Annotated in this window: 72 protein-coding genes and 1 pseudogene (1 of these 73 running past the window's edge); 42 read left to right on the top strand and 31 right to left on the bottom strand. The window is 46.4% G+C overall.

Translation table 11 applies throughout. The features are described 5' to 3' along the window. A protein-coding gene (gene rnc / locus BUC01_RS06330; RefSeq protein ID WP_025835177.1) for a ribonuclease III crosses the window boundary here: on the top strand, positions 1-633 show its 3' portion. The gene continues 267 nt to the left of window position 1, outside the view; only the last 633 of its 900 coding nucleotides appear in the window; the start codon falls outside the window, past its left edge; the stop codon is at positions 631-633. Here the strand turns inward: rnc and BUC01_RS06325 are convergent. Beyond that, positions 617-2359, bottom strand: coding sequence for a tetratricopeptide repeat protein (locus BUC01_RS06325; protein ID WP_025835175.1), 1743 nt, complete (start codon positions 2357-2359; stop codon positions 617-619). The two genes, rnc and BUC01_RS06325, sit on opposite strands and share 17 nt — an antisense overlap. Positions 2360-2794: 435 nt before the next feature. On the opposite strand from BUC01_RS06325, the gene BUC01_RS06320 reads away from it, so the two are divergent. Further along, the gene (locus BUC01_RS06320) at positions 2795-3730 is read left to right on the top strand and encodes a hypothetical protein (protein WP_025835173.1); all 936 of its coding nucleotides are present in this window, start codon (positions 2795-2797) and stop codon (positions 3728-3730) included. Between the two features lie 32 nt (positions 3731-3762). Next, positions 3763-4416, top strand: a complete 654-nt coding sequence (locus BUC01_RS06315) for an outer membrane beta-barrel protein (RefSeq protein ID WP_139261818.1) — start codon at positions 3763-3765, stop codon at positions 4414-4416. Positions 4417-4868: 452 nt separating this feature from the next. On the opposite strand, the gene BUC01_RS06310 is transcribed toward BUC01_RS06315, so the two are convergent. Next, positions 4869-5879, bottom strand: a complete 1011-nt coding sequence (locus BUC01_RS06310; RefSeq protein WP_025835170.1) for an ATP-dependent 6-phosphofructokinase — start codon at positions 5877-5879, stop codon at positions 4869-4871. Positions 5880-6000: 121 nt separating this feature from the next. On the opposite strand from BUC01_RS06310, the gene BUC01_RS06305 reads away from it, so the two are divergent. Then, the gene (locus tag BUC01_RS06305) at positions 6001-7512 is read left to right on the top strand and encodes a GH3 auxin-responsive promoter family protein (protein ID WP_025835169.1); all 1512 of its coding nucleotides are present in this window, start codon (positions 6001-6003) and stop codon (positions 7510-7512) included. Positions 7513-7619: 107 nt separating this feature from the next. On the opposite strand, the gene BUC01_RS06300 is transcribed toward BUC01_RS06305, so the two are convergent. Both BUC01_RS06300 and mnmA read right to left on the bottom strand, forming a co-directional pair. Next, positions 7620-8501, bottom strand: coding sequence for a DUF3078 domain-containing protein (locus BUC01_RS06300; RefSeq protein ID WP_073313063.1), 882 nt, complete (start codon positions 8499-8501; stop codon positions 7620-7622). 107 nt (positions 8502-8608) lie between these two features. After that, a complete protein-coding gene (gene mnmA / locus BUC01_RS06295; protein WP_025835168.1) occupies positions 8609-9661 on the bottom strand; it encodes a tRNA 2-thiouridine(34) synthase MnmA in 1053 nt (350 codons plus the stop codon). A 66-nt stretch (positions 9662-9727) separates the two neighbouring features. Here mnmA and BUC01_RS06290 point away from each other — a divergent pair, with 66 nt between their 5' ends. Together BUC01_RS06290 and cysS are read left to right on the top strand one after the other, a co-directional pair. Next, complete coding sequence (locus tag BUC01_RS06290; RefSeq protein WP_025835166.1) at positions 9728-10465, top strand: hypothetical protein; 738 nt, start codon at positions 9728-9730, stop codon at positions 10463-10465. Between the two features lie 117 nt (positions 10466-10582). Beyond that, positions 10583-12058, top strand: coding sequence for a cysteine--tRNA ligase (gene cysS / locus BUC01_RS06285; protein ID WP_025835164.1), 1476 nt, complete (start codon positions 10583-10585; stop codon positions 12056-12058). A 92-nt stretch (positions 12059-12150) separates the two neighbouring features. On the opposite strand, the gene BUC01_RS06280 is transcribed toward cysS, so the two are convergent. Both BUC01_RS06280 and BUC01_RS06275 read right to left on the bottom strand, forming a co-directional pair. Further along, a complete protein-coding gene (locus BUC01_RS06280) occupies positions 12151-13695 on the bottom strand; it encodes a sulfatase family protein (protein WP_025835163.1) in 1545 nt (514 codons plus the stop codon). A gap of 19 nt (positions 13696-13714) precedes the next feature. Continuing rightward, positions 13715-14932 carry a glycoside hydrolase family 88 protein gene (locus BUC01_RS06275; RefSeq protein WP_073313062.1) on the bottom strand — a complete coding sequence of 406 codons (1218 nt, stop codon included), beginning with the start codon at positions 14930-14932 and terminating at the stop codon, positions 13715-13717. 155 nt (positions 14933-15087) lie between these two features. Between BUC01_RS06275 and BUC01_RS06270 the strand changes: the two genes are divergently transcribed. Beyond that, complete coding sequence (locus BUC01_RS06270; RefSeq protein WP_025835161.1) at positions 15088-15492, top strand: PaaI family thioesterase; 405 nt, start codon at positions 15088-15090, stop codon at positions 15490-15492. 22 nt (positions 15493-15514) lie between these two features. On the opposite strand, the gene BUC01_RS06265 is transcribed toward BUC01_RS06270, so the two are convergent. After that, positions 15515-16387, bottom strand: a complete 873-nt coding sequence (locus tag BUC01_RS06265) for a DUF3108 domain-containing protein (protein ID WP_073313061.1) — start codon at positions 16385-16387, stop codon at positions 15515-15517. Beyond that, positions 16332-18254: an Ig-like domain-containing protein gene (locus BUC01_RS06260; RefSeq protein ID WP_025835159.1), complete on the bottom strand. Its 1923-nt coding sequence runs from the start codon at positions 18252-18254 to the stop codon at positions 16332-16334. The genes BUC01_RS06265 and BUC01_RS06260 overlap by 56 nt, the downstream gene beginning before the upstream one ends. Positions 18255-19550: 1296 nt before the next feature. Here BUC01_RS06260 and BUC01_RS06255 point away from each other — a divergent pair. The 5 genes from BUC01_RS06255 to BUC01_RS06235 all read left to right on the top strand — a co-directional run bounded on the left by BUC01_RS06255 (position 19551) and on the right by BUC01_RS06235 (position 27380). Next, complete coding sequence (locus BUC01_RS06255) at positions 19551-20726, top strand: efflux RND transporter periplasmic adaptor subunit (RefSeq protein ID WP_025831247.1); 1176 nt, start codon at positions 19551-19553, stop codon at positions 20724-20726. A 104-nt stretch (positions 20727-20830) separates the two neighbouring features. Beyond that, complete coding sequence (locus tag BUC01_RS06250) at positions 20831-24043, top strand: efflux RND transporter permease subunit (protein ID WP_073313060.1); 3213 nt, start codon at positions 20831-20833, stop codon at positions 24041-24043. Positions 24044-24148: 105 nt separating this feature from the next. Next, positions 24149-25540, top strand: a complete 1392-nt coding sequence (locus tag BUC01_RS06245; RefSeq protein WP_073313087.1) for a TolC family protein — start codon at positions 24149-24151, stop codon at positions 25538-25540. Between the two features lie 92 nt (positions 25541-25632). Beyond that, positions 25633-26400, top strand: a complete 768-nt coding sequence (gene lpxA / locus BUC01_RS06240) for an acyl-ACP--UDP-N-acetylglucosamine O-acyltransferase (protein WP_025831246.1) — start codon at positions 25633-25635, stop codon at positions 26398-26400. Between the two features lie 128 nt (positions 26401-26528). Further along, on the top strand, positions 26529-27380 hold the full coding sequence (locus BUC01_RS06235; RefSeq protein WP_073313059.1) for a DNA/RNA non-specific endonuclease: 852 nt from the start codon (positions 26529-26531) through the stop codon (positions 27378-27380). Between the two features lie 30 nt (positions 27381-27410). On the opposite strand, the gene BUC01_RS06230 is transcribed toward BUC01_RS06235, so the two are convergent. Continuing rightward, positions 27411-28052, bottom strand: coding sequence for a carbohydrate-binding family 9-like protein (locus BUC01_RS06230; RefSeq protein ID WP_317044890.1), 642 nt, complete (start codon positions 28050-28052; stop codon positions 27411-27413). Between the two features lie 287 nt (positions 28053-28339). Continuing rightward, positions 28340-29425, bottom strand: a complete 1086-nt coding sequence (locus tag BUC01_RS06225) for a phosphotransferase enzyme family protein (RefSeq protein ID WP_073313058.1) — start codon at positions 29423-29425, stop codon at positions 28340-28342. Positions 29426-29621: 196 nt separating this feature from the next. Here BUC01_RS06225 and BUC01_RS06220 point away from each other — a divergent pair, with 196 nt between their 5' ends. The 6 genes from BUC01_RS06220 to BUC01_RS06195 all read left to right on the top strand — a co-directional run bounded on the left by BUC01_RS06220 (position 29622) and on the right by BUC01_RS06195 (position 42827). Then, a complete protein-coding gene (locus BUC01_RS06220) occupies positions 29622-33695 on the top strand; it encodes a hybrid sensor histidine kinase/response regulator transcription factor (RefSeq protein ID WP_073313057.1) in 4074 nt (1357 codons plus the stop codon). Between the two features lie 291 nt (positions 33696-33986). Then, on the top strand, positions 33987-35549 hold the full coding sequence (locus tag BUC01_RS06215) for a sulfatase family protein (RefSeq protein ID WP_073313056.1): 1563 nt from the start codon (positions 33987-33989) through the stop codon (positions 35547-35549). A gap of 166 nt (positions 35550-35715) precedes the next feature. Next, on the top strand, positions 35716-38886 hold the full coding sequence (locus BUC01_RS06210) for a SusC/RagA family TonB-linked outer membrane protein (protein ID WP_025831243.1): 3171 nt from the start codon (positions 35716-35718) through the stop codon (positions 38884-38886). A gap of 20 nt (positions 38887-38906) precedes the next feature. Beyond that, complete coding sequence (locus BUC01_RS06205; protein WP_025831242.1) at positions 38907-40682, top strand: RagB/SusD family nutrient uptake outer membrane protein; 1776 nt, start codon at positions 38907-38909, stop codon at positions 40680-40682. Between the two features lie 32 nt (positions 40683-40714). Then, the gene (locus tag BUC01_RS06200; RefSeq protein WP_025831241.1) at positions 40715-41722 is read left to right on the top strand and encodes a DUF5017 domain-containing protein; all 1008 of its coding nucleotides are present in this window, start codon (positions 40715-40717) and stop codon (positions 41720-41722) included. Positions 41723-41885: 163 nt separating this feature from the next. After that, complete coding sequence (locus BUC01_RS06195; RefSeq protein ID WP_073313055.1) at positions 41886-42827, top strand: tRNA-dihydrouridine synthase family protein; 942 nt, start codon at positions 41886-41888, stop codon at positions 42825-42827. Positions 42828-42886: 59 nt separating this feature from the next. Here the strand turns inward: BUC01_RS06195 and BUC01_RS06190 are convergent, their stop codons facing one another. The 4 genes from BUC01_RS06190 to BUC01_RS06175 form a co-directional block, all read right to left on the bottom strand. Continuing rightward, on the bottom strand, positions 42887-45952 hold the full coding sequence (locus BUC01_RS06190) for a chondroitinase family polysaccharide lyase (protein WP_073313054.1): 3066 nt from the start codon (positions 45950-45952) through the stop codon (positions 42887-42889). Between the two features lie 31 nt (positions 45953-45983). Next, positions 45984-46685: a DUF6250 domain-containing protein gene (locus BUC01_RS06185; protein ID WP_025831240.1), complete on the bottom strand. Its 702-nt coding sequence runs from the start codon at positions 46683-46685 to the stop codon at positions 45984-45986. A 124-nt stretch (positions 46686-46809) separates the two neighbouring features. After that, on the bottom strand, positions 46810-47325 hold the full coding sequence (locus tag BUC01_RS06180) for a hypothetical protein (RefSeq protein WP_025831239.1): 516 nt from the start codon (positions 47323-47325) through the stop codon (positions 46810-46812). Between the two features lie 341 nt (positions 47326-47666). Then, positions 47667-48941, bottom strand: coding sequence for a DUF2851 family protein (locus tag BUC01_RS06175; protein WP_025831238.1), 1275 nt, complete (start codon positions 48939-48941; stop codon positions 47667-47669). Positions 48942-49037: 96 nt separating this feature from the next. Between BUC01_RS06175 and dapB the strand changes: the two genes are divergently transcribed. The 4 genes from dapB to BUC01_RS06155 are packed head-to-tail and all read left to right on the top strand — an operon-like array spanning position 49038 to position 52929. After that, the gene (gene dapB, locus BUC01_RS06170; RefSeq protein ID WP_025831237.1) at positions 49038-49799 is read left to right on the top strand and encodes a 4-hydroxy-tetrahydrodipicolinate reductase; all 762 of its coding nucleotides are present in this window, start codon (positions 49038-49040) and stop codon (positions 49797-49799) included. A 30-nt stretch (positions 49800-49829) separates the two neighbouring features. Beyond that, positions 49830-51302: a S26 family signal peptidase gene (locus BUC01_RS06165; RefSeq protein WP_073313053.1), complete on the top strand. Its 1473-nt coding sequence runs from the start codon at positions 49830-49832 to the stop codon at positions 51300-51302. 21 nt (positions 51303-51323) lie between these two features. Further along, a complete protein-coding gene (gene lepB / locus BUC01_RS06160; protein ID WP_025831236.1) occupies positions 51324-52256 on the top strand; it encodes a signal peptidase I in 933 nt (310 codons plus the stop codon). Positions 52257-52287: 31 nt separating this feature from the next. After that, a complete protein-coding gene (locus BUC01_RS06155) occupies positions 52288-52929 on the top strand; it encodes a WbqC family protein (RefSeq protein ID WP_025831235.1) in 642 nt (213 codons plus the stop codon). Positions 52930-52956: 27 nt separating this feature from the next. Here the strand turns inward: BUC01_RS06155 and BUC01_RS06150 are convergent, their stop codons facing one another. Beyond that, entirely contained in the window at positions 52957-55833 is a 2877-nt protein-coding gene (locus tag BUC01_RS06150) for a ligand-binding sensor domain-containing protein (protein WP_073313052.1), read from the bottom strand. Between the two features lie 263 nt (positions 55834-56096). On the opposite strand from BUC01_RS06150, the gene BUC01_RS06145 reads away from it, so the two are divergent. From BUC01_RS06145 to uxuA, 8 genes are all read left to right on the top strand, one after another. Then, complete coding sequence (locus BUC01_RS06145; RefSeq protein ID WP_025831234.1) at positions 56097-57650, top strand: endo-1,6-beta-glucanase; 1554 nt, start codon at positions 56097-56099, stop codon at positions 57648-57650. A gap of 51 nt (positions 57651-57701) precedes the next feature. Next, positions 57702-59099 (top strand): DUF5125 domain-containing protein, encoded by a 1398-nt coding sequence (locus tag BUC01_RS06140; protein WP_025831233.1) that lies wholly within the window; start codon positions 57702-57704, stop codon positions 59097-59099. Positions 59100-59141: 42 nt separating this feature from the next. Further along, positions 59142-62336, top strand: coding sequence for a SusC/RagA family TonB-linked outer membrane protein (locus BUC01_RS06135; protein ID WP_073313051.1), 3195 nt, complete (start codon positions 59142-59144; stop codon positions 62334-62336). A 20-nt stretch (positions 62337-62356) separates the two neighbouring features. After that, complete coding sequence (locus BUC01_RS06130) at positions 62357-64333, top strand: RagB/SusD family nutrient uptake outer membrane protein (RefSeq protein ID WP_025831232.1); 1977 nt, start codon at positions 62357-62359, stop codon at positions 64331-64333. 139 nt (positions 64334-64472) lie between these two features. Further along, on the top strand, positions 64473-67139 hold the full coding sequence (locus tag BUC01_RS06125; protein WP_073313050.1) for a glycoside hydrolase family 2 TIM barrel-domain containing protein: 2667 nt from the start codon (positions 64473-64475) through the stop codon (positions 67137-67139). Between the two features lie 18 nt (positions 67140-67157). Further along, on the top strand, positions 67158-69491 hold the full coding sequence (locus BUC01_RS06120) for an alginate lyase family protein (RefSeq protein WP_073313049.1): 2334 nt from the start codon (positions 67158-67160) through the stop codon (positions 69489-69491). Between the two features lie 303 nt (positions 69492-69794). Next, positions 69795-70604, top strand: coding sequence for an SDR family oxidoreductase (locus BUC01_RS06115; RefSeq protein WP_025831231.1), 810 nt, complete (start codon positions 69795-69797; stop codon positions 70602-70604). A gap of 40 nt (positions 70605-70644) precedes the next feature. Further along, on the top strand, positions 70645-71814 hold the full coding sequence (gene uxuA, locus BUC01_RS06110) for a mannonate dehydratase (protein ID WP_025831230.1): 1170 nt from the start codon (positions 70645-70647) through the stop codon (positions 71812-71814). A gap of 723 nt (positions 71815-72537) precedes the next feature. Here uxuA and BUC01_RS06105 read toward each other — a convergent pair. After that, the gene (locus BUC01_RS06105) at positions 72538-73011 is read right to left on the bottom strand and encodes a hypothetical protein (RefSeq protein ID WP_025831229.1); all 474 of its coding nucleotides are present in this window, start codon (positions 73009-73011) and stop codon (positions 72538-72540) included. A 320-nt stretch (positions 73012-73331) separates the two neighbouring features. Next, positions 73332-73784 carry a DUF4469 domain-containing protein gene (locus BUC01_RS06100; protein WP_073313086.1) on the bottom strand — a complete coding sequence of 151 codons (453 nt, stop codon included), beginning with the start codon at positions 73782-73784 and terminating at the stop codon, positions 73332-73334. 348 nt (positions 73785-74132) lie between these two features. On the opposite strand from BUC01_RS06100, the gene BUC01_RS06095 reads away from it, so the two are divergent. Together BUC01_RS06095 and BUC01_RS06090 are read left to right on the top strand one after the other, a co-directional pair. Beyond that, positions 74133-75092, top strand: coding sequence for a hypothetical protein (locus BUC01_RS06095; protein WP_025831228.1), 960 nt, complete (start codon positions 74133-74135; stop codon positions 75090-75092). A 240-nt stretch (positions 75093-75332) separates the two neighbouring features. After that, positions 75333-76295 (top strand): hypothetical protein, encoded by a 963-nt coding sequence (locus tag BUC01_RS06090; protein ID WP_073313085.1) that lies wholly within the window; start codon positions 75333-75335, stop codon positions 76293-76295. An 85-nt stretch (positions 76296-76380) separates the two neighbouring features. Here the strand turns inward: BUC01_RS06090 and BUC01_RS06085 are convergent, their stop codons facing one another. From BUC01_RS06085 to BUC01_RS06055, 7 genes are all read right to left on the bottom strand, one after another. Beyond that, complete coding sequence (locus BUC01_RS06085) at positions 76381-79620, bottom strand: fimbrial protein (RefSeq protein WP_073313048.1); 3240 nt, start codon at positions 79618-79620, stop codon at positions 76381-76383. Between the two features lie 25 nt (positions 79621-79645). Continuing rightward, positions 79646-81271 (bottom strand): fimbrillin family protein, encoded by a 1626-nt coding sequence (locus tag BUC01_RS06080; RefSeq protein ID WP_073313047.1) that lies wholly within the window; start codon positions 81269-81271, stop codon positions 79646-79648. A gap of 45 nt (positions 81272-81316) precedes the next feature. Then, complete coding sequence (locus tag BUC01_RS06075) at positions 81317-82423, bottom strand: hypothetical protein (RefSeq protein ID WP_073313046.1); 1107 nt, start codon at positions 82421-82423, stop codon at positions 81317-81319. Positions 82424-82426: 3 nt separating this feature from the next. After that, the gene (locus BUC01_RS06070; protein ID WP_025831227.1) at positions 82427-83425 is read right to left on the bottom strand and encodes a FimB/Mfa2 family fimbrial subunit; all 999 of its coding nucleotides are present in this window, start codon (positions 83423-83425) and stop codon (positions 82427-82429) included. Positions 83426-83690: 265 nt separating this feature from the next. Then, on the bottom strand, positions 83691-85391 hold the full coding sequence (locus BUC01_RS06065; protein WP_025831226.1) for an Mfa1 family fimbria major subunit: 1701 nt from the start codon (positions 85389-85391) through the stop codon (positions 83691-83693). Positions 85392-85427: 36 nt separating this feature from the next. After that, positions 85428-86945, bottom strand: a complete 1518-nt coding sequence (locus BUC01_RS06060) for a DUF3868 domain-containing protein (protein ID WP_073313045.1) — start codon at positions 86943-86945, stop codon at positions 85428-85430. Positions 86946-86955: 10 nt separating this feature from the next. Continuing rightward, positions 86956-87525, bottom strand: a complete 570-nt coding sequence (locus BUC01_RS06055) for a DUF3575 domain-containing protein (protein WP_025831225.1) — start codon at positions 87523-87525, stop codon at positions 86956-86958. A 946-nt stretch (positions 87526-88471) separates the two neighbouring features. On the opposite strand from BUC01_RS06055, the gene BUC01_RS06050 reads away from it, so the two are divergent. Further along, the gene (locus BUC01_RS06050) at positions 88472-88906 is read left to right on the top strand and encodes a DUF6078 family protein (RefSeq protein WP_025831224.1); all 435 of its coding nucleotides are present in this window, start codon (positions 88472-88474) and stop codon (positions 88904-88906) included. A 147-nt stretch (positions 88907-89053) separates the two neighbouring features. Here BUC01_RS06050 and BUC01_RS06045 read toward each other — a convergent pair whose 3' ends face one another. The 4 genes from BUC01_RS06045 to BUC01_RS06030 all read right to left on the bottom strand — a co-directional run bounded on the left by BUC01_RS06045 (position 89054) and on the right by BUC01_RS06030 (position 95884). Continuing rightward, entirely contained in the window at positions 89054-91276 is a 2223-nt protein-coding gene (locus BUC01_RS06045) for a glycoside hydrolase family 3 C-terminal domain-containing protein (protein WP_073313044.1), read from the bottom strand. A gap of 86 nt (positions 91277-91362) precedes the next feature. Beyond that, positions 91363-92610, bottom strand: a complete 1248-nt coding sequence (locus tag BUC01_RS06040; RefSeq protein WP_073313043.1) for a glycoside hydrolase family 5 protein — start codon at positions 92608-92610, stop codon at positions 91363-91365. An 18-nt stretch (positions 92611-92628) separates the two neighbouring features. Continuing rightward, positions 92629-94104, bottom strand: a complete 1476-nt coding sequence (locus tag BUC01_RS06035) for an endo-1,6-beta-glucanase (protein WP_025831223.1) — start codon at positions 94102-94104, stop codon at positions 92629-92631. Positions 94105-94291: 187 nt separating this feature from the next. Further along, positions 94292-95884 carry a DUF6377 domain-containing protein gene (locus tag BUC01_RS06030; RefSeq protein WP_073313042.1) on the bottom strand — a complete coding sequence of 531 codons (1593 nt, stop codon included), beginning with the start codon at positions 95882-95884 and terminating at the stop codon, positions 94292-94294. Positions 95885-95947: 63 nt separating this feature from the next. Between BUC01_RS06030 and BUC01_RS06025 the strand changes: the two genes are divergently transcribed. From BUC01_RS06025 to BUC01_RS06015, 3 genes are read left to right on the top strand one after another with little or no spacing between them, the layout of a single operon-like run. After that, entirely contained in the window at positions 95948-97132 is a 1185-nt protein-coding gene (locus BUC01_RS06025; RefSeq protein ID WP_073313084.1) for a DUF5009 domain-containing protein, read from the top strand. Between the two features lie 12 nt (positions 97133-97144). Continuing rightward, complete coding sequence (locus BUC01_RS06020) at positions 97145-97714, top strand: epoxyqueuosine reductase QueH (protein ID WP_025831222.1); 570 nt, start codon at positions 97145-97147, stop codon at positions 97712-97714. 11 nt (positions 97715-97725) lie between these two features. Next, complete coding sequence (locus BUC01_RS06015) at positions 97726-98631, top strand: alkaline phosphatase family protein (RefSeq protein WP_073313041.1); 906 nt, start codon at positions 97726-97728, stop codon at positions 98629-98631. A 5-nt stretch (positions 98632-98636) separates the two neighbouring features. Here BUC01_RS06015 and BUC01_RS06010 read toward each other — a convergent pair whose 3' ends face one another. Next, the gene (locus tag BUC01_RS06010; RefSeq protein ID WP_025831221.1) at positions 98637-99884 is read right to left on the bottom strand and encodes a M16 family metallopeptidase; all 1248 of its coding nucleotides are present in this window, start codon (positions 99882-99884) and stop codon (positions 98637-98639) included. A 155-nt stretch (positions 99885-100039) separates the two neighbouring features. On the opposite strand from BUC01_RS06010, the gene BUC01_RS06005 reads away from it, so the two are divergent. The 5 genes and pseudogenes from BUC01_RS06005 to BUC01_RS05985 form a co-directional block, all read left to right on the top strand. Next, entirely contained in the window at positions 100040-100645 is a 606-nt protein-coding gene (locus BUC01_RS06005) for an SIS domain-containing protein (RefSeq protein WP_025831220.1), read from the top strand. Further along, the gene (locus BUC01_RS06000; protein ID WP_025831219.1) at positions 100633-101562 is read left to right on the top strand and encodes a carbohydrate kinase family protein; all 930 of its coding nucleotides are present in this window, start codon (positions 100633-100635) and stop codon (positions 101560-101562) included. The genes BUC01_RS06005 and BUC01_RS06000 overlap by 13 nt, the downstream gene beginning before the upstream one ends. Before the next feature lie 101 nt (positions 101563-101663). Next, positions 101664-102731 carry a tyrosine-protein phosphatase gene (locus BUC01_RS05995; RefSeq protein WP_025831218.1) on the top strand — a complete coding sequence of 356 codons (1068 nt, stop codon included), beginning with the start codon at positions 101664-101666 and terminating at the stop codon, positions 102729-102731. Positions 102732-102877: 146 nt separating this feature from the next. Beyond that, positions 102878-104845, top strand: coding sequence for a DEAD/DEAH box helicase (locus BUC01_RS05990; RefSeq protein ID WP_073313040.1), 1968 nt, complete (start codon positions 102878-102880; stop codon positions 104843-104845). Positions 104846-104937: 92 nt separating this feature from the next. Continuing rightward, positions 104938-105081 (top strand): annotated as a pseudogene (locus tag BUC01_RS05985) (EamA/RhaT family transporter); the annotation flags it as partial. A gap of 46 nt (positions 105082-105127) precedes the next feature. Here BUC01_RS05985 and BUC01_RS05980 read toward each other — a convergent pair. Together BUC01_RS05980 and BUC01_RS05975 are read right to left on the bottom strand one after the other, a co-directional pair. Beyond that, positions 105128-107008, bottom strand: coding sequence for a RagB/SusD family nutrient uptake outer membrane protein (locus BUC01_RS05980; RefSeq protein WP_073313039.1), 1881 nt, complete (start codon positions 107006-107008; stop codon positions 105128-105130). Between the two features lie 23 nt (positions 107009-107031). Further along, the gene (locus BUC01_RS05975; protein ID WP_073313083.1) at positions 107032-110070 is read right to left on the bottom strand and encodes a SusC/RagA family TonB-linked outer membrane protein; all 3039 of its coding nucleotides are present in this window, start codon (positions 110068-110070) and stop codon (positions 107032-107034) included. A gap of 155 nt (positions 110071-110225) precedes the next feature. On the opposite strand from BUC01_RS05975, the gene BUC01_RS05970 reads away from it, so the two are divergent. After that, positions 110226-114524, top strand: a complete 4299-nt coding sequence (locus BUC01_RS05970) for a hybrid sensor histidine kinase/response regulator transcription factor (RefSeq protein ID WP_025831217.1) — start codon at positions 110226-110228, stop codon at positions 114522-114524. Positions 114525-115343 lie beyond the last annotated feature (819 nt).

Raw genomic sequence — 115343 nt, 5'->3', positions numbered from 1 at the left:
ACAAACACGCGCTCGAAGATTGTGCAGCGGGAAACACTGAACAAACTGGCAGTAGAAATAGGCCTGGACAAGCTGGTAAAATATTCCACCCGTTCCTCCTCACACAACAGCTACATGTACGGCAATGCATTCGAAGCATTTATCGGCGCCATTTATCTGGACCAGGGCTACGAACGCTGCAAACGCTTTATGGAGGAAAAGATATTCAAAAATCACATCGATCTCGACAAGATGTCCCGCAAAGAGGTCAACTTCAAATCGAAACTGATTGAATGGAGCCAGAAAAACAAGGTTGAAGTTTCATTCGAGCTTATCGAGCAGTTCCTTGATGAAGACTACAATCCCATGTTCCATACCGAAGTCCGCATAGAAGGCATTTCGGCAGGAAAAGGAACCGGATACTCTAAAAAGGAGTCCCAGCAGAATGCCGCACAGGCAGCATTGAAGAAGATTAAGAATGATGCCGCATTTAAAGAAGAGGTAGAAGCGGCAAAAATGCAGAATCATCCGGAAAAGGCCGTCAAAGGAGAAATCGCCGAAAATAGTTTGCCGGAAGACGTTTCTGCCGAAGATGAGCAAAGTGACGCAGAACGTGGTGAAGGCCAATCATTCACCCCTACAATGAATCAATAAACTCATCCCACTGCTGCGGGGTGCCTTTCGTCCCAAAGAACTTTTCATAGAGCCTTCGCCTAACCGATGTTATGGATTCTCTGGAACGATCCGTTAGCCTCGCCATATCCTTAGGCAAGATATCAATCTTTATCAGAAGGCAAATATGAAGTTCATGTCTGCTAAGCTTACAAATCCGGAAAAGTTTCTCTGTAAAGTCCTTATAAGCAGTATTGACCGTTTGCTCCAACAAGTTCCATTTTTCGGGAGGCAAATGCGTATCTTTTTCCTCATTACAGATTTCCTTGAAATACTTGCAGATATCAGAATCTAAAAGCATCCTTCGAGCCTTTTCTCTCTCCTGTAATCCAAACTCTGCTTGTTTTCCGGCATAATACAGACTTCTTTTCTGTTGTTCTATCTGCTCCTTCTGCTGAGCGGGATACGCTCCATCTCGAAGCAACTGTGTCAGCTCTTCTTGTTTCCGCTTATTTTCTTCGATGAACAGGGCACTTTTTTTATATTGTTCTTCTTCAATCCGCTTCAGCCGTAATAGTTGCAGGTTGAATTGCGCATGTTTCCTCCGACTATATTGGAAATAGGTAAAGAAGCAAAGCGACATAACGACACCTCCCGTCATGGAGTAGAATAAATAGATCTGCTCCTGCTTGTTTTCCGCTTTCAAACAGCTGTTCTCACTTTCTCTTAATGAATAATTATAAAGGGAGTTTATCTCACGGATTGTTTCAGAATCAATAAATTTCCGAACAGAATCCAGCTCCTCCATATATTGTTCAAGATGTCCCTTTGCTACCTGAATTTTTCCTTCTTCCAGCGCTAATTCCGCCAAGCGCCAATGAGCATCCGTCAGAGCATAAAGAGTGCCAAATCCCAATAGTTTGTTATAATAATAGGATGCAGAATCTCTATTTCCCATCTTATAATACCAATCAGCGGTTATGGAATATACACCACTCTTTATCCGGTCAACTGTTGTTTTCAGCGAAGGTTGCAGTATTTTCTTTACTAAATCATATTTCCCCATCTGCACATACACTTTACCAATCTGGCTTTGTACCATACTCATAATCCGTGGATTATTTAAGGCAGACGCTAAATCATAAGCTTCCTGATAATACAGCAATGAGCTATCAACACCTTCGACATCACAATATGTAGAAGCTAAGTCTCTTAAATCATAGATCATACTTATACTATCTTTTTCCAATACACTCCATCTGTAGGCTTGAGAATAGACTTTTCTCGCTTCATTCCAAAGCCCTTGCTCTGAAAAAATCCTTCCCATTTGACTATGTATCAGACTTCTTAGTTCACAACAAGAATCATCCCCCAAAACATCCAGAGCTTTATCAAAATAATCTAATGCCTGCGGAGCATCTCCTAAATCACGGTATGTTCGTCCGGCATAAAAATAAGCTTCAGGAAGATGCCGGGTATCATCTTTCTTTATATAATAATGTAACACAGGGAGTATCCGGTTTTCTGAAGTCAGGGGAATATACGCCTTATCATCCGCCTTAACACAAAGCAAACGATAATACATTTGAGTTTCTTCTGATTGCGCGGACATATCATCTTTTATAGAGCACAGCAAGGAAACAGCACTATCCGGATTACTATTTGTCAAGTTATCCGCAAGTAGTAGAACTTGTGGATAAGCATTCTCCTTGCAAGCATAAAAACTCAACAAGAAAAGAGACACAAATAGATATAAGGTGTTTCTCATATCAACAAAGGTAGGTTTTATTTTTTATAAAAAGAGTTCTAAAAATATATTATTTCGAGATGCACATTAAATGCACACTAAAAAAGTAATCACGAATAAGTTTTTTCATCACTTTTGTACATAACCAAAAAAAACAAAAGCCATGAAACAATTAATAAGTAAGTCACACCTGTTTCTTCTCATTCCTGAATAATAGAATGGGATTTTTATATAGCAATTTATATATGCAAGATAAATGGCTATTCTTAAGGAGTAAACTAATTCATTAAGAAAAAAGGACTTGCACTCCTTTCCTTTTTAGCAGAACAAGTAAATTATCCTTAAAGATACAAATATCTTTATTTCTAAACGAAAAATTATCATTGCAAAAACGGAAAATTATTCAAAACAGTTTAGCCTTTTAATCCTCATTATTAACTAATAACAAATAATACTATGAATAAGATTTTTATAACAAGTCTCTTAGCAATATGTATAAGTATGTCTTCCTGTTCTTCTGACGAAAAGACGTATAACCAACCTAAACAGGAGCTTTATAGCAAGTTAAATGAAGACCTGGCAGCATATAATGCAACCTTCTGGAACGCAAATAATATACCGCATACACGCAGCTTTTGGAAAAAACTAAGAGGATTTTTACTAGCGGATGCTGGTGGAGCTTTAATTGGCAGTGCTTTCGGAGGTTGGGGTGCACTTTTTGGAGCTGTTTTTAGTTCAGCTGTAGGTGGACCAGCTCTTGCTGAACATGAAATGACGAGCCAGACTGCTACTACATGCCCAGTTATCCCACCAACATCAGATAACACTCAAACAGTTCCAATTTCCGACCCTTATTCAGCGGAAGTTCTTTCTGATGACAATGAAATTGCTGCACCTACCAGTAGTCAAGTTGCAGTAAACTGCTATGCTACAGTAACCAGTTCTGGTATTGGATATGAACATAACCTAATCCTCAGCCGAATAGAAGAAACACATCAGAATATCTATAATGAAGCGAAAAGTTCTGAAGTTATGGCAGACCTCATTGTTACAGAAATGGGAAAATGTAGCTATGCTATTCCAGAAACAGAGAAGAATATTTTAATTCAAAAAGTTAATTCTATCGTTTTAAAGAGTAAAACAGATTCTGCTACAGAGTTAATTACTCTCCTTAAGAATACTTGGCCAGAATACTCTGATGAATTATCTGTGATTGATGACTTCACTATTAATATTGGAAACATTACCAATAACACGGAGCTAATGAAAGCATACTTAGATGGTTATCTACAAGTCATTGAAAGATCAAACCTGACTAACTCCCAAAAAGAAGTCTTGAAGTCGAGCCTTGAAGTGGCAGCCAACAGTGCACTATTCTGGGTAACTGAATAACAGTTTTTATAATAACTAAATAGTAACACATCATGAGAAAAAACAGTTTAACATTCTTTCTATTTTTGCTCTGTACAGCCTTTATCAGAGCCCAGACTTACAGTGATAGCAAATTCTCCATATCAATAGACCTGGGAGCCGGAAGCTTTTTCGGGCACTCTAATCTATCTTCTTATGGCGTTGATTACAGAGGAGAATATAAAAATGGATTCAGTGGAAACATCAAAGCATCCTATTTGTTGGACAAAAAATTCCAAGTCGGCCTGAAGTTTAATCTTTTCTCGGCTTCCGAGAACTATGATTTGGCAAAAGAAACACAGGCTGCCGACGACTTAGACTTGATTTATATTGCACCGCAAATTGGTTATCGGAAGTTGATTGCGCCAAATTGGTGCTTCGACTGCATGGTGGGTGTCGGCTATATGCACTATCAAAGCAAAAGCCTCTATAACGAGATGGAACGTGAATGCAATAAAGGGTTCCTGGGAGCCAATGCAGATTTAGGGCTTAACCGCCATTTATACAGAAACCTCTACATGGGTGCCAGTGTTTCGGTAATGGGTGGACACACTTCCTCACTGAAAGAGAAAATGAAAGGAAAAGAAGAAACACTGAAGTTAGATAAATGGAATCGCATAAAAGTGCTGAGGGCAGACCTTATGTTGTCGATAAAAGTATTGCTGTAAAAACAGAGGCCATTTAGCCTACAAAGCGAATCAGTAGTTGAAATTATGACTTTCAGTAACGCTTAAAAAAGTTTTTTGGGAGAGACAAATTATCATTTATGTGCCAAGTTGTTTTTTAAGCGTTACTTAGCCATATACAGATGAAATAAGACAATAAAGTAATACAATTATGAAAATAGACTTAAATCAGAATGATTATCTGAGCAGAATGGGAAAATGTTTGCTATATTGGAGTTGCTTTAGCATTATATCTTCATTTCATGGAACATTTTTCCTAATAGTATCAATTCTCTTTTCAAGTATAATAATTCTTGCAACTATAAGAGAGTTCTACTTAAAAAAGAAATAGATGACGGGGAAAATCAGTTTTGACTTGAGAATTTAAAGATAGGCAAAAAAGTCTGCGAGCAATTATTATTTTGTTTGCAGACTTTCTTAATACTATATCAGTATCACCCGAAACAAATTCCCATCCGTCTCCCCTGAACCACGAGATCATTATCTTCCGTCACCAGTTTCAATTTTCCCGCAATCTCTTCCAGTGGAGCAGAAGAAATCTCATCCCCTTTCAACGTAATCATCCTGCCAAACTGTTCGGTCGCAATCAGTTCCGTAGCATGTCCGCCCATACGGGTAGAGAGGTTACGGTCGAAAGGTGTAGGCGAACCACCCCGTTGGATGTAACCAAGCACAGTCTCGCGCGTTTCAATACCCGTTTCGTACTCTATCTCCTGAGCAATATACTCAGCCGCACGTTTCCGCCCATCGGTTTGTATACCTTCGGCAACCACTACGATAGAATATGGTTTGCCTTTCTTTAAACGGTTCAGTATCGTTTCTCCTATGTTATGGATATTATAAGGTATTTCGGGTATCAGAATCACATCTCCCCCGCCTGCCATACCGGAATAGAGTGCAATCCAACCGGCCTTATGCCCCATCACCTCAATCACCATCACCCGCTTATGCGAACTGGCAGTAGAGTGCAGGCGGTCAATAGCATCCGTAGCAATGCTGACGGCAGAATCAAAGCCGAAAGAGAAATCCGTCCCCCAAATGTCGTTGTCAATTGTTTTAGGCACAGACACTATGTTCAAGCCCATTGCAGCCAGTTTCGCCGCAGTCTTCTGAGTACCGTTACCACCGATACAGACTACGCAATCCAACCCTAACTCCTTCACATTCTGTTCTATCAGTGCCGGTTTATTAACATCAGATATCACTCCATTCTTCTTGAAAGGTTTCTCACGGGAAGTGCCGAGCATCGTCCCGCCCAAATTCAACAAACCGGACAAAGACTTATCGGTAAACGACTCCACATCTTTCGTCAGCAACCCCTGAAAGCCACTGTGAATGCCTACCACTTCCATCCCATAATGATTGATTGCAGTTTTGCACACTCCACGAATAGTGGCATTGATGCCGGGACAATCGCCCCCCGAAGTCAAAATACCGATTCTCATGACACTTTTGTTTGAATTATTGTTCTTTACGTCCGTAAAGATAGAAAAAAAAGAGAAAAAAGATAGAGAAGCCGATAAATAAGATTATTTTTGCGCAACAAAATAGTTTTAACTAAGAGAGATGAATATCACAACATTGCTGAATAAGGTGTATTTTGCCCCTCGCCTGAAAAAAATCGACTTCTATGCCAACCGCGCAGGAGAATTACAGCACAAAGTGCTGAACCGCTTAGTGCGTATGGCTGAAAATACAGAATGGGGAAAAAAATATGATTATAAGAGCATCCATACTTATGAAGATTTCAGAAAACGCCTTCCCATACAGACTTATGAGGAGGTTAAGCCATATGTAGAACGTCTGCGTTCAGGAGAGCAAAACCTCCTCTGGCCGTCGGAAATACGTTGGTTTGCCAAGTCTTCGGGTACGACGAACGATAAAAGCAAGTTCTTGCCTGTCAGCAGAGAATCGTTGAATGATACGCATTATCAAGGCGGGAAAGATGCTGTAGCCATTTATCTGGGGCAGAATCCCGACAGCCACTTCTTCTCCGGGAAGGGTTTGATTTTGGGAGGAAGCCACAGCCCTAACCTCAACTCCAAACATAGCCTGGTAGGTGATCTTTCCGCCATCCTGATACAAAATGTCTATCCGCTGGTGAATTGTGTCCGCGTCCCGAGCAAAAGGATCGCTCTCATGAGCGACTTCGAAAGCAAAATGGTAGCTATTGCCAACAGCACCATTTCTCAAAATGTCACCAATCTGTCCGGTGTTCCTTCGTGGATGCTGGTACTCATCAAACATATTCTTGAAAAGACCGGCAAACAATCACTGGAAGAAATATGGCCTAATCTGGAAGTATTCTTCCACGGTGGCGTTGCCTTCACTCCATACCGCGAACAGTACAAAGAAGTAATCCGTTCATCCAACATGCACTACGTGGAGACGTACAATGCCTCCGAAGGGTATTTTGGTACACAAAACGACCCGAATGACCCGTCCATGTTGTTGATGATTGACTACGGAATCTTCTACGAATTTATCCCCCTGGAAGATATAGACAAAGAAAATCCACGTATATACTGCCTGGAAGAAGTGGAGACGGAAAAGAATTATGCATTGGTCATCTCCACCTCCGCCGGCTTATGGCGTTATATGATTGGGGACACCGTGAAGTTTACACAGAAAGACCCGTATAAGTTTGTCATCACAGGACGTACCAAGCACTTCATCAATGCTTTCGGTGAGGAGTTGATTGTAGATAATGCCGAGAAAGGTTTGGCAAAAGCCTGCGAAGCTACCGGAGCATTGATTTCGGACTATTCGGCTGCTCCTGTCTTCATGGATGCCAAAGCCAAATGCCGCCACCAATGGCTGATAGAGTTTGCCCAAATGCCGGATAACGTAGAAAAGTTTGCAAAGATATTGGATGATACGCTGAAAGAGGTAAACTCTGATTACGAAGCTAAACGGCAGAATAATCTTGCACTACAACCGTTGGAGGTAATAATTGCCCGTAAAGACCTGTTCCACGACTGGCTGGCTCAGAAAGGAAAACTGGGCGGACAACATAAAGTGCCTCGGTTGAGTAATACAAGGCAGTACATTGAGGAGATGCTGGAGCTGAACAACTGATTTCTGCTATAACATAGGACAATAAATAAGAAAGACCGCATCAGACAAAATTGATGCGGCCTTTTTCATTTTTGTTCCATGCCTTGAAACTGACAGTCATCCCAGGCTCAGAAATTATAAGCCAATCCGATGCCCAATATTTCCTTGAACTGCACTTTCGGCCCTCTCTCAACACCCTCATCATTAAAGGTTTTCACATCATTATCATACTTCAGGGTCATATTCAGGGTTGCTGATAGTACTTTATTAATCTTCATACTGATGAGCACATCCCAGTTGACATCCACATTGCCAAAGTCTTTATTATAAGGAGTGAAGAAATCAGCTGTAGTAATCAGATTCACATTTTCCATGACAGGCAGCTCTGCACGGGCTTTCAGGAAAGCTCCGGCTTCAATCTTAAAGTGATCCCCCGGATCAACACCGAAAGAGCCTAAATCGGAAAGATAATCATCGCTCACAAAGGTCATCTTTGTAGAGACAGGTGAAAGAAATACGGAATAATTACTCTTCGGACGATATTCCATACCCAATGCCACATTAGAATAGGCAGGAGCAAAGAAGTTAGATATATAGTGACTCTTGTCCGGATAATTATATCCCTTGGCAAATTGAGTATTCAGGTCAGCCATAAGCGTATAATACCAGACCTTAGTGGCTGCATATCCCAACTGGGTAGATAATCCTATTTTGTCGGAACTCTTTCTCATCCCTTGCGATTTGGTTTTCGAAAGGCCATAATCCAGCACCAGATTCGTCACCCACAGCCAGTTTCCGCTCTTATGTGTCAGTGAGCCATTCAAGTAAGCATTTCCGGCGATAGAATTCTCACCACCGGCCGCCCAGTTTGTCATTGCAGTTTGCGACATGTTTATACCCGTCACACCTTTCAGTACCCAAGCTCCTTCTTTATATCCCTTATCGTCCGTTTGGGCAGAGACGATTGTTGCCAAAGCGGCAAATAGCATCATTAAATATATACGTTTCATACTGTTATTCGTTTTAATTATTCCGCAAAACAAAGACGTCTTTGTATTTCAAACAGAGTAAACTATTTTTTTGTTCAGAAACAAATAAAAGAATGATTGTACGGAAATTACAGGATGATACCTCCTCCCAGTAGCAAACCTGCCTCATCATAAAATGCCGCAGCCTGTCCGGAAGCAATGGATTCGAGCGATTCGCGCAATTGCACATGCAAGAGATTCTCATCCGCTATACTGACAGCGCAGTGATTAGCTTGCTTCCGATAGCGTATCTTGACAATGACATCCCCGGAATTCAGTAAACGGGAAACATCCACAATATTCCAGTCTTTCAGCAGCATTTCCTCTTTGTAGAGAGAAGTGAGAGGCGCAAGTATCACTTCATTCCTCTCTTTATGTATCTCTTTTACGAAAACAGGACGGTTCAGATGAATGCCCAATCCTCTGCGCTGACCAATCGTATAAAAGGGATACCCTTCGTGCCAACCTAAAAAACTCCCGTTTTCATCGAGAAATTGTCCTTTTCCCGGTAATTCATTCGCCGGGACTTCACGCTGCAAGAAAGAACGGTAATCCATCGGGCAGAAGCAGACACCGAGACTGTCTTTTTTTATTGCCGTCCGTTCAAAGCCCCGCTTGGCAGCATAAGCACGCACTTCACTTTTAGTCCAGTCACCCATTGGAAGAAGCATACGCTCTAAAATATCCTGTTGCAGTCCCCATAGGAAAAAAGTCTGATCTTTATCACGATCGGCAGCCGGGGCTATAAAGTAATAGCCATCCCGGAAAACTTTACGCACATAGTGTCCGGTTGAAATCCAATAAATGCCCATTTCATCGGCAATCTTTGCCAGCAACGGCCATTTCAGTTCATTGTTACAAAGCGTACAGGGAACAGGGGTACGGGCGGAAAGATATTCATCTATGAAATAGCGGATGATGCGTTCACGGAATAATTCGCGGGCATCATAGATGATGTGCGGGATATTCAGGCGGGAAGCGAGATTACGGGCATCATCCAAAGATCCTTCAAAACCTTCCGAATCATAGAAACGAAACGTCACACCGGTTACCTCATAACCGGCTTCTTGCAACAGCATGGCGGCAACAGAACTATCTGTACCTCCACTCATACCTAACAATACACGCTTCTTTGATTTCATGGGTGCAAAAATAACAAAGGAAAAAGAAAATCACTACATTTGCTACCTTTAAAAACAACAATGCCAATGAACTACTATATCTGTGATCATATCACCTGGAAAAAGTCCCTCTCTTTACTAAAAAATGACATGGAAGGGCAACGTGTCTATTCCAACCTCTGGCAGATGACACGAGACGTACTGATGCTTTCGCTCAGCCTTAGCGCTATGGCAAGCCTCGCTATATTAATATTCGGGCTCATAAGGTTCATAATCGACACCTTGTCCGGAACTACAGAACAAACAATGACCCTGTTCGATGTAATCATCTTCTCAATGGCTTGTCCGGCAATATTTGTCGTCCCCCTCACTTGGGGATTAGCTTATTTCGGATGGTATAAAAATCTCCGAAAGATCAATTTCCTTTTACAAAAGTTCATAGCCTCCCTTTCCGAAGCAGAGAATGTCAAACGTACTTCCCCGGTATCTTATACTTTCCGCTACCACCAAAAAGAGTTTCATGCACTATTCGAAGAAAAGGAAAATTCAACAACCGTGGCAGTAGCAAAAGGCGATCTCATACTCCTATTGCCCTATCAGGATATGCAACAACGAACTACAGATGAACTATTTGAAGAAATAAAAGGATTCCTTATAGGTAAACTATTCGCCTCCTTTGCCATGGGGCCGAAATATATGCTGTTCGCATTCAATAGCCGTCCTGTACCCACTCAGACGGATGTAAAACAGTCCGCAGAGATGCTGCTCTACCTGACAGAACGTTTCCAACTACAGGACCCCATCCCTGAGGAGAAGGAAGAATAAATTCATCCGATAGTCACTTCCCTCTTAACTATCAGCAAGAAAAAAAAATGAAAGAACTTATTATCTTATGAAATTGTTGTAACTTTGTGCTTTTAAAAGATTTAAAATTCAAACGTTATGGAACATCAACTGACGATTTACAACACCTTAGATAGGAAAAAGGAGCTATTCGTGCCACTGCACGCTCCACACGTAGGTATGTATGTCTGCGGTCCTACCGTTTACGGTGACGCGCACTTGGGACATGCACGTCCTGCCATTACCTTCGACTTGCTTTTCCGCTACCTTACCCATCTGGGCTACAAGGTGCGTTATGTGCGCAACATCACCGATGTAGGCCATCTGGAACATGACGCTGATGACGGAGAAGATAAAATAGCCAAGAAAGCACGACTGGAACAATTGGAGCCGATGGAAGTAGCGCAATACTACATCAACCGTTACCACAAGGCAATGGAAGCGCTGAACGTACTTTCACCCAGCATCGAACCGCACGCTTCGGGACACATCATCGAGCAGATAGAGCTGGTGAAAGAAATCCTGAAGAACGGCTATGCTTATGTCAGTGAAGGCTCTGTTTACTTCGACGTAGAGAAATACAATAAGGATTACCATTACGGAAAACTCTCCGGCCGCAATCTGGATGACGTACTGAACACCACCCGCGAACTGGACGGACAAGCTGAAAAGCATAACCCCGCCGACTTCGCCTTATGGAAATGTGCCCAACCGGAGCATATCATGCGTTGGCCTTCTCCATGGAGCGACGGTTTCCCGGGATGGCATGCCGAATGTACGGCCATGGGCAAGAAATACCTGGGCGAACATTTCGACATCCACGGCGGCGGCATGGACCTTATCTTCCCTCACCACGAATGTGAGATCGCTCAATCGGTTGCATCGCAAGGCAATGACATGGTACATTACTGGATGCACAACAATATGATTACCATCAACGGACAGAAGATGGGTAAGTCATACGGCAACTTCATCAATCTGGATGAGTTCTTCAACGGCTCACACAAGTTGCTGACACAGGCTTACAGCCCGATGACCATCCGTTTCTTCATCCTGCAAGCTCACTATCGCAGCACAGTAGACTTCAGTAACGAAGCCTTGCAAGCAGCGGAAAAGGGATTAACCCGAATGATGGATGCCGTGAACGGATTGGAGAAAATCACTCCGTCCGCTACTTCCAGCGTAGATGTGAAAGCAGTGCGTGAGAAGTGCTATGAAGCCATGAATGATGACTTGAATACCCCGATAGTCATTGCTCATCTTTTTGATGGAGCCAGAATGATCAACAACATCATTGCAGGCAACGACACCATCACTGCCGACGACCTGAAAGAGTTAAAAGAGACGTTCCATCTCTTCTGCTTCGATATCCTGGGATTGAAAGAAGAGAACGATTCGAACGAAGAGCGTGAAGCAGCTTTCGGCAAGGTAGTGGATATGCTGCTGGAAGAGCGCATGAAAGCCAAAGCTAATAAGGACTGGGCTACCAGTGACAAGATCCGCAATGAGCTGACAGCACTTGGTTTTGAAATTAAAGATGGCAAAGACGGTTGCGAGTGGAAACTGAATAAGTAATTTCACCCTCGGCTTCCTACTGACAAAAAAGACTGCCTCCCTCCGATTCCTAAGAACCGAGGGAGGCAGTACTATTAAAAAAAAGGAGAGTTTTAATAAGGTATCATGTCAGAAAGTATGCGTTCCTTATACCAGGGATCATCTATCGCTTTCAACTCCTTGCCCATCTCGCGGCAGAGTTCTGCAACAATCTCCTGATTCTCTTCCAACGGAAGATTATTCATCTGATAAGGATCTTTTTCATCATCAAACAGTAAAGTCTTCTTCAACTTACGGTCTTTCTTATCAATAAAGAAAGCCAACGTATAGCGTGCCGTCTTATATCCTCTTGATGAAGGGAAGTAAGTCTGTACTTTACCTTCCTCATCCTTCTCACCATCCAAGTTCTGAATGTACAAAGCACCGCCGGGGCGTTCAATTTCCGCCTTTTCATCGAAGAAAAGAGGTGCCCAATTGCGTCCCTGTACATTGGCCGGGATAGAGTCACCAAGACCACACAGACCCAGGACAGTCGGCATAATATCAGGGGCAGACATCAGAAGATTGTCCACTCGCGGCTGGATATGTCCGGGATAACGCACCAGGAACGGAATGTTCATTGATTCGGAGTACGGAGAGTTCTTCGGATCATCCGTAAACTGGCTACACATGGTTTCGCCGTGGTCGGAAGCAAAGATTACGATTGTATTCTTATCCAAGCCCTGCTCTTTCAGCGTTTCCAGTATCTGCCCGAATGCACGGTCGACACCGGTGACGGAAGCGAAGTAATAACGGACACTCTCAGCTTTCTCACGCTTTTTATCCGCATTGGGGCGGACGAGCAGACTATCCAAAGGCTGGTCTTTATACAGGTTGAAATCCTCTTCCATGCAGTCGTCCAACGAACGGTACGGGCTATGGGGCGGATTCATACCTACCATGATGAAGAACGGTTTCTTCGGGTCACGCACATTACCTTCATTTTTCAGGTAAGAAACCACCATGCCGGATTCGTGCAACGGCGACCACTCCTTCGGCTCGTGGCGTTTTCCTTCCGTATCCCAATAATGAGGATTCTTATGTTCGTCGAATGTACCGTAAGAATACCAGTAGTTAAAACCGTGACGGCGTTCTTTCGGCGTATAGGCATCCCATGCAGGCACACGGTCTTCTACATAATGACCGGGACGCTGCGGATCGTTCGGTGTCGGGAAATCGGCGTGTAATTTACCAAAGTAAGCACAATCATAACCCGATTTACTGAAGACATCGCCTATACAGTCCACATCTTCACGCAGAGAACTGATAGGGCGGCTTGAATTACAATTCAAAGGCACACCACTCTTATTGGGATACATACCTGTCAGCAGCATACCACGGTGGGGACTGCTCAACGGACAGTTGCTCTGAGCCGAGCTCAGCACCAGCGCTTCGCGGGCAAAGGCGTTCAGATTAGGCGTATGTACCGGATCGTTGCGGAAGTTCACCTTATCGCGAAACCCGTCCTGTCCCCAAAATTCCATTGCCTGGTTACGGTATTGGTCAGGGAAAACATAGATAATGTTTGGAAGTTGTGCCTGCTCTCCCTGCTGAGTTTTGCAGCCTTGCAGGGCAAACAGGCCCAAGCCTCCTAAAAACAAACTAAACCGATTTATCATATCTATTATTCTTTATATCTCAGAAGAGTTTCTTATTGGCTTCCAAGTCTCTCTTGCGCATGATTCCCTCCAGGAAGTAATAATCTGCATAGTTCAGCGGCACATCAATCTCGGCACCATGAGGAATACTTCCTACGGAGTGCATCAGAATGAAGTTACCGTTTGTCCCCACTTCGGCACGGTAAGCCGGAGAGCCAAGGCTTTCCATAATCTTATCCGCCGTTTCCTTATAATTCTTGCCGGGAATATAAGTACTCAGTTCATACAAGGCAGATGCCGTACAAGCTGCCGCAGAAGCATCGCGCGGTTCGTTGGGGATGTTGGGAGCATTAAAGTCCCAATATGGAACGAGGTCTTCCGGCAAATTCGGATTGTTGAAGATAAAGTTATAAACCTTTTCAGCCATATCCAGGTATTTCGAATCATGGGTGTAACGATAGCACATTGTGTACCCGTAAAGAGCCCATGCTTGTCCGCGTGCCCAGGAAGACTCGTCGGCATAACCCTGCGCTGTCTGTTTCTTACGCACTTCACCGGTCACGGGATCATAGTCCACTACATGATAACAGCTGTTATCGGCACGGAAATGATTCTTCATTGTTGTATCGGCGTGTTTCACAGCTACATTATAATAAGTAGAATCACCTGAAAGTCTGGATGCCTCGAACAACAGCTCCAGGTTCATCATATTGTCGATGATGACCGGACACTTCCAGCCACGTTCGGCTTGCCAGCCTTTATCGGCATCCCAGGATTGAAGCACACCTGCCGCCGGACGGAAACGGGTGGAAAGTGACTTAGCGGTCTGAATAATTACGGGTTTATATTCCTCTTTATTGGCAAAGCGATATCCGTTCAGATAACTGCTGCCAATCATGAAGCCTACATCATGATGCCAGGTGAGGTATTGCACAGAATCCAGTGCCTCGGTGTACTTCTCAGCCAATGGCAACCATTTCTTGTCGCCTGTCAGTTCATACGTATACCAGATATTGCCGGGGAAGAAACCGGAACACCAGTCATCAATAGGTACATAAACAATGCTACCGTCTTTGTTGATTGTTCTTGGATTCAGGATTTTCCCTGATTTCTCGATAATGTCAGTCTGGATAGTTTCCTGTGCCACCGCATTATCAATATTCTCCTGGATAAAATCGCTCTCGGCCTGTTTTTTCTGACCCGTGCAACTTGCCAAAACGAGGAGAGACACTCCCAATGTCGTGAGGATTGTTTTCATAATAATGATTTGTTTATTAAAGTTTCGTATTCTTTCGTCAGCAAATGTAGGGCAGTTCCATGGAAAAGACCCTCATAAATTATCCAGTAAAAGGGTAAAATTGTTACATTTGCACATAAATCGTACAGATTGAACTTTTTAATCATATAGAAAACATGACTCCACAAGAATTTTTCAAGAAAGACCGCTATGCGGAGCAAACCGGTGTAGAACTGCTGGAAGTGCGCGAAGGATATAGCAAGGCACGGCTCGTCATCACGGAAGAACACCTCAATGCGGGGCACCGTACACAGGGCGGAGCTATCTTCACCCTTGCCGACCTGGCACTGGCCGCCGCTGCCAATTCACACGGTGCACTGGCTTTTTCCCTTTCTTCCAACATCACCTTCCTACGCGCCAGCGGCCCGGGCGATACTTTGTATGCCGAAGCACGCGAACGGTACATCGGACGAACTACCGGTTATTATCAGATAGACATCACGAACCAGGATGGGAAGTTGATTGCCACATTCGAGTCCAGTGTATTCAGAAAGGGAGACCCGCTACCGTTCACAGTCTAAGAGTTACAGGCTCGTAACTTTCTCACTTCTTCCTTACTATCGACTCCATCGGATAACGGTTGCCCTGCACACTCTTCAGGAAAGCCTTAGCCGAACCGAAGTTGAGATACATATCCAGGCGGATAGGAAGGTGGTTCTTATCATCGGAAATGAAGAAAGTAATCACCTCTTTTTCTTTTCCTTTCTTATACTCTACGAAAGAGAAGACGAGGCAACGGTAGATTGTGTCGTTATTCGCCTTTATGTCTTCTTTTCCACGATAAATCAGCGTTTGCTCTTCCACCCTGCGGCCGGTAGCCATAGGAAACAGTATGCGGTCGCCCACTTTATAATCATCAGGATTATAAGAACGTGCCTGCGCCAGAATACTCAGCATATCAAAGATGCAACGGGTATCACTGTACTCCATTTCCTGCGGGTCGCGGTCACGCCACGTACGCTTTTGCTTCACATGAGACATGCCATCCTTATAAGAGAACCAAGCCTCATCCACCGTATAGCGGTCACCCTCTTCCGCCGCCTTACGGAAATAGAGGGGTTCCAACTTCTCACTGACGTAGCAGGTCAGCGTATCGCGCATCTTGAAGAAGAAATCCGTCTTCTTGCTACCCACGGAAAGCAGGTTGAACCGATAGGCAGGTTGCGACTGATAGGTAGTGGAGAAGGTCGTCAGACTTGCCAGTCCGACTTTCTTCCATATAAATTTCCAATTGAAATATAAATCATACATCACGTGCTCGCCCGACTGAAAAGCGGTGTTTTGCGCCGTACATTGGGCTTTGGCAGGAACAGCAATAGTTAGTAACAGGGCGCCCAACAGGCAGAACACCCATCCGCGTTTACCGGCGATTGCCGGAGTTGCGGTTATTCTGGTTCTTCTTTTTCTTGTCTTCATCTGGTTTTTGTTTTTTAAGTTCTTCCGGTTTCTGCTTATCCAGCGGCTTTTCATTTATGTTCCAGGTCTGCGTCAGGTCAAAGTTGGCCTTTAGTTCTATAACCTGGGGATAGTAGAAGACTTTTTCCGGCTGCCGCTTATCTTCGTATTTTCCGGTGTCCCACACACCGTTTCCATTGGTATCATTTATGAGGCGTGCACCGTATTTGCCGGGATTCAGGAAGTAGAAATCCGCCTTTCCATCGACCACAGGCACCGTGCGCACCACCTTGTCCTGTCCGTCCAGCAATTCTACAAACGCCAGCGAATCCGCCCCGCTCACATTATAGAAAATCTGCCCGTATTCTTCGGGCTTCTTCACCTTGAATTCTTTCTTTATCTTATCAGTGAACAGACCATATATTCCGTAGAAAGCCGTTGAATCCACCTCAAAGCTATAACTTTCACCGGGTACCCAGTCCGCATAGACGTTATAACGCATCAGGTTCAGCGAATCCGGAACAAAGTCGAAAGCAACATCATTCCACAAAGTGTCCACCTTCTGCCTTAAATGGATGGCACCGTCAGCGGCACTTGCCAACGGTTCACTGAAGGTAAGGGAAATGTAATCGTAAATATCCATCGAACCCGGCGCATACACATCCACAGGTAAGAACACGGTCGGTTCTACATATTCCTTGCCTTCTTTCTCGGCTTTCTTTTTAGCCTTCTCCAATTCTTTTTCTTTCTTCTCACGCTCTTTTTCCAGCTCTTTCTCCGACTTGGGTCTGATTTTAGACACCAGTTTCAGCGTATCTGTACGGGGAACCAACTGATTCAGCGTATCCGTATACAAATAAGAGAGGCTCATCTTCAATGTATCTATCTTGTAGACCAGTGAATCTCTTATCCAGTACGTCAGCGTATCAATGCGTCCGGTAGGCATCTCCACGACAAAAGCGTTGGTTTCATCGAAGTTCAGTCCCTTCAACAGTGGCAGGCTATCCGCCGTAGCCGAGAAGTAGAAAGAGAACTTGCGGGGTTCGGGACGCTCGCTCTTGATAAGGCGTTGTGAAAAAGAGCGTTCTTTGAAGCAACGCAAAATGACGTCATCCGGAAGATAATGGGTATATGCCCTTTCCATAATCGTGTCTACCGTCAAGGAGTCTTTCCAAAGCGTATCAAAACGGATTCGTTGATCCATAGAAGGAATTATCAGAGAGTCCTCGAAAGCAATAACCTCAGTGGGCTGACTATAATAAAAGTTCTGGTCGGCATCCTGCAACCCATAGATACGGTATTCGCCCGGAGCGACACCCCGGATTGTGAAATGCCCGCGGCTGTCGGTACGCCCCACCCTTTCGAAAGGTTTCGTGGTAAAGGCAGAATCTGCCAGGTTGGAGTGCATGCCTACCAGCATACCTTTCACCGGTTCCAGATTTGAAGCGTTCAGCACAGTGCCCGAAACGACCATCGAGTCGAGATTGGTTCCCGTGGAGAAAGTAAATCCGAAATCGGGCAACGGATTGCCTTCATTATTATCCTGAATGGCATCAGAGAAGTCTATCGTATAGGTAGTATTCGGCTTAAGTGAGTCTTGCAGGGTGATAACAACCTTTTTTCCATTGGCCTTTATCTCCGGCTGCTGCACCTGAGGCGGGGATATCACGATTTTCTCTCCCGGTTTCTCAAGCTTAATAAATTCGTCGAATTCAATCGTAACCTTCTTTCGGGTATTATTGAGCGCACCCGGTGCCGGAGTACTACCCACGAAACGAGGAGGAGTCTCATCATAAGCACCACCTTCCGGACGCCCGATACTAGCGCAGGAATAAAGTACAGCAGCAACAGCGGCAACACCCGCCAAACGATTGAAAAGAGATTTCATATTCGGATATTTGTTACATAACATGCTGCAAAAATAAAGGTTATCCATTAATAAGCAGTATGCTTTACAGTATTTTAATCAAAAAAGGGCAATATAGTACTTAAAAACAGATGATAGCAGGGAAAAGTTCGTTCCCGCAACGATGCAACTACTGATGTGGTTCAAGAGTAGTAATTTATTCAGGACGGTACACTTTTCACCACAGAGGACGCAGGAGACACAGAGTTTTTATATTTCTAATTCATAGATAATTACAGGCTCTGTGTTCTCTGCGGTAAAATAGTTAATTTCTATTAGGTTATGAACACAATCCAACTCCTGATCCGCATAAATAATATTAAGTTTCAGAGGTTAAGCCGCCGCATCGCCACTTTTATCCCTTTTCGCTGCGATGGTTAAGGAAAATTATAATAGGTACTTATTCTTTCCACCATGGATAAAGTTGCTTTCCATCACGGGGAAACTTTCTTTCCACCATGGTGGAAAGAAAGAAACTCCACGGTGGAAAGAATAAATGTTCGGATGGAAAAGGCTAACCGTTGGAAGGAAAAAAGCATAGGAATGCCTAAAAAAGGAATTAGCTATTGCATTTAGTTCATTTCTGAGCGGTTATGAATGAAATGGGTGATTATTGCGCAGCTCAAGGCTGAAAGCCTTTCATCTTATAGCCCAGGGCAACGCCCTGGGAATTGAGTTATGTTTATCCCTGCGCCCTGTAAGGGCATAACAGCACACATCAGCTTTTGCCCTTACAGGGCGTAAGATTGTGGGGACGATTCATTCCCAGGGCGTTGCCCTGGGCTATAAGATGAAAGCCTTTCAGGCTTAGGCTGCGCTAAATTATCATTTGCTTCATTTCTATACCGTTATGAATCAAATTCAGTCAACGGGAAAACGAGTTGACAAGGGACTACGCTGTGTTAACGAAGGTGTGTCAAAATAAAGGTTAGAACACGAATTATACAAATAATTCTTTTTATACTTCTGATAATCAGAGTTTATCAGATTTACCATTTGCGTAGCTTGTATAATTTGCGTTCTTTTATTCAGTTTTGACACACTCTCCTACAAACAAGAAAAAGTTTTGCTATATATAAGATATGTATGAAACATAGTTAAAAATGCACCAATATAGAACTAATCTGTTCAAAAATAGATAATTTTGCACTCGAAAAACCGGAAGAGTGCTTTTAGTTTTCCCCTTTGCTTACCGTACAATCCAACTATGACAAGACATGAGAGCCTTTATTCATCAAAATGAAAAAATAAACCAAAAGACAGAGAATAATTACGAGTATGAAGAGTAGATTGATTTTATTGGCATGCTGTTGCCTGTCACTGTTCAGTTGTGGACAAGGTGACAAAACTACGGGTAAAGCACCCGAATTCGCAGTGATTACAGTGAATACCACCACTGCTAATCTGACAAATAGTTATCCGGCGACTATTAAGGGTAAACAAGATGTAGAAATCCGCCCCATGGTAAGCGGTTTCATCACAAAATTGCACGTGGACGAAGGTTCTGTAGTACGTAAGGGGCAAGTGCTGTTCAGCATCGATCCCGTACAGTATCAGGCTGCCGTGAACTCAGCAAAAGCTGCTGTTGAAACAGCCAAAGCTGCCGTAAACACACAGGAACTTACCGTAAACAATAAGCGTGAGTTGAATAAGAAGAACATCATCAGTGACTACGACTTGCAGATGGCCGAAAACCAACTGGCACAAACAAAAGCACAACTGGCACAAGCTGAAGCACAATTGGTAAATGCTAAAAACAATCTGTCTTATACCAGTGTAACCAGCCCCAGCGACGGTGTAGTAGGTACCATCCCCTACCGTGTAGGTAGCCTCGTCAGTCCTTCCGTAGCCACTCCGTTGACTACCGTTGCCGATATCTCCGAAATGTTCGCTTACTTCTCCATGACCGAAAGACAACTGCTGTCACTGATACACGAAGGCGGCAGCATCAAAGAGATTTTGGAGAAAATGCCCGATGTGCAATTGCAGCTCATCGATGGAACCATGTACGCCGATAGCGGACGTGTGGAAACCATCAGCGGCGTTATCGACCAAAAGACAGGTTCTGTTAATATGCGTGCCCTTTTCCCCAACCAGCGCAACATTTTGCGTAGTGGCGGTACAGGTAACGTAGTATTCCCCAACCCTATGGCAGATGTCATCATGATACCGCAGTCGGCTACTACAGAAATTCAAGACAAGAAATTCGTGTTTGTCGTACAAGCTGACAACACCTTGAAGAACACTGAAATACAGGTATTCAAGTTGAATGACGGCAAGTATTACTACGTGACCGAGGGTTTGAAAGCAGGTGACAAAGTGGTAATAGAAGGTGTACAGAACCTGAAAAACGGAGCCACCATCACTCCTATTACTCCTGCCGAAAAAGAAGCCGAATATCAGAAAGCGCTGCAAGACCAGAAAGACGGTAACATTCAGACGGCGTTTCAATGAAAGAATGAAAAATGAAAGAATGAAAGGCTGTGCACAACAGACGCAGCATTAATTCTTGGCCCATTTTAATTCTTTAATTCTTTAATTCATTAATTTTTCATGAAATGAAATTAGATAGATTTATTAATCGTCCGGTGCTATCCACGGTAATCTCCGTGCTGATAGTAATTCTGGGACTTATTGGTCTGGCAACACTGCCTATCACCCAATATCCGGACATTGCACCCCCAACCGTATCGGTGCGTGCCACCTATACGGGTGCCAACGCCCAAACGGTATTGAACTCTGTCATCGCACCGCTGGAAGACCAGATTAACGGTGTGGAGAACATGATGTACATGACTTCCAATGCCACCAACAGTGGCTCCGCCGATATCTCCGTTTACTTCAAACAAGGAACCAACCCGGATATGGCGGCCGTCAACGTACAGAACCGCGTATCCATGGCGCAAGGTTTGCTGCCTGCCGAGGTAACCAAGGTCGGTGTGACTACTCAGAAAAGACAAACTTCCATGTTGATGGTATTCTCTATTTATGATGAGACGGACTCGTATAACATCGAATTCCTTGAGAACTACGCCAATATCAACCTTATCCCTGAGGTGAAACGTGTGGCCGGTGTAGGTGATGCCATGGTGCTGGGTACAGACTATTCCATGCGCATCTGGCTAAAGCCCGACGTGATGGCACAATACAAGCTGATACCTAATGACGTAGCAGCAGTGCTGGCTGAACAGAATATCGAGGCTGCCCCCGGACAGTTTGGCGAACGTGGCAACCAGACATTCCAGTACACCATACGCTACAAAGGACGTCTGCAACAGCCGGAAGAGTTTGAAAACATCGTTATCAAGGCAATGGAAAACGGAGAAGTGCTCCGCCTGAAAGACATCGCCGAGATTGAGCTGGGACGTCTGACCTATAGCTTCAACAATACCGTAAACGGACATAAGGCCGTCAGCTGTATCGTGTTCCAGATGGCAGGAAGTAACGCTACGCAAACCATCAGCGACCTGGAGCAACTGCTGAACGACTATTCCGGAAAACTACCTTCGGGCTTGCAAATCAATATTGCACAGAGTGCCAACGACTTCCTGTTCGCCTCCATCCACGAGGTAATCAAGACATTGATCGAGGCCTTTATCCTTGTGTTCATTGTGGTGTACGTCTTCTTGCAGGACTTCCGCTCCACACTGATTCCCGCTATCGCCATCCCGGTAGCATTGATTGCAACATTCTTCATGCTGAAACTCATCGGTTTCAGTATCAACTTGCTGACGCTCTCGGCCATGGTGCTTGCCATCGCGATAGTGGTCGACGACGCCATAGTCGTCGTCGAGGGCGTCCATGCGAAGCTGGACCAGGGGTATAAGTCCGCCCGTGCCGCTTCCATCGATGCCATGAGTGAGCTGGGTGGTGCCATCGTTTCCATTACGTTAGTCATGATGTCCGTATTCATCCCCGTAAGCTTCATGGGTGGTACGGCCGGTATATTCTACCGTCAGTTCGGTCTGACGATGGCCATCGCCATCGGCTTCTCCGCATTGAACGCCTTGACGCTGAGCCCCGCACTGTGCGCCATCTTCCTGAAACCGCACGAAGAACATGGTGAAAAGAAATCTACATTCATCAGCCGTTTCCACACTGGCTTCAATGTGGCTTACGACAAGATGTTGAAGAAATACAAGAACAACGTATTGTTCTTCATCCAAAAGAAATGGTTGAGCTTTGGTCTTGTAGCAGGCTCCATCGCACTGCTGATATTCTTCATGAAAATCACCCCGACAGGTATGGTGCCCAATGAAGATACAGGTACCATCATGGGTGTAGTAACCCTGCCTCCGGGCACTTCACAGGAACGCGCACAAGAAGTGCTGCACCGTGTGGACAGCCTGGTAGCCGCCGAGCCTGCCGTTGCATCCCGTACGGTGATCTCCGGTTATAGCTTCATCGGCGGACAAGGACCTTCCTACGGTTCAATCATCATCAAGCTGAAGAACTGGGAAGAACGTTCCACCATGCAGAACTCAAACATCGTCTACATCACGCTCTTCATGCGTGCGCAGAAGATTATCAAGGAAGCGCAGGTATTGTTCTTCGCTCCTCCCATGATTTCGGGTTACTCTGCATCCAGCGACATCGAGCTGAACATGCAGGATAAGACCGGTGGTGACCTTAACCACTTCTTCGACGTAGTCAACAACTATACCGCTGCATTGCAGGCACGTCCGGAAATCAACTCGGCAAAGACCACTTTCAATCCTAACTTCCCGCAGTATATGCTGGATATAGACGCTGCCGCCTGTAAGAAGGCCGGCATCAGCCCGAGCGACATCCTCAGCACCATGCAGGGATATTTCGGCGGTCTGTATGCATCCAACTTCAACAGTTTCGGTAAGATGTACCGCGTAATGGTTCAGGCAGAACCCGAAGCAACCAAGAATCTGGAATCATTGTCGAGCATCAAGGTGCGTAATGGCGATGAAATGGCTCCTATCACCCAGTTCGTCTCTATCAAGAAGGTATACGGACCGGACATCATCAGCCGTTTCAACCTCTATACTTCCATGAAGGTAATGGTTGCCCCTGCTTCCGGCTACACTTCCGGTCAGGCACTGGCTGCCATCTCCGAAGTAGCCCAAGAGAACCTGCCCGCCGGCTTCGCTTACGAACTGGGTGGTATGGCTCGTGAAGAGGCTGAAACCAGTGGCAGCACCACAGGATTGATCTTCGTTCTCTGCTTCGTATTCGTTTACCTGTTGCTGAGTGCGCAGTACGAGAGTTACATCCTGCCGCTTGCCGTGTTGCTGTCCATACCGTTCGGTCTGTTGGGTAGCTTCCTGTTCGTCAACGGTATGAGTGCCATCGGTAATATCTCCATACTGAAGATGATAATGGGGTCCATGTCGAACGACATCTATATGCAGATTGCACTCATCATGTTGATGGGTCTGTTGGCGAAGAACGCCATCTTGATTATTGAGTTCGCCCTTGAGCGTCGTAAGATGGGTATGAGCATCACATGGGCAGCCGTACTGGGTGCCGCAGCCCGTCTTCGTCCTATCTTGATGACGTCATTGGCTATGATTGTCGGTTTGATTCCGCTGATGCTGGCTTCCGGTGCGGGAGCTAACGGTAACCGTACGCTGGGTACTTCGGCTATCGGTGGTATGTTAATCGGTATGATATTGCAGATTTTCATCGTACCCGCATTGTTTGTGGCATTCCAGTACCTGCAAGAGAAGTTCAGCCCGATGGAATGGACCGATGTGGACAACTCGGATGCAGAACCTGAAATAGAACAATATGCTAAATAAATTAAGAATGAGGAATGAGGAATGAAGAATTTGCTGCGCTATAATAAGCATGCCGAATGGCAATTCTTCATTCATCATTCATCATTCTTCATTAAACAATATGATATGAAGAAACAAATAATAACTTTGATGTGTGCGACTGCTTTACTGAGCAGTTGCCATATCTACAAAGCATACGACAGACCCGAAGACATTACGGCTGCCGGACTGTATCGCGACACGACAGCCGTGAACGATACACTTGCCGCCGATACTGCAAACTTCGGTAATCTGCCTTGGAGGGAAGTATTTACCGACCCACAGTTGCAAGCACTTATCGAGCAGGCACTCGTCAATAACCCCGACCTGCGCAGTGCTGCCCTGAACGTGAAAAAAGCCGAAGCCGCCCTCATGTCGGCACGCCTGGCTTATGCCCCCACACTGGCGCTGTCTCCGCAAGGAACCGTAAGCAGTTGGGATAAGGGAAAAGCTACGCAGACTTACTCACTCCCCGTAACGGCAAGCTGGCAAATCGACCTCTTCGGCCAGATTCTGAACCCGAAACGTGCGGCAAAGGTGTCACTGAAACAGACGCAGTTCTATGAACAAGCCGTACAGACACAGGTGATTGCCAATGTAGCCAATATGTATTACACCTTGCTGATGCTCGACCGCCAGCTGCAAATCACTGAGGAGACTGCCGAGATCCTGAAAAAGAACGTGGAAACCGTGGAAGCCATGAAAGATGCAGGTATCTACAACACCACTTCTGCCGGAGTGGAACAGACCCGCGCCGCTTATGCACAGGTATTGGCATCCCTGCCCAATATGCGCCAGAGCATCCGCGAAACAGAGAACGCCTTGTGCCTGATGCTGCATCAGCCTGCGCAGAGCATCAAACGCGGCACACTGGAAGAGCAGCAATTACCGACAGAATTCTCCGCCGGCATCCCCTTGCAGTTATTATCCAACCGTCCCGATGTGAAAGCAGCCGAGATGGCTCTTGCCGCAAGCTATTACGACACTAACAGCGCACGCGCCGCCTTCTATCCGCAAATTACGATAAACGGTTCTGCCGGATGGACCAACAGCGCCGGTTCAGCTATCATAAATCCCGGTAAGCTACTGGCTTCCGCAATAGGTTCGTTGACACAGCCTCTGTTCTATCGCGGTGCCAATATCGCCCGTCTGAAACAAGCCAAGGCACAGGAAGAACAATCCAAGATTCAGTTCCAAAGCGCTCTTCTGAATGCCGGAAATGAAGTGAGCAATGCGTTGTATCAATATCAGATGACCACGGAAAAGGCTATTTCTCGTGATATTCAGGTAAATTCTGCCCGTAAAGCTGCGGAAGATACAAAAGAATTGTTTAACTTAGGCACGTCAACGTATCTTGAAGTGTTGTCCGCCGAGCAATCTTACCTCAGCGCCCAAACTTCCGAGGTGTCTGACACCTTCGACCGTATGCAGGCTGTAATCAGTCTGTATCAGGCACTCGGAGGAGGAAGAGAGAAGTAATTATCAACTATTAGGTATTAAATATTAATTGGCTGCGCATTTATCGGGTGCAACAATTAATATTTAATATTTAATACTTAACATCTACTATTATGATAAGTCCATTAGCATTTGTAGATTCTGCCGCAAAGCTCGGCAAGAATGTAACGGTTCAGCCTTTCGCATATATCGAAGGCGACGTAGAGGTTGGCGACGACTGTATAATTATGTCCGGTGCGCGCATTCTCGCAGGTACTCGCATGGGACAAGGCAATAAAGTGCATCATGGCGCTGTGCTTGGCACTACCCCGCAGGATTTCCACTACACGGGCGAAAAGAGTCTGTTGATTATCGGTGACAGGAATGACATCCGCGAAAATGTAGTCGTAAGCCGTGCTACCCACGAGGGTGACGCAACCCGCATTGGCAATGACAACTACCTCATGGATGGTGTACACCTCTGCCACGACGTGCAAATCGGCAACCATTGCGTGATAGGACTCAAAACCATCTTAGCCGGTGATTGCCGCGTAAACGACTACACGATTCTGAGCAGCAACGTCATTCTGCAACAGAAGTGCAACATCGGAAGTTGGGTACTGATACAATCAGGATGCCGCATTGCAAAAGATGTCCCACCGTATATTATCATGAATGGTAACCCGGCAGAATATCATGGCATCAATGCCATTGTGCTGCAACACAAGCATCAGGTTTCCGAACGCATCCTGCGCCATATCGTAAATGCTTACCGATTGATTTATCAAGGCAATTTCAGCATCCACGATGCCTTACAGAAGATTGAAGACCAAGTGCCGATGAGTGATGAGATACACAATATCATCAACTTCGTGCGGGATTCCAAAGGGATTGTGAGATAAAGGATATTCTTCCGAATAAGAGGAAGAGAGTGTGTCATTCGCCCGCACATAGCGCAGCACTGTTGACACAGTCTCTTCTTTTTTTGTTATCTTCGCAGCACTTACCCATGCTGATTATGAAAAAGATTATGAGAAAGAAAAGTAGAAAACAAAAGAACAGTAAGAGCCAACTGATGCTACTGATACTCCTTATGGTATGCGGCATCATCACCGCCTACCAGACTACAAACTCTAAGGAAGACGCCATAAACAATAAACCCATAGAAACCGTCTCCCCAAGCACCCTCCAAAACTCTGACATCTACATCAAGCAGACCACCGCCACCGGTACTCCCGAAATACTGCTGCAACGCACCGGCTACCTCGTATCCTATAACTCCAACACCCGCATTGCCAACTGGGTAGCCTGGAAGCTGACTCCCGAACGTATAGAAGGAAATACCGGACGCACTGACAACTTCCACCCCGACCCCGACCTGCCTAAAAGTAAAGCCGTCACCACACAAGACTACAAAGGTAGCGGCTGGGACCGCGGACACCTCTGTCCGGCAGGAGACAACAAATGGAGCCGCCAAGCCATGATAGAAAGTTTCTATATGACTAACATCTGCCCCCAACACCACAACCTGAACCGGGGCGACTGGAACGAACTGGAACAAAAATGCCGCAAATGGGTAAAGAAAGACAGTTGCCTGTACATCGTAGCCGGGCCTATCTTCTACGACCGGAAACCTCAGACCATAGGCGGACATAAAGTTGCCGTGCCGGATGCTTTCTTCAAGGTGATACTCTCCCTGCACAAGAAGCCGAAAGCCATCGGTTTTATCTATAAAAATAACGAAGGGAATAATCCGCTGGATTCTTATGTGAACACTGTGGATGAAGTGGAACGGATAACCGGGATAGACTTCTTCCCCGCCCTTCCTGATGATATAGAAAGAGCGGTAGAAGCAAGCTATAATTTGAAAGACTGGAAATAACCAGAGTCTTCCGAAAGAGTATACACAATTTTATTCGAAGTTCAGCGTTCCGAAAAATTCGGGACGATGGAAATCCGGCTTTTCCACCCCAATGGGATTCCAGGAGAGGAAGTGGGGAGTCTGCAAGTTATCACCGCATTTATAGAAGTTGGCACGGATTGCCTTTCCATCAAGATTAGTGAGCTGATGCTTGAAGAAAGCGGAATAAGGAATGACTAATGCAAGTTCCCAGTTACACTCTCCTATCCGTTCTTCAAAGGACTCGCGTCCCAGAGAGGACCAACGTTGCACTTTATCCATCACTTCCTGCGGAGCGTGTTCACGGTTATTGCGTCCGGCACCGGCACCGATCAGAAGGGTTCCGACACAATTACATTCCACATTATAGTAAATCCCGTCTCCGGCAGGGATAGAGAAGAACTCCACACAGGCATCTTCCCACACAGCGCCATTATCTCCGGCAGCTACGGCACGCACACTGGCTTCCTTCACTTTATAATGCAACAGAATGGCATCATCCGTATGGGCAATGCGGAATTGCACTTCCGGTTTATAGGGATACGCTTCCCAATTTACGGTGTTAACCGACTGAAAAGGAACCTTTTCTTCGTCAAGCAAAGCAGGGACATTTTCTACTGACACATTGGCCAGGCTTACTTTCTTTACATTCAACTCTTTCATTTCTTTCTTTTGGGGGTTAGTTGCAGACAAGGAGGAAATACAAAGCAGAGCAATCAACAGGGCTACAGATTTCCGCAAAGAGTCCGCAAAGGTTCTTTTATTCATATGTTAGTACTAATGTTTTTCTTTTTTGTAGGGGTATGAATCTTTTCACCACAGAGTAACACAGAGTCTCACAGAGTTTAATCAATTTGAAATCAAAAGAATAGAACTCCGTGAGACTCTGTGTTACTCTGTGGTGAAAACTCATTTCTGCACTGCTATGAGCCCCAGCCACCTTATCCCAACGAAGCCTTGATAAACTCCTGCATCTCCGGCGTATGTTCCTCCGCGCTCTGCAACAGTTTGAACTGCGCCTTCGTGCGCACAAGGTTGTGTTCGGGATATTTAGTCTTATAATAGGTATCACCGTTAATATAATCCGCCAGGAAGCGTACACACTGCATATAGGGGAATAATGCGGCCGCATACGGCAAGTTCTCAATCTCCAGCGGGAGCAGGAAGACCTTCGCCGATTCCAGATACCCCTTCGCAAATGCCTTGAAGATTTCCATGTTGAAGTTCACATTATCCAGATTCTCGTCATCCTCGGCACCGGTATTGGCAGCGGAACGGAGGAAATCACCGAAATCGGAGAAGATGAAGTTAGGCATCACAGTGTCAAGGTCGATTACGCAAAGCACCTTACCGTCTTCATCGAACATCATATTGTTCACCTTCGTATCGCAGTGACACACACGTTTAGGCAATTTGCCTTCGCGGTACAGCCGTTCACCCTTGCACATCTCGTCCGCACGCTTCTCTATCTCATCCAGATAATACTGCACTTCCTTCACGCGGCCTACGGCATCCGCTGCCACCGCATCACGAAGCTGTTTCAAACGGAACTCCATGTTATGGAAATCGGGAATCGTTTCGCCCAATGTATCGGGAATATCTGCGAGCATCGCCTGGAAATTGCCGAAAGCCACACCGGCATAATAAGAATATTCGGCATCCACCGTCTCGTATGTCTTCGCATTGGGGATGAATGTCATGATACGCCAATAATTTTCACCGTCATACCAGTAGGTTTTCCCCGTATCGGCAGGAATAAACGAGAGCACTTTACGGTCGATGTCGTCCGCGCCCTGCTCTGTCAGCTTCTTACGGATGTGGCGGGTAACGGCCTCAATATTAGCCTGCAACATCTCTACATTCTGGAAGATGGCATGATTGATACGTTGCAATACATAATCGGGGGCATCTGCTTCGAGAGTAGTCACTTTGTACGTGTCATTAATCAGTCCGCTGCCCAAAGGTTGAATTTCGTTAACTGTACCCTTCGTATTGAAATGAGATACAATAGATTGGAGGTTATTCATGATATTTAATAATAGATTTAAAATTGTTATGCAAATATACGCCTTCCATATTAATGCAAAAGTCCAAATTCGTCCGGCAAACGCCCAAAAATATACATTTCGGCAGACATAACCATAAAAATCAGGCAATAAACTTCCCCCTTTTGAGCAAAACGCCCTATATTTGTGTTTGAAACCTTAAAATACCGGAGGAAAAGTGCAAAAGTTTATCAGAACGCTGTTACTTGCTTTAGTAAGCATAGTTGCGGCAAACCTACACAGCCAGAATATTACTTTCAATCATCTGACCACCGATGACGGTTTATCACAGTTCAGCGTCAACAGCTTGTACATCGATGAGAACGGCGTCTTGTGGATTGCCACGCGCGAAGGTTTGAACCGCTACAACGGCAATGATATCCAGACTTACAAACTGAGCAAGAACGATCCCTACAGCCTTTTCTGCAACACCGTGCTGCGCATAACGGGAGACCAGAACGGAAAAATCTATCTGCTTTGCACCGAAGGAGTCGCCCAGTTCGACCTGACCAACCAACGATTCACCACCCTGCTGCAAGGAAACATCAACAGCATATACTACAAAAACGGCCTTTTCATCGGAAAAAAGAACGAGATATACCGCTACAACGAACAAACCGACAACTTCGACCTTTACTATCAGATGGCAGGAGAAAACATCGAAATATCCTGTATGTTCGAGGACAAAGGCGAGATGTGGATAGGAACCGCCAGCGAGGGAGTGTTCAGACTAAAACTGGACGGACACCAACTGACGCACCCCATCGACAAAGGAAATATCACCAGCATCTATCAGGACAACGCAGGCGAACTGTGGATAGGCAGTTGGGAGAAAGGTCTCTTCCGGGTGAAAACGGATGGAAGCATCGAGAACCTGCGCAACGACCCGGCAAATCCGCGCAGCCTGTCTTCCGACTTCGTGAGAGCCTGTTGTGAGGACAACCTCGGTAATATATGGATAGGGACATTCAACGGACTGAACCGCTACAACAAATCGACAGGCATCTTCCAGAACCATACCGCAGATGACACACAGAATGAAGGGCTTACCCACTCCTCCATCTGGTGCATCGTGAAAGACAACCAGGGAACACTGTGGCTGGGAACTTATTTCGGCGGTGTCAACTACTTCAATCCCGAATACGAAATCTACACCAGCTATCGGGTGTCCAGAAACGAGAAAGAAGGCCTGAGCAATCCCATCGTAGGACGTACCATCGAAGACAAGAACGGTAATCTGTGGATTGGTACGGAAGGCGGCGGACTGAACTTCTACAACCGACGCACGCGGGAGTTCAAGTGGTATCTTGCCGGACAAGGGCACAACAGCATCTCCCACAGCAACGTGAAAGCCCTCTATTACGACTCCGACAAAGAAATCATCTGGATAGGCACCCACCTCGGCGGACTGAACAAGCTGGATATCCGCACAGGCACATTCACCCACTACCTCATGGAAGAAGATAATCCGGAGACTCTTCCGTCGAACATCGTCCGGGACATAACGCCTTACCAAGACCAGCTGATCATCGCCACACAGAATGGCGTATGCCTGTTCAACCCCCAAAGCGGAAAGTGCCGGCAACTCTTCAAAGACAGCAAAGAAGGACGCAAGATAGTCATGGTGGCCGACCTGGAGATGGACAACAACGGCACTCTCTGGATTGCCGCCACAGGCGAAGGCGTATTCACCTACCGCTTCGACACGAACAAGCTGACCAACTACCGCCACGACGTGACACACCCGCACAGCCTCAGCAACAACAACGTGAACAACATCATGCAGGATAGCCAGGGCAACCTGTGGTTCTCCACCTCAGGCAGTGGTCTCGACCTGTATCGCCCTGCAACGAATGACTTCGAGAACTTCGACAAAGAATCGAACGGGCTCGTCAGCGATTGCATCTACGACACGCAAGAGTCGCCTATGAGCGGCAAACTGATACTTACCACCAATCAGGGCTTCTCCATCTTCGACCAGAAGGCGGGGAAATTCCAGAACTACAGCGTAGAGAACGGTTTCCCGCTGACAGCCGTCAACGAAAATGCCCTTTGCGTTACGCGCGACGGCGAGATTTTCCTCGGAGGCACGCAAGGCATGCTTTCCTTCAACGAGCTGGAACTCAACTTCACCCCGAAGCCTTATAAAATCATTCTTTCACGCCTCATCGTGAACGGTTCCGAAGTGAAGGTTTCCGATGAAACGGGCATTTTAACGCAATCCCTGTGCCATACGCAAGAAATTACGCTGGATGCCAACCAGACGATGTTCAGCATCGAATTCGCCACCTCCAACTATGTGGCGGCCAACAAAGACGACATCATCTATAAGCTGGAGGGTTTCTCCGACGACTGGAACAGTACGCGCGGACAGCCCATGATTACCTATACCAACCTGAACGCAGGCACCTACAACCTGCTCATCAAGCCCCGAGGCAAAGAAGAGTCCCTCTGCCCGCAGGTGCATCTCACCATCCACGTACTTCCGCCTTACTACAAGACACCTCTCGCCTATCTCATTTATCTGATAGTGACGGGCATCCTGCTGTGGTATCTGGTCAAAACCTACAAATCGAGAATCAAGCTGCGTGAGTCGTTGAAGTACGAACAGAAGCACATACAAGATGTGGAAGCCCTGAACCAGTCGAAACTGCGCTTCTTCACCAACATCTCGCACGAGTTCCGCACTCCGCTCACGCTCATCGTGTCGCAAGTGGAAACCCTGATGCAGTTGCAAAACTTCACACCCACCATCTATAATAAGATATTAAGCATCTACCAGAACAGCATACAGCTACGCGAACTCATCACCGAACTCCTCGACTTCCGCAAACAGGAACAGGGACACATGAAGGTGAAAGTCAGTCCGCACAACATCGTGCATTTCCTTTACGAGAATTATCTGATTTTCATGGAGTACGCCAGCAGCAAGCAGATCAACTTCAAATTTGAGAAGGACACCGAAAGCCTCGAAGTGTGGTACGACCAGAAGCAGATGCAGAAAGTCATCAACAACCTATTGTCCAATGCCATCAAGCACACCCAGGCCGAAGATACCATCACCCTCAGCATCACCACCGAAGGCAACGAAGCCGTGATTCGCGTCACAGACACCGGCAGCGGCATCGACGCCAAAGAAATTGACAAGATATTCGACCGCTTCTATCAGACCGAACAGATGGACAGCCTGAGCCGTGGCGCCGGTACGGGCATCGGACTGGCACTTACGAAAGGCATCGTCGAACTTCACCACGGCAGCATCCGGGTAGAGAGCGAGTTGGGCAAAGGCAGCAGTTTCATCGTCCGCCTGCAATTGGGGAATGCCCGGTTCACCGCCGAAGAAATCAGCAAGAAGACCGAAACCATGCAACAGATAGAGCAGCCCCAGACAGCGGAAATAGACGCTTCGCTCAAAGCCGAACTGGAAGAGAACGCCCCGATAAAACGTATGTCGGACGTCAAGATGGTCATCGTAGAAGACAACGACTCCATCCGCGAGATGCTGGCAAACATCTTCCGCCCCTTCTACCAGGTGCTGACAGCCGCTGACGGTGAAGAAGGTCTGGAACTGATACAGAAGGAAATGCCGAACATCGTGGTAAGCGACGTGGTAATGCCCCGGATGTCCGGCACGGAACTCTGCAAGCAAGTAAAGAACGACTTCAACACCTGCCACATCCCGGTGGTATTGCTCACCGCACGCACCGCCGTAGAGCAGAACATCGAAGGCCTGCGCATCGGCGCGGACGATTACATCACCAAGCCGTTCAACACGAACCTGCTGATTTCCCGTTGCAACAACCTGGTGAACTCACGCATCCTCCTGCAAGAGAAGTTCAGCAAGCAACCGCAGGCATACGCGCAGATGCTGGCGACCAACCCGATAGACAAGGACATCCTGGACCGTGCCATCGCCATCATCGAGAAGCACCTGGACGATACGGAGTTCAACGTCAACGTCTTTGCCCGCGAAATGGCCATGGCGCGCACCAACCTGTTCACCAAGCTGAAAGCCATCACCGGACAGACACCGAACGACTTCATCCTCACCATCCGCCTGAAAAAAGGCGCCCTGATGCTGCGCAACAACCCGGAACTGAACATCACTGAGATATCGGACAAGATCGGTTTCAGCTCTTCGCGCTACTTCTCGAAGTGTTTCAAAGATGTATATCAGGTCAGTCCGCTTGCCTACCGCAAGGGAGAAGACGCCGACAAAGAGGAGAAAAACGAAGAAGACGAAGAGGGTTGACGAAGCGCTTAAATGTTCCACTCCGTTCCACCGAATTGAAACAAAAGATTCTCCCTTGAGAAACAAAACTTTCTTGCCTAAGGAACAAGAGTTTCTCTCCTAAGAAACAGACGTTCCAATACGGTGGAACAGAAGTGCCACTGCCATGAAACGGGATTGGCCATAGATTCGCCCTCATTACGACATTGAATTTTGTACATTTTCGCCCTTCTCCTGTACTTCATTATACACATAATCCGGAGAAAGCCGTTACCTTTGACCTCAGAAATAACAATCTAAAGTCAAAGAACTATGAAACAATTCTCCCCTTTATGGACTCTTCTTCCGGGTGCCGCCCTGATAGCAGGATGTGGAAATCCCTCGAAAAAAGAAGCCACTGACAACAATTCCCGTCAGAAACCCAACGTGATATATCTGATTGCCGACGACCTCGGCATCGGCGACCTGAGTTGCTACGGCGCTACCAAGATAAGTACTCCCAACATCGACCGCCTTGCCGGACAAGGCGTGCAATTTACCAATGCCTACGCCACTTCCTCCACCAGCACCCCCTCCCGCTTCGGCCTGTTGACGGGTATGTATCCCTGGCGGCAGGAGAACACCGGCATCGCTCCGGGCAACTCGGAACTTATCATCGACACAGCCTGCGTCACCATGGCCGATATGTTCCGGACAGAAGGTTATGCCACCGGAGCCGTAGGCAAATGGCATCTGGGACTCGGCCCTAAAGGCGGCACCGACTTCAACCATCTTATCAAGCCGAACACCCAGGATATCGGGTTTGATTACGAATACATCATCCCCGCCACCGTAGACCGCGTACCTTGCGTATTCGTTGAGAACGGCCACGTCGTAGGCTTAGACCCCAACGACCCCATTACCGTGAACTATCACCACAAAGTTGGCGACTGGCCCACCGGACTTGAAAACCCGGAACTCGTGAAACTGAAGCCCAGCCAGGGACATAACAATACGATTGTGAATGGTATTCCCCGTATCGGTTGGATGACCGGCGGTAAATCCGCCCTTTGGGTGGACGAGGACATTGCCGACGTCATCACCGGCAAAGCCAAAGATTTCATCGTGAATCATAAGAGCGAACCTTTCTTCTTATATATGGGCACGCAAGACGTACACGTTCCCCGCGTACCCCATCCCCGTTTTGCCGGAAAGAGCGGCATGGGTACCCGCGGCGACGTAATCCTGCAACTGGACTGGACTGTGGGTGAGATTATGAATACTCTGGACAGTCTGAACCTTGCGGATAACACTATCTTTGTATTCTGTAGTGATAACGGCCCTGTCATTGACGACGGTTACCAGGATCAGGCTCTCGAACTGCTGAACGGTCATACTCCCATGAAGCAATACCGTGGTGGAAAGTACAGTGCCTATGAAGCCGGAACACGTATTCCCTTTATTGTACGTTGGCCTGCCGGTATTCAGCCCTGCAAACAGCAAGCTTTATTCTCTATGATCGATGTATATGCTTCTTTAGCCGCGTTACTGGATCATCCGCTTACACCTGCAACCGTTGCTCCCGACAGCCGCGATCAGTTAAGCACTTTCCTCGGAAAAGACAATACCGGATGCGACTATGTAGTACAGCAGAATCTGAACAACACTTTGTCCATCATTCAAGGAACATGGAAGTATATCGAGCCGAGTGACAAGCCCGCCATCGAGTACTGGACCAAAATGGAGTTAGGGAACAACCCGCAACCTCAACTGTACAATATTTCCATAGATCCGTCGGAGAAAAACAATGTGGCGGCAGCACATCCTGAGACGGTAAAAGCCCTCTCCGAACTACTGGAAGAGGTGAAGGCCGGAAGGAATCAGGAAACAAGGTAAAGAATCGTACAGAAGAGCGATTCTTTATCAGGAATGTACAAATTCGTACTTTTTGCGAACTATTAACTAAAGTCGTCTCCTGCGCAATCGCATACATTTGCATTGTGATTCGAGTCTTAATAATGAGAAAGAAGAACCTTTTTAATAACTAATTAATTTAATATTTATGAAACAGAAAGTAACCTTAATGCTATTGGCCGCTTTTCTTTGCTTCGTATCAGGCGTACAAGCACAGACAGGAGGTCAAGTTACAGGTAAAGTTGTCGATGCTATGGGAGAAGTTCCCGGAGTCAGCGTCGTCGTGAAAGGAACTACTAACGGAACCATTACCGGTATTGATGGAAGCTTCCAAATTAGTAATGTGAAATCCACCGACATTCTGCAATTCTCTTTTATAGGTTATAAAACCCAGGAGATCAAAGTCGGTGACCAAAAGACTATCAACGTAACATTGGTAGAAGATGCACAGGCACTGGACGAAGTGGTAGTTGTCGGCTATCAGGAAGTTCGCAAAGCCGACTTGATCGGTTCTGTGGGCAAAGCGAACATGAAAGACTTGTTGAGCGCTCCCGTAGCTTCATTCGACCAAGCCCTTGGCGGACGTATTGCCGGAGTAAACGTTACTTCCGGTGAAGGTATGCCGGGCGCTACGATGAACATTACAATTCGTGGTAACAACTCATTGACACAGGACAATACCCCGCTTTACATCATTGACGGATTTCAGGCGGAAGACCCGGCCATGGCAGCTGCTATCAACCCCAATGATATCGAATCAACCAATATATTAAAAGATGCGTCTGCCACAGCAATCTACGGTTCACGTGGTGCCAACGGTGTTGTCGTAATTACCACCAAGCAAGGAAAGATTGGTAAGCCGCAAATCACCTATGACGGTAGCTTTGGTTTCTCCCAAGTAACAAAGACACTGGACATGATGAGCGGTTATGAATTCGTAAAATTACAGAATGAAATTGAGCCTACCCGCACAGCCGAACGCTACTTCATGAACTACGAGGGAAAGCAATGGACACTTGACGACTACCGCAACGTAGCGGAAGCCAATTGGCAGGATGAAGTATTCCGTACAGCGTGGTCACAAAACCACAATGTCCGTCTGACTGGTGGCTCGGAAGGCGTGCGTTACAATGCTTCAGTTTCTTACTACGGTCAGGACGGTATCTTGCTGGAAACCGACTACGAACGCCTGCAAGCCCGTATGAATACGATGGTTAAACGTAACAAGCTAACCATCAACCTGAATACGAACTACTCTCGTTCCATTCAATCCGGTAGTTCACCTTCATCGACTTCATACTCCGGTATGAACAACCTTTTCTATAGTGTCTGGGGTTATCGCCCTGTGGCTTATCCTAACGGCACATTAGATGCTCTGCGCAATGAATTGATTGACCCGGGAACTGTGGAAGATACCAACGACTATCGTTTTAACCCCATCCTGGACCTGGAAAATGCCTATCGCAAAAACTACACGAACAATCTGCAGATCAACGGATATGTTCAATACGAGTTTATCAAAGGCCTGAAACTGAAAGTAACCGGCGGTTACACTTACGACAATCGTCACACTGACATTTTCAACAACTCAAAGACCCGTTACGGCGGTCCCCGTTCTACTATGGGCGTAAATGCTGAAATCACACGTTCTGAACGCCTTACCTGGTTGAACGAAAACATTCTGACCTATCAGACAAACTGGAAAAACAAGCATTTCTTCAATACGATGCTGGGTACGACTTTACAAAATTCAGACTATGAAGTGTATGGTTACAGCACCCGCGATATTCCCAACGAGTCACTGGGTATGTCAGGCATGAGCCAAGGTACTATTAATACGACCAACTCCGGAAAATCTTCCTGGTCTATATTTTCTTACTTTGCGAATGCCAACTACAACTATATGTCTAAGTACTATGCAACGGTTTCATTCCGTGCAGACGGTTCTTCCAAGTTCAGCAAGAAAAACCGTTATGGTTATTTCCCTTCCGGTTCACTGGGATGGAGCTTCTCTGAAGAAAGCTTTATGGCAGATTACAAGAAATGGCTTTCCAGTGGTAAGCTGCGTCTGAGCTGGGGTCTCACAGGTAACAACCGTATCGGTGAATATGATCGTTACGCTCTTTTAGATATGATTCGCAGTCACCGCGAAACAGCCAGTATACCCAACACCGTATATCCGTTTAACAATGTATTGGAAACCGTTGGTGTAGCGGCTACCTCTTTGCCAAACGGAGACTTGAAGTGGGAAACTACAGAGCAATGGAACCTTGGTCTTGATTTAGGTTTCTTCAATGAGCGTATCAGCTTCACAATGGACCTGTACCGCAAAACCACCCGCGACCTGTTGCTGAATGCTACCTTACCTTATAGCTCGGGCTACACAACTGCCATGAAGAATGTAGGTAAAGTACGCAACGAAGGTATCGAGCTTACTCTGAATACGGTAAACATCGACTCCAAGAACTTTAAGTGGAGCACCAATTTCAATATCGCCTTTAATAAGAATAAAGTATTGGAACTGACAGAAGGTCAAACCAGCTTACTGAATACAGCATCATTCGACCAGAACTATAACAGCCAACCGAACTTCATTGCCAAGGTAGGTTATCCCATGGGTATGATGTATGGCTACATCTACGAAGGAACTTATAAATATGAAGATTTCGACAAATCGGGTAGCACTTATACACTAAAGGGCAACGTTCCCCACTTCTCAAGCGAAGCGAATACTCAACCGGGTATGCCGAAATATGCTGATTTGAACGGTGATGGAGTGATCAATGCCAACGACCGTACAATGATTGGCCGCGGTACCCCGATTCACACCGGTGGTTTCACCAACAACTTCGAATACAAAGGATTTGACCTGAATGTATTTTTCCAATGGAGTTATGGTAATGACGTTCTCAATGCCAACCGTCTTTTCTTTGAAAGCGGTTTCCAGACCAAGCGTGAATTGAACCAATATGCCAGCTACGCCAATCGCTGGACACCGGAAAATCCGAACAGCGACATTCCACGTGCCACCAACTCGGGCTCCAACTTAGTGATTTCCTCACGCGTGGTTGAAGATGGTTCATTCCTGCGTCTGAAGTCTGTAACACTGGGATATAATATTCCACAAACATTCTTGAGTAAATACAAGATAAGCAAAGCTCGTATTTATGTGGCTGCACAAAACTTATGGACTCTGACCGGTTATTCCGGCTACGACCCTGAAGTTTCTATCCGTAACAGCGCTCTGACACCGGGTCTGGACTACTCGTCTTATCCCCGCGCACTCTCAGTGAGCTTTGGTCTTAACTTAGGTTTTTAATACTTTAAAAATTACGCAATATGAAATCATTTAAAACAGCTATATTATCCCTCCTGGCCTGTCTGGCTGTGACTTCCTGCGACTTCCTGGAAAAGGAACCGTATGAATTGACACCTGAAACTTACTTCAACAATGAAGCGGAAGCCAACTCATACCTGACTTCTGTATATGCCCCACTGGCTTCTCAAAACTTCTACGGGAACCGCTACCTGCACTTGGTTGCAGGCGACGACTTGTCCCACTATGGTGGCGGACGTAATCCTGAATCAAGCGGCGTAATAGCCTGTAACAATGCTACTGCCAGTTCCCCCAACTTCAGCCAGCTTTGGATTACACTCTATGCCGGTATTGATCGCGCCAACACTTTCCTGGAAAACATCAGCAAGGTATCCGATCAGAATATCGACCCTAAAGTCCGCGAACAGTATCGTTCGGAAGCTCGCTTTCTCCGTGCATTCTATTATTTCACGCTGGTGCAAGGCTGGGGAGACGTACCTTTCAAAACCTCTTCTACACAAAGTGTGAACGGACTGAGCATCCCGCGCACGGATAAAGAGACTATTTACGACTTTATTGTAACGGAAATGGATGAGTGTGCCAATGGTTTATTGTCCGCATCTGACCTGAATTATACAGGACGTATCACAAAATCCGCAGCATGGGGTATTCTGGCACGTGTTTACTTGTTCCGTGCCGGTGAATATCATCGCAACCACACTACGCCTGATAATACCGCTATCCAGAATTACTTCCAGCAAGCCAGCACTTATGCGCAAAAGGTTATGGGGGAAGGACACAGTCTGGCACCTAATTATTGGGATGTATTCATCGATCTCTGCTCCAATCAATATAACACCACTGCCAATGAAAGCATTTGGGAAATAGAATTCAGCGGTACTTATAGTGCGGAAACACGTGCTGAAGGACGTATCGGAAACCTGATAGGTATTAACGCTCCGCGTATCGACACCCAAAGCATTATCGGACAGAAAGACCCCGGATATGGCTATGCTTTCTACCGCAGTACCCCTAAGCTCTATGAGTTGTATGAAGCTAATGGAGATATCGAACGCATGAACTGGAACATCGCTCCCTTCGAATATGTGCAACAAACCAGTGGACAAGGAGTGACAGGACGTAAATTCTTCTACGGAAAAATGGAAGAAGTGCGCGGTCAATACTGGGATAAATCCTATAGTTACGGTGAAGCACAGTTTGATAACAAAGGCGCCTATAATAATGTAGGTGATTATGAGCAAGCTGAATCTGTTGCCGCTAATAATAATTACTCTCGTCCCGGTGCAAAATACCGCCGTGAATATGAGTCACAGAATACGAAAAAGAATGCCAACTATACTTCTATCAACTTCCCGGTACTCCGCTACTCGGACGTGTTGTTGATGGTAGCAGAAGCTGAGAATGAAATCAATTCTACCCCGAACAAGTTGGCATATGATTGCCTGAATGCCGTGCGCGAACGTGCAGGAATCGATCTCTATGAAGAAGGAAGCCTTAACAAAGAGACATTCCGCCAGGCAGTGAAGGATGAGCGTGGCATGGAGCTTTGCTTTGAATACACCCGTCGTTATGACCTTATCCGCTGGGGCGAATATGTAAGCAATATGAATGCACTGGCATCACGCGCACAGCAGGGTGCAGGAGGCAATTGGACCGGTGGTGACACTTATAGCGTATGGACATTCTTCCAGATTACTGACGCATATAATTTCTTCCCGATTCCTGATACAGAGATGTCTGTAAATAATGCTATCACTCAGAACAATCCGGGTTGGTAATCAACTTTTAAACTATTAAAACGAATAAGATTATGAAATTAAATAGATTCTTAATAGCAGCCGGCATCGCAAGCCTCGCACTTGTTTCCTGCGAAAACGAGCTCGTTCAGGATGCCGAACTCAACGTGAATGTGGTAACTGATGACAACGTCAGCTTCGACGGTCAGACCATAACCGTGAAGAAAGGAAGTCCGGTGACATTCAATTTCAGTGGTGACCCTGATTTTCTTACTTTCTTCAGCGGTGAAGAGGGAAAGAAATACCAGTACAAGGACCGTATTACGGTAAACGAGGAAGAAATTGAAAGCTCTAATCTGGAGTTTACAATCACACCGCAATATGGCAATCCTGCCAATATACTAAGCATGTACATCGCCGATGATTTCCCCGGATTGGATAAGAAGAACTTTGAAGCAGACTCGGTACTGGTAGAACAACAGAATTGGAAAGAGTTAGTTCCTCAGGCTGAACTGCCACAGACTGTGAAAGTTCAAAAATATTCAGTGGACATGAAGTCTTATTTTGGAAAGAGAGTTGCCATTGCCATCTGCTATAGAGGACAGACTGCAACTGTGGCACAGACAAAGTTCACTTTCAACAATATGCAGATAGTCAACAAAATGTCAAGCGGACAACAAACTGCTTTAGCTGCCAATTCTTTTGGTTTCACTCCCATCAACATGTTGTACAAGCACAATCTTGCCGATCAGAAAGGTATGACTTCCAATCGTCCTTACGGCACAGTAACCAACAATACAAGTGGAATCTGGAACTTTAAAGATATGACTGCTTTCTTTATCCATAGTTCCAATGCCAACACTGCTCTGAAATATAGTTGGATAGTATCTAACCTGCTTGTTGTGAATGCATGTACCCCCGATGCCGGCACAAATATCAAGAATATAACCCAGAATTTGGATACATACAACTACACTTATGGAGAGCCTGGCACCTATACTGCCACATTTGTAGCAAACAATGGCAACTATAAACAACAAACCGGTGTGATACGTGAGTTCACAGTTAAAGTTGTGGAATAGTCCAAGTTCGTCGGACACAAAACTTCTAACCTTTATTATCAAATAAACAGACCTTAATCAATTTGATATGTATGAGGGAGAGGGACCGGGAGGTTCTTCTTCCTCTTTTTTTGTTAATCCACTAAAATAGCTACCTTTGCGGAGAATTGAACAAACAATTGATATGCAGAACCTTCTTCCCATCCATTTCGCCCCGTTGCAAGGTTACACCGAGGCCATCTACCGACAAGCACACGCACGCATATTCGGCGGTGTAGAGAGTTATTACAGTCCTTTCGTACGCGTGGAACGTGGAGAAATCCGTCGGAAAGACATGCGGGAGATTACTTCGGAGAACAACCGGGGAGTGAACCTCATTCCCCAACTCATAGCGCCGGATACGGACAAGATGGAGCAGATAATCGCCCTATTCATCGAGAAAGGATACAAGACAGCAGACATCAATCTGGGATGTCCCTTCCCCATCCTTGCCAAGCGGCACAATGGTTCGGGTATGTTGCCCTACCCCGAAGAAGTACGCAACTTGCTGACTACCGCTATAGAGAATCATCCCGATATGCAGTTCTCCGTAAAGATGCGACTGGGTTGGGAAAATCCGGAAGAATGCCTGGCTTTACTCCCCTTGCTGAACGAACTCCCCCTGACACACATCATCATGCATCCGCGACTGGGAAAGCAGCAATATAAAGGAGAGGTTGACCTGAAAGGGTTTGAAGCTTTCTATAACGAATGCCGCCATCCGCTGATTTATAACGGAGATTTGCTCACAACAGAAGGCATACATGCCATCAGCGAACGCTTTCCACACCTGGCGGGAGTCATGATAGGACGCGGATTACTTGCCAATCCGGCGCTGGCAGCGGAATATCAACAGGGACATCCGCTTTCTGAAAAAGAAATGCAAGAGAAACTCAGATTATTTCATGCAGATATATTTGCGCAATATGGCAATCTCCTTGAAGGAGGAGACAGGCAGTTGCTCATGAAGATGAAAAGCCTTTGGGAATATATGATGCCGGATGGAGACCGGAAAGCAAAGAAAGCCATTCATAAAGCCAATAAACTGGAAACTTATCAGACTGCGGTAAACAACTTACTAAAGTAAGATCAATTGAACCTATACAGAGGGGGCGTTACTCATGCAACGCCCCTCCTATTAATCATCTATTTCTTCAACTCCACATCAAAGCTGGCAGCATCCTTACATGCAAAACGCAGAACCGTCTGATGCTTATCCTTAGAAATTACCTTGCAATAAGGAGTCTCAGCAACCTTCCATTCGCCTCTCAGCGTAACCGTCACAGGTATCTCACCACTATCATTGTCAATCCAGGGACGGGAATAGATGCTACGTTCCTTGCGCTTGCCATCCTTATCAAAGGCTTCATCGCTCGGACCCCGATAAAGGGCCAGGTCCGGTTGGGAAACGGTCAACAAGAGCTTTCCTTTATCCTCACGTATCATCACAAGACAGGAAGTATCGGCCTTCTGCAACAAACCCTCTTTCGGCAACACCTGCGGAGTTTCAAAGAGTACATAAGACGTTAAGTTATCCGTCAGGGAACGGACAATATGCGCATTGCCGTCTTGCTGCAAAACTTTATAAGTAGGTTTACGGGCAAACGCTTTCAGAGCCGCCTCATCCGTACGCGGCAGGACAGCATATTCATAAGAAGCACCCTTCGGAGCCTTTCCATGTTCCAGCACCAACGAAACCCAGTCGCCGGAAGTAGGCTTCGGATTACGTTCGCCTACGGAAACCTGTGGAAAGTTTTTCTCATATTTCGCCGTTTTCATCGAGTTTTTCGATAGATAATAGCCTACGCCGTTAGGGTCTATATACGTTTGACCATCGCTTTTGTAAGCCTCCCAATACTTATGCATTTCGGGAGTGACGGCAGCCAATTGGAAGACGGTAGTCTCTGTGGGGAACTCTTCGTTCGTATTCTCAATATCCGTGCCCAGGCAAACAATCGTTCCGTTAAAGAAGTGATAGGACTTACGGGCACGATGCGAACCATTGTACTTGTCATGTTCGTGCAGCTTCATTCCGAAGTTACCGTTCAGCCGTGCCTGCGACAAGCCTCCGGCAAATGCTTCATCAGAATAGAGCATCTCCTCCATACCGGAGAAAGTATCCACGTTCATTACTTTTGCGCGGAGTTGGTCGTAGGGTAAATGAATGGTTGTCGTGCCGGGGAAACGATTCCAGTCAAAACCGGCTTCCTGCCAGCCACTGGTTGCGAAAGTGACAATTTCATCGGGCTTCCCGGTTAATATCTGCATACTTCCGTGGGCAAGATAACGACCGTAGAAGTTGGCATCCAGATAGTGTTCCGCTGCCCAAAGGTAACGGGAATGTCCACGCACCACAGCTGCCCAGTTATCCCGGCGCTGCACTGAAACGCAGCCGTAACCTAAAGCCAGATTGCCTTGCGGATCGGATTCTGGACGGAAGCCTTGCGCCTCAAACAGTTTCTTCAATTCCTGTTCGCGGGTAGTGGACGACTTCGGAAGATAATCCGGAGCATTTTTATCAGGAGTTTCCGTACGCGAAACCAGGCGCAGATAGGCCGCAGCCAGTTCCGGATCATACTTTTGTTTCCCGTCAGGAGTACCCGCCAAGGCCAGAGTAGCGTATTGCACGGGAATCAATTGTCCCTTCCCGTTAGGATGACGTCCCGACATGGAGAGTGCCCATTGCTTGAAGTTGCAGTAGAAACGCATGGTGAGCAACACCTTCTTCACTGCCTCGTGCGCCAGTTCGGAAACTTTGAATTCCGTTCCGCTCAACAGATAAATCATATTCGTAGCACCATCCAGGCCGCCTACAGCATAAGCCGGATAGTTATTACGGTGATGGAAACAAGATCCGTCTTTCTTGAAAGAACCTGCCAGTCCCAATGCCGGACGGCAACCGTAGTCTATCCAGCGGGAGAAAGAACGGAGGTATTGCAGCTTCTCGGGAGTATCTTCCATAATCAGGATGCTTGCCATGCGGCCCTGCGTCTGCGTATTGAAGGAGTCGATGTCAATACCGTTGACCGTAGGTTTGGGATAAACCTCATTGGTGATGGCATACCAACGCAAGGTGCGCTCGGCCTCATCCAGTTTACCCGTTTCACGCAAAACGTCTTTCATCAGAAAATACGCCACATACAGGCCACGCATACTGTATCCGTAATGATGAATATTTCCCCAGCAACTGCCGTATGCCACACCCTGGTCGGTGATATGGTCGTACATCGCCAGGAACTTCTGTTTCAGTTCGTCCTTCACTGCTGCCTCCGAAGCATTATTATAAGCATAAGCTATCCGGCGCATCAGATTGAAGTACTCGTTCATTTCCATGCCCAGTTTAGTGAACATACCTTTATCCCAATTGGGGTACATACGTTCGTAGGCCTCCGCCTGCCGCACCATAAAGATGGGCAAACCGCTTACAACTCCATTTTTATACGTTATTCCATAGAAGTCATACTTCTTACGGATGGTTTCCAGTTCCTTTTCCGATAGTTTGGAAGGAGTATAGAGCATATCACGGAAACGTTTTTCCATCAGTTTCATATCTTCCCTGTTCTTTTCAGTAACCGGAGTCAGAGCGATTTCCGGTTTCCACAAGGAGTGTTCATAAATCACGAGCCAGTGGTTGGTGGTTCCTTTATTGACGAAAGGCACCTGCACATCAGCTGTTTGCTGGCGGGCATCTACCTTACTGGCAGTTATCAGATGGTCGATGAACAATTCGCCTTTCACATCTGGAGCCACGATACGCAGTTCGTTCATTCCGAGTTCGGGAGTGCCTTGCATATCACGCTCGTAACATACCCAGGCGGCACGCCAACCGGTGAAGTTGATACCGAAAGGAAAAGAAGTACATTTCTTGCCGTCTTTCAAAAACTCAAATTGAATGGTGGTGTCCTGTGCCTGTCCATTATACACCCATACGATAAAAGCGGAAAGATAAGTATCTTTTCCCGTAGGGTCTTTTTGCTCAAATTGCAGATCGCGGCGGAGGGAAAGCACGGAGCCGGGTTCAAAGGTCCAGCGCAGGCTATGTGTACCGTCTTTATAATGTTGATCACTAATGCCAAGAGTGGCTTTCGTTACGTCCAGTCCGACAGGCAGTTCCGGGCCTTCAAAAGAAAGTAACCGTTCGTTTTTCACGACTTGTGCCGACAGACTGGACGAGAACAGCAAGACACATACGGTGGCAAGGATAGGTTTCATTAAATTAGGTTTCGTTATCATGGTATGGGTATTAATAGGTTGAATTTAAGTGTTCGATACGGAAGCCCGTGAAACGGACATGATTTTGCAGAAGACGGAGACCGAAATGTCCGTCGCCTGCACCGGATTCAATGGGCAGGCGAAAAAGTTCTTCACCGTCCACACTGAAGGTAGTACAGTTATCCTGAACGCGGATTTGGATATGATACCATTGGTTAGGATTCAGCAGATGAACCGGATCGGCATATTCTCTAATAAGGGGTTTGACGCGTGCCTCATCCACTTCGTAAAATTCTCCGTAGTAGCGGCGGAAACGGGTGGTGGTATTATCATTACCTCCATATCCTACATAAAAAAGATTCAAGGTATTGTAGTTGCGAAAGATTCCGTTGCGCCAGGTGGCACGGGCAAAGAGCTTACCGGGATGCTTCGGGTCATTTGCCGCCCAAAAACAGTTCATATCGCTGAGGCGGTCGTGTTTACCACCGTTCATTACGGTACAAATGTGGTAACTGATTTCGTAATCACCGGTCAGGCGATCTTTATACCATAGGGTGAGTCCTTCGGGGACGATGAGTTCCAGGGTATCTTCACGGATAGTAAAGTCCATCAGTCCCGACTGATCTTCAGCTACCCAATGCCCCAATGATGTACGCTCCTGCGCCAGCAAAGTGCAGGGAAAGAAAAGGAAAAGGAATTTCCACAGAATTTGTATGAAAGATGAATGTGTCATTTCCGGTATTAGTTTCGTTCACAATATTTCCACACTACAAAGAAACGGCACTTTTTAGAGGAAATGGCACATAAATCGTACAAAAAAGGTATATTTTAGTAATTGACCGGCAGGAAAACGTTCACTAAGGATGCATCTCCTCAAACGCCTTATTTTCTTCCGCTATCGTGCTGATGGTTTCCAGCAGTTCACTGATAGGAAGGTCGAAGTTATACCAATCGGTATAGCAATCAGTGACATACCATTTCCCGTCAATCAGTTCGAACACCACGCGAAGGGAAGCTTCCGATTCATCATAACCGGCTTCAAATTCTTTGTGCTTGGGATTGTTCACCGTGAAGCGAGAGACATAGATACCACCCTCTTCGTCCGTAATACGTTCTTCCTTAAATACGTCTTCACCCAGCAATGCCCACTTATCGCGTGTAAACGGAAAAGTCTTCTCCGTCTCGCCATCTTCCTCTAACAGAGCAATGGGAGTTTTCAACGGAAACTTAATACGGGAATACTGGAAAGAGGCACTGGAAGTGAATTTCTTGAGGAATGCCTGGAAGTCCTCATTAGCTGCGGCAGCCTGACTATTCGTAGTCGTCAGCATAAGTACCGCGAAAAGACAAAATACAAAGTGAATTGCCTTCATCTAGTTACAATGTCAAAGGGTTTATAAATCAGCGGCAAAGATAATGCAAACCGAAGGTAATACAAAATAAGCGAGCTTATTTTTAATTCCAAGATATGGCTAATCTTCTATAAAATGTATATGTCAAATAATAATAATTCATATCTAAACATATAAAACATCCATCTTGCAGGGCTACACCCTTTCCCCCGGATGGTGTAGCCATCACATACAAAGGGTGTAGCCATCCGACAAAAAAGGTGTAGCCCTGCAAAATAGCCCTCGGAAGTACTCCAGGCAGGGATCGGAATGAAATATAAAACTATACCAATATCTTTTCATGTAACATTTTATCATGTATCTCACTTCTGCCTCAGATACTCAAACCCGAAGCGGCAACGCAGACAATCTTTCCTATCACAATACTCTTTTTGCAGTTGCAGCAAAGCCTGGGAATCAGCAGCAGTAGAAACATGCAGCCCTGCCCCACTCCAATGCCGGATGATGTGATTGTCTTCCGCTTTCAAGCCTTCGAGGAAACGCGTGGCACGGTCACAGAGCACCTCATCCGCTTTGTGCAGCCCGTAGGCATAAAGAAAAGGAATAACAGTGTTGATAACAATCAGATTCAGAGCATTCTTTCCCACCTGCTTTTCCTGTGAGGGAGAAGCTTTGCTAAAATTGAAGTGTTCCTTCCAATAAGGAGAAGCTGCGACAGCCAGTATCTTCTGAACAGCTTCCAGGGTTTCCGCTTCCATAATGCGGGAAAAGAGAGAGTGTTCTTTATGATAAAGATTCGCCAACTGTGCCAGCCGGACATGGGGAAAATTGCCGGGACGCAAACGGAGAAAACGCCATTGGCCGACAGCCATCGGAGCAGCCAATTCAAACTTATGCTGCAAATAGCGGAATTCTTTCTGCAACTTCAGATAATACTCATCCGCATCCGGCAACTCCTCGTCCAACAATCCCGCCTGGCCGAAAAAGAAAGCTTCTATTTGGAAAAGATCATCCCGATGCTTGTCTACCGCACGGAAAGGCAGATGACTGGCCCACGCCTCAAAAGCATCTCCATTCAGCCCGAAGCCGAAGTTGCGGGACAGGGTGATAAAGAATACATCTTCCCAATTGCGATTGAACCGTTCCAACCGGGCGGTAATGGCACGGGCTTTCTGTTCGAAGCGCTCCACCTGCAAGGCGGAAAGCCAGGAATGAACGGTCAGTTTCGGAAGAGAAGATAATATGGAATAACAAGGAGGATAAATCTCCGCATGACGCAATTCCTCATAATGCCAGAGAACTGTTTCGGGACAGGAAAGTTGTAATTGCAATACCTTTTCTCCGTTGAAGCGGAATACTTCGCAGTCTATCGTTTCCGCCACGTGCAGGATGACGTTGTTATAAGCTTCATCCTTATCATGCCCATGCTTCAGCCAGTCGGACGACAGCGTATGTATCTCGACGTTCCCCACCCAGTGGGTACCACCTATTTTCAGTTTGGCATTGAAGAAGTCGGGGCCTGCGTTTGTGTTCGGTAGTCCGGCATCTATCACTTCAACCGGTTCGCCGGTGGTGGTTTGGAGCATCTTTAAAGGGAATATTTTATGTTTCCAAACGTAGTGCAGTAGTTGTTCCATGTTAACAAGACGTTAATGTTGCCCGCAAATGTAAGAAAAACATTACCTTTGCGACCTATAGTTTGTTGATAAACTGAATAAAAAACAAAAGAAACAATGAAAATAGCACTAATCGGCTACGGAAAGATGGGCAAGGAAATCGAGAAGATCGCCCTCAGCCGCGGACATGAGATTGTAAGCATCATCGACGTAAACAACCAGGAGGATTTTAACTCGGACGCTTTCAAGAGCGCAGACGTTGCCATAGAATTCACAAATCCTATGGTAGCCTACTCCAATTATATAAAAACCTTCGAAGCCGGAGTGAAGTTGGTTTCCGGCAGTACCGGATGGATGGACAAACACGGTGAGGAAATCAAAAAACTTTGTACCCAAGGAGGCAAAACGCTGTTCTGGGCATCCAATTTCAGCTTGGGCGTGACCATCTTCTCTGCCGTGAATAAGTATCTGGCAAAGATTATGAACCAGTTTCCTGCCTACGACGTGACGATGAGTGAAACACACCATATTCATAAACTGGACGCACCAAGCGGTACAGCCATCACGCTTGCCGAAGAGATCCTGGAAAACCTGGACCGTAAAGGCCACTGGGTGAAAGGAACTTTGCAGGCACCGGACGGAACCGTTTCCGGTACTACAGAATGTGCCGCAGACGAACTGCCGGTAAGCTCTATCCGCGAAGGTGAAGTGCCGGGTATTCATGTCATCCGCTACGAATCGGAAGCCGACAGCATCATCCTGACCCATGATGCCAAGAACCGTAAAGGTTTTGCGCTGGGTGCTGTTCTTGCCGCCGAATATACAGCTGATAAGGAAGGTTATCTGGGAATGAGCGACTTGTTCCCGTTCTTAAAATAATAAACACGCTTCAACAAAAATAATATAATAATGAGAAAAGCAACTCGCACCCAATGGGTTAAATTCGCAATCGTCACCGTACTTTACCTCGCTTTCCTGGTATGGGTGAAAAGCTGGCTGGGATTGATCGTCGTACCTTTTATCTTCGACATCTACATCAGCAAGAAAATCCCCTGGGGCTTCTGGAAAAAATCAGAGAACCCGGCTGTACGCAGCGTGATGAGTTGGGTAGACGCTATCGTATTCGCACTGGTAGCCGTTTATTTCGTCAATATCTACGTGTTCCAGAATTATCAGATACCGTCCTCTTCTTTAGAGAAATCTTTGCTGGTAGGCGATTACCTCTACGTAAGCAAACTGAGCTACGGTCCGCGCGTGCCGAACACACCTTTGTCCATGCCGCTGGCCCAACACACTTTGCCGCTGGTAAACACCAAATCATACATCGAATGGCCCCAATGGGACTACAAACGGGTTCCGGGTCTGGGAAAAGTGAAACGGAATGATATCGTAGTATTCAATTTCCCCGCCGGAGATACCGTAGCCACCAACTTCCAGCAGACAGACTTCTATACCCTTGCTTACAACGAGGGACAACGCCTGTATCCGAACCCCGTGAATATGGACAGCCTGACACGCAAACAACAACGCGCTGTTTACGACCTGTACTACAATGCCGGAAGAAACCTGATACGTTCCAATCCGAAGATGTACGGCGATATCGTTGTCCGCCCCGTAGACCGTCGCGAAAACTACGTGAAGCGTTGTGTCGGATTGCCGGGTGACACGTTGGAAATCAGAGATGCCCAGGTTTATATTGACGGTAAACCCATCGAAAACCCCGAAGAGATGCAACTCAACTATCTGGTACAGACCACCGGCCCATACATCACCGAAGATATGTTCCGCGAACTCGGCATCAGCAAAGACGACCAGGCACTCATAAGCAACGAAGGCCTGTTAATGGAAATGGGATTAACCCAACGTGATGCGCAAGGCCGTCTCGCCCCTACCTACGATTTGCCATTAACGAAGAAAATGTACGAAACTCTCTCAGCTAATAAAAAGCTCGTCAGCCGTATCGTCATGGAACCGGAAATATTCTCCGGCCAAATGTATCCGCTGAACCTTTATACCAAATGGGACCGCAACAACTATGGACCTATCTGGATACCGAAAAAGGGCGCTACCATCAAGCTGACCGAAGATAACCTGCCCATCTACGAACGCCCCATCAGAGCCTATGAGGGTAACAAGCTGGAAGTAAAAGAAGACGGCATTTACATCAATGACAAGAAGACCGACGAATATACCTTCAAAATGGATTATTACTGGATGATGGGTGACAACCGTCACAACTCGGCCGACGCCCGTTCGTGGGGATTTGTACCGGAAGACCACGTGGTAGGTAAACCGCTCGTCGTATGGTTGTCACTTGACAAGGACCGTGGTTGGTTTGACGGCAAAATTCGATGGAACCGCCTATTCAAGTGGGTCGGATGATGCCAAATGAAAGAATGAAGAATGAATAATTGGAAGACAGCGGGAACAGTCATTGGAATAATACTCGTTATAGTATTACTCCGGGGCTGTGTCGTAACTTCCTACCTTATCCCCTCATCGGGCATGGAGAATTCCTTGTTTCAGGGAGAACGCATTCTGGTGAACAAATGGAGCTACGGACTGCGTCTTCCTTTCATGTCTCTATGGAATTACCATCGTTGGGGAGACAGTCCTGTGCAAAAGGAGGATATCATCGTTTTTAATAATCCCGCCAATCTTTCGGAGTCCGCCATAGACCGGCGTGAAGTCTTTATCAGCCGTTGCATCGGTGTACCGGGAGATACGTTGCTGATAGACTCCCTGTTTTCCGTCATTCCATCGGAAAAGAATGCACCCGACCAGAAGTTCCTGTACGCCTATCCCCGGGAGAAAGAGAAGCAACTCGATTCATTACTGGCTCTCCTATCCATACAAAACAATCGTCTGATGGGACAGGACAGTATCAGAAATGTACGCAGTTTCAGCCGTTATGAATTTTATCTGTTGGAACAGGCCATGAACGGAAACTGCTGGATAGAGTTACTAAACAAAGAAGATTCTGTAGAAGCCCTGCGGCCACTCATTATTCCCGGCAAAGGCAAAGCGATACGCGTATATCCATGGAACCGGACATTGTTGCGCAACACACTTGTATTACATGAGAACAAACAGGCTGAAATCAAGAATGATACCCTGTACATAGAAGGCAAGCCTGTGCAGCATTGCTATTTTTCCAAAGATTATTATTGGGTAGGCGCCAATAATTCCATCAACCTCTCCGACTCCCGGTTGTTCGGCTTCGTACCGAAAGACCATGTCATCGGCAAAGCCTCTCTCATCTGGTTCTCCAAAGAAAAAGGAACCGGATGGTTCAGAGGTTACCGTTGGAAGCGCTTTTTCAATCCCATAAAATAAGGGAGGAACAATCACTGAAAATATAAATGAAATGAAAACGATATATCTTTCTTCCGCCTATCTGGCACCTGTAGAATATTACGCCAAACTATTGGCATATGATAAAGTTTTTATCGAACAGCATGACCACTATGTGAAACAAACCTACCGCAACCGTTGCACCATTGCAGCACCCGACGGTGAGTTAGCTCTTTCCATCCCCACTGTAAAGCCCGATACCCTGAAATGTCCCTTCCGCGATATCCGCATCTCCGACCACGGAAACTGGCGGCACCTTCACTGGAATGCCTTGTCTTCTTCCTACAACCACACCCCCTTTTTTGAATATTACAAAGACGACTTCCGTCCTTTCTATGAAAAGAAGTATGAGTTCTTAGCCGATTTCAACGAGGAATTGTGCCGCCTCATCTGTTCGCTGATAGACATACAGCCTGACATGGAGCGCACCACAGAATATAAGACCACTTTCACCGTCAATGAAGACGATTTCCGTGATCGCATCCATCCGAAGAAAGATTTCCGTAAGGAAGATCCGGAGTTCACGGCACAACCTTATTATCAGGTTTTTCAGGAACGTCTCGGTTTCCTGCCCAATCTCAGCATCGTCGACTTATTATTCAATATGGGTCCGGAAAGCCTGCTGGTGTTACAACAATCTATTTGCAACAGATAAAATTGTAACCACCAGAACTTTCAGGTGTCATTTTGAGAACTTTTGCAGGAACTCCGCAAGATTTCCTCCTTCTTCTATACCTAACTTTTTGCGCAGACGGTAACGGCTGATTTCGACTCCGCGCAAAGAGATATTCAGCAGCGGAGCAATCTCCTTAGAAAGCAGATTCATCTTGATATAAGCACAAAGCAATTTTTCTTTATTATTCAGTTCGGGGAATGTCTCTTCCAGTTTTTTGAAGAAATCATGATGAACCGAATCAAAAGTACTCTGAAAAGCCTGCAAATCGTCATCATGCTCAATGTTCGTATCAATCTGTCCCAACAACCGGAGTGTCTTCCGGCGAAGGGAGACAAGATTCTCTTCACTGATGGAATGGGAAATGCCCAGCACCTCTTTCTTGATATCCAACAGGATTTCATTCTTGCGCACAATATTGAGTGTAGTACGAATCAATTCTTCTGATTTATGGCGTAACTCTGACTGCAAATTTTCTTCCTTCAGTATATCAATCTTCTTATCTTTCAAATCACTCTCCTTCTGGAATTTCTGTTCTTGCCGGTAAAGTTCCAGTTCTTTTTGCATCAACAAACGCTTACGGCCTTCTGAAATACGATAATACATATAGTAAAACAACAATACTACAACTACCGAATACACCAGATAGCTCCACCATGTACGATACCAGGGCGGCAGGATTTCAAAAGCAAAAGAAGTCTCCACCGGTTCCTGATCCCCATCAGTCAACAACTTCACACTAAACACATACTTGCCTTCATGCAAACCTGTGAATTCTTTCACATTATTCTCACTGTATTCGCTCCAGGCTTCTTTCTCACCGCCTACACTTAACTGATATGAATATAAGACCGTCTGTGCCTTATTATAATTATTCACACTATATTCTATCCTCATCGAATTCTGAGAATAAGGAATCACTATTGGAGCCGTATCATACAAATAACTGCGACCATAAATAAGAGAATCACGTAATCCCGTCAGATACACTTTTCTGATTTGCAAAGTCAGCGGTGGGCGCTGCGTCTGCAAACTATCCATTTTTATCAATGAAAAGCCCTCTTCTGTTCCGACAATTGCCTGATTAGCTTTATAAAGATGTACATCTTCAAAGTTCTCTATCAATGCCCCCTTCAAAAACAATTCATTATTCACCCGACGATATTCCCGCTTAACGGCATCATAATGCAACACTTTCAATGCACCATCCACTACGTACCAGATATTCTGCAATGAATCTATCTTCATATAGGTATATGCTGCCTTGCCTTCCAATAATTGCTCGAGCCAGGTACATGCTTCCAGACAGTCACGACTCTGATCATAGCGCCATAAACCATAATGGGAAGCTATAGTTACTTCATCCTTCACCCGCAGCAAGCATGCATCATAACCACGTGGAAAGTTTATACTATTGTAATCCTTTATTTTTTCTACCTTTCGTAAGTCGTCTGTCAAAGTCAAACGGGAAACTCCATTCTCTTTATTTCCTATCCATAGAATATGGGTAGAATTTTCCATCAGCATATCCTTACATGAACGGCTGAAACCTTCTATATAACTTTCTACCGTCCAATCCGCTCCTTTTTTTGTAAGCAAATACAACCCGCTATAAGTTCCCGCAATCAGCACGTCTTTCCGGGCATCTACCGGAACTACCCCCCATACACCTTTAGGATTATTAAGATACTCCATACGATCTCCATCTATTATAAAGATGCCATTATCCGAACAACAGAAAAGCTTATCGTCGTACTGGTGAAGCGACCACATCTGACCACCCGTACCCGGTACAAAGTTAATAGGATTTCTCTGGCTCAACTGTTCCGGGAGAGTAGAACAATACAAACCTTGATTCGTTGCAAAATAGAATTTATCGCGATAACTACATGAAGCATACCCCGAACCGATCACCGGTTTACCTCCATAGAGTGAAGCAAGCCGTGCATTCAAATGAATGCAATCGATGCCATTATCCAAACCTAACCAGAGACTACCGGCCTTATCAAACATCATACTTAACACCGTTTTGTTTTGCAAACCATTCTCCGTAGATATCACCTCCATTTCATTCGTCTTCAGATTTAAAAGACAAACTCCACCTTGAATGCTGCCCAATGCCAGCAATGAATCTTGCAACGCCGCACAAAAGATCCGGTTTTTACGGCAAAACTCTTCGGCTACAGTGGGATATTTAGTGAAAGAAGTGCCATCATGAATGAAAAGACCATTATCCCGGGTCACTACCAGCAGACTGTCCTGATAGGGTAATAGTCCTCCAATCTTAACCGTAGCGCCTATTGTCGAAGAATCCGATACCCGTCTGAATTCTGTCCCGTTTAACACCAACAACCCTTCAGCGGAAACAATATATAGCTTGTTCTGTACAATCAATGAAGTATAGATCTCCGAAGAATAATCTATTCTATTCACCACATCTTTCTCTATATAAAAGAAATGACGATCCGATTGAAAATATACCCGGTCTCTATCCAGCAGAATATTCCAAATGACTCCCACATTCACATTGGGAGATAAGCTATCAGAAAGGCAAGTATACTCCAACCCGCCAAGACGATTTGGCGTAAAATAACCAAATTGCTCCATTCCACCGATATAAATCCGTCCGTCATACCCCACCTTTACCGCACGCGTTTTAGCATTATGAATCGGGTAAATATTCCACTCTACACCATCAAACTCCAATAGTCCTTTATTATTTGCTGCATATATCCAGCCATTATCATGCTGCTGAATATTCCAATTCTGATTACCGGCTTTATAAGTATGGCGGGTATAGTTACTCACGGGACGTTGCCATCCGGCACTTACAGGAATAGATATAAAGATGAGAAGAATATAAAAACAAGAGAGCTTTTGTTTCATAGCAGTTAACGTTTCATTCTTATAAAAACAAAGATAGAGTATTTTATCTATAAATAAAAGAATTATTTTCAGATGTAGCTAATTTATTATAATAAACATTTAATTATCAATTAAATAATTAAGCCAAGAGAAAGTTCTGATGTAGTCAAAACTAATCAATGAGAAAGTTTTGATGTAGCGTTTTTTTAGGAAACAACCTCATTACACGCATATATTTGCAGCGGATAAAACCATTTTGTTAAACCTAATTAAGTCATACTAACATGAAAAAAGCATCTTATCTATTCACGTGCGTGTTCCTATTCAGCCTGCTCATCAGCGGCAGTGCATGCGGGTCGGACAACGACGAAACAAATCCCCCCGAAACACCCGGTGGTGAAAATCCGGAGCCCCCTATCGGTCTACAAGCCTATATGCTTACCACCACTGACACCCGTACCTATGATCTAAAGGAATCTACGGTGGAATTCGAACCCCAAGCCAGTATGTCACCCAAAAACATTCTGCTGAATCCAGAGCAGACCTACCAGACCATGCAGGGATTCGGAGCTGCACTCACAGGCTCATCAGCTTTCTGCCTAAAACTGATGAAACAGGAAGACCGGACAGCCTTCCTCAAAAAGACCTATTCGCAGACCGAAGGCTACGGAAGCAGCTATGTGCGCATTGCCATCGGCTGCTCCGACTTCTCCTTAAGAGAATATACCTGCTGCGACACACCGGGCATAGAGAACTTCGCCCTGACTTCGGAAGAAACAGATTACGTGATACCTATATTAAAGGAAATCATAGCCATCAATCCGAATATCCGCATACTGGCTTCACCCTGGACCTGCCCTCTATGGATGAAAGACTATCAGAAATACCCTGTCTATCAAAACCGGGAATACACCGCCGGGCAGTTGAAACCCGAATACTACGCCGACTATGCCACCTACTTCGTGAAGTGGGTACAAGCATTCCAGGCAGCCGGCATCCCCATCAACGCCGTCACCATACAGAACGAACCTCTCAACAACAAAAACTCGGCCTCGCTGGTGATGGAATGGAAAGAACAGCGTGACTTCGTGAAAGTGCTGGGCCCCGCCTTCGAGGCAGCCGGACTTTCCACCAGAATCTACGCCTACGACCACAACTATAATTATGATAACAAGGGTGACCAGAATGGTTATCCCTACCAGATATACAACGATCCCGAAGCTGCCAAATACCTGGCCGGAGCCGCCTACCACGACTATGGAGGCAACCGCAGCGAACTGCTCAACGTCTACCAGCGTGCCCCCGAGAAAGACCTGATCTTTACAGAATCTTCCATCGGCACTTGGAATAACGGCCACGACCTGACCAAAACCCTCCTTTCCAATATGGAAAGCATCGGTATAGGCACCATCAACAACTATTGCAGCGCAGTGACCATCTGGAACCTGATGCTGGAGACAGACTTCAACGGAGCCGTACCCAGCAACAACGGCGGGCAGCCCAACCGTCCCGGTGGATGCCAAACCTGCTTCGGAGCCGTAGACCTGAACATGAGCGACTTGAAGACCATTTACATGAATTCGCACTACTACATGATCTGTCACCTCTCAGCAGTGGTAAAGCCCGATGCCGTACGAATCGGGACAAGCGGATACACCGACAATGACATTGCCTACAGCGCCTTCAAGAATACAGATGGAAGCTATGCCTTTGTCATCATCAACAAAAGCAGTTCGGCCAAGAGTATCGTGCTCACCGCCCCCGACGCCTCAGGCAAGAAGCACTCGGCAAACTGCAACTTGCAGCCGCGCTCGGTAAACTCTTTCAAATGGAAATAACAGAGACTTAAATATAATACATCACTTTTTTTAATTTTAAATTTATAGATTATGAGAAATCGATTTTTGCTCGGCATGATGGCACTCAGCCTTATCGGCATGACATCGTGCAAAGATGAGATTGACCAGTTCGATGATCACGGCAGCTCGACTATCGTATCCTTTGTAGGCAGTGAAAAAGCTTACATGGGCGATAGCATCACCTTCGACTTCGAAGTAAAAAGCGGAGGCGTGAAAATCAACCAGGCCAAGGTTCAACTCTATTATGGAGAAGAAATGGTATCCGAAGCTTTCTACAGTCTGAAAGCCGATGGAAAGTACAGCGGAAAAGTACTGGCCCCCTACCAGAAAAACACACCCGACGGAGATGCAAAGGTTATCCTGCGCATCCAGAACGAGCGTTTCAGCAACGACAGCAAAGAAATGACCGTTGCCATCGAACGACCCAAGTACAAAACATTGAAGTTGGTGGCTGCCAATGGCAAAGAATACACCATGACTCCTGTCCCCGGCAAAGAGTATGAATACAAAGCACGTGAAGCTTTCCCGGCCGACATGGAAGCATCTATCATAGCACCGGCCTATTCTGACGGGACAAACAACCCCTACCTGCAAGGCAACAAATTGCAATTCGGTATGGACAATGGCAAGATAGCCCTCAATGCCCCCAAAGGTATCGGCTTCGAAACCACAGGCTATGATGAAGACGGCAAGTATGAAATCACATTCAACACCCTGACTTTTGAAGGTGCCCCATTCCCGAAATTCGGTATACGCTTCGACACGCAGAACAAGTTTATGGAATTCGACGGATCGGGCAATGTATTCTACGTTGAGACCGAATTCAAGAAGGACGACATCATCAAAATCAGCGGCATCAAAGAAGAGTATGCCGAACTTTGGAAGAACCCCACCTGGTTTGACCTCGTAGATGGAGACGAAACTCTGCTCCACTTCCGCGGAAGAGACGGTAAGTACAAACTCACGCTGGATAAAGGTATGAAAGCAATCATGATGGAACAGTTGGAAAACGCTTCTTCATCAAGCACACAGAATGCCACTGCTATGTGGGTGATTGGTAATGATAAGATAGGATTCCCATCATACGCTCAGAACAACATTAACTGGAACACGGGCAAAGCATTCAACCTGGTTCCGCTCACCGATACCAAGTATGAACTGATAATGCTTGTAGGGCAAAACGTAAATGGCGTCAACTTCAAGTTCTTCGGACAGAAAGGATGGGGATTGGAATGGATAGGTCCCGGAGCATATAGTGCAAAAGAAGGCGGCAATTACATCAAGTACGCCAGTGACGGTAACTTCAACGCCAACGATGCCTGGCCCGCCGGCAAATACATGGTGATGACTGTAGAAACCAGCACCAGCCCGAACGGACTCTGGATAAAGGCCTTGGACGAACTCCCCTTGTATGAAATGGACGAATGACCAACTTTCTTAAAGTATAGATAAACAATTAAGTATAGATATATGAAAAAAAGATATTATATAGCAGCCATGTTTGCCCTTGGTTTGGTAGCACAACCTGCCACTCTACGCGCCAGCGCTGCTGACGAAGCCAACGGTATTGAAACCGTACAGCAACAAAAACAACGCATCAGCGGTTTGTTGACCGATTCCAATGGTGACCCCATCATCGGTGCCACCGTCAGGGTACAAGGTACCACCAACCGCGGTGTCATCAGTGATGTCGAGGGACGATACTCCATCGAAGCAGCTCCCGGCGAAGTGCTGGAATTCAGCTATATCGGATTCGTCAGTGTAGATCACAGAGTGAAAGCCGACGAAACCACTTTTAACCTCCGAATGGAGATGGATGCCATCGCCACGGAAGAAGTAGTGGTTGTGGGTTACGGTAAGCAGAAGAAAGAGAGCGTAGTAAGCTCCATGTCAACCGTAGGACCGGCTCAATTGAGTGTTAAGAGCGCCAACCTTACCAACAACATCGCCGGTAAGCTGTCCGGTCTGATTGCCGTACAGCGTTCGGGTGAACCGGGTTGGGACGATGCTCAGTTCTTTATCCGTGGTATCAGTTCGTATGCCGGTGGAACAGACCCACTGGTATTGGTAGACGGTGTACCCCGTAAAATGAATGACATTGACGTAGATGAAATCGAAACATTCTCTATTCTGAAGGATGCCGCCGCAACGGCCGTGTATGGTGCCGAAGGTGCTAACGGTGTAGTATTGATTACTTCCAAACGTGGTAAATCACAGAAGACGGTTGTCAGCATGTCAGCCGAATACGGCTACGCCACGCCGCTCCGCCTGCCCAACCTCATGAGTTCTTACGACTATTTGAGCTTATACAACGAAGCAGACTGGAACAGCAACGGCAACCCGCGCGCCAACTACACAGCACCGGTGAGCGATGCTGACCTGGAAAAATACCGTAGCGGTGTAGACCCCGACCTCTATCCGGATGCAGACTGGATGAGCATGTTGCGCGACCACACCAGCAGCCAACGCTACACCATCAACTTCCGTGGTGGTGGCGACCGCGTACGCTTCTTCGTATCGGGTGCCTACTATACGCAAGACGGTGTATATAAAGAGAAGAAGAACGCCGACTACGATTCAAACATCAGCTTCGACCGCTACAACCTGCGTTCCAATATCGACTTCGAACTGAGCAAGACCACCCGCATGTCTGTAGATATGTCCGGACAGTACATCAACCGTACGGCTCCCTCCAAGACAGCCGCTGACATCTTCGGTGGTATGACATTGCAACCTGTGCACCTCTATCCGCAGATCTATTCGGACGGTTCAGCCGCACAGCACCCCAACTATGACAATTCGGGTCTTCGTCAGAACCCTTACAACTTCCTCTACTTCAGTGGTTACAGTAAGAGTTGGGATGCCACATTCCAAAGCAAGGTATTGTTGGAACAAGACCTGGACTTCATCACGAAGGGACTTTCTGTAAGAGGTAGCGTCAGCTTCGATGCCAACTCCAACCAGTATGTCAACCGCACCATGTCGCCCGCTACCTTTACGGCTACCGGACGCGACGCCGATGGCAACCTGATATTCAAGTCATTGGAAGCGGGTTCGGCACTGAGTAACCCCTCAAGTGGTTCATCCGGCGGTAACAAGAAGATCTACATTGAGGCATCCCTCAACTACAAGCGTAACTTTAGCGACAAGCACGATGTTACGGGATTGCTGCTCTACAACCAAAAGGAAACCCAGAACCAGAACGTCGGTGGCCTCAACCTGCTTCCTTATCGTAAACAAAGCGTCGTAGGTCGTGGTTCTTATACTTACGACAACCGCTACACCATCGAAGGTAGCTTCGGTATGACAGGTAGTGAGAACTTCGCCCCGGGTCACCGTTGGGGTATCTTCCCCGCTGTGGGTGGAGCCTGGTATGTAAGCCACGAAAAGTTCTTCGAACCTGTACAGAAAGTAATCAGTACCTTGAAACTGCGTGCATCCTATGGACGTACCGGTAACGACCAGTTGGGCAATACCCGTTTCCCCTACCAGGAAGCAATGAACACCGATGCCGGCGGCCTCAACCTGGGTATATCAGGCATATCAAACGGTAATGCACAGAACTGGTTCGGCGGATTGAGCGAAAACCGCGCCTACTACGCCAACCTGCGTTGGGAGATTGAGGACAAAACCAACTTCGGTTTCGACCTCGGTCTGTTGAACGGACAGTTAGACCTCTCTATGGACTACTTCTCCAACCGTCGTAAGGACATCCTGATTACCCGTAACACGGTTCCCTCAATGAGCGGTCTGCAATCCAACCCTACCCAGAACTATGGTATCGTAAGCAACAAGGGTGTTGACGGAAGTTTGACTTTCAAACAACACGTAGGCAATCTGAACCTGACGTTCCGTGCCAACTACACGTATGCGAAGAACAAGATTGTGGAAACGGATGAAATCAGACATAAATACAGCTACCAAGATCTCACGGGTATGTCATTGTGGACTCCTTTCCTCTACATCGCCGACGGACTCTATACACCCGATGATTTCAACATCACTGTAGATCCTGTGAGCGGTGCCGAAAGCTACCAACTGAAATCCGGTGTAGCCGATCCGGGAGCAGCCGTAGCACCCGGTGACATCAAGTACCGCGACTTGAACAATGACGGTGTCATCAACGACGATGACAAAACCTACCATAACGGTCATCTGGACAAGACCCCGCGTAGCGTATATGGTCTTTCACTGAACGCCGAATGGAAAGGATTCTTTGCCGGCATCTTCTTCCAGGGTGTGACGGGCTGTTCCATCAACCTGATGAGCAAGGCATCCAACTTCATGCCGTTCAACCAGGGTAAGGACGCTTCTTCCGCACGTATGGAGGCTATGAGCCGCTGGAAAGCATCTGATCCCTACAACGACAACGTGCTCTACCCGCGCTTGCGCAACAATACTTTTGCACACAACCTGCAACCGAGCACCTGGTGGTATCGTGACGCAAGTTTCCTCCGTCTGAAGAACGTGGAATTCGGTTACCAGTTCAACAAGAAGCAACTGAAGTCATTGCGCCTCACCAACCTGCGCCTCTACGTACAAGGCACCAACCTGAAGACCTGGGACGATGTGAAATATTGGGATCCGGAACTGGGTGATGCAAACTCAGGTGCCAAATACCCCATCTCCAGCACTTGGACTTTTGGAGCAGAAGTTACATTCTAAACATCTAATTAATAAACGATATGAAACTGAAAAATTTACTATACGCAACCGTCGGCTCTGCCGTCCTTGCATTCAGCACAGCATCTTGTTCAGACTATCTCGACATATCAGGCGAATTCAACGCCAGCCTGGGAGTCGATCAGGTTTGGGACAATGCAACCTATACGCGAAACTGGTACGGAGTTATCTACCGCAATCTGATGGAATACTCCGAAACCGGTTCGGAAGTCAATGCTTTCAAAAACCCATGGTCCAACCTCTGCGGTGAAATCGCTTCGGAAAAGGCCAGCTCACGCGACGTCATGATGGCGGGCTTCACGGCTGCCAGCGGAAGCTATCACCGCTGGGCCACCTTCTACAAGGATATACGTCAGGCTATGATTTTCATTGAACGTGCCCACGACGGAGGTGTAGGCGACCCTACCAGCACCAACAAGCTGACAGCCGAAGAAATAGCCCGTATGAAGGATGAATGCCGATTCATGATCGCCTATTATTACTTCTCCATGTTCGAACTTTACGGCCCCGCCTGTATCGTGACGGAGATAGACGATGCTGCCGAACCGCACGTGACGGATTATGACCGTGCCACGGTGGACGAAATGGTGAACTACATTGACGGCATATTGGCCCCCCTCTGCGACCCCGCACAGTCCAAACTGCCCGAATCAGTCATCACGTCATACGCAGACGGTGCATACAATTTCAACACCAATGAAGTGGTACGCCCCACCATCGTAGTGGCCAAAGCACTGCGTGCCAAGTTGTGGATGTATGCCGCCTCCAAACTGTTCAACGGCGGAGACGGTTCCGAATACTACCAGGGATTGCAGAAACTGCAAAACTCCAAAGGCGAATACATCTTCCCGCAGAGCAAGGACCCGCAGAAATGGGTGACTGCCAGAGACCGCGTAAAGGACTTGATAGATTATGCCGAAGCACAACACCACGCCCTCTACCGCGTGATGGCAAACGGAGTGGAGCAACCCGACCGTTCGGTATACAACCTTTTCCAGGTGTATAATGAAGAAATCCTGTGGTGCAGTACCAACAACAGTTACTCTGACCAGTACAAGATGGAGAAACGTACCAACCCGCGTGATGTAAACTCATGCTATGGCACTATCGGCCCGTCTCAAGACGCTGTAGATATGTTCTTCATGGACAATGGACTCGATATCGATGATCCGAACAGTGGTTACGATGAAACCGGCTTCAGCGCTGTAGAAAACCGTTGCTATGACCCCGACTATAAAGATAAGAAGACGGATCAGAATATCTCCAATATGTACGCCAACCGTGAACCGCGTTTCTACGCAAGCGTGGTATACCAGGGAAGAAGCTGGTTCAAGAAATGGATGAATGGTAACCCTAACTACACCGTAGACTTCTCGGCAGGTGGCGGAAACGACCTCTCCAACGGTGACAACGTGAAAGGCGGATATATGCTGGGCAAATTCAAAAACCGTACTGTGAACCATGCCAGCGGTGATACACAGAGCTGGAAACGTGTTTCCATCATCTACCGTTTGGCCGAGTTCTACCTGTTCTATGCCGAAGCACTCAATGAAATAGATCCGGGCAATGCGGACATCATCAAGTATATCGACATAGTGCGTGAACGTGCAGGCATCCCAGGCTACCAGACCATGAACGATAACGGCATAAAGACCGGTGTAATCGGCAATTACGACAAACAGTTCGATGCCATCCAGCACGAACGCTACGTAGAACTCTATTGTGAAGGACAACGCTACTTCGACGTTCGCCGCTGGATGGTCTGCGGTGACGAAGGCAGAATAGGTTGCGACCAGACACGCTTCTACGGAATGAATATGAAGGGCTCGAAAGATAAAGCTCCGGGCGAACCTACCTCCTACTATACGCGTACGAAGCTGGAAAACCGCCAATGGACAGACAAGCTCTATCTCTATCCTATTCATCAGAATGTGATAGAACTGGCCGAAGGACGTATTCCGCAGAACTATGGTTGGTAAAGAAAAGACAGTTTTTTGATTGGTTTTCAAAGGATATAAGTAGAAAGATTGAATGAAGGTTTGGAGGCAGCAACTGGCATAACCGGCCTGGTTACTGCCTCCTTTCTTTCTCAGCTAACAAATCAACAATAAATATACCATGAGTAAAGAGAAAACATTTCCAGCCCGGAAACTCCGGATACTGATACCCATGATTCTGTTCCTGTCCCAGACAGTTTGCGCACAGCATGAAAGTAAAACAATCAACGACGGTTGGAAATTCCATAAAGGTGAGTGCGAGGCCGCAGCTTCTCCGGCTTACGATGATAGTGCGTGGAACAGCATACATCTCCCGCACACATGGAATACGGATGCATATACCGAAAAAAAGTATTACCAGGGAACAGGTTGGTATCGCCGTACACTGACGTTGCCGCAGCATTGGCAAGACAAACAGGTATTCCTAAAACTGGATGCGGCCAGCAAGGCCGCTGCCATCTACATCAACGGTAAAGAAGCAGGCGAACATAACGGCGGATATACCGCCTGCACATTCGATATCACTTCGCTCTGTTCGTTCAACTCTCCCAACTCTCTCGCTATCCGTGTAGACAACGCCCGGCAGGATATCCCCCCTATCTCCGCCGACTTTACATTCTTTGGCGGCATCTACCGGGATGTATGGCTCACGGCAGTATCCAAACAGCATTTCCATCTGACCAACCACGGCTCGGACGGGATATTCATCAGCACCCCGCAAGTGTCCGAAGAAAAAGGCACGATACTTATTCGCGGAGAGATAAAGAACGATGCAGAACAGAAAGCATCTCTTGAACTGGAGCATATCGTATACAATCCCGACGGAAGTATTGCCCAAACCCAGAAACAGTCTATCCAGATAAAAGGTGGAGAATTATACTCTTTTCATACCGAAACCGCCCCTATCCTGTCCCCCCGATTATGGACACCCGAGACACCTCATCTCTACAGGGTAGAAAGCATTCTGCGCGATAAAAAAACAAAAGCCATCCTCGACCGCAGTAATCATCATACAGGTTTCCGCTGGTTTGGCTTCGATGGCAAGACAGGCTTCTCCCTCAATGGAAAGCCTTATAAATTACGCGGCATTTGCCGCCACCAGGACCAAAAGCCCATCGGAGTCGCACTGACGGACGAGATGCACCGCCGCGACATGATGCTGATGAAAGAGATGGGCGCCAACTTTATCCGCATCTCCCATTATCCGCAAGATGATGCCCTGTTGGAAATGTGTGACAAACTCGGCATGCTGGCCTGGGAAGAAATACCCATCATCGACATCGTGCCCGACACTCCGGGTTACGCAGAAAACTGCGAAAGCAATCTGCGGGAAATGATACGCCAGCACTATAACCACCCCTCCATCATCACCTGGGGATATATGAATGAGATATTACTCGTCACCCAGCGCCGCTATAAAAAAGAAGAAGAACTGAAACCCGTGCTGGAACGGACACTGGCACTCGCCAATCGTCTGGAGAAAGTCTTGAAAGAAGAAGACTCCACTCGTGTCAGCACTATGGCCTTTCACGGCAGCAACAGTTACAACGAGGTAGGATTGGGCAATATTACCGATATTGTCGGCTGGAACCTGTATCAAGGCTGGTATGGAGGCAACCTTACAGGCTTCGAACGCTTCCTGGCAGAACAACACAAAAAGTTTCCTTCGCACCCCATGATTGTCAGCGAATACGGCGCAGGTTCTGACAAGCGCATACATTCGCTACAACCGAACGCTTTCGATTTCAGCATCGAGTATCAGCAAAAGTACCTGGAGCATTACCTGCCCGTACTGGAAGAAACGCCTTACGTCTGTGGCGGAACGCACTGGAACTTTATCGATTTCTCCTCCGCCCTGCGTGATGAATCTATGCCGCGCATCAACAACAAAGGACTGGTATATTCGGATCGTACCCCAAAAGACGTGTACTATTACTACAAGGCAGCCTGGCGAGAAGACATTCCCGTGTTGCACATCGCCAGCCGCGACTGGATTCACCGCACCGGCATACAGCAGGGAGAAGCCCCGGTAATGCTGCCGGTCAAAGTATATACCAACCTTCCGGAAGTGGAACTTTTCATTGACGGCAAGTCTCTGGGCAAGCAAAAGACTGAGAATTATACCGTTATATTTGAAGTACCGTTCAGCCGGAAAGAACACTTCATTTCCGCCAAAGCTGAAAGCAAAGAAGCTGCCCGTAATCTCCGTACCATTGAAGACGGCATCCACCTCAGCTTCACCCCTGCCCCTGCGAATCTGAATGAAACAAACTTACGGAATCTGGAGCTTGCCGTCAACGTAGGCAGCAATTGCTTCTATACTTCCGATGAAAGCCGGCTCACATGGCTACCCGATCAGCCCTACACTGAAAACAGTTGGGGATATATTGGCGGAGAAAGCAAAAGTAGTCAGACACAGGTTGAGAATACCAATGACGGACCGTTGTTCCAAACCCTTCGCAATGACATTGAAGGCTATTGTTTCGATGTTCCCAACGGAGTTTACGAGATAGAATTTCTTTTTACAGATATATTCCGGGAGAATGCAGCCACCGCCTACCAGTTAGGACGGAATTCCGATGTAGAAAGCCGCGAGAACTGCTTCAGCATAATCGTTAATGATGAAACTGTAGAAGAAGACTTTTCTCCTTGCCGGGAGAGCGGTTACTTCCATGCTTTGCGGAAAAGATACAATATTACAAACTTTCGGAATAAAATTGAAATACGCTTCCCTGTTCGGAATGGAAAAAGCTTTCTGAACGGTATAAAACTCAGAAAACTTTATTAACTTCAAAACAAAAACGCCATGAGAGCTAAAATCTGCTTAATTATCACCAGTCTGATGCTTGCGGCAAGCAGCATACATGCACAGTCCATCTGGGACAAGGCACACCTGGAGAGAGTAAAACAATCATTACATCAACCGTACTTTTCGGCTGCTTATCAGGAACTGATAACGGATGCTGAAAGAACGCTTGACGCACAGCCCTTGTCCGTCATGATGAAAGAGAAGACACCCGGCAGCGGAGACAAGCATGACTACATGAGTCAGGCACGCTATTTCTGGCCCGACCCGACCAAACCGGACGGACTGCCCTACATCAGCCGTGACGGTGAATCGAACCCGGAACTGAACAAGCTGGACCGTAACCGCCTCGGGGCAACCGCCCAACGTGTCACCACCCTTGCCCTTGCCTGGTACTTCAGCGGTGACGAGAAGTATGCCCAAAAAGCTACGGAACTGATACGCGTATGGTTCTTTAATAAGGATACGCGCATGAATCCCAACCTGGAATATGCCCAGATGATACCGGGACACAACAACAATAAAGGGCGTTGCTATGGGGTCATCGATACCTATTCCTTCGTCGAGATGCTGGATGCCGTGCAATTGCTGGAGGGGTCAAAGGCCTTCACCCCGAAAGATTCCAAGCAACTGAAAGCATGGTTCGGCAAGTTGCTGACTTGGATACTGAACAGTCCGCAGGGACAGGAAGAAGCACGCCAAGCCAATAACCACAGTACGGCGCACGACGCACAAGTCATCGCTTTCGCCTTGTACGCAGGAAATACGAAAGTAGCGCAGGAAGTCATCAATGCCATTCCCCAGAAGCGCATCTTCACCCAGATAGAACCGGACGGAAAGCAACCGCACGAACTGCGTCGCACCCTTGCCTTCGGTTACTCACAGTTCAACCTGTCTCACTTCATCGACATCTTCATGATGGCACGGAAGATCGGAATCTCCATTGACAACGCCACCTCGGCAGACGGGCGCAACTTCTACAAAGCTATGGACTTCCTGGTTCCCTACGTGGGAAAAGAAGTGAAAGACTGGCCTTACCGTCAAATCAGCGAGTGGGAACATAAACAGCAGGAGTTCTGCAAAGATTTATACCGCACCAGCTTGTTCAACCCTGCACGGAAAGACTACCTGGAACTCTATAAAGCCCACCGCATCATCAACTGGAAAGACCGCTTCAACCTGCTATGGGTAGAAGCCGACGATGTGGACAACGCCTATGCTTTCGCCTGCGGACAACTCCAGTTTGCCCTGAAGTGCGCCGATAAAGCCAGAAAAGAAGGGGACAACCAGTGCAAGCACCGCGTCACACCGCGCAGCCTCAACAAAGACGGCTCACTGAGGATGATACATCCCCACGACTGGTGTTCAGGCTTCTTCCCCGGTTCACTGTGGCAGATGTATGCCTACACGAACGATGACTTCTGGCGTCAGCAAGCCATCAGCAACACCTGGATGATAGAAGAAGCCAAATGGCACAAAGGCACCCACGACCTCGGTTTCATGATGAACAACAGCTTCGGCAAAGCCTATCAGCTGACCGGCGAACGTTCCTACAAAGATGTAGTGCTGCAAAGCGCCCGGACGCTGATAACCCGCTACAACAAGAAGGTAAAGAGCATCCGTTCGTGGGACCACAACCGCGACAAGTGGAAGTTCCCCGTCATCATCGACAATCTGATGAACCTGGAGATGCTGTTCTGGGCCACCCAGGAGACCGGCGACTCCATCTACTGGAAGATTGCCGTCAACCACACCAATACAACAATGAAGAACCATTTCCGCCCGGATTACTCTTCTTTCCATGTAGTGGACTATGATCCCGAAACCGGCGAAGTCCGTGCCCGGCAAACCGCGCAAGGCTATGCCGACGACTCTTTCTGGAGCCGCGGACAGGCATGGGGGCTTTACGGATACACCATGTGTTACCGCTTCACCAAGAACCCCGCCTACCTGCAACAGGCGCGCCACATCGCCGACTTCTTTTTCGGCCTGCCCAACCTGCCCGAAGACTTAATCCCTTATTGGGATATGAAAGCTCCCGGCATCCCCAACGTTCCCCGTGACGCTTCTGCCGGTGCCATCATGGCATCAGCCTTGTATGAACTCCGTGGCTACGTTTCGGCAGAAGACGGCAAACGTTATCAGGACATCGCCGACAAGATAGTGGACAGCCTCAACCAGCATTACCGTGCCGAACCTGAAACAACCTACGGCTTCCTCCTGCTCCACTCCACCGGACACCATCCGGGAGGGGACGAAATAGATGTCCCAATCAACTATGCCGACTATTATTATCTGGAAGCATTGGCAAGAAAAGCTGCTCTTGGGCAGTAATTAATAGTTGAAACAGATTCATAACGGTGCAGAAATGAAACAAATGATAAATGAGATTTTAGACACGGATTACACGGATTACACTGTTGTTTTTATATACTGCAACAGTGTAATCCGTGTAATCCGTGTCTAAATATATTCATAACCGCACAAAAAGGAGTTAATTTCAACTCCTAATTCGCATAATTAGTACTTTTTGAGACAGTAGTTCATCTTTTTGAGACGTTTTGTATGGTAAGCGAACTACTTTTCCACTATTTTTGTAGCACAGAGATTTAGAATCATTTTATAAAAGAAAAAGACATGAAAAACTTATTCGACATTAAAGACAAAGTGATTATCGTGACCGGCGGTTGCGGTATCTTAGGAAAGAGTATCGCCAATTACCTCGCCGAACAAGGTGCCAAAATCGTTATCCTGGACCGCGTGGAGGAAATCGGTAAAGAACTGGAAGCCGAACTCAGCCAGAAGACGGAAGCCCTGTTCCTGATGACGGACGTGCTGAACAAAGAAGTGCTGGAAGAGAACAAGAAAGCCATACTGGAACGCTTCGGAACCATCGACGTGCTGCTGAACGCCGCTGGCGGAAACATGGCCGGCGCCACTATCGCCCCGGATAAGACCATCCTCGACCTGGAAGTGGACGCTTTCAGAAAGGTAGTGGACCTGAACCTCTTCGGCACGGTGCTGCCCACAATGGCATTCGTAGACGTAATGGCTAAGAATAAGAAAGGTGTTATCGTAAACTTCTGCTCCGAATCCGCCCTGCGTCCGCTGACCCGCGTGGTAGGTTACGGCTCTGCCAAAGCTGCCATTGCCAACTACACCCGCTATATGGCAACGGAACTGGCCACCAAATTCAGCCCCGAACTTCGCGTAAACGCCATCGTTCCGGGCTTCCTGCTGACGAACCAGAACCGTGCGTTGCTGACCAACCCGGACGGCTCATATACCGACCGCGCAAAGACCATCATCGCCCACACTCCGTGCGGACGTTTCGCCGAACCGGAAGAGCTGTTCGGAACCATCCACTACCTCATCAGCGATGCTTCCAGCTTCGTGACAGGTGCCCTGTCGGTAGTAGACGGCGGTTTTGACGCTTTCTCCATCTAAGCCGATTCATATTTAATAATTGATAATTAATAATTCAAGTATGGTATTATGCGAACAAACCTGGCGCTGGTATGGTCCTAATGACCCGGTCAGCCTGTGGGACATCAAGCAAGCCGGAGCAACCGGCATCGTGAACGCCCTGCACCACATCCCCAACGGCGAGGTGTGGACGGTAGAAGAAATCATGAAACGTAAGGAAATGATTGAAGCTGTCGGCCTGCGCTGGTCGGTAGTGGAAAGCGTGCCTGTGCACGAACATATCAAGACCCAAACGGGAGATTTCCAGAAATACATCGATAACTATAAGGAAAGCCTGCGCAACCTCGGTAAGTGCGGCGTAAACATCGTGACGTACAACTTCATGCCTGTACTGGACTGGACGCGTACCGACCTTGCCTACGAACTGCCCGACGGCAGCCGTGCCCTGCGCTTTGAACGTGCCGCTTTCGTTGCTTTCGACCTCTTCCTATTGAAACGCCCCGGTGCCGAGAACGACTACACCGACGAGGAGAAAGCCAAGGCAAAAGCCCGCTTCGAGCAAATGACGGAAGCCGACAAGCAACTGCTTGTCCGCAACATGATTGCCGGCCTTCCCGGTTCGGAAGAGAGTTTCACCCTGGAACAATTCCAGCAGGAACTGGACCGCTACAAGGACATCACTCCGGAGAAGCTGCGTGCCAACCTGATTTACTTCCTGCAGGAAATCGCCCCGGTTGCCGATGAAGCCGGCGTAGAGTTGGTCATCCACCCGGACGATCCTCCCTGCTCCATCCTCGGTCTGCCGCGCATCATGAGCAGCGCCGCCGATTTCCAGGCTTTGATTGACGCTGTTCCCAACAAGAGCAACGGCCTTTGCCTCTGCACCGGTTCACTCGGTGTAAGCAGCGCCAACGACTGTGCCGCCATCATGCAGCAATTTGCCGACCGCATCAACTTCGTTCACCTGCGCAGCACGCAACGCGACGCAGAAGGCAACTTCTACGAAGCCAACCACCTGGAAGGTGACGTAGATATGTATCACGTCATGAAGGCTTTCCTCGAACTGCAACAACGTCGCGGAGTATCTATCCCCATGCGTCCCGACCACGGGCATCAGATGGTGGATGACCTAAAGAAGAAAACCAATCCGGGATATTCCTGCATCGGCCGCCTGCGCGGACTGGCAGAATTGCGCGGACTGGAAATGGGCATCGCAAAGTCTATCTTTTAAGAAGCCTCTTTATAATTAATACGGGCTACAAGGCACTTATCACTCGTGCCTGTAGCCCGTAACTTATTATAAACCATTTTATCAGTGAATTTACCGATAAATTAAAAGAAAAGTCGTTTCATGGACATGATGTGACACTTTGCTTTTTATGCATAACGAGAATGCGATAGTTCCGTCCCGGTGCAGGGAAGGACGAAAAGAAACGAACGGAAACCAGCATCTTGCTGATTGAAAGAAGAATACATAAATAAGGACAAGTCTAATAAAAGAAAAACAGACGGTCTGTCAGTTGAAAACAGATGGTTCGTCTCCCGTATATAGACCGTTTGTCTCCCATATGTAGACCGTTCGCATCAGATATATAGATCGTTCGCGTCCCATCTATAGATTGTTCACGTCAGATATATAGTTCCTTGGTGAAAGAAGCATAGATTCTTGCATACGCATTGTATATACTGCCTCTTTTATGCAGAAAGCATGGATTTATATTCCATAAATTATGCAACCGGACTCTATTTCGGAGATTTCCGGAAAAGCCCTTGTCATTAAAAGAATCATTCCGGTTACTTTTTGTTAGGAACAAAGCGTAATACCTGACTTTCATTTCTGCACGAATCAGAGCTTAAAAAGAATGCGAAGCTCCCAAAGGAACTCCGCACTCACGAGATGAAAAAGGATTGAGAAAAAAACAGGGTATATATTGGTTAGATGAGGAATTACCTATTATGACTCTTTTCGGAATAGTCGGCACAGGAAAGACCAAGCAGATGTTTTCTTGCCTTTTATCGCTCTATTATGATTCAGTATCTTTTCGTTTAATGAAAGGATTCTATGGGTAAGGTCCGCCATATTCTCAAATTCAGCCTGCAGCTTGGCCTCCCTCTGAGAACGCTGGTAGTTCTCCTCCAGCAGATCATCATAGGCTTTTGTTAAGCGTGCATTTTCCTTATAAAGCCAGTCCAAATGCTCTTTCGGAACCCGTTCGACAGTTGCGTCATCTTCCGGGTAAGACTTCGTTGAATTAAACTCAAGGGATTTTTCAAGATCCTCCGCATCCACCATCGGGTCGGAGTCCTCATAGGGGTCTTTATCCAGAGATGAACATCTCAGATAACCGAGCCTTATCCATTCGTGGATTTGCTCTTCGGATATGCCGTATTTCTCAGCGGCCAAACTTACAGAAAGCCAATTAGCCATATAGAGTGTTTGATTAATAAGTTTCAAATCAACCCTATACGGCTATAACTGGTTATTACAAGAGGTACGGGGCATTACGTCTTCCCCTAGAGAAGGTATGTGGGTACCCCTAGCAAAAGGAAGAGTAAGCCCGTACCAAGAACTGATACAGGCTACGCTCATCCGATTGCCAGATAAAACTCCCACATTTTTCTCTAACCGGAAGAGGACATATATGTATACGCAATACTATATGTCACTTGTTCACCTGCAAAGATACGTTTTTTTCATATTCAATAACAAAATACTTCTATGTTTTTTACTTTCAGCTTAAAAAAACATCAAATTAAGTCGCTGCAACTCCTCCTTACAAAGAGAGCTGCATATCTTTCGTCGAGCACTCTCCACGATACCGGCAAGGTATAGGTGAAGTTCACCTTCCCCCCCGTGTGAATCATCATAACCGGGGAGTATTCTCCCGGCTCCAATTCAGGCAGGATTACCAACACCTCTGTGTCGGTATACTTAAACACTCTTTTTACATGTATCAATGTGCCCTTATCGGAGACGGGAGAAAGACCCAGGTATATGGTTCCGAGTGAAGATAAGCACAGATTCTCACCCGTGATGACAACAGGAGCGTTTGCAGTAATGGTGCCGTCGCGCATGCCCGTCAGCGGATCGTATACACTACTGATAACAGGAACTTTCTTCCCGAAAAGCATCGGAACTTCATTCTTATCCTGCTTCTTATGGTGTAACTCTGCCACTATTTTCTTCTTATCTTTCATCATATCAATATCTTTCAATTAGTTAGTAAATGCAGGTTTCACCACAGAGGACACAGAGGTCACGGAGGTTAGATTATCCCAGAATCAGAAGCATAAACCTCTGTGAACTCTGTGTCCTCTGTGGTGGATTAAACTGCTTCACAAAATTACATCACAACGCATACACTTCCGTGCCAGTAATAAGAAATGTAGAACAATCCGGCTTTCTATATATGACTGCCTAAGGTTCATCAAACACAATTTTCGGAAATACGCCTTCCGAAAAAAAGAAATGTTACGATTTTCGAAACAAGTAGCCCTCCAAAAGTGTTAAATAGACAATAGACAAACCTCTAACTCAGACAGAAGATTATGATAACAAACGAGTTAAATACAGGATTAGTTAATGCCGTCAGAGAGAAACTCCCATCCAAAGAAAATCTTGCCAATACTTTAATGGACATTCTTTATATAGGCAAAGAAGCTATCTACCGCCGGCTCCGCGGTGAAGTACCTTTCACGCTGGCCGAAGCAGCCGTTATATCCCGTAAACTGGGTATATCGCTGGATAAGATGATAGGCGTGAGCTTCCAGAACAATGCCGTATTCGACATGAATATAGTGGATGGCAGCCAGCCGTTCGAAACTTACTACTCCATCCTGGAAAAGCAGGTGGAACTGTTCCGGAAAGTGAAAGAAGAAGAGAACTCGGAGATCGGGACTTCATCCAACATCATTCCGCTCACCCTCTCATTGAACTATAATATGCTCTCCAAATTCCGGCTGTTCAAGTGGATGTATCAGAATCAAAACATCAAGTGCAGGCACTTTGAAGAAATGGAAATCCCGCAGCAGATAGTGGATAAGCAAAAGGAGTATGCCAGTGCGGTAGCCCATATCCGTTCCGTAGATTACATCTGGGATAATATGATTTTCAGCCATCTGGTCAATGACATCCAGTACTTCTGCGACGTACACCTCATATCCGATGAAGACAAGAACCTCCTTAAGGAGGAACTGCTCTTGGTGGTGGACGACCTGGAAGAACTGGCCACCCGCGGGAAGAGCAAGACGGGCAACGACGTCAAAATCTATATTTCGAATATCAACTTCGAGGCTACTTACAGTTATCTGGAGACGGACACCATACAGCTCAGCCTGATCCGGATATACTCCATCAATTCCATCACTACACAGGATAGCGAAATGTTCCGCGGGCTGAAGGAGTGGATCCAGTCGTTGAAGAAGTTCTCTACGCTGATATCGGAAAGCGGTGAGATGCAACGCATTCAATTCTTTAAACAACAGCGAGAAATTATCGGTACATTGTAACCACTCTTTCCGTATAATGCAATTGTTCACGCATTTATTCTCTAATATCGGAAACAGATAGAACTCCTATCTGTTTTTTTTCATCATTCAACCATCCACTATCCTATTCTTTTCAAATAGAAAAGACGCGCGTTTTCTTCACATGATTTCAATCACAAAAGTTCCATTAACAAGCTCTATATTTGTATATGTCACAAATTCGACCTATGACATTTGATTATTAACAAAAAAGAAGAGGCTATGGCAAAGAATTACATTGTAAAAGAGTTGATTAATGAAATGAAGGAGAGGATTCCCCAAGGGCAGAACTTAGCCAATTATCTGACAGATACGTTATATATGGGGAAAGAAGCCGTCTACCGCAGATTGCGGGGGGAAGTCGCATTTACCTTTGATGAAATAGCCGTAATTTCTCATAACCTGGGTATCTCCATCGACCAGATTATCGGAAATCATCTATCGAACCGGGTCACTTTCGACCTGAACCTATTGCATTCGCCCAACCTGTATGAAAGTTACCATGAAATCGTTGAGCGCTATCTGCGAATCTTCAGTTCGATGAAAGAGGATGGCAACGCCGAGGTATATTCGGCTACCAATACCGTTCCCTTTACCCTCTACTCATCTTATGAGTACTTGTCCAAGTTCCGCCTGTGCCGGTGGATTTATCAGAACGGAAAGGTGAAGACTCCCAATTCCCTGAGCGATATGCATGTGCCCGATAAAATAATTACCGCTCACAAAAAATTAAGCGAGGGACTGAAAAGACCCAGAAAGACTTTCTTTATATGGGACAGTAACATCTTCCAATCTTTCGTGAAGGAGATAAAGTATTTTGCAGGGCTGAATTTGATATCCACCTCGGACGTGATGTATATGAAAAATGAGTTGCAGCAGTTGCTCATCGACCTGGAGCACTTGTCAGTGAAAGGGGAATATAGTGAAGGGCATGAGCTGTTCATCTATTTGTCGAACATCGATTTTGAAGCGACCTATACGTATGTGAGCAACCGGGATTTCCAAATCAGCCTTTTCAGGGTGTATTCCATCAATTCGATGGATTCGCAAAGCCCGCAGATTTGCCAGCTGCAGAAGAACTGGATTCAATCGCTGAAAAGACACTCGACACTGATTTCGGGAAGTGGAGAGGCGCAGAGGATTGCGTTTCTGGAGAAACAGAGGAGCATTATTGAGATGCTTTAGGAAGGTACTGTAACGGAAAAGGTTATAAAGGAATGAGCTGTATCAGAATGTTGTTTGGAAGCATTCTGATACAGCTCATTTAGTTTTATGGGATTGTAGTTACCGTCCTCACACAACGGTGCCAGGCCCAGTTCGTCGATCCTGCCTCTGACCATGCACTGAACTCATAACGATCACGGTCACCATTCCTGTTGTATCCAACTAACCAATAGTTACCTTCATACTCAGTCAGCGCCCAGTGTACAGCAGCGATTTTCTGATAATCAGTTCCCCAGTTTATCGTACTACCGAAACCTTCATTATCGGGGCTAAAGAGTGAACCTCCCAAACTGTGAATCAAATACAACTCACGCTGTGTAGGCAGACGCCAACCATTCCCCTTAGCTTCACATGCAGCCTTTGCCTCTGGCCAGGTCTTACCGTAAACACTGGTGTTCTCTACCTGAAACATCGGAGCAACCTTGTTCATCGCTTCAGTCTTATCCGGAGTTACCCCTGAAGGAAGCAACGCCGAGGGGTCTACTCCTCCACTCGCATCGCGGGAAACAACAGTAACCCCTGAGGTAGCCACTGAAATATAAGGATACTTCGTTGTTCCGCTATTGGTGTTATCTCTCACACAGCGGAAGTAATTGGTAGTAGATCCGGATTGCGGATACCCTACCGTAAAGCCCAGTTCAAAATACGCACCGGGACTTCCTTCCGAATAATAGGACGAGGACCAGTAGTTGCCACTCCAGTTCCGATACCACCCATGTATATCCTGCTGATACCCGGCATTACTTCCTGTTGCATCACCACCCACAGCATCCAGATAGGCAAACGACAGTAACAATTCACTTGCAGTGGGCAGACGCCAGCCATCACCTATGTTTTCACATATAGTTTGTGCATCGGCAACACTTGCCTTACGTCCCTCGTACCGCCCACCCGTAGCAAGAAGCCGATTGTCGTGCCGAATTGGGTAAAGATAGAAAAGAGGGTCTCCGGCAGTCGTATAGGACTTCTTTTCGGACACCATCTGAAGGTCGAGTGTACTATAAAAAGGGAAATATGCACCTGCCACCGTATGCATTACATTCCTGAACGTAATTCTTATCGTTCCGCTTTTTCCTTCTTTCCATTTTCCGGGATTGAGTTTTAGTCTAAAGTCATATCCACGGTTCACAACATCATTTCCCTTACCATCATTATCAGTGTCTATAATAGATTCCTGATACATCTTCGGCTCCGCATTCGTTCTGCCCGCCACTATATCATTATCCGCGTCGGGCCGCATCAATCCGGTACCGTCATCACCGGCTACATCCAGTATCTCGACATTCTCAATTGCCCAGTTATTATTAACAAACAGTTGCAGATATTGCTCCGCACCTAAATGTACTTTATAGGTACGGCTATTACCAAGAGTAGAGTAATATCGGAATGAGAACTGCAATTCGCCCTGATTAATGGGAAGGGATATTTCGTTAAGGTAACTGCCGTCCTTATCAAACAGATTGAAAACGAGGTTATCCCAACGCCACCACCAGCCATCGGTATTTTCACTGGTTCCGTCGCCCACACGCCTCGGATTGGGCTGCACGGTAAACGCCTGTACTTTTTCAGTGAATGACTTCCTGCTATCTCTATACAATTGCGGGATCAGACCACCGGTAGGATACTGGACTCTGGCCTGTTCCACACTCCCATAAAGCTGGACGTCAATCTTATCCACGGAAAACATCACATATACCGTCTGCGCCTCAATAGGAAGATCATCGCCGTCAGGGTTTCTGATCGGGAAGAAAAGCCCATTCTCCAACTCATTCCCGTATGCATCGACAAACTTGATGATTCCCGGGTCTATCACTCCCTGCGTCACTTTAATATCGTAAGTCAACCGGCCTGCTGTCAGAGTGACGGTCGCCATGCGGGTGGTTCCGGTAATTCCATTATGATAATAAGGAATTCTCAGCAAAAGTTGTGTATCTTCGTTCGCAACACCTGACACTGTAGCAGTTCCCGCAGAAAAGCCAAGCCAATCGTTCCCTTCCGTAACAGTAGCCTTCCAGCCACCGGGGTGGTCGGTAAAGACGTTGATAGCGTATCCGTTATTCTGGTGCTGCGTCACACTGATTTCCGATTCACCCACACCAAGCATATACTGCCCGTTGTAGACTACATCTTTGACCTTCTCCCGGTTATAATGTATCACCCGGAACTTAAGATTGGACATGACTGTATAGGATGCCAGTGCCTCCCTGAAACTTTCATAGCCAATGCCCGAGGCTTCCGTTACGGTGACAATGTATTTATAGTTTCGCTTCAAAGACAGATATTCAACCTCCGCCCCTATCTTTCCGGTTTTTGTGAAATCAACACGGTAAAAAGTTGATTTACCGCTACCGATCTTTCCCTTCACAATCAGGCAAACAGCTTCCTTACGGCTCGAAGCTCCGTCTTGTCCCACACCGCCGGCATCCACTGCAGCAGGTGCTTCGAATGTATAAATCTCACCGTTGTAGGGTGTGTTTCCACTCACGGAATAAAGAATTGCATCCCCTTCCTCCGTCTTCTTGCCACCGTCGGCCGGAAGGTTCGGATCATCCGGAGCCGGATCTTTAAGCTTTCCATCCGCATCCCATGCCGGGGCAATGTATCCGATAGTATTGTAATTGGCCAGATAAACCTCCTCCACCGTGAAGTTCAATGCGGAGTTACGGATGTCAATACGAGCCAGCATACGTTTCATGTTGATGCCTGTTATGGGATTCATCGAAGGAGTGATTTTCGCCACTTCTATCTCCCCGTACATGGGAATCGGCGTATAACCGCCAGAAGTCGAACCGTCTGCCGTCCATTTACTTATTCGGGTATGGAGCATCGCTTCCATCGCCTGGACTTTAGTAGTTTCTCCCTTCTTAAATTTCGACGCAATACCGTCAAGTTCCCTATTCGCCACAACCACGATACAGGTTGATGCGGTAGTGGGAGAAAGCACAGCAGAGAAACTCACCGTAGAGTTATTATTAGCCAAATCCTGTGTAACTCCCGTGCCACTAACCCATTCCAAATATACCGCAGGTGTTTTCGACGCATCAAAAACAAGGACATCTACCGTTTTTATTTCATCTTCCTTCTTGGCTACTCCCGTTCCGGTCATTGTGCGCGAAGATACGGATGGCATTTCAACGTCGGGAACCGTCAGGCTGAACCGGACACCATTTCCTGTTTGAAGAGGTATTGACTCGAACTCCTCTTGTACACAACCGGTAAGCCATACTGATGCCAACAAGGCTGCTAAGAGAAAGTTCTTTCTAAATATTAAAGTCTTATATTGCATATTTTTATTTCCTTTCTTATAGATATCATATACTCGGTACAGTCAATTCTACCGGTATATCCGGATTGTCTCCGTTTGTATTGCTCAGTGTAAGCGTGGCCTTCTTACCGGGCACAGCGTTCGCTTTGAAGTAGAAATAAACCGCACCGCCACTCTTACCTATTGACTCTAATATAGTTTCAGTATTGAGCAGAATATTGTCAGTATCATCCACTTGGGTTATTTTCCACTCCCACCAACCCGGATTGCCCGAGGTAAAAACAATCTTGCGACGTTGCATAATCCCGGTTCCTCCATCATTATCATCCAGTTGTACATCATAGTTCATCCACTCTCCGTCTTCTTTCCATTGCTGTACAGCCACCAGATGATGCAGATTGCCTGCATTAATATAAAATCTCGTCCACCGTTCTTCTTCTTCTCCTTCTTTGGGATTGGGAGTAAATTTGGGCATCGAGACGTGGACATTATAAGTGTACACACCTTCCGAAAAGGACGTCTGCGTCATATTGACTGTTGCCCACGTTTTCATGCCATCCGTGTCTAATTGCGCACCCGGCAGATAACCTGTATTCGGAATCGCGTCGTAGTTTGTTTTCACTTCTATATCGACTGTGGCCGGCTTGTCGGCTGTCTGCACCTTAGTCTGCGACAATTTAAGATAATACTGCTTGTCGAAAATCACATTCACCGGACTCTCACCCCACTCAAGCGGAGTAGCTGACAGTTGATAGGTCTCATTCGATATCGTAAAGTTATAGTTGATGTATTCTCCCGACTCCCAAGAGTGTGGATTCTTAGTGACAATCTCGCTGAGCAGGAATTCATAATCGCCATAGTTAGTGGTGACAACGATCTTGGCTGTTGCAGAGAAGTTGTCGGTCGGTAACATGAGGAACGTATCACCAATCAAGGTGGCATCCCCGGTCACCGTCTTATTTCCGGTGGGGGTAGAAGCGATATTTCCGGTGGTCACATTGCTCCAGACAAACTTCGGTTTGCCATTTTTCGTAGTGGTGGTTGGTATTTCAGCCACAGTGAGCTTGCCGCTTTGTCCCACATTCTGAAACTCTATTTTCTCGATGGTTACTTCATCAGGTACCGGGGCTACCTTTTTGAAGGTAAAGGTAACCTTAGTCAGTGTGTGGTAGAAGTGTATGTTCACACCTTCCACCCATGCAGGTCCCGATACAGCCGCCAATACATCCACATGATTAGAGGCTGCCGCATTCGCTGTATAGTTCAGCACCATTTCGCTGGGGTCGGTGAAATCCGTAGTAGGTACATTCGCACCGCTGAACGGATACCAGGAAAAGAATCTCATGCTCGCATTTTGCAAGCCGGGCCAATATTGCAGCGGCGAGATCGTAGCGGTCAGGTCGGCGTTTACTCTGGCACTTGCATTGAAATATTGTTGAGGAGCAGAAGAATTGGGTGTCAGAGAACCGAAAAGACCAAATGTTTCTCCTTTCAGGTCGGTATTCGAAGAGATAACCGTACCACGAGTGTCGACATTGCCGCCTTCTCCGATACGTTGCACAACAATCAATTCCTTATCGCACGTCATCTCTTCGCCGATACACGAAAAGAGCACAGCCGAAAGGATAGCCGCTGTTATAATCATCCTGATATTATTTATAGTCTTTATCATCTTACTTCTTTTCCGAAATTAAAAAAACACAAGCAGTGAAAGGTATTACAAATCCATATCCAAATCTATGTCTTGCCTTTCACCCCAATCTTCTACGGTTATCGTCAGTATCTGAATACCGATCTTTCCTACACGTGCCGTTATCTGGTACACGTTGTTACGTCGGATCTCCGTAAAAGGCTGCGCTGTCGGGCTACCTTTATCATCAACCTTCGTTATGGTTTCAATCACCTTTTCAGTGATCCCGGTGACGCCCGAAGGCCCTTTCGGGACATTAGCCATACTGACAGCCAGCCGGTCGGAATAATCCGACTTGAATATGCGCTCGGCAGTATAGAACGAGCAAAGCAATTTCCGGTTTTTAGCTCCGGCAGCCGATGAATACGCCCACGTTTCTGATGCCGTTGCCGTCCAGGTACCCGGTAACAAATCGCTTTCCGGCACGTCTTCCTTCACTTTACCGTAGTTCTTCGAAGGATTGGCATTATCTCGTGTGCCATTGTCCACGTTTCCCATCACGAAATAACTATCGTTGGAGAGATTGTGCAAAGTGACACTGGTGCTTCCGGCTGTATATCCGGTCACCGCCCCGCCGTCTATAGCTTCGAGAAAGACATCTACCCGGGCTACGGCACGTTCGATTACCATTTCTACAGATTTGGTTTCATCGGAAGCCACTGATATATCCCGGATTACTCCCACCATAGGCATCCCGGTCGTAGAATTGATCTGCCCACCGTCCAATATGGTAGCGATATCATAATCCAAATCCCGCAGTGTCCATGAACTGGTAACATCATTAAGCTTACTCGTAAGACTCTGTGGTTCATTGACAACGACTACTATCATAATATCATTGTTAGGTGTCACTTCCAGATACTGTGCAGCTATATCTGTAGCTGTTCCCGGAGTATCCAATATGACACGCTTATTCACATTCAGTTTCACGTCACCGGACGCGTTACTGAACACGATAAAGCGAATGGATTTTATCTCCTCCTGCTGTTCCTCATCCCCGCTGTCTATCAATCCGATATCAAGCTGTGTCCGGGTAATGGGAAGCATCTCATCGAGTACATCTGCATCTCTGTTACATGAGAACAAAAGGACTGTAAATGCCAAACACATAATATGTAATAGTCTAATCTTCATTTTTTACACTTCGATATCATGAAACCAGTATATCCAAGGTCCCACTACAAGACCAATCTGGAGGAATCCTCCTCCTGGTTTTTCGATAACAGAAAATATCAGATTCCACTCGCTCTGACGGTCGAGATATTCCTGAAAAGGAAGTTCAGTTCCATCATAACGGTATTCCGGCCGGGCAATGTTCAGCAACTTCATCAAGCTGTAACTCCAGATTCCGGCTCCGGTAGCCGCATCCTTTATAATGAACTTATAATCCAATTCATTCCTATTAAGCAGACGCATGGTGTTCAGACGTGCAGTCATTATCACATCCGAAGTTTCGCTCAAACTAATATAGTAAGGCGCATATATGACCGGTCCTTGTCCTGTGGGTTCATTTTCCCAAGAATAAGCCGCATTTTCCGATGCCTGAATTTCAAAAGTATATTGAGTTCCGCTTACTTCGCTTTCTTCATACCCCATCAATGCGATATTAAACCGATTGGTGTCACGTATCAGATCTACCTGATAAACCTTGTGACTGGTATTGGATGGCAAGTGATCTACTTCTACAACTTCTCCAAAATAGAGATGCGAAAACTCGAAATCAACTATATCCGACTCACGCTTCAAGGCTACAACTAATTGCTGAAGGGTGGTTGTTCCCGGAACCAGGTCATGACCAACATTGTTCAGAACATGAAAACTATCAGACAAACCACCAACGGTCAATACTTTGTAGTTACCGAACTCAAGTTCATCAGTAAGTGACATCCGGTTACCACCAACCAGCGCTGTAGCCTCAGCGCTCTTGGAAAAGAGCAGTTTGTCATCGCTGCCGAACACAAATACATTAACCGATTTAACCTGCGGGTTGAATGCATCCGCATATTCCATATTGTAATCGAATACAAATTCCAGCCAAAGTTCACACCGGGGCAAGTCTTCACGTATACTATCACACGAGGTGATGTACAGCACCGAGATCATGACAAGGAATAGCGATTTGATTTTTCCGAACATATCTTTTTACTTCTATGGACAGCGTTTTTAAGGCTGCCGATTATATTGTCAGAGACCGTGTTTAGTGACCTCCGGTTATTTCCACTTTTAGGGCGCTTTCCGTATTTTATATATTCCGGATGCGCAGAGGGGGTTACGTGCTGTTTTTGGAAAGCCTGTCACCGGCTCGTTCTAATTTTCCGGCAGTAAGTTCCGCACGGAATGTTTTTTAAAGAAAATACAGGGCAGGCTGTTCGCACCGCCCCGTATATTCATAAAAAGTATATTAAATTTCAAAATCAGTTTGCCAGTATACCCATGGGGCGACTTTAATATCAAAAGCAAGGAATCCCGGCTTTTCATCGATAGGAGTTTCAGGATCGGGATCTTCGGGACCGCCACCAGGATACCATGGTGTACCGGCACCGTTAACCTTACCCAAAGAAAGGCTATACCAGTTATTACGCACCACACCGTATTTACCGAAATACATGTATTCGTCGTTAGTATTGTCATGGCGGATTTCGTAATAATAATAATTTATGCTTTTTGGATACCATTTAATACAATCAGCGATTTTAACAATTTCACCACCATTAGTAATAGCGTCAAGATGAGTATCTTGCTTAATATCTGCAAAAGTAGCAATCGCAGTTGGAGCAAGAGCAGCGTTTACTGCACCAAGGAAATTGTCACAGACTTCCACGAACTTGGCCTCTACAGGAAATTCAAGTTTCGCCTGATCCATTGCAGCAGTCGGATCTCCCCCAATTTCAGTAACTCTATCATCAAGTACTTTTTTAGCATCACTATAGGCTGTCTGAATCTCGTCAAGATCTTTATAGGTTATGCCGGCATAAGAGAACCAATCCTCTCCAAGTGTATAGTCTTTAGGAGCATATTTTCCTTTAATTACTATGCGTGTAGCTGCACCAAACTTTTGGTCGCCATCAGCCATTGTATTCTCGATACAATATTCAACAACCGGAGTTGCAGGTCTTACACTCTTATTTTTCCAAGTTACATTAGGCGCACGATCAACAACCTTATTTAGGGTAATTCCATTTCTATGATCAGGATCTGCAAAGTTCGGATCCGTAGTATAGAAATTATTTTTATAGAAAGCAGAGGTATGAGTCGCCTTAGTTGTAGATTTCTCAGCAAACGGGAAGAAAAGACTGTTGTAATAATCAAGTGTCCAATTCAGAAATTCGAATGTTGCACCTTCAGGCAGCACCGTCAACTCAGAAGCATCTTTTACAGATACCTCCACCTTTGCAGAAAGACGTTCAATATCCAAGGTCGCCCTCTTACCTGAAGCTTCTGCCGCAGCTTTAGCCGCATCTTCATCCGCATAATTGGTGCCATCGTAAACAACCACATTACCCGATACATCAAGCAAGCAGCCTTGCTCCCATACATCACTAACGTCATTATAAAAACCTGCATTAATCATGGTAAAACCTTTCGTATTATCCACAATTTCTCCTACAAGTGTCTCGGGCTTGTCATTGGGATCTGCAAGTGCTGTTTGAACCATATCATTGAACTCATCGTACGAGGAACCAGAAGTCATGCTTCCCAATCTGGCTGCCAGCTTCGTACCCGGATTGGCAACTACAAGCAGAAACTTGGTGTCAGCACTCACCATAATGGCATTTGTACCTCTACTATTACCCGAACCTGTCAAACTAGTGCCCTGCAAAACTATAACCGGACTCTGTTTGGAATGATGCACCAATTTTTTACTATCATTGAATGTAATAACATGAAGAGTCTTGATATCACCCTCCGCTCCTTCAGGATCTAATTCTCCTGACGCACGAGTATTCGCCTTTTGACTAGGCAAACTAATCCGCAGCGACATATAAGCCACATCCATATTGGAGCCCTGTGTCGTTGAATCATTTTCGTCATTCTCTTTTGAGCAACTCGCCAATGCCGCAACAGCCAGCAATGACACTAAAATAGATTTAATCTTTAGCATAAAACAAACATTTATTAGAATTAATACATATATAATTTACTCACTTTTATTCCTTCTCTTTATCTCGGCCGCATTAGCCTTTTTCTTTGCTAATTCTTCCAGATTTCCCTTTGCCGCATCCAGTCCCGACTGTTCGGCAGCCTTCAAATACTTTTCCGATGATTCATACTCTCCTTTCATTAATAGTAAAACTCCCATTGCATTGTTATATTCGGGTAGACAAGCGTCCGACTTCACTCTTTCCAGATAGCGTTCCGCAGAAACCAGGTCATTGCGCGAAAGGGCTGCGGCAGCCGCATTCATATTGGCAATCTCACTTTCCGGATAGATGCGGACGGCAGACTCAAAAATATCGATAAACTCCTGCGAACCCTTCGGATAGGTATTGGCCACCATGAACATCTCATTCAAGCTCAGATTCTGCGGACGTTTCTTTATCACCTCCTTCGCCTCCTCCAGATTGAAATTCCTCACATCGTAACTCACCTTACAGATAGCTACACGCAGACTTGGAAATATATGTTTCAGCATAAACCGGTAAGGCACTCCCGCACGAAGCTGCATCAACTTCGTTTCCCTACCCTTTTCAATAGGAATATTCGTAATGATGTCCAGCACTTCGTCCTTGTAATCCATCTCAAACGTATCGAGCGCCTTTATCAGCCCGTCCCAGTTTTCACCGCCGAAGATGATGTAATACTGGTCGCGCGGGAAGTCATAGCGGGCAGCCAGATAATTACGCAATGCCATGGCACGACCTTCGGACAAACGTTTGTTCGCCTCCAGCGTTCCTTCGGGAGAAGCATAGCCGATGATATCCAGACGCTTCACCTTCACGTTGGCATCAGACTTCAGATCGTCAATCATCGCACGTATCTTAGCCAGTTCCTGAGGATTGTTCATATATTCGGGACGGATATTCACCTTATTCACCTCGAAATCCAGAAAACATTCCGCCTGCACATCACGGCTCTTTATCTCCTCCACCGTAGGCTCTACGTACGAGAGATAGGGAGTCACCACATACGGCACCAGCATACGTTCGAGTGTAACCTTATCAAAAGCATACTCCACATTCATCAGTGTGCTTTCGCCACAACCGCACTCATCACGCTGCACGTTCAGACGGGCATTCGCCATCCAAGCCTCGTAAGGCAACGTATATCGGTAGCGAATAACACCACTCTTCTTCTTCTGATTTTTCTCTATCAGATAAGGTGCCTTGTAGCTCTTCTTCGCCTTAGCGCTCATCACCGCCAGCCTGCGTTCATAAACCAGATACTCGTTTTTCCCCTTGATGGAAACCCGCGGAAGATCGTAGGTAACGGTGGGAGAAACCAATTGCGGGATAAAGTCCACCCCATGAGATGATTTCACCTTCACATTATCCATCACTATGTCAAAATCTATATGGATAGTTTCCCCCAGTTGCTCCAGTCGCACAGGCTCTATAGTGATAGCTCCTTCATAAGAGCGTTCCTGAGCCATGACTCCGTCGAGATTCAGGCATAAGGCAGTCAGTACCCATATGATGAATTGCACATTTCTTTTCATCCTTCTCATTCTATTTAATTACGTAAATAAGTGACACACTTGCTTTAGTAGGGCCCAGGTAGTTCTTGCCGGTATCTTTCAGTTTAGTGCCACACGTTGCACAGGGATACTTTTCATACACAATGCGTGCATATCCCAAACCGAGGGAAGCCTCTATACTCCAGCGTTTTCTCAATATCCATGAGTGGCCTATCGAAATACCACCGCCATACAAGCGCCCCTGATAGCGCATATTCTGCATGTTCTCACTGACGAACGGCCAGTCGGGCCATCCGCCCACATTGAAGTCTGCGTAATGGGCGTGCAGCCCGATGAATGTACGGTTGAAGCTTTCGCAGAACCAGTACCGAAGTTCCGGCTGTATGCCCCAGTGCTTCAAACGGGTATCATCAAACTTCCAAGGGTTATAATTGACCGGAATATCCAATGTCCACTTGCGTGCCAATGCTACTTCCAGACCGAGATTCATAGTAGTGGTAGCATCATAAAGAAGGTTGCTTTTTACGGCAATCTTCTGAGCCTTACTTTCAGTCGGCAACAAACCCAATATGAATAGTATGCATACTAATATCTTCTTCATTCAATTCTCGTTTTTATTATAAAATCATTTTATAAACCGGATCCACATTCTCACCTCTGAAACGTCCGAAAACAGCCTAAAATCTCAGTATGCAAATATCGGAGTAATAAGGGAGACGATAAATTGTATCTATTTCTGTTATAGGCACTAAAAAAGTAAGGAGACAACTAATTAAGCGATTGCCCGGTAGGGAAGTTGCTGAAATAAAAAAAAGAAGATGATGGAGGCATTTATTTGCACTATATGAATATTTAATATTCAATTGTTTCAATATCCGAAACTTACGAGAGAAATAAAATCAAATTATTTAATATATGAAAAGAGGAAAGATTATCAATATATACAAGTTGATAATATATAAATATACAAGTTTATAGATAAGACATGCCCTACAAGTATCTCTTGAGCCTTTCATAAGGAATAAAGGCAAGATTTCAAATGAAACAATTTTGTAATAATTACTACATTAAAGGCTTTTTATTCTTACTTTAATTATAAGAGATGAGGGTATCGTTCAATAATCTGAACAGATGGCTTTTGATTCAAAACTAGTACAGAAAGGAATTATTTCACCACAGATTACACAGATTAGCACAGATTTAATTTATTAATAATCAGAGACATCTTCCCTAATCTGTGTAAATCTGTGTAATCTGTGGTGTATCAAAACTGAAAAAGTAATGAGTTTTCACCACAGAGGACACAGAGTATCACGGAGTTCTATTCTTTTGATTTCAAATTGATTAAACTCTGTGATACTCTGTGTTACTCTGTGGTGAAAAGATTCATATCCGTGTAAGAAAGAGACCTATTCAGATTATTAAGCGGATGCCCTGATAAGAAATGGCGATCAGAAATTAAAACTATTATTTCTCCGATATTGAATGATTATTACCCCAACAAATAGTACCTTTACCGTTATTTTATAAACTTACAAAATGCAATCATGAGTCCCGACTTCAACTACAACGAGGTGCCGCTTACTTTCCTCCATTGCCTCAACAAGCAATGCAAAAAAGCTTCCAAATGCCTGAGATATATGGTAACAGCCTATGTTCCGGCCAGATATCCCGCCATCAGTACCGTAAATCCGAACTTTATAGCCTCTTGCAAAGACGCCTGCCCGTACTTCATGCCGGACGAAAAGAAACGGTTCGCACTCGGCATCACCTATCTGTTGGACAAGATACCACACAGCCAAGCCGTCAGTATCAAACGCGAAATGATAGCAGAACTGCAACGTGCCACCTATTATCGCTGTTGGCGCAAGGAACGGCTCATCAAACCCGGAGAACAAGAACGTATCCGCCAGATATTCCTCAAATGGGGAATAAACGAAGAGCCTGTATATGACGAATACGTAGAACAATACGAGTGGTAAAAGGGCGTATATTGTTCCATCGAATAGAAACGACCGTTCCACTCCTATGGAACGGTCGTTTCTATTCGATGGAAATCTTGTTTCTCAGGCAAGAAAATCTTGTTCCAATTGAGTGAAACAAAATGGAACAAATAAGGGGTGCTTTTCCTACTTTAATTCAAAAGGAACAATGCCTTTTATATCCGCTGCCGAAGCTGCTATGACGGCTTCAAACTTACCCGGTTCGGCTACCCAGGCATGTTGGGCATCGTCGAAGAAACTCAAGGCTTCTTTGTCGATGGTGAAGGTAACTTCTTTCTCTTCGCCCGGAGCCAGTTTCACTTTCTTGAAACCTTTCAGCTCCTTAACGGGACGGGGCAGACTGGACTTCTTATCGCTGATATACAACTGCACAACTTCCTGACCCTCGCGGTCACCCGTATTCTTTACGGTTACGGTAAAGGAAATCTGATCAGCGGCAGACATCACTTTCTTGTCAGCGGCAGGTTTACCATAAGCAAATGTCGTATAGGAAAGTCCGTGTCCGAAGGGGAATAAGGGCTTCACCTTCTTTTGTTTATCGGCCCAACGATAACCTACGAAGATACCTTCGTTATATTTCATATCCACCACTTCCTTGCTACGGTCGCCAAAGTACTCGCCAAGGCTGTGGGCCGGTACATCTTCCAGACGGGCGGGGAAAGTGAAAGGCAACTTACCGGAAGGATTGGCATCCCCCATCAATACGGCGGCAATCGAATTTCCGGCTTCAGAGCCCAGGAACCAGGCTTGCAATACCGAAGGAACTTCCGCAATCCAGGGCATCGCCACGGCATTGCCGGAAACATTCACAACAATCAGATTCTTATTGGCTTTTGCCAGAGCGGAGATGACATCATCCTGTGCGTAAGGCAGACCAAGACTTTCGCGGTCGGAATCTTCGCAATCCTGATTGTTACTCTTATTCAGTCCGCCAATAAAGATTACATAATCAGCATCCGCAGCCACTTTTACGGCTTCGGCTATCAATTCTGCAGGCGTACGGTCGTCCTTCAGGTTCTGCCCCGTTACCACACCATTATACTCACCTGTCGCATCACCCACGTAACCACGGGCGTAAACCACTTCCGCCTTATCGCCCACACGCTTCCGGATGCCATCCAACGGTGAAAGTTCACGTTGCACTTTCAAAGAGGAACTGCCACCGCCTACGGTCATCATCTTCACGGCATTCTCACCGATAACGGCAATCTTTTTCGCTTTATTCAGGTCGATGGGTAATACGCCACCGTTGTTTTGCAACAGCACAATGCCCTCTTCACCAATGCGGCGCGCCGCCTCATAATGTTCGGGAGAAAGTATGGAACCTAAAGGACGGTTCGCATCCATCGTAGTGCGGAATGCCAGACGCAGGATGCGGCGCACCTTGTCGTCCAGTTCTTTCGTACCTACCTTACCGGACTTAATACGTTCGAGATAAGGCATGGCCAGATAATAATTATCGTAAGCATTGCTATGCCCGTTGGAAAGGCCATCCGTCCAACTGCCGAACTCCATATCGAGGCCGTTCATAATAGCCTGGTCAGTATCGTGCGTGCCGCCCCAGTCGGAAACGACTACGCCATCAAAACCCCATTCGCCTTTCAGAATATCGTTCAGCAGATATTGGTTATGGCAGGCATGCTGGCCTTTATACAGATTGTAAGCACCCATAATAGACCACGTCTTGCCTTCCTGAACGGCTGCCTTGAAAGCGGGCAGATAGATTTCATAAAGGGCACGGTCGTCTACGATGACGTTGGTGGTGTGACGGTTGATTTCCTGATTGTTCAGCGCATAGTGCTTCACACAGGCAGCTACGCCATTCTGCTGCACGCCTTGCACGTAGGGAACTACCATGCGGGAAGCCAGATATGGATCTTCGCCCATGTACTCAAAGTTACGTCCGTTCAGCGGTGTACGGTAGATGTTGACTCCGGGGCCTAAAAGGACGGTCTTGTTGCGATAACGCGCTTCCTCACCGATGCTTTTTCCATAAAGCATGGACATATCGGGGTTCCAGGTAGCGGCCAGACAGGTCAAAGCCGGGAAAGCCACACAGGAGTCGTTGGTCCATCCTGCCTGATCCCATTCATCCCAAAGAACTTCGGGGCGGATGCCGTGGGGACCATCTGTCATCCAGAATTCCGGAATGCCCAAGCGGGGCACGCCCGGACTGCTGAATTTACTTTGCGCATGCAGCATGGCCACCTTTTCTTCGATAGTCAGCCTTTTCAACGCATCTTCTACCCTTTCTTCAATAGGTTTGGTCGCATCCAGATAAGCTGGTTTCTGTTGCGCAAAAAGCGGGAGGGCAACAGCGAATGCCAAACCGAATAATACTTTCTTCATATTGATGTTTATTAATAAGTACTCAATCAAAATTAATTCGTAATATAAATGATAATTTAGCGGTGTGATTTACGGGGGTATCTCCATTATTTCATACCTAACGATTGTATATATCCTTCCTGCACCACGCAGTTCTTCAGTTTACATGCCTCGATAAAGTCCATCATGGCTTTGCGAGCCATTGCCTGGTCGGGACGTGCGTCACGGATTTCCTTATAAGATGTACGGGGAGCCTCGGAGAAATAAACGATATTCGCCCAATTCTCCGGAGGAGTAATACCGACGAAACTGGAACCGTCCATCTTCTTATATGGCCAGAAGGTATAGCCTATATTATTGTCACGCATCGTCTGGCAGAAAGCGGCCTGCCATTCATCCGTGTTATGGCCTATTTCGCCCATATACATCGGCAGATTCACTTTGTCACGGAAATCAATAATACTCTGGATAGCTTCTTTTGTAGGATCGCCCCCATAGCGGTGACAGGTATACATGATCTTATCGTCAAACTTAGAGTCCTTGAACGGCTTGAAGTTACCGTTCCACTGCGAACCGCCCAACAGGATAATATGGTTATTATCCACCTCACGGATAGCAGCAACACCCTTCTTATAGACATCCTCCAGCTTACCGTTCAGTTCTTCCATATTGGGGAAGTACGGGGCAATGGGCTCATTGAAAAGCTCATAACCGAGGATGACCGGCTCATTCTTATACCGGTCTGCAATCTTGCGCCAGATGTCGCAATACAATTGCTGACTCGTTTCGCTTTCAAACAGCCAGGGATATCCGTAACTATCGTCGATATTATCGCCAGTCTGTCCGCCCGGAGCATCGTGCATATCGAGAATCAGATAAAGGTCAGCTTCACGACACCATTCCACTACACTGTCCACACGGGCAAAGCCGTCCTGAGCGGTGGTCAGTCCCATAAAGTCCTCATCGGTGAAGAGTTTATAATGGAACGGGAGCCGGATAGTGTTCGCACCTGTGTTCTTGATGAACTGTACATCCTCACGGGTGATGTAATTGTCCTTAAACGCTTTCCAGAACTCAGCGGTAAAGTCAGGCCCCACCAGCTGGCTGAACATTTCGTTGATGAAACGGGGCGAGTTGGTCTTGCTGAACTTAAACATATACCCTTCCGGGTTCAGCCAGTTGCCCAGGTTAGTACCCATTATAAAGAGTTTTGTACCGTCGGGCTTTATCAGGTCTTGCCCTTGAATAGTTATAAACACGGCAGGCTTCTCTGCCTTTTCTGCCTTTTCACCGCAACTGCCTAACATCAGGGAGGCGGCAAGGAGGGATGTACCCACTAAAATTGATTTGAACATGGTATTATAAATATAAGATTATTTCTTCCAGCGATAAGATGCCACAGCCTTGGCAGGCACTACACAATCCACACAGTTCTTTCCGTCCGTTACCGTCAGCCTGGCTTCAGAGCTTCCTTCGTTCAACAGTACAAAAGCCACGGTTCCATCGGGATTTTCGAACGCAGAGTACATCAAACCTTTCTCTGCCACGCCTTTGCTTTCGATACGGACTGCACCCGGTTTCACCACAGACGACAGGTGGCCGATGATGTAATAATGAGAATTATAAGTCATCGTCCTGTAGTCTTCACGACTGATATCGACCGCACCGTAGCAGGTCTTACATCCTCCTTCACGCCAGGGACCACGCTCATTATCCAGCATCAGATTCCAGACAATAACGCCTTTACACCAGTTGTTTACCGTTCCGAGGGCTACTTCACGCATATCTTCCATCAGTCGTTTTTCAAGATTGCGCCCGTCATTCCACATGCCGATGGAGGTTTCGGTGAAAATCAATTCCTTGTCCGGACGCTTCTGTCGGATATTGTTCAGTTCCTCGCGCCTGCCGCCATAATTGTGGTAAGCGGCTCCAGTGAGGAAGGCGGCGGCTACTTCATCATCATATATCTTAACGGGGTATTGTTGCTGATCGGCCATGTTATCATAGTTGTAATTATGATCGAAAGCATAAATCTTCGTGTCCAGTCCGGCAGCTTTGAAGGCAGGGCCAAGGGCATCGCGCACAAAGGCGAGTTCTTCTTTCCAGCCCATGAATAAAGAAGCGGAATTGCCCCTATTCAACGGCTCATTCTGCGGAGTGACGGAATAAATTTCAATCCCTTCTTCGCGGAATGCCTGTATCCATTTCACGAAATAAGTGGCATAATCCTGGTAGTAATCCGGATTCAGTTGCCCGCTCGTCCAGGAGTCGAAAGGTTGTTTTTCCTTCAGATTGTTCACCTTCATCCATTTGGGACAAGTCCACGGAGAGCCCAGTATCTTAATAGCAGGATTGATGGCGAGAATATCTTTTAAGATAGGTATTACGTATTCTTTTTCTTCGGTCTGCAAGGCAAAGTTTTCGATACCTTTCGTATCGCAGCAGGTATATTCGCTCAGTGAGAAGTCGGAACAACCAATGGAGATACGGATATAGCTGAAGCCCAGCCCGTCTTTCTCGGAGAAAGTCTCGGTCAGGAACTTTGCCCGGTCGGCAGGAGCCATCTGCATCAGGTTGTAGCAGGTAGAGCCGGTGACAGCAGCACCGAAACCATCCATTTCCTGGTATTTCACAGCAGGGTTCAGAGTGACGACAGAAGCGAATGCAGGAGATTTGGAGAGCTTCTGAGTAGTGTGGTCAAAGCTCAGCCGACGGTCGGCAGTCGTAACGTACACGTCTGCTTTTTTCTTACCGGCCGCATCTTCGCCCAATGAAGCGGAATTCCCGGCAAAAGCCGTCATGGCGATGGATAAGCAGCATCCTAATAAAAGAGGTAGTTTCAAGTTCATGGTATGTTTTTCAGGGGTTAATTAATCGTCTCCAAAGGTAGACAAGATAAAGGCACCACGTAACCCCGTCTTGCTAATATGTGGATAAGATGAACTGACTTATCCAGATAATACACTATAAAACAACATATTATATTTTAGCTGAGAAAGTAAAAAAGTGGATAGGCAGGAAGGGAATGACGTATGATTAGCGTATCTTCATCACATACATTTCAAAGTCATCGCGCGAAATACACGCCTTGTTCTTCACTTTAGCACGGTAATTATAAATGGTATTAACGGAATAGCGAAGGAACTCGGCTATCTGCGAACTATCATCAATGCCCAGGCGGATTAAGGCAAAGATACGCAACTCCGTGTTCAGCAGTTCGCCTTTACGGAGCAGGATGCGCTCTTCCGGCTGCAACAGCCCGTTAAACTTTTCTACAAAATCGGGGAAAAGATGAAGGAAAGCCGTATCAAAGTTCGTGTACAGTTCTTTCAGGTCGGTATCGAGCACATCTCTTGAACGCACCATCTTCAGAAGTTCCTCCGTCTGCCCGCCGGAAAGCTTCTTGTTGACCATGCGGCGGTAAGCATCCAGGCGGTCGATGTAAGCGGAACAGAGTTTCAGGAAACGGCCGATATATTCTTCCTTGATGTGATTGGATATTTGCAGCTGCTCGTTAGCTTGTTCCAGATGGCTGCGGGCCATGGAAAGATGTTTCATCTGCCGGTAAATCCAGATGACGGCCATAATAAGCAACAGGGACAGGATGCTAATCAACCAAAGGTAAAAGCGGAGGCGGTCATTCTGCCTCTCCTGCATGGCCTGATAGGTGAGGTCTATCAGAGACAGGATGCCTGCCGTCTGCAAACTGCGGCTACGAGCATTGTAATGGTTGGTTTCGCTCCACGAAAAACGAATATAACGGTAAGCCCGCTCAATATCTCCTTCTTCGTAAAGCAATTGCGCCAGTGTCCACAGGGAAGCATGGTCGGTTATGGCGAGGCGGATATCCGTCAGCGCAGACAAGGCAAGATAATACTTCTCTTGTTCCCTGTCTCCCAAAAGACGATAGAGCAAGGAACGGTGATACGTTGCCAAAGCATATTCGGGAGTGTCGGAACGCACATTCGCCAGACGGGTATCATTAATCTTCAAGGCTTCTTCCAATTGTTCGGAAGCAGCGGCCTTCATCTCCAGCCGTTCCAGATAAAAGGCGGAAGCGGGAGAAAGAGCCTGTATCAACGAATCATTATAGCGTGCAGACAAGTCGTAATAACATCTCCGCCGGAAAGTGTCCTGCGTATACATTCCCAATTCGTTGTACAAATGGCGGAAACATTCGTAATAATCGGGCAATAACCGGGCGGGAAGTTCAGAAGAGATTACTTTCTCCAAATCCTCGGAAGCCTCCTTATACATACCCGCCGCAGACATCAGGTGCGCACGCCGGATAAGGGTTTCATCCGCAGCCTCCCGGTCTTCATGCCGCTGCGCCCAACACAGATTGCGGCTGAGATGATAGAGGGCGGAATCGCATATGTACGCTTTATATTCCTGATACATTTCCGCATTCAACCGGAAATAATCCGTTGCTTCCGCATCCGTCCGCGCCAACTGCTGCCTCAACGCCTCAATACGGGCTTCCCGCACCGCCACATAGTCTTTATGGTCAGCGATAGCCTCATCAAGGGCCGCGGTCCATCCGTCCAAAGGAGGTATATCAGCCGGAGCCGACATTCCGCGAATGCCTGCCAAAGCCAGCCCTAAAAATATCAGCAGTTTTATCTTCATGGGGACAAATATAAAAAATTTGTTTCCTATATTTGCAGCATTAACCCCCAAATGTATCCAATAATGAAAAACTTAGCACCCCAACGAGTGGCAGCGGTCGATGTATTCCGCGCACTCACCATGTTCCTCATGCTCTTTGTGAACGACATCCCCGGTCTGAAAAACATCCCCCACTGGCTTAAACATGCCGAAATGAACGAAGATATGATGGGATTTTCCGACACTATTTTCCCCGCATTCTTGTTCTGTATGGGTATGTCCGTTTCTTTTGCCATACAGAACCGTTACCGGAAAGGTGACACTACTTTGCAGGTCATTGCGCACGTCTTCTGGCGTACAGTGGCACTGATTGCAATGGGACTGTTTTCGCTCAATTCGGGCGGCATCGAAGGAGGCCTCTCCCATCAATGGTTCACGATACTGATGGTTATCGGTTTCTTCCTGGTATGGGCGGTTTATCCGAAGGCCGAAGGTTCAAAAAAGTACCTTTTCATCGCGATGAAAGTCGTAGGAGTCGCACTGCTGGCGTTCCTTGTACTGTATAAAGATTTAAACGGGAAACCTTTCCATCAAGGTTGGTGGGGCATACTGGGACTTATCGGTTGGACATACGTGGTTTGTGCCGGTATTTATCTGTTTACCCGCGAGAGTTTACGTAAGAATGTAATTGCGTGGCTGGTGGTTGTGTTGCTTGCCGTAATCAGCCATTCCAGCCTGATACCGCAGGAGTACGGATTGCGTGTCATCCTGCTGCCTTTCATCCCCAGCGATTGGACACTGCATGCATTCGGCATGTCGGGCGTGCTCACTTCGCTGTTGATGCAGAAATACGCCGACCGTGAACATCCGCGCAAGTTCATCACTATGCTTTGCGTGTTGGGTGTCGTCATGCTCATTGCCGCGCTTTGTTCGCATCCTTACTGGATTATCTCGAAGATACAGGCCACTCCGAGCTGGTTGTTCTATTGCCTTGCCGCATTCTTCCCGCTGTTCGGATTGTTCTATTGGCTGACGGATGTGAAAGGCAAAACGCCGTGGTTCGATATCATCAAACCTGCCGGAACTGCAACACTGACATGTTATATCATTCCTTATCTATGGTATTCCGTACAGCAGCTATTAGGTTTGTATTACCCCGAAGTGCTGAATGCCGGTACACCGGGTTTACTGCGTTCGCTCATATTCTCCCTAATCATCGTCCAACTGACCGGACTGCTGGTGAAGGCTAAAATAAAACTGAAAGTATAACTTTTAAGATTTATGTTAAAGTTACAAACTCCCAACAACGAAAACAAGGTGCTGCTCCATTCCTGTTGCGCACCTTGTTCTTCCGCCATTATCGAATGTCTGCTTGCCAATGACATCCGACCTACCGTATTTTATTATAATCCCAATATCTATCCTCAGGAAGAGTACGGAATCCGGAAAGCCGAAGCCATCCGCTACGTCCAGGGTCTTGGACTCGACTTCATTGATGGTGACTATGATTATCAGTTGTGGCGTTCGTCCATGCAGGGCATGGAAAACGAACCCGAACGTGGCAGCCGTTGCCTGAAATGTTTCACCCACCGATTGACAGAGACTGCCCGGTATGCTTCAGAACACGGCTTCACCCTGTTCACCACTACCCTCGCCTCCTCCCGCTGGAAAAGCCTCGACCAGATAAATGAGGCGGGACGCCGTGCCTCCTCCCTCTATCCCGGCACCACCTTCTGGGAACAGAACTGGCGAAAAGGAGGATTACAGGACCGGAGGAACCAGCTTCTCAAAGAACATGAATTTTATAACCAACAGTATTGCGGGTGCGAGTTCAGTATGCGCAGACTTTAATATGGAAAAACATGAAGAAATTTACTATCACACTGGCACTCTCTATCATCGCAGTGCTATTTGCCACCACTCCTTGCAACGCAAAAGGAAAAGCAAAACATGTCGTATTAATCGGTTTGGACGGATGGGGTGCTTACAGCGTACCTAAAGCCGACATGCCCAACGTCAAACAACTCATGGCCGACGGAGCCTATACGCTTGAGAAGCGTTCGGCCCTTCCCTCTTCCAGCGCCATCAATTGGGCTTCCATGTTCATGGGTGCCGGACCGGAGTTGCATGGGTATACACAATGGGGCTCCAAAACTCCCGAACTCCCTTCACGCGTACTCAATCAGCATGGCATATTCCCGACTGTCTTCCAACTATTGCGCGACGCACAGCCGGAAGCGGAAATCGGTTGCCTGTACGAATGGGACGGCATCAAATATCTTGTAGACACCCTTGCTTTAAGCCACTACGCCCAGGCTCCCGACTACAACAAGCATCCTGAAGCCCTGTGCACAATGGCGGAAACATATATCAAAGAGAAAAGACCCGCCTTACTCGCCGTATGTTTTGACAATCCCGACCACGTAGGCCACCAGGCCGGACACGATACTCCCGAATATTATGCCAAACTGAAAGAACTGGATACCTATGTAGCCCGCATTATCCAAGCCGTGAAAGACGCCGGTATGCTGAAAGAAACAATCTTCATCATCACAGCCGATCATGGCGGCATCGAAAAAGGTCATGGCGGCAAGACCATGAATGAGATGCAAACCCCTTTCATCATTTCCGGTAAAAACGTGAAGAAAAGCGGTGAATTCCACGAAAGCATGATGCAATATGACGTAGCCTCCACCATAGCTTATATCTTTGGATTAAAGCAACCGCAAGTCTGGATAGGGCGCCCGATGAAGCAAGTATTCAAGTAAGAGAATCAGCGGTAAATCAGCGTCGACAGATAATCTTCCGCAAACATCTCATTGGCCACTTCCAACAGAATCTCCGGAGTGAGTTTTTCAATACGTTGATAAACCGCTTCGGAGCTTTCGTATTTATTGTAGTGCAGGAAAGTCTTTGCCATACCGAGGGCATTGTTCTCATTATTATCCGAAGCCACCCCAATCTGGCCAATCAGTTGCTTCTGTGCCGCAACAAGCTGCTGGGAAGTCATCTTGACATCGCGCATCCGTTTCAACTCCTTCATCACCAGTCGCGTGCAGGTATCCACATCCTCCGGGTCGCAACCAAAATAGGTGCAGAAAACACCGGTATCCGTATAGGAAGTCAGATTGGACTCTACATTATAGACAAGGCCACGGCGCTCGCGCAAAGCAACATTCAGACGGCTGTTCATTCCGGGACCGCCCAGAATATTATTCAGCAGATAAAGAGCCGTGCGCTTATCATCGTAAGCATTGTAACCGCGACTGCCTATCATGACGTGAGCCTGATGCGTATCTTTAGGCACAATAAGCCGTTCGGGGGTATAGAGGGGCGGTGGAGTGCGACGGTTATCCACCGTCACCGCCGGTACATCGGCAAGAAGTTTCTCAGCCCAACGGACGATTTGCCTGAAGTCCAGATTTCCCCAAACAAAGAAAACCATATTCCCGGGATGGTAAAAGCGGGAGGTAAAAGCCGCAGCATCTTCGCTGCGAAAGGTTTTCAGCAATTCGGGATTACCCAGAATATTGCGCCCCAACGGATGCCCGCGGAAAATCAAATCCTCGAAATCATCAAAAATAAGCTCGGAAGGAGTATCTTCGTAAGACTGAATTTCGTCAATAATCACTTCCGTTTCCTTTTCAATTTCACGCTGCGGGAAAGTGGAGTGAAATACAATATCCGCCAGCAACTCGAACGCCCTTCCGAAATGTTCGGTCAGGAAAGCGGAATAAATCACAGTCTCCTCCTTATTGGTATAGGCATTCAGGTCACCGCCCACATTCTCCATGCGGTTGAGTATATGCCAGGCTTTCCGTTTCTGCGTGCCTTTAAAGATGAGATGTTCTACAAAATGCGCCATCCCCTGCTCATTCTCCAGCTCATCGCGCGTGCCTGCATCGACTGCAAAGCCACAATAAGCCACATTCGAGAGAGAAGGCTGGTGAATAATGCGCAAACCATTGGCAAGCGTATATTGATTATGCCCCGGCAAGGGGAAAGATACTAACTTCTTCATTCCGACGTTTAAAACTGATTGAGGGCGCAAAGATAGCGCAAACTGATGAACCCTGCCTATCTTCGCAAAGCAAAAATACAATAAAACTTATTGCCATTTATGGAAAATTGCAGATATTTGTAGGCTATAACCTAACTACTAACAAAAATAGTATAATGATTACATCCATTCAAGAGCTTTTGCAGAAAGAGGCACAAGCTGTGCTAAACATCCCCGTGACAGACGCTTATGAGCGTGCGGTAGAACTTATCGTAGAACAGATTCATCGGCGGAAAGGTAAACTGGTGACCTCAGGCATGGGAAAAGCAGGGCAAATTGCCATGAACATTGCTACAACGTTCTGTTCTACGGGCATCCCTTCCGTATTTCTGCATCCCAGCGAAGCACAACACGGCGATTTGGGTATCTTGCAGGAGAACGACTTACTACTGCTGATTTCCAACTCCGGGAAAACACGTGAAATCGTGGAACTCACACAATTGGCTCATAATTTGAACCCGGACCTCAAGTTTATTGTTATCACCGGAAACCCGGACAGCCCGTTGGCGCATGAATCCGATGTATGCCTCAGCACAGGAAAACCGAAGGAAGTTTGTGCACTGGGCATGACTCCCACCACTTCTACCACTGTAATGACGGTTATCGGTGATATCCTCGTGGTACAAGTAATGAAACAAACCGGATTTACCATCGGAGACTATTCTAAACGCCACCACGGTGGTTATCTGGGTGAAAAATCAAGAAAATTATGCGAAAAGTAATCGGTATAGGAGAAACTATCCTTGACATCATTTTCCGCGACGGGCAGCCGACCGCTGCCGTACCGGGCGGTTCAGTATTCAACGGCATCGTGTCATTGGCACGGGCAGGCGTTCCCGTCAGCTTCATCAGCGAGACGGGGAATGACCGGGTAGGCAATACCATCCTGCAATTCATGCGGGACAGCGGAATGTCCACCGACCATGTCAATGTGTTTCCCGACGGCAAATCTCCCGTATCACTGGCATACCTCAACGAACAGGGTGATGCGGAATACATCTTCTATAAAGACTACCCCAAACAACGCCTGGATGTGGTCTACCCTAAACTGGAAGAAGACGACATCGTTGTTTTCGGCTCATACTTCGCCCTGAATCCGGTGTTGCGCGAGAAGGTTCTGGATCTACTGGAGCAGGCACGTGACAAGAAAGCGATTGTCTACTACGACCCCAACTTCCGCTCTTCGCACAAAGACGAGGCACTGAAATTGGCTCCGACTATCATCGAGAACCTGGAATATGCCGACATCGTGCGGGGGTCTGTCGAAGACTTCTTCTATATGTATAACCAGAGAGACGTAAACAAGCTGTATAAAGATAAAATCCACTTTTATTGCCCTAACTTCCTTTGCACCGCCGGAGCCAAAGAAATTTCGCTGCGTACGGACAACATCGTCAAGGACTACCCGATTTCTCCGCTGGAGGCAGTCAGCACCATCGGTGCAGGCGACAACTTCAATGCCGGCATCATCTACGGGTTGCTGAAGTACGATGTGCGGCATCGCGACCTGGGCAGAGTGAGCGAAGCTACATGGGATAAGATCATCCGGTGCGGAACCGAGTTTGCGGCAGACGTATGCCGGAGTTTCAACAATTCTATATCGACAGAATTTGCCCGGCAACTGCCTCCTGTTAACTAAATCCCCGTTAAAGGAGAAAAAACTCTGTGAAACTCTGCACCCGAGAGTAACAAAAGTCATCAGAATACATATCTTTGCACTATATGCCAGACAATCAAACTATGTATAGAAATCTGTTGAGTTTACTAACGTGTGTGTTGCTGCTACCGGCTTGTAGCGGCACAGCCCCTCATATTTCCGTTGTTTGCGAAGAAAATAATGTCGGAAACAGTATTGTAAAATGGGAGATAACTCCCCTTATCAAGGGGAATGTGAAAGTGTATGCTTCGACCGACCCGAACAACATCCCCGAAGATTCGCCTGTGGCTATGGCAAACATCGCCGACCAGCGCATGACGATTGTCACCACAGACCCTGCGCAGCGTTATTATTACACACTTGTATTCAACGATAAATACCGTGTGAAGATTGCCACCCGCAATGTCAACATCCCCGGCATACAGAACTTCCGCGATCTGGGTGGCTATCCGTCTTATCCCACAAAGAAACGGTTGCGTTGGGGCATGCTTTACCGCTCGGCACAGATAGACAGCCTGGAATGCTATTCGCGCAGGGAACTGAAGAATATAGGCATAAAGACAATCGTCGACCTCCGGTCAGAATCGGAGCTGAAAGGCCATACCACCCTGCAACCGGGATTCAACGTAGTACATATCCCCATAAAGACAGGAGATATGGAAGATATTCTGAAAGGTATTCAGGAACAGAAGATAAAGAGCGATACCGTCTACCGCATGGTAGAGCGGATGAACCGCGAATTAGTGATGAATTACCACAAGGAATACCGTCAGATATTTGATATCCTGCTGGACAGCACCAATTACCCCATCGTCATCCATTGTTCTTCCGGCAAGGGACGTACGGGCATCGCTTCGGCACTGATACTCGCCTCTCTCCGCGTGAACAGCGACATCATCATGGAAGATTATCGCCTCAGCAATGATTACTTCAACATTCCCAGCGCTTCCAGCTATGCCTACAATCTGCCAGCACGCTCGCAAGAGGCCATCACCACCATCTACTCGGCAAGAGAAGATTTCCTGAACGCCGCCAAAGAGGAAATAGAACGCAGATACGGTGATGTAGATACCTATCTGCAGAGAGCCATCGGACTCAGCAAAGAGGAAATCAAAAAGTTGCAGAAGATTCTGCTGGTAAAGGACGAGTAAGTAAAAAACGCTTTCCGAAAAGGAAAACTATATCACGAAAACAATAATTTTGATGTAGTTGCCTCCGAATAAACAATAAGTCTGATGTTTATCTCAGCTTTTATTTCTATCTTTGCGGCCGAAATATAAAGATATACAAAGATTTAATGAAGAATTTTGAAGAGCTCGGTCTGTCGCCGGAGATACGCCGCGCCATTGAAGAGATGGGATATGAGTGTCCCATGCCGGTACAAGAGGAAGTGATTCCTTACCTTTTAGGAGAAAATAACGATGTTGTAGCACTTGCACAGACAGGAACAGGAAAAACAGCCGCATTCGGCCTGCCACTTATCCAGAAAATTAATGTAAAGAACCGGATTCCACAATCCCTTATACTTTGCCCTACACGCGAACTTTGCTTGCAGATTGCAGGTGATCTGAATGACTATTCCAAATACATCACCGGACTGCGGGTGCTGCCCGTATACGGTGGCTCATCCATCGACAGCCAGATACGCGCACTGAAACAAGGTGTACATATCATTGTTGCTACCCCGGGACGATTGCTCGACCTGATGGAGCGCAAGACCGTGTCACTCACCACCATCCAGAACGTAGTGATGGACGAGGCTGACGAAATGCTGAACATGGGTTTCACCGACAGCATCAACGCCATCCTGGCCGACGTGCCGCAGGAGCGCAACACACTGTTGTTCTCCGCCACCATGAGCCCGGAGATAGCACGCATCTCCAAAAAGTACCTGCGTGACGCCAAAGAAATCACCATCGGACGGAAAAATGAAAGCACCAGCAACGTGAAGCATGTGGTCTTCACCGTTCATGCCAAAGATAAATACGCTGCGCTGAAACGCATCGTAGACTATTATCCCCAGATATATGGTATCATCTTCTGCCGCACCCGCAAAGAAACGCAGGAGATTGCCGACAAACTGATGCAGGAAGGCTACAACGCCGACGCACTGCATGGCGAACTGAGCCAGGCACAACGTGACACCGTGATGCAGAAATTCCGCATCCGCAACCTGCAAATCCTCGTTGCTACGGACGTTGCCGCCCGCGGACTGGACGTAGACGACCTGACCCACGTCATCAACTACGGCCTGCCCGATGATACAGAAAGCTACACCCACCGCAGCGGACGTACAGGACGTGCCGGAAAGACAGGTACTTCCATCGCCATCATCAACCTGCGCGAAAAAGGAAAGATGCGTGAGATTGAACGCATCATCAGCAAGAAATTCATCATCGGAGAAATGCCTACCGGCAAGCAGATTTGCGAGAAACAACTTCTGAAAGTTATCGACGATCTGAAAAAGGTGAAGGTGAACGAGGAAGACATGGCTGACTTCATGCCCGATATATACCGCAAACTGGACTGGCTGAGCAAAGAAGACCTTATCAAGCGTATGGTTTCTCACGAGTTCAACCGTTTCTCAGAGTATTATCGCAATCGTGGAGATATAGAAATACCTACCGACAGCCGTGGAGAACGCAGCAGCAGAGGCAACACTGACCGCAACGGTGACCGTAGCCGCAAAGCGGAACCGGGATACACCCGCCTCTTCATCAACCTGGGCAAGATGGACAACTTCTTCCCCAACGAACTGATAAGCCTGCTGAACAACAACACCCGCGGACGAGTAGAGCTGGGGCGTATCGACCTGATGCCCAAATTCTCTTTCTTTGAGGTGGACGAGAAAGAAGCCGCCAATGTGGTGAAATCCCTGAACCGCGCCAATTGGAATGGCCGCAAAGTATCAGTGGAGATTGCCGGCGAAGAAGGCAAGGAAGCGCCCAAAGGCAAACGTAAAAGTGAAGGTGGCTACGCTAAAGAAGGCGGTTACGGCAAGAAGCGCAGTTTCAAGGACGAAAAGCGCAGCGATGCCCCCAGAAAGGGCAGAAGTAAATCCGAAAACGCTCCGGCTGACAAAAAGGGCGCTCCCGCCGACAAGAAGAAGAGCAAGCCAAGCCGCGAAGAACGGGGCTACACCGGCGCCCGTGGAAAGAAAGATGATTGGAGACAATTTTTTCAGAACGACAACAAGGAGTTCCGCGATAAAGAGCCCGACTTCAGCGAAGAGGGCTGGGCAAGACGGACACCGAAGAAAAAATAACAGTATAGGATAGTAAAGCAATAGGGTGGTAAAGTGACAGAGTGATAATAATAACATCACCCTATTACTTTATCACCCTATCACTTTATCATCTCCCCTCTGTGTTGGGAGCCATGGGACCTGTTACCGCCGTCTGCGTGGGCATTCTCATCTTCGGAGAAGCCTTTACTCAAAGCATCGCTTCAGGCATCGCATTGATTATTTCAGTGGTGACGGTCATTATATTGAAACGATAACTTCTATCATCCGCACCTCTGAATTCAAGCAATCACTGTATATTGACTAATACCCGGGATTCTGATAATAAACACCGCCATCTTCCAGATTCTCAAGGAATGACTGCGGGAATGGTCTGACTTCGTGCTTACCATTTACAAAATACTGACCGACATCCGGATTCTTCGATTTCAGGTAGGCATCAGTCAGCTTGCCGGTACGCTTCAAGTCATAGAAACGGACATACTCTCCGCATAACTCACGTGCCCTCTCATCCAATACGGTTTCCACTGTAGCCGCACCCGACAATGGCTTTGCACCGGCACGCTCGCGCACCATATTTATATATTGCATTGCATTCGCCCCGCCATTCACATAGATGTCAGCCTCAGCGGCAATCAAGAAGACTTCGGGCGTGCGCATCATAAAAGTGGCATTCAGGTTGCCAAGACGCTTCTTGCCCAAGTTGTTAAGATAATAGTGGCTACTGTTATGCTTCGCCAGGGACGGATAGAAATTAAGCCAGGGACTGACCACATCCGTATCATCATAATCTCTGTGATAATTCATGATTACTCGATAATCCTCACCATACAGATCTTTGTAATCAGTATACAGGATTTTTGTATTCTTCTTGTCACCCGCCTTTTCAGCATATCCCTCATCTCCCGGACGGATAAATTCCAGCGCTTTCTCACCAAAAAGGAACTTCGTATATTTCCGCACCAGTTCACCGGTTTTCGGGTCAATCTCCATAGCGGAAATCTCAGGAGATTCCAGATTCTTATCAAACTGCTTCACTTGCGACTCACTCCACGACTGACCTTTATCTTTATTACAGGTCCAGGATGTTTGGAAGAACTCATGATATCTCGGGTCCAATGTACCATCCTCCTGCATATACAGGTCAAGCAGAAACTTCGAGGGCATAAAGGTTCCTCCGGCACGTCTGCCATAAATCTGATAATCGGACAAGCCATCATATTCATTGCCGGAATGTAAGTCCGTCTTGAACTGAATGGCCGAGAAAGCTGTAAGCGGGCAATAAAACTGTTCATCATTCTGATTCATAATCCAGGCCTGATTGCTCACACCACCCACTACATAGCGATGTTTCCATAAGGCCTCCTTATTCTCGAAATTGTTGCTTTCGGCAAAGACATCTTCTATGTTTTCATACATATAAACTCCCAAAGCAGCTCCTCCCGCCTTGCAATCTTCCACCATCTCTTTGGCAACCTCCAAAGCCCGTTGCGCATACTTCTTAGAAGAATCGTACTCTATGGATTGCAGGCAGGCTCTCGCCAGCATTCCCATCGCCGACTTCTTGGACGGACGGGTAGTTCTTTCTTCTACCGGAAGCCACTGAACGGCAAACTCCAGATCGGGAATGATACACTTCTCATAGATATCCCAGGGAGTGTCCTTGCCGGGATGCAAGTCCACATCCTCGACAGGCGCCATTTGCAGCGTCACTCCCCCCAATTGCTCCACCAGGTTGTAGTAATACACCGCTCTCATGAAATGAGCTTCCGCCAGTTTCCGGTTTTTCTCTTCTTCGGAAGTGAAAGGAACTTTATTGGCTTGTACGATTGCCTGATTACAATAGCAGATACCGTCATAACAGCAGTTCAGCGTGTTTGCCATCATATTATTGGCAAAGTCCGACCCCATACCATACTTTAAGTAGAGATTATCACTGTTCTTCTGGGAGGTCCAGATGTCAGTTCCGCCCTCGGTCATCTGCATGAACTGCCCATACCCGTAGAGTGCTCTCTCCATACCGAAATACACATTGTTGAGTATAGTCTGATAGCCCTCTACCGAAGCGGACAGCGCATCCATTGTGTATCCCGAAGGATTATATTCGTCAAGCGTACAAGAAGCGTTGCTCATTGTTGCTGCCATTGCCATCACAGCCAGCCAGTTTTTCATTTTTGTAGTCATATCTATTCTTGTTGAATTATTAATTAAAATGATACGTTAAGTCCCAAAAGATACGTTTTATAGAGCGGGAATGTATCGGAGCCATTATTCTCCGGGTCAGTATGCTTCAATTCGCTCTTAAATGGCAGGACGAATACGTTATATGCCGTTGCATAGAGCCTGCACTTCTCAAGCCCCAGAGTCTTACACAGTTTCTTGGGGAAGGTATATCCTAAAGTGATGTTCTTGATCTTGGCATAAGAACCATCAATATACTTCAGCGAACCTATACCCGTAGTACTGGCAACACCTGGCCGGGGGAAGTAAGCCGACTGGTTTTCAGGAGTCCAGTAGTCCGTGCCTTTGGGTTGGTTATTACCATTAGCAGAATACCAGCCGATTGTTTTGCTTTCTATCATCTGTCCGTATCTTATCATAGCGAAAACGCTTAAATCAAAATCTCTGTACTTAAATGTATTATTTACACCCAGGATACCGTCAGGTACATTCGAGCCCAATATCTGCATGTCGCGCGTGTTACTGTAAGTATGTACGCCACCATCTCCTACAAGATTTCCATTCTCATCCGTAGTGAACTGTTCCACCGTTTGAATCTTTACATATCCCGGTTGGCATCCATATTTCGCCGCTTCCTCTTCCTCGGCAGTGCTCCATATTCCGGCATATTTAAAATCGTAGAATGTCTTGATAGGATGTCCCTCGAATAACTTCTTGGCAATGAGGTCACCATCGGGCAAGTCTACAATTTTTTCATCGTTATGAGTATAAGAAATGGATGAAGACCATTGGAAATTCCTGCTTTTTATATTGACCGTAGACAATTGGATTTCATAACCCTTGTTGCTGGTTTCACCGATATTCTGCCAGGTGGTCATGGGAGATCCCCAAGCGGTAATGGCCGAAGTGACAGGCAACGTGCGGCTAAACAGAAGGTCTTTCGTTGTTGAGTCGTAATAATCGAAACTCAAACTGATGCGGTTGTTGAAAAATCCCAAGTCCACACCATAGTTCCACTGATAGGTTTTCTCCCAACCGATAGAAGGATTTCCGTAAGGAGATACAAGCTGGCTTACCGAACTCAGCACACCGTCGATGGATACCGGAGAATAAGTGGCTGCCCCTGTTTGTGAAGAATAGGCTCCCATACCTCCAGAGTTACCGGTGACACCATAACTTAAACGAAGCTTCAAGTTACTCAACCATTTCTTGGTCGGTTTCATGAAAGGTTCTTGTGAAACACGCCATGCCAATGCTCCTGCCGGGAATGACTCCCACTTATGTCCGCTTGCCAGATGGGACGCACCATCCCAGCGTGTAGTAAACGAAGCTATATATTTATCCTTATACACATGGTTGAAACGCAAAGCATAAGACATCTTCTGACTCTGAGAATAATTGGACTTCACGCCATACTTCGTAATGCCCGAAGCCATATTATAGAACAAGTAGGAATCGAGAGGCTGACCGGAAGCCCGCATATTGTTGTAGTCACTCTGACCATGACTCCAGGAGGTCACACCGGTCAACGTCACTTTATGCCCCTTTAACGGTTCCACATTATAAGTCAGCACATTATCCCATAAGTAACTGTAACCATAACTGTTATTAATGTATGCATACGGTGCCGAATATCCATTCTCCACTCCCTGCAAAGAATGTTCGCCAATGTATTGTCCGTTACGGGAATTATTCAGCGTGGTACTGATTTGCGAACGAAATGAAAGTCCCTTCAATGGGGTAATCTCCAGATAACCGTTGACGTTAGCATAAGTCGTACGCGTCTGATTGGCATATTGATTCTCCATTTCATCTCCGAACGGGGATGTTTCCCCTTCAATGAAATCAACATTGATATTGCCATTCTCATCATAAGGCTTACCCAGAGGAAAAGCGGTCAATGACTTAGTGAAGATATTCTTACCCCGCGAATTCTTAATCGTATAGGTAAGCGCCGAACTCGCACCGATCTTTGCCCATTTCCGGATTTGATAATCTACATTAAACCTCATCCCGTAACGCGTCTGGTTTTCGTTGGAAAGCAAGCCTTCCGTATTGTTATAGCTGAAAGAGGTATATATCTTAATTTTATCACTTCCACCTCGCAATGACAGGTTCACGTCTTTCTGAGAAGCATTCCCTTTGGTAGCCTCGTCAATCCAGTCTATCCACTGATTGTTTGCATAAGCCTGCTGTATGGCCTCGGAAGTAAACATCCGGGAGAAATCTTCCGGATATTCCCCGTTCTTAGTACGATAGTATTCGCTCTGATACCGGTACCATTCGTCCCCTATCATACCATGTACGAAGTTGGCTCCTCCCGAAATACTATATTTGGTATCCAAGTTGACCGTAACCTTTCCTGCAGCACCCCTTTTCGTGGTGATGATAATAACACCATTGGCACCCGCCGAACCGTAAATTGCTGTTGACGACGCATCTTTCAATACGTCAATCTGCTCAATATCATTCGGATTCAGCTGACTATAACTGGCACCCTGCACACCGTCGATAATGAATAAGGGGTCATTGCTTCCGTTGATGGAACGGGAACCACGTAATAAAATATCTACGTCTTCTCCTACTGCACCGGACCCCATCATGATATCGGCACCCGCAATTTTACCTTGAAGGGCTTCCATCACATTGCTGGTCGGCGTACCTTTGATGTCCTCCTTACTTATAGACACCACTGAACCGCTGAGGTCGGCCTTCCTCACTGTACCGTAACCAACCACAACCACCTCATCCAGCGTATTCGCATCTTCTTCCAGAACGATACTAAAAGTCGTTTTCCCTTTCAAGCTGAAGACCTGCTTCACGTACCCTATATAAGAGACCTCAATAGGATACTTCCCGGAAGCTCTCAAAGTGAACTGACCATTAACATCGGTAATTGTTCCGTTACTTGTCCCTTTTTCCATTACAGAAGCACCTATGACAGGCTCTCCCAAATTGTCTTTTACAGTTCCCGTAATGTTCTGCGCAATGGCATTTACACTTAGGAAAGCGAATAGCATAATGAGCAATACTCGCATGTTTTTCACATTAATAAATGTTTTCATCAATCCTAATAAATTAATTAATAAAAGGTTATTTGCTACAAAACTAATCCCGAGCATTTTTTTAACTTTGTATGAGCGTACAATATTTGTGTTTGTCCGTCTATTGTACAGCTATGAACCTGTTATTTCGATTTAAAAACCAATTAATACCAAAAATGAAACTGCACCTGTCGATGCTGTTGCTTTTGTTCTGCCTTTCTGTATCCGGACAACCTCAGCATACAATTACCCGATACAGCATTGAAGACGGACTGCCGCAACAAACCATAACCGACATCACCCGAGACAGAAACGGATATATGTGGTTTAGTACCTGGAATGGACTATGCCGTTTCGACGGACATTCGTTCGTGACCTATAGAGTAATGCCCGGTGATGCAAATGATCTGGCAACCAACCGGATTGATGACATAAAGATAGACACCCACAACCACCTCTGGGTGTTGGATGACGAGAATTCCCTTTACCGCTTCCATCCGGAAAACAACAAGTTCCACCGCTTTACGTCACAGACTGCTCCTATCCTAAACATGTTTACTCTCTCCGACGGGGACACCTGGTTGTTCCAGTCAAATGGGCGCTTACTGAGAATTACTCCGGATGAGCAAACAATGGCTTGCCGACAAGTTCTGGACAGTTCGTATGGAGTCCGCAGAGTAATCAGTCTCGTGCAGGATAAAGAGATCATCTGGATTATCTCCGACAAAGGTATTTATAAATATTCCAAGAAAGAAAACAAGCTGACCTTATCCCTATCTACCCAAAAACATTTCCACAGTTTCAGAAAGTATGCAAACAGATTTATAATCGGCTCTGACAACGGGCAATTATATATTTACGACCCGAAGAAAGAGGATTACTCAATAGTAAAGTTCAATACTTCCGCTACCCTGACAAGAATCAAAGCTTATGATTCCGGTCATTTACTTATCACGGCTGAAAATGACGGCTTCTTCCTGACAGACGGTTACCGGGGAGAGGGAGTACACTATACGACTTCAAACCAGCTGTTAAGCAATGAAGTGAATGCACTGTATGTGGAAGATACCCAGAAACATATATGGATAGCCTACAAAAACACGACAATGATTACCCGCATCGACTCACTCGGCACTTACCACAAGCATTATCAGCTAAAGATGCAGAAGTATGACGATTCCTCACGAAAAATATCACAGGACCATAACGGACGGTTATGGGTATTCTCCAAAAACGAAGCCCTTAACTATTATGATGAGAAAGCAGATGAATTCCTCTTCTTTGCCATCAGCAAGACCAGGTGCGGCTCGACCCCTCCGAAAATAAAGAAGATATACTTCGACAAGCAGAACAACCTATGGATAGCCGAACAGCCGAAAGGACTTATAAAAGTATCTTTCAAGAAAGACCTCTTCAATCTTTCCGCACCTGACCTGGCAGAGTATTCGTCTACCAACGAGTTGAGAAGTATCATGGAAGATGCCGACCACAACATCTGGGTTGGAAACAAAAGCGGAGACATACAAGTATATGACCCGAACAAGCGTTTCATCGGTTTCTTGAACTCCAACGGCAGATTATCCCGGCAAGCGGAGAATTTCGATGCCGTATATGCTTTGCTACAAGACAAAGAGGGGAATATATGGATAGGAACACGCAATAAAGGCCTCATCCAATTAATCCCCAACGGTGAACTGAATTACCGGCTCAAATACTATAAGAATGATCCAACGGACAGGTTCAGCCTGAGTTGCAACTCCATATTTTCACTAAAAGAGGATGAACAAGGGAGAATCTGGATCGGCACACTGGGAGGCGGAATCAACTATATAGACCGGGACGGGCGTTTCATACATCCGGGCAACGAGCTACCGGATTATCCAACCCGCTTTTCGAGAATCAAGAACATCTGTATAGACCATCAGAACAACATCTGGCTGGCTACGACATCGGGAGTATTATTCTGCAAGTGGAGTAACGGCAAACTGGCATACACTCCCATTGTACGCAATTGCAACGAAAAGAACAGTCTGAGTTGCGACAATGTATACGACGTGTTTGAAAGCAGCAAACACGAAATCTTTGTCGCGACTTTTGGCGGAGGTCTTGACAAACTGACGGGATTCGATAAGCAGAACAATGGAATCTTCAAGAACTACTCTTCCCCGCAAATGATTTCCAATGTCCCGCTGACACTGACGGAAGATCACGAAGGTAATTTATGGATTCCATCGGAAAATGGTTTGTACCGGCTTTTTACAGGCAATGACTCTATCGAAGTATACGACAGCAGGTTCCTGCCCGAAGGACTTCTACTCACCGAAAGCAGAGCCTGCCGCCTTTCAAACAATGAAATGCTTTTCGGAACGGACAAGGGATTATTATCTATGAACCCTGAAAGGATGAAGCGGGATTCGCATACATCCAACCTCCTCATTACGGATATCCACATCAACGGAGAAAGGAAAGAATCTGCCGACAACTCTTCCGAAATCATCCTTAGCCACAAAGAGAACTCATTCAGCATCAACTATGAAGCGCTCGACATGAAGTTTCCCGGCAAAATAGAATATGCCTACCGTCTGGAAGGATTTGACGACTGGAACTATGTAAAGAACAACAGGATGGCAGTCTATACCAATATTCCGAAAGGGAATTACAGTTTCCAGGTAAAATCAACCAACAGCGACGGCGTATGGAGTAACCGGGCTAAAGATATTTCCATCACCATATTACCCTCATTCTGGGAGTCTGCGTATGGCATCATACTGTATATCATCCTGTTCATCCTCATTGTTACTATTTCAGCATACATCCTGTTCGTCATCTACAAACTTCGGAACCGGGTGTCGGTAGAAAAGCAGATATTAGACATAAAGACCAAATTCTTCACCGACATCATTCATGAACTCCGTACTCCGTTTACACTGATAGTGGCTCCCATCGACCATATGCTCACGCAGAAAGGGTTAAGTCCCGTGATACAACAAGACCTGGCTTTGGTGAAGCGGAACACGAAGCATACTCTGAAAATCATCAATCAGGTACTCGATTTACAGAAGATACAAAACGAGTCCAGACTGACCGTACAAAGAATAGAAATGAAACCGTTCATCAGGCATATCATCAACAACTTCCAACCGGTTGCCATCCAGCAAGAAAGTGAAATCACATTCCAGACCAAAAATTCGCCTATATACTTATGGGCAGATCCGGATAAACTGGAGAGTATTCTGTTCAATCTCATTACGAATGCTTTCAAATATTCTCCCAAAGGAACAGTCATAGAACTGTCCGCTCAAGAGACTGACACCAACATTGTCCTGCAAATATCCGACCAGGGATATGGCATCAGCCAGGAGAAGCAGAAAAACATTTTCAACCGTTTCGAAAATTATGTAAGCTCTGACATCTTCAAGAAGCAAAGTACAGGCATAGGCTTGTCTTTAGTAAAAGAGTTGGTGGAATTGCACAAGGGACGAATCGCCCTGCAAAGTAAGGTGAACGAGGGTTCCACCTTCACCATATATTTCTGCAAAGGAAAAGAGCACTTTGCTCCGGGCACTGAGTTCATCCTGTCGGACTATAACGAATGTCCCCAGTTGTCCGAAGACGATACTCTTTTTCTGAAAGACGATTACGAGATAGAGGAAGATTGCAAGGAGTGCAATAAAAACTCTATTTTGGTGGTAGATGACAATCAGGAGCTTCTTTTCTTCTTGCATACCATTCTTGCCGAGGATTTCCGCGTCATTACGGCATCCAATGGAAAAGAGGGATTGGAAAAGGCTATCAAGTATTTGCCCAATATGATTGTCAGCGATGTAGTGATGCCGGAAATAACGGGAATCGAGATGGTGAAAAAGCTACAGTCCAATACTTATACCTGCCACATACCGATTGTGCTGTTGAGTAGCAAAGCAGATGTAGAGAATCAGAACGAAGGTTTGGAGTTGGGCGTAGATGATTACATCACCAAGCCGTTCAGTGCCAGCTATCTGACAACCAAGATATGGAATATCATCAAGCAAAGGAAGCGTATTCAAGCCCTGTATTATTCAAAGCTAATACAAAGTAAAGAAGAAACCGAAATCAATTCCGAAGAAAAAGAGGAGCTTCGTTCACTTCCGCAAGCCGACAAGGATTTGCTGGACCAAATCGTTTGCTTCATCAACGAGCATCTGGATGCCCCGGATTTGAGCGTAGATACACTTGTTGAAAATATAAGCATCAGCCGTTCCGCCTTATTCAAAAAGATAAAGACTCTGATAGGCATCTCGCCGATGGAGCTGATTAAAAACATCCGTCTGAAAAAAGCAGCGGAACTGATAGAAGAAGGGTCGGACAACTTTACTCAAATAGCTTATAAGACGGGATTTAAAGATTCACAGCATTTCAGTAAATGCTTCAAGATGATTTATGGAGTGACTCCTTCGGAATACAGGAAAAGTCAGGGCATCCGCTCAATAGTCTAAACTGGTTTCTTTTATGGGGATTTGAGGCAAATGAGATTTTAGACACGGATTTCAATTAATTGGCATTAATCTCTTTTCTGATGGGTTATGAATTAATTCACCACAGAGTAACACAGGGTATCACAGAGTTTAATCAATTTGAAATCAAAAGAATAGAACTCCGTGAGACTCTGTGTTACTCTGTGGTGAAAACTCATTTCTGTACTAGTTTTAATCAAAAAGCATATGTTCTGGTCATTGAGTGGATGCCCTGGAAAAAAGTCAGAACATCTATAACAGTTTCAAAAATAGTTTTTTCAATTTTGTCAGCACACCAGCACTAATAGTCCTGAAACCCTTTATCAGTCAGGGCTTGACGGTAGTGACGACAAACGTTTTGTCAACACTGTTTTTTCAGGCAGTTTTAGGCTTATACAGCTGTCATTCAGAGATATACCCCGTTTTTTTTTCATATATCGAATAAACTCTCTTAATCTGTGCGAAAAAGAGCTTAATCAGGTGTTTATCGAAGCCGGAAGCTCCATATTCTGTTATATTTTAATTAACGGGATTAGAGGTGATAATCAATACGCTACAGTTCAGTTTTCTTATATCCATGATACTATGTCACTGCAAAGCAGGTGCAGTGTCACTGCAAAGCAGGTACAGTGTTACTGCAAAGCATATGCAGCGCCACTGCAAAGAATATGCAGTACTACTGCAACGTATGTGCAGTAACGTTGCAATGTCTTATCCTAAAAATGGTTGTCACTATTCGGGGCTGGTTACTAAATAAGTTGTCACATCTTATCTTTCCCTACTGGAAAGGTTGTCAGTTTT

This window comes from Bacteroides stercorirosoris (assembly GCF_900142015.1).
Classification (GTDB): Bacteria; Bacteroidota; Bacteroidia; order Bacteroidales; family Bacteroidaceae; genus Bacteroides; species Bacteroides stercorirosoris.
The sequence above is the reverse complement of the archived record's forward strand: the minus strand, read 5'-3'. Positions and strand labels throughout refer to the sequence as shown.

Bases quoted from the DNA above. Each gene is read 5' to 3' on its own strand.
- BUC01_RS05995 (WP_025831218.1), top strand. From the start codon at position 101,664: ATGTATAGAAATCTGTTGAGTTTACTAACGTGTGTGTTGCTGCTACCG.
- BUC01_RS06025 (WP_073313084.1), top strand. From the start codon at position 95,948: ATGAAAAACTTAGCACCCCAACGAGTGGCAGCGGTCGATGTATTCCGC.
- BUC01_RS06075 (WP_073313046.1), bottom strand. From the start codon at position 82,423: ATGAAGATTAGACTATTACATATTATGTGTTTGGCATTTACAGTCCTT.
- BUC01_RS06125 (WP_073313050.1), top strand. From the start codon at position 64,473: ATGAGTAAAGAGAAAACATTTCCAGCCCGGAAACTCCGGATACTGATA.
- lepB (WP_025831236.1), top strand. From the start codon at position 51,324: ATGAATAATTGGAAGACAGCGGGAACAGTCATTGGAATAATACTCGTT.
- BUC01_RS06305 (WP_025835169.1), top strand. From the start codon at position 6,001: ATGAATATCACAACATTGCTGAATAAGGTGTATTTTGCCCCTCGCCTG.
- BUC01_RS06290 (WP_025835166.1), top strand. From the start codon at position 9,728: ATGAACTACTATATCTGTGATCATATCACCTGGAAAAAGTCCCTCTCT.
- BUC01_RS06020 (WP_025831222.1), top strand. From the start codon at position 97,145: ATGTTAAAGTTACAAACTCCCAACAACGAAAACAAGGTGCTGCTCCAT.
- lpxA (WP_025831246.1), top strand. From the start codon at position 25,633: ATGATAAGTCCATTAGCATTTGTAGATTCTGCCGCAAAGCTCGGCAAG.
- BUC01_RS06115 (WP_025831231.1), top strand. From the start codon at position 69,795: ATGAAAAACTTATTCGACATTAAAGACAAAGTGATTATCGTGACCGGC.
- BUC01_RS06270 (WP_025835161.1), top strand. From the start codon at position 15,088: ATGACTCCACAAGAATTTTTCAAGAAAGACCGCTATGCGGAGCAAACC.
- BUC01_RS06080 (WP_073313047.1), bottom strand. From the start codon at position 81,271: ATGATAAAGACTATAAATAATATCAGGATGATTATAACAGCGGCTATC.
- BUC01_RS06265 (WP_073313061.1), bottom strand. From the start codon at position 16,387: ATGAAGACAAGAAAAAGAAGAACCAGAATAACCGCAACTCCGGCAATC.
- BUC01_RS05980 (WP_073313039.1), bottom strand. From the start codon at position 107,008: ATGACTACAAAAATGAAAAACTGGCTGGCTGTGATGGCAATGGCAGCA.
- BUC01_RS06095 (WP_025831228.1), top strand. From the start codon at position 74,133: ATGATAACAAACGAGTTAAATACAGGATTAGTTAATGCCGTCAGAGAG.
- BUC01_RS06070 (WP_025831227.1), bottom strand. From the start codon at position 83,425: ATGTTCGGAAAAATCAAATCGCTATTCCTTGTCATGATCTCGGTGCTG.
- BUC01_RS06260 (WP_025835159.1), bottom strand. From the start codon at position 18,254: ATGAAATCTCTTTTCAATCGTTTGGCGGGTGTTGCCGCTGTTGCTGCT.
- BUC01_RS06105 (WP_025831229.1), bottom strand. From the start codon at position 73,011: ATGGCTAATTGGCTTTCTGTAAGTTTGGCCGCTGAGAAATACGGCATA.
- BUC01_RS06145 (WP_025831234.1), top strand. From the start codon at position 56,097: ATGAAAAAAGCATCTTATCTATTCACGTGCGTGTTCCTATTCAGCCTG.
- BUC01_RS06155 (WP_025831235.1), top strand. From the start codon at position 52,288: ATGAAAACGATATATCTTTCTTCCGCCTATCTGGCACCTGTAGAATAT.
- BUC01_RS06010 (WP_025831221.1), bottom strand. From the start codon at position 99,884: ATGAAGAAGTTAGTATCTTTCCCCTTGCCGGGGCATAATCAATATACG.
- dapB (WP_025831237.1), top strand. From the start codon at position 49,038: ATGAAAATAGCACTAATCGGCTACGGAAAGATGGGCAAGGAAATCGAG.
- BUC01_RS06085 (WP_073313048.1), bottom strand. From the start codon at position 79,620: ATGCAATATAAGACTTTAATATTTAGAAAGAACTTTCTCTTAGCAGCC.
- BUC01_RS06180 (WP_025831239.1), bottom strand. From the start codon at position 47,325: ATGAAGGCAATTCACTTTGTATTTTGTCTTTTCGCGGTACTTATGCTG.
- BUC01_RS06300 (WP_073313063.1), bottom strand. From the start codon at position 8,501: ATGAAACGTATATATTTAATGATGCTATTTGCCGCTTTGGCAACAATC.
- uxuA (WP_025831230.1), top strand. From the start codon at position 70,645: ATGGTATTATGCGAACAAACCTGGCGCTGGTATGGTCCTAATGACCCG.
- cysS (WP_025835164.1), top strand. From the start codon at position 10,583: ATGGAACATCAACTGACGATTTACAACACCTTAGATAGGAAAAAGGAG.
- BUC01_RS06140 (WP_025831233.1), top strand. From the start codon at position 57,702: ATGAGAAATCGATTTTTGCTCGGCATGATGGCACTCAGCCTTATCGGC.
- BUC01_RS06195 (WP_073313055.1), top strand. From the start codon at position 41,886: ATGCAGAACCTTCTTCCCATCCATTTCGCCCCGTTGCAAGGTTACACC.
- BUC01_RS06235 (WP_073313059.1), top strand. From the start codon at position 26,529: ATGAGAAAGAAAAGTAGAAAACAAAAGAACAGTAAGAGCCAACTGATG.
- BUC01_RS06135 (WP_073313051.1), top strand. From the start codon at position 59,142: ATGAAAAAAAGATATTATATAGCAGCCATGTTTGCCCTTGGTTTGGTA.
- BUC01_RS06280 (WP_025835163.1), bottom strand. From the start codon at position 13,695: ATGATAAATCGGTTTAGTTTGTTTTTAGGAGGCTTGGGCCTGTTTGCC.
- BUC01_RS05970 (WP_025831217.1), top strand. From the start codon at position 110,226: ATGAAACTGCACCTGTCGATGCTGTTGCTTTTGTTCTGCCTTTCTGTA.
- BUC01_RS06000 (WP_025831219.1), top strand. From the start codon at position 100,633: ATGCGAAAAGTAATCGGTATAGGAGAAACTATCCTTGACATCATTTTC.
- BUC01_RS06120 (WP_073313049.1), top strand. From the start codon at position 67,158: ATGAGAGCTAAAATCTGCTTAATTATCACCAGTCTGATGCTTGCGGCA.
- BUC01_RS06320 (WP_025835173.1), top strand. From the start codon at position 2,795: ATGAATAAGATTTTTATAACAAGTCTCTTAGCAATATGTATAAGTATG.
- mnmA (WP_025835168.1), bottom strand. From the start codon at position 9,661: ATGAAATCAAAGAAGCGTGTATTGTTAGGTATGAGTGGAGGTACAGAT.
- BUC01_RS06055 (WP_025831225.1), bottom strand. From the start codon at position 87,525: ATGAAGAAGATATTAGTATGCATACTATTCATATTGGGTTTGTTGCCG.
- BUC01_RS06090 (WP_073313085.1), top strand. From the start codon at position 75,333: ATGGCAAAGAATTACATTGTAAAAGAGTTGATTAATGAAATGAAGGAG.
- BUC01_RS06100 (WP_073313086.1), bottom strand. From the start codon at position 73,784: ATGATGAAAGATAAGAAGAAAATAGTGGCAGAGTTACACCATAAGAAG.
- BUC01_RS06015 (WP_073313041.1), top strand. From the start codon at position 97,726: ATGAAGAAATTTACTATCACACTGGCACTCTCTATCATCGCAGTGCTA.
- BUC01_RS06210 (WP_025831243.1), top strand. From the start codon at position 35,716: ATGAAACAGAAAGTAACCTTAATGCTATTGGCCGCTTTTCTTTGCTTC.
- BUC01_RS06310 (WP_025835170.1), bottom strand. From the start codon at position 5,879: ATGAGAATCGGTATTTTGACTTCGGGGGGCGATTGTCCCGGCATCAAT.
- BUC01_RS06200 (WP_025831241.1), top strand. From the start codon at position 40,715: ATGAAATTAAATAGATTCTTAATAGCAGCCGGCATCGCAAGCCTCGCA.
- BUC01_RS06315 (WP_139261818.1), top strand. From the start codon at position 3,763: ATGAGAAAAAACAGTTTAACATTCTTTCTATTTTTGCTCTGTACAGCC.
- BUC01_RS06190 (WP_073313054.1), bottom strand. From the start codon at position 45,952: ATGAAACCTATCCTTGCCACCGTATGTGTCTTGCTGTTCTCGTCCAGT.
- BUC01_RS06150 (WP_073313052.1), bottom strand. From the start codon at position 55,833: ATGAAACAAAAGCTCTCTTGTTTTTATATTCTTCTCATCTTTATATCT.
- BUC01_RS06030 (WP_073313042.1), bottom strand. From the start codon at position 95,884: ATGAAGATAAAACTGCTGATATTTTTAGGGCTGGCTTTGGCAGGCATT.
- BUC01_RS06065 (WP_025831226.1), bottom strand. From the start codon at position 85,391: ATGCTAAAGATTAAATCTATTTTAGTGTCATTGCTGGCTGTTGCGGCA.
- BUC01_RS06165 (WP_073313053.1), top strand. From the start codon at position 49,830: ATGAGAAAAGCAACTCGCACCCAATGGGTTAAATTCGCAATCGTCACC.
- BUC01_RS06175 (WP_025831238.1), bottom strand. From the start codon at position 48,941: ATGGAACAACTACTGCACTACGTTTGGAAACATAAAATATTCCCTTTA.
- BUC01_RS06050 (WP_025831224.1), top strand. From the start codon at position 88,472: ATGAGTCCCGACTTCAACTACAACGAGGTGCCGCTTACTTTCCTCCAT.
- BUC01_RS06185 (WP_025831240.1), bottom strand. From the start codon at position 46,685: ATGACACATTCATCTTTCATACAAATTCTGTGGAAATTCCTTTTCCTT.
- BUC01_RS06255 (WP_025831247.1), top strand. From the start codon at position 19,551: ATGAAGAGTAGATTGATTTTATTGGCATGCTGTTGCCTGTCACTGTTC.
- BUC01_RS06225 (WP_073313058.1), bottom strand. From the start codon at position 29,425: ATGAATAACCTCCAATCTATTGTATCTCATTTCAATACGAAGGGTACA.
- BUC01_RS05975 (WP_073313083.1), bottom strand. From the start codon at position 110,070: ATGAAAACATTTATTAATGTGAAAAACATGCGAGTATTGCTCATTATG.
- BUC01_RS06045 (WP_073313044.1), bottom strand. From the start codon at position 91,276: ATGAAGAAAGTATTATTCGGTTTGGCATTCGCTGTTGCCCTCCCGCTT.
- BUC01_RS06130 (WP_025831232.1), top strand. From the start codon at position 62,357: ATGAAACTGAAAAATTTACTATACGCAACCGTCGGCTCTGCCGTCCTT.
- BUC01_RS06040 (WP_073313043.1), bottom strand. From the start codon at position 92,610: ATGTTCAAATCAATTTTAGTGGGTACATCCCTCCTTGCCGCCTCCCTG.
- BUC01_RS06325 (WP_025835175.1), bottom strand. From the start codon at position 2,359: ATGAGAAACACCTTATATCTATTTGTGTCTCTTTTCTTGTTGAGTTTT.
- BUC01_RS06275 (WP_073313062.1), bottom strand. From the start codon at position 14,932: ATGAAAACAATCCTCACGACATTGGGAGTGTCTCTCCTCGTTTTGGCA.
- BUC01_RS06245 (WP_073313087.1), top strand. From the start codon at position 24,149: ATGAAGAAACAAATAATAACTTTGATGTGTGCGACTGCTTTACTGAGC.
- BUC01_RS06250 (WP_073313060.1), top strand. From the start codon at position 20,831: ATGAAATTAGATAGATTTATTAATCGTCCGGTGCTATCCACGGTAATC.
- BUC01_RS06035 (WP_025831223.1), bottom strand. From the start codon at position 94,104: ATGAACTTGAAACTACCTCTTTTATTAGGATGCTGCTTATCCATCGCC.
- BUC01_RS06060 (WP_073313045.1), bottom strand. From the start codon at position 86,945: ATGAAAAGAAATGTGCAATTCATCATATGGGTACTGACTGCCTTATGC.
- BUC01_RS06005 (WP_025831220.1), top strand. From the start codon at position 100,040: ATGATTACATCCATTCAAGAGCTTTTGCAGAAAGAGGCACAAGCTGTG.
- BUC01_RS06215 (WP_073313056.1), top strand. From the start codon at position 33,987: ATGAAACAATTCTCCCCTTTATGGACTCTTCTTCCGGGTGCCGCCCTG.
- BUC01_RS06205 (WP_025831242.1), top strand. From the start codon at position 38,907: ATGAAATCATTTAAAACAGCTATATTATCCCTCCTGGCCTGTCTGGCT.
- BUC01_RS05990 (WP_073313040.1), top strand. From the start codon at position 102,878: ATGAAGAATTTTGAAGAGCTCGGTCTGTCGCCGGAGATACGCCGCGCC.